The sequence below is a fragment of the Streptomyces sp. NRRL F-5650 genome (assembly GCF_000721365.1).
In the GTDB taxonomy this organism is placed as follows: Bacteria; Actinomycetota; Actinomycetes; order Streptomycetales; family Streptomycetaceae; genus Streptomyces; species Streptomyces ardesiacus.
Map to the genome: position 1 here is coordinate 1 of NZ_JOGV01000047.1, position 84801 is coordinate 84801.

General features: G+C 71.6%; 85 protein-coding genes and 5 tRNA genes. 45 read left to right on the forward strand and 45 right to left on the reverse strand.

Features of this window, described 5'->3' with window-relative positions; genetic code table 11:
* Positions 1–151: 151 nt before the first annotated feature.
* The 9 genes from IG88_RS0130975 to IG88_RS0131015 form a co-directional block, all read right to left on the reverse strand.
* Positions 152–994 carry an HAD family hydrolase gene (locus IG88_RS0130975; protein ID WP_031048451.1) on the reverse strand — a complete coding sequence of 281 codons (843 nt, stop codon included), beginning with the start codon at positions 992–994 and terminating at the stop codon, positions 152–154.
* The gene (gene serS, locus IG88_RS0130980) at positions 991–2268 is read right to left on the reverse strand and encodes a serine--tRNA ligase (protein WP_037799070.1); all 1278 of its coding nucleotides are present in this window, start codon (positions 2266–2268) and stop codon (positions 991–993) included. The genes IG88_RS0130975 and serS overlap by 4 nt, the downstream gene beginning before the upstream one ends.
* A gap of 519 nt (positions 2269–2787) precedes the next feature.
* Positions 2788–3720, reverse strand: a complete 933-nt coding sequence (gene pheA, locus IG88_RS0130985) for a prephenate dehydratase (protein WP_031048454.1) — start codon at positions 3718–3720, stop codon at positions 2788–2790.
* An 80-nt stretch (positions 3721–3800) separates the two neighbouring features.
* The gene (gene efeB / locus IG88_RS0130990; protein ID WP_031048457.1) at positions 3801–5087 is read right to left on the reverse strand and encodes an iron uptake transporter deferrochelatase/peroxidase subunit; all 1287 of its coding nucleotides are present in this window, start codon (positions 5085–5087) and stop codon (positions 3801–3803) included.
* A gap of 8 nt (positions 5088–5095) precedes the next feature.
* A complete protein-coding gene (locus tag IG88_RS0130995; protein ID WP_031048460.1) occupies positions 5096–7138 on the reverse strand; it encodes a copper resistance CopC/CopD family protein in 2043 nt (680 codons plus the stop codon).
* Positions 7139–7151: 13 nt separating this feature from the next.
* A complete protein-coding gene (locus IG88_RS0131000; RefSeq protein ID WP_037837083.1) occupies positions 7152–7640 on the reverse strand; it encodes a copper chaperone PCu(A)C in 489 nt (162 codons plus the stop codon).
* Complete coding sequence (locus IG88_RS0131005) at positions 7637–8287, reverse strand: SCO family protein (RefSeq protein ID WP_031048463.1); 651 nt, start codon at positions 8285–8287, stop codon at positions 7637–7639. Before IG88_RS0131005 ends, IG88_RS0131000 begins: the two co-directional genes overlap by 4 nt.
* Before the next feature lie 136 nt (positions 8288–8423).
* A complete protein-coding gene (locus IG88_RS0131010; RefSeq protein ID WP_031048465.1) occupies positions 8424–9170 on the reverse strand; it encodes a YcnI family protein in 747 nt (248 codons plus the stop codon).
* Between the two features lie 130 nt (positions 9171–9300).
* The gene (locus tag IG88_RS0131015; protein WP_031048467.1) at positions 9301–10140 is read right to left on the reverse strand and encodes a hypothetical protein; all 840 of its coding nucleotides are present in this window, start codon (positions 10138–10140) and stop codon (positions 9301–9303) included.
* A gap of 242 nt (positions 10141–10382) precedes the next feature.
* Between IG88_RS0131015 and IG88_RS0131020 the strand changes: the two genes are divergently transcribed.
* Positions 10383–10838 carry an ATP-binding protein gene (locus IG88_RS0131020; protein WP_031048469.1) on the forward strand — a complete coding sequence of 152 codons (456 nt, stop codon included), beginning with the start codon at positions 10383–10385 and terminating at the stop codon, positions 10836–10838.
* Positions 10839–10906: 68 nt separating this feature from the next.
* Here IG88_RS0131020 and IG88_RS0131025 read toward each other — a convergent pair whose 3' ends face one another.
* Together IG88_RS0131025 and IG88_RS0131030 are read right to left on the reverse strand one after the other, a co-directional pair.
* Positions 10907–12400, reverse strand: coding sequence for an aminopeptidase P family protein (locus tag IG88_RS0131025; protein WP_037837105.1), 1494 nt, complete (start codon positions 12398–12400; stop codon positions 10907–10909).
* A gap of 143 nt (positions 12401–12543) precedes the next feature.
* A complete protein-coding gene (locus IG88_RS0131030; RefSeq protein ID WP_031048474.1) occupies positions 12544–13968 on the reverse strand; it encodes a PP2C family protein-serine/threonine phosphatase in 1425 nt (474 codons plus the stop codon).
* Positions 13969–14626: 658 nt separating this feature from the next.
* Between IG88_RS0131030 and IG88_RS0131035 the strand changes: the two genes are divergently transcribed.
* Positions 14627–15292 (forward strand): bifunctional DNA primase/polymerase, encoded by a 666-nt coding sequence (locus IG88_RS0131035; RefSeq protein WP_031048477.1) that lies wholly within the window; start codon positions 14627–14629, stop codon positions 15290–15292.
* Between the two features lie 526 nt (positions 15293–15818).
* On the opposite strand, the gene IG88_RS0131040 is transcribed toward IG88_RS0131035, so the two are convergent.
* From IG88_RS0131040 to IG88_RS0131050, 3 genes are all read right to left on the reverse strand, one after another.
* On the reverse strand, positions 15819–16784 hold the full coding sequence (locus IG88_RS0131040; protein ID WP_031048480.1) for a DUF5926 family protein: 966 nt from the start codon (positions 16782–16784) through the stop codon (positions 15819–15821).
* 145 nt (positions 16785–16929) lie between these two features.
* Positions 16930–17568, reverse strand: a complete 639-nt coding sequence (locus tag IG88_RS39260; protein WP_037837085.1) for an ATP-binding protein — start codon at positions 17566–17568, stop codon at positions 16930–16932.
* Between the two features lie 290 nt (positions 17569–17858).
* Positions 17859–18686: a glycerophosphodiester phosphodiesterase gene (locus tag IG88_RS0131050; protein WP_031048487.1), complete on the reverse strand. Its 828-nt coding sequence runs from the start codon at positions 18684–18686 to the stop codon at positions 17859–17861.
* 262 nt (positions 18687–18948) lie between these two features.
* Here IG88_RS0131050 and IG88_RS0131055 point away from each other — a divergent pair, with 262 nt between their 5' ends.
* Complete coding sequence (locus tag IG88_RS0131055; protein ID WP_031048490.1) at positions 18949–20454, forward strand: S1C family serine protease; 1506 nt, start codon at positions 18949–18951, stop codon at positions 20452–20454.
* Positions 20455–20573: 119 nt separating this feature from the next.
* On the opposite strand, the gene IG88_RS0131060 is transcribed toward IG88_RS0131055, so the two are convergent.
* On the reverse strand, positions 20574–21467 hold the full coding sequence (locus IG88_RS0131060) for an NADP-dependent oxidoreductase (protein ID WP_031048492.1): 894 nt from the start codon (positions 21465–21467) through the stop codon (positions 20574–20576).
* Positions 21468–21537: 70 nt separating this feature from the next.
* Here IG88_RS0131060 and IG88_RS0131065 point away from each other — a divergent pair, with 70 nt between their 5' ends.
* Both IG88_RS0131065 and IG88_RS0131070 read left to right on the forward strand, forming a co-directional pair.
* A complete protein-coding gene (locus tag IG88_RS0131065) occupies positions 21538–22128 on the forward strand; it encodes a TetR/AcrR family transcriptional regulator (RefSeq protein ID WP_031048495.1) in 591 nt (196 codons plus the stop codon).
* 63 nt (positions 22129–22191) lie between these two features.
* Positions 22192–22276: transfer RNA gene (locus tag IG88_RS0131070), tRNA-Ser, on the forward strand.
* 155 nt (positions 22277–22431) lie between these two features.
* On the opposite strand, the gene IG88_RS0131075 is transcribed toward IG88_RS0131070, so the two are convergent.
* On the reverse strand, positions 22432–23190 hold the full coding sequence (locus IG88_RS0131075) for a GntR family transcriptional regulator (RefSeq protein WP_031048498.1): 759 nt from the start codon (positions 23188–23190) through the stop codon (positions 22432–22434).
* Positions 23191–23269: 79 nt separating this feature from the next.
* Here IG88_RS0131075 and IG88_RS44600 point away from each other — a divergent pair, with 79 nt between their 5' ends.
* From IG88_RS44600 to IG88_RS43545, 6 genes are all read left to right on the forward strand, one after another.
* Positions 23270–23548: a hypothetical protein gene (locus tag IG88_RS44600; protein ID WP_031048500.1), complete on the forward strand. Its 279-nt coding sequence runs from the start codon at positions 23270–23272 to the stop codon at positions 23546–23548.
* A gap of 523 nt (positions 23549–24071) precedes the next feature.
* Entirely contained in the window at positions 24072–24296 is a 225-nt protein-coding gene (locus IG88_RS0131090) for a hypothetical protein (RefSeq protein WP_031048504.1), read from the forward strand.
* A gap of 8 nt (positions 24297–24304) precedes the next feature.
* The gene (locus IG88_RS0131095) at positions 24305–25036 is read left to right on the forward strand and encodes a GntR family transcriptional regulator (RefSeq protein ID WP_031048505.1); all 732 of its coding nucleotides are present in this window, start codon (positions 24305–24307) and stop codon (positions 25034–25036) included.
* On the forward strand, positions 25033–25347 hold the full coding sequence (locus IG88_RS0131100; protein WP_031048508.1) for a hypothetical protein: 315 nt from the start codon (positions 25033–25035) through the stop codon (positions 25345–25347). The genes IG88_RS0131095 and IG88_RS0131100 overlap by 4 nt, the downstream gene beginning before the upstream one ends.
* A 291-nt stretch (positions 25348–25638) precedes the next feature.
* Positions 25639–26247 carry a RipA family octameric membrane protein gene (locus IG88_RS43540; protein WP_158854128.1) on the forward strand — a complete coding sequence of 203 codons (609 nt, stop codon included), beginning with the start codon at positions 25639–25641 and terminating at the stop codon, positions 26245–26247.
* The gene (locus IG88_RS43545; protein ID WP_158854129.1) at positions 26247–26651 is read left to right on the forward strand and encodes a hypothetical protein; all 405 of its coding nucleotides are present in this window, start codon (positions 26247–26249) and stop codon (positions 26649–26651) included. The genes IG88_RS43540 and IG88_RS43545 overlap by 1 nt, the downstream gene beginning before the upstream one ends.
* 334 nt (positions 26652–26985) lie before the next feature.
* Here the strand turns inward: IG88_RS43545 and IG88_RS43550 are convergent, their stop codons facing one another.
* Positions 26986–28311, reverse strand: a complete 1326-nt coding sequence (locus IG88_RS43550; protein WP_158854130.1) for a hypothetical protein — start codon at positions 28309–28311, stop codon at positions 26986–26988.
* A gap of 233 nt (positions 28312–28544) precedes the next feature.
* On the reverse strand, positions 28545–28979 hold the full coding sequence (locus tag IG88_RS0131115) for an NUDIX hydrolase (RefSeq protein ID WP_031048512.1): 435 nt from the start codon (positions 28977–28979) through the stop codon (positions 28545–28547).
* Between the two features lie 18 nt (positions 28980–28997).
* On the opposite strand from IG88_RS0131115, the gene IG88_RS0131120 reads away from it, so the two are divergent.
* The 12 genes from IG88_RS0131120 (at position 28998) to IG88_RS43555 (ending at position 37661) form a co-directional block, all read left to right on the forward strand.
* Entirely contained in the window at positions 28998–29777 is a 780-nt protein-coding gene (locus tag IG88_RS0131120; protein ID WP_031048514.1) for a GntR family transcriptional regulator, read from the forward strand.
* Positions 29778–29916: 139 nt separating this feature from the next.
* Positions 29917–30273, forward strand: a complete 357-nt coding sequence (locus tag IG88_RS0131125; RefSeq protein WP_031048517.1) for a hypothetical protein — start codon at positions 29917–29919, stop codon at positions 30271–30273.
* Between the two features lie 3 nt (positions 30274–30276).
* Positions 30277–31632 carry an FtsK/SpoIIIE domain-containing protein gene (locus tag IG88_RS0131130; RefSeq protein ID WP_031048519.1) on the forward strand — a complete coding sequence of 452 codons (1356 nt, stop codon included), beginning with the start codon at positions 30277–30279 and terminating at the stop codon, positions 31630–31632.
* 84 nt (positions 31633–31716) lie between these two features.
* Positions 31717–32370, forward strand: a complete 654-nt coding sequence (locus IG88_RS0131135) for a DUF2637 domain-containing protein (protein ID WP_031048520.1) — start codon at positions 31717–31719, stop codon at positions 32368–32370.
* A gap of 32 nt (positions 32371–32402) precedes the next feature.
* On the forward strand, positions 32403–32594 hold the full coding sequence (locus IG88_RS0131140) for a mobile element transfer protein (RefSeq protein ID WP_007388789.1): 192 nt from the start codon (positions 32403–32405) through the stop codon (positions 32592–32594).
* 11 nt (positions 32595–32605) lie between these two features.
* Positions 32606–32761: a hypothetical protein gene (locus tag IG88_RS42920; RefSeq protein ID WP_003950175.1), complete on the forward strand. Its 156-nt coding sequence runs from the start codon at positions 32606–32608 to the stop codon at positions 32759–32761.
* 23 nt (positions 32762–32784) lie between these two features.
* The gene (locus IG88_RS0131150; RefSeq protein ID WP_031048524.1) at positions 32785–33102 is read left to right on the forward strand and encodes a hypothetical protein; all 318 of its coding nucleotides are present in this window, start codon (positions 32785–32787) and stop codon (positions 33100–33102) included.
* Positions 33103–33191: 89 nt separating this feature from the next.
* Positions 33192–34589, forward strand: coding sequence for a replication initiator protein RepSA (gene repSA / locus IG88_RS0131155; protein ID WP_031048527.1), 1398 nt, complete (start codon positions 33192–33194; stop codon positions 34587–34589).
* The gene (locus tag IG88_RS0131160; RefSeq protein ID WP_031048530.1) at positions 34583–34801 is read left to right on the forward strand and encodes a helix-turn-helix domain-containing protein; all 219 of its coding nucleotides are present in this window, start codon (positions 34583–34585) and stop codon (positions 34799–34801) included. The genes repSA and IG88_RS0131160 overlap by 7 nt, the downstream gene beginning before the upstream one ends.
* Positions 34801–35970 carry a tyrosine-type recombinase/integrase gene (locus IG88_RS0131165; RefSeq protein ID WP_031048533.1) on the forward strand — a complete coding sequence of 390 codons (1170 nt, stop codon included), beginning with the start codon at positions 34801–34803 and terminating at the stop codon, positions 35968–35970. The genes IG88_RS0131160 and IG88_RS0131165 overlap by 1 nt, the downstream gene beginning before the upstream one ends.
* 1060 nt (positions 35971–37030) lie before the next feature.
* Entirely contained in the window at positions 37031–37396 is a 366-nt protein-coding gene (locus tag IG88_RS0131170) for a hypothetical protein (protein WP_031048536.1), read from the forward strand.
* A gap of 139 nt (positions 37397–37535) precedes the next feature.
* Positions 37536–37661 (forward strand) — tRNA-Ser (locus tag IG88_RS43555).
* A gap of 118 nt (positions 37662–37779) precedes the next feature.
* On the opposite strand, the gene IG88_RS43560 is transcribed toward IG88_RS43555, so the two are convergent.
* Positions 37780–37977, reverse strand: a complete 198-nt coding sequence (locus tag IG88_RS43560; protein ID WP_158854131.1) for a hypothetical protein — start codon at positions 37975–37977, stop codon at positions 37780–37782.
* A gap of 1020 nt (positions 37978–38997) precedes the next feature.
* Between IG88_RS43560 and IG88_RS0131175 the strand changes: the two genes are divergently transcribed.
* Positions 38998–39747 (forward strand): transposase family protein, encoded by a 750-nt coding sequence (locus tag IG88_RS0131175; protein WP_031048540.1) that lies wholly within the window; start codon positions 38998–39000, stop codon positions 39745–39747.
* 82 nt (positions 39748–39829) lie between these two features.
* Here the strand turns inward: IG88_RS0131175 and IG88_RS0131180 are convergent, their stop codons facing one another.
* The gene (locus tag IG88_RS0131180) at positions 39830–40666 is read right to left on the reverse strand and encodes an SDR family NAD(P)-dependent oxidoreductase (protein ID WP_031048542.1); all 837 of its coding nucleotides are present in this window, start codon (positions 40664–40666) and stop codon (positions 39830–39832) included.
* 152 nt (positions 40667–40818) lie between these two features.
* Between IG88_RS0131180 and IG88_RS0131185 the strand changes: the two genes are divergently transcribed.
* Complete coding sequence (locus tag IG88_RS0131185; protein ID WP_051852134.1) at positions 40819–41451, forward strand: TetR/AcrR family transcriptional regulator; 633 nt, start codon at positions 40819–40821, stop codon at positions 41449–41451.
* A gap of 760 nt (positions 41452–42211) precedes the next feature.
* On the opposite strand, the gene IG88_RS0131190 is transcribed toward IG88_RS0131185, so the two are convergent.
* Positions 42212–43090: a bifunctional DNA primase/polymerase gene (locus IG88_RS0131190; RefSeq protein ID WP_031048546.1), complete on the reverse strand. Its 879-nt coding sequence runs from the start codon at positions 43088–43090 to the stop codon at positions 42212–42214.
* A gap of 361 nt (positions 43091–43451) precedes the next feature.
* Between IG88_RS0131190 and IG88_RS0131195 the strand changes: the two genes are divergently transcribed.
* The 3 genes from IG88_RS0131195 (at position 43452) to IG88_RS0131205 (ending at position 46645) form a co-directional block, all read left to right on the forward strand.
* Entirely contained in the window at positions 43452–43778 is a 327-nt protein-coding gene (locus IG88_RS0131195; protein WP_031048548.1) for a hypothetical protein, read from the forward strand.
* Between the two features lie 426 nt (positions 43779–44204).
* A complete protein-coding gene (locus tag IG88_RS0131200) occupies positions 44205–44843 on the forward strand; it encodes a SigE family RNA polymerase sigma factor (RefSeq protein ID WP_031048549.1) in 639 nt (212 codons plus the stop codon).
* A 125-nt stretch (positions 44844–44968) separates the two neighbouring features.
* The gene (locus tag IG88_RS0131205; protein ID WP_031048553.1) at positions 44969–46645 is read left to right on the forward strand and encodes a long-chain fatty acid--CoA ligase; all 1677 of its coding nucleotides are present in this window, start codon (positions 44969–44971) and stop codon (positions 46643–46645) included.
* A gap of 142 nt (positions 46646–46787) precedes the next feature.
* On the opposite strand, the gene IG88_RS0131210 is transcribed toward IG88_RS0131205, so the two are convergent.
* Complete coding sequence (locus tag IG88_RS0131210; RefSeq protein ID WP_037837109.1) at positions 46788–47990, reverse strand: MFS transporter; 1203 nt, start codon at positions 47988–47990, stop codon at positions 46788–46790.
* Positions 47991–48232: 242 nt separating this feature from the next.
* On the opposite strand from IG88_RS0131210, the gene IG88_RS0131215 reads away from it, so the two are divergent.
* Positions 48233–48811, forward strand: coding sequence for a TetR family transcriptional regulator (locus IG88_RS0131215; protein WP_031048558.1), 579 nt, complete (start codon positions 48233–48235; stop codon positions 48809–48811).
* Positions 48812–48851: 40 nt separating this feature from the next.
* On the opposite strand, the gene IG88_RS0131220 is transcribed toward IG88_RS0131215, so the two are convergent.
* Positions 48852–53273, reverse strand: a complete 4422-nt coding sequence (locus tag IG88_RS0131220) for a PAS domain-containing protein (protein ID WP_031048560.1) — start codon at positions 53271–53273, stop codon at positions 48852–48854.
* A gap of 278 nt (positions 53274–53551) precedes the next feature.
* Positions 53552–54010, reverse strand: a complete 459-nt coding sequence (locus tag IG88_RS0131225) for an SSI family serine proteinase inhibitor (RefSeq protein ID WP_031048563.1) — start codon at positions 54008–54010, stop codon at positions 53552–53554.
* 203 nt (positions 54011–54213) lie between these two features.
* Between IG88_RS0131225 and IG88_RS0131230 the strand changes: the two genes are divergently transcribed.
* From IG88_RS0131230 to IG88_RS0131240, 3 genes are all read left to right on the forward strand, one after another.
* A tRNA-Ser gene (locus IG88_RS0131230) sits at positions 54214–54304 on the forward strand.
* 191 nt (positions 54305–54495) lie between these two features.
* Positions 54496–54568: transfer RNA gene (locus IG88_RS0131235), tRNA-Arg, on the forward strand.
* A gap of 172 nt (positions 54569–54740) precedes the next feature.
* Positions 54741–56228, forward strand: coding sequence for a peptidoglycan D,D-transpeptidase FtsI family protein (locus IG88_RS0131240; RefSeq protein WP_031048565.1), 1488 nt, complete (start codon positions 54741–54743; stop codon positions 56226–56228).
* 22 nt (positions 56229–56250) lie between these two features.
* On the opposite strand, the gene IG88_RS0131245 is transcribed toward IG88_RS0131240, so the two are convergent.
* Positions 56251–56604 (reverse strand): winged helix-turn-helix transcriptional regulator, encoded by a 354-nt coding sequence (locus tag IG88_RS0131245; protein WP_031048567.1) that lies wholly within the window; start codon positions 56602–56604, stop codon positions 56251–56253.
* Positions 56605–56759: 155 nt separating this feature from the next.
* Between IG88_RS0131245 and IG88_RS0131250 the strand changes: the two genes are divergently transcribed.
* Positions 56760–57593 carry a DUF2797 domain-containing protein gene (locus tag IG88_RS0131250; RefSeq protein ID WP_420712110.1) on the forward strand — a complete coding sequence of 278 codons (834 nt, stop codon included), beginning with the start codon at positions 56760–56762 and terminating at the stop codon, positions 57591–57593.
* A gap of 119 nt (positions 57594–57712) precedes the next feature.
* Positions 57713–58609 (forward strand): amidohydrolase family protein, encoded by an 897-nt coding sequence (locus IG88_RS0131255; RefSeq protein WP_031048572.1) that lies wholly within the window; start codon positions 57713–57715, stop codon positions 58607–58609.
* A 49-nt stretch (positions 58610–58658) separates the two neighbouring features.
* On the opposite strand, the gene IG88_RS0131260 is transcribed toward IG88_RS0131255, so the two are convergent.
* Both IG88_RS0131260 and IG88_RS0131265 read right to left on the reverse strand, forming a co-directional pair.
* The gene (locus tag IG88_RS0131260; protein ID WP_031048574.1) at positions 58659–59351 is read right to left on the reverse strand and encodes a metal-dependent transcriptional regulator; all 693 of its coding nucleotides are present in this window, start codon (positions 59349–59351) and stop codon (positions 58659–58661) included.
* Between the two features lie 8 nt (positions 59352–59359).
* The gene (locus tag IG88_RS0131265; RefSeq protein WP_031048576.1) at positions 59360–59893 is read right to left on the reverse strand and encodes a YbhB/YbcL family Raf kinase inhibitor-like protein; all 534 of its coding nucleotides are present in this window, start codon (positions 59891–59893) and stop codon (positions 59360–59362) included.
* Between the two features lie 122 nt (positions 59894–60015).
* On the opposite strand from IG88_RS0131265, the gene IG88_RS0131270 reads away from it, so the two are divergent.
* From IG88_RS0131270 to IG88_RS0131300, 7 genes are all read left to right on the forward strand, one after another.
* Positions 60016–60699 (forward strand): GntR family transcriptional regulator, encoded by a 684-nt coding sequence (locus IG88_RS0131270; RefSeq protein WP_031048578.1) that lies wholly within the window; start codon positions 60016–60018, stop codon positions 60697–60699.
* A 117-nt stretch (positions 60700–60816) separates the two neighbouring features.
* A complete protein-coding gene (locus IG88_RS0131275) occupies positions 60817–61554 on the forward strand; it encodes a response regulator transcription factor (protein WP_030403173.1) in 738 nt (245 codons plus the stop codon).
* Positions 61551–63182 carry a sensor histidine kinase gene (locus tag IG88_RS0131280; protein ID WP_031048580.1) on the forward strand — a complete coding sequence of 544 codons (1632 nt, stop codon included), beginning with the start codon at positions 61551–61553 and terminating at the stop codon, positions 63180–63182. Before IG88_RS0131275 ends, IG88_RS0131280 begins: the two co-directional genes overlap by 4 nt.
* Positions 63183–63196: 14 nt before the next feature.
* Positions 63197–64582: a bifunctional glycosyltransferase family 2/GtrA family protein gene (locus IG88_RS0131285; RefSeq protein WP_031048583.1), complete on the forward strand. Its 1386-nt coding sequence runs from the start codon at positions 63197–63199 to the stop codon at positions 64580–64582.
* Positions 64579–66816: a glycosyltransferase family 39 protein gene (locus IG88_RS0131290; RefSeq protein ID WP_051852135.1), complete on the forward strand. Its 2238-nt coding sequence runs from the start codon at positions 64579–64581 to the stop codon at positions 66814–66816. The genes IG88_RS0131285 and IG88_RS0131290 overlap by 4 nt, the downstream gene beginning before the upstream one ends.
* A 62-nt stretch (positions 66817–66878) precedes the next feature.
* Positions 66879–68396, forward strand: coding sequence for an MFS transporter (locus IG88_RS0131295; protein ID WP_031048588.1), 1518 nt, complete (start codon positions 66879–66881; stop codon positions 68394–68396).
* A gap of 98 nt (positions 68397–68494) precedes the next feature.
* Positions 68495–69253, forward strand: coding sequence for a TetR/AcrR family transcriptional regulator (locus IG88_RS0131300; protein WP_031048591.1), 759 nt, complete (start codon positions 68495–68497; stop codon positions 69251–69253).
* Positions 69254–69445: 192 nt separating this feature from the next.
* Here the strand turns inward: IG88_RS0131300 and IG88_RS0131305 are convergent, their stop codons facing one another.
* Both IG88_RS0131305 and IG88_RS0131310 read right to left on the reverse strand, forming a co-directional pair.
* On the reverse strand, positions 69446–69916 hold the full coding sequence (locus tag IG88_RS0131305) for a PPOX class F420-dependent oxidoreductase (protein WP_031048593.1): 471 nt from the start codon (positions 69914–69916) through the stop codon (positions 69446–69448).
* Between the two features lie 9 nt (positions 69917–69925).
* A complete protein-coding gene (locus IG88_RS0131310) occupies positions 69926–70342 on the reverse strand; it encodes an STAS domain-containing protein (protein WP_031048595.1) in 417 nt (138 codons plus the stop codon).
* Positions 70343–70601: 259 nt separating this feature from the next.
* Here IG88_RS0131310 and IG88_RS0131315 point away from each other — a divergent pair, with 259 nt between their 5' ends.
* Entirely contained in the window at positions 70602–71360 is a 759-nt protein-coding gene (locus tag IG88_RS0131315) for an ANTAR domain-containing protein (protein ID WP_037837096.1), read from the forward strand.
* Between the two features lie 18 nt (positions 71361–71378).
* Positions 71379–72098, forward strand: coding sequence for a GAF and ANTAR domain-containing protein (locus tag IG88_RS0131320; RefSeq protein ID WP_031048598.1), 720 nt, complete (start codon positions 71379–71381; stop codon positions 72096–72098).
* Here IG88_RS0131320 and IG88_RS0131325 read toward each other — a convergent pair.
* The 3 genes from IG88_RS0131325 to IG88_RS0131335 form a co-directional block, all read right to left on the reverse strand.
* Positions 72081–72902 (reverse strand): YceI family protein, encoded by an 822-nt coding sequence (locus IG88_RS0131325; protein ID WP_030403183.1) that lies wholly within the window; start codon positions 72900–72902, stop codon positions 72081–72083. The genes IG88_RS0131320 and IG88_RS0131325 overlap by 18 nt on opposite strands.
* 106 nt (positions 72903–73008) lie before the next feature.
* Positions 73009–75588 carry an MFS transporter gene (locus IG88_RS0131330; RefSeq protein ID WP_078861668.1) on the reverse strand — a complete coding sequence of 860 codons (2580 nt, stop codon included), beginning with the start codon at positions 75586–75588 and terminating at the stop codon, positions 73009–73011.
* A 9-nt stretch (positions 75589–75597) separates the two neighbouring features.
* Complete coding sequence (locus IG88_RS0131335) at positions 75598–76101, reverse strand: MarR family winged helix-turn-helix transcriptional regulator (RefSeq protein ID WP_031048604.1); 504 nt, start codon at positions 76099–76101, stop codon at positions 75598–75600.
* 205 nt (positions 76102–76306) lie between these two features.
* Here IG88_RS0131335 and IG88_RS0131340 point away from each other — a divergent pair, with 205 nt between their 5' ends.
* Entirely contained in the window at positions 76307–76504 is a 198-nt protein-coding gene (locus tag IG88_RS0131340) for a hypothetical protein (protein ID WP_031048607.1), read from the forward strand.
* A 115-nt stretch (positions 76505–76619) separates the two neighbouring features.
* Here the strand turns inward: IG88_RS0131340 and IG88_RS0131345 are convergent, their stop codons facing one another.
* From IG88_RS0131345 to IG88_RS43900, 8 genes are all read right to left on the reverse strand, one after another.
* On the reverse strand, positions 76620–77585 hold the full coding sequence (locus IG88_RS0131345; protein ID WP_031048609.1) for an RNA polymerase sigma factor SigF: 966 nt from the start codon (positions 77583–77585) through the stop codon (positions 76620–76622).
* 292 nt (positions 77586–77877) lie between these two features.
* On the reverse strand, positions 77878–78717 hold the full coding sequence (locus IG88_RS0131350; protein WP_031048612.1) for an RNA polymerase sigma factor SigF: 840 nt from the start codon (positions 78715–78717) through the stop codon (positions 77878–77880).
* A 191-nt stretch (positions 78718–78908) separates the two neighbouring features.
* Positions 78909–79202, reverse strand: coding sequence for a Dabb family protein (locus IG88_RS0131355; RefSeq protein ID WP_031048614.1), 294 nt, complete (start codon positions 79200–79202; stop codon positions 78909–78911).
* Positions 79202–79378: a hypothetical protein gene (locus IG88_RS42930; RefSeq protein ID WP_030403190.1), complete on the reverse strand. Its 177-nt coding sequence runs from the start codon at positions 79376–79378 to the stop codon at positions 79202–79204. Before IG88_RS42930 ends, IG88_RS0131355 begins: the two co-directional genes overlap by 1 nt.
* An 86-nt stretch (positions 79379–79464) precedes the next feature.
* Positions 79465–79549, reverse strand: a tRNA-Ser gene (locus IG88_RS0131365).
* A 76-nt stretch (positions 79550–79625) separates the two neighbouring features.
* Positions 79626–80057, reverse strand: a complete 432-nt coding sequence (gene tadA / locus IG88_RS0131370) for a tRNA adenosine(34) deaminase TadA (RefSeq protein WP_031048617.1) — start codon at positions 80055–80057, stop codon at positions 79626–79628.
* Between the two features lie 68 nt (positions 80058–80125).
* Positions 80126–80671 carry a hypothetical protein gene (locus tag IG88_RS0131375; protein ID WP_031048619.1) on the reverse strand — a complete coding sequence of 182 codons (546 nt, stop codon included), beginning with the start codon at positions 80669–80671 and terminating at the stop codon, positions 80126–80128.
* A gap of 331 nt (positions 80672–81002) precedes the next feature.
* The gene (locus IG88_RS43900; protein WP_031048620.1) at positions 81003–81266 is read right to left on the reverse strand and encodes a hypothetical protein; all 264 of its coding nucleotides are present in this window, start codon (positions 81264–81266) and stop codon (positions 81003–81005) included.
* 140 nt (positions 81267–81406) lie between these two features.
* On the opposite strand from IG88_RS43900, the gene upp reads away from it, so the two are divergent.
* On the forward strand, positions 81407–82042 hold the full coding sequence (gene upp / locus IG88_RS0131385; protein WP_030405186.1) for a uracil phosphoribosyltransferase: 636 nt from the start codon (positions 81407–81409) through the stop codon (positions 82040–82042).
* Between the two features lie 4 nt (positions 82043–82046).
* On the opposite strand, the gene IG88_RS0131390 is transcribed toward upp, so the two are convergent.
* The 5 genes from IG88_RS0131390 to IG88_RS0131410 all read right to left on the reverse strand — a co-directional run bounded on the left by IG88_RS0131390 (position 82047) and on the right by IG88_RS0131410 (position 84496).
* Positions 82047–82661 (reverse strand): LytR C-terminal domain-containing protein, encoded by a 615-nt coding sequence (locus IG88_RS0131390; protein ID WP_031048623.1) that lies wholly within the window; start codon positions 82659–82661, stop codon positions 82047–82049.
* Between the two features lie 123 nt (positions 82662–82784).
* Positions 82785–83081, reverse strand: a complete 297-nt coding sequence (locus IG88_RS0131395) for a type II toxin-antitoxin system VapB family antitoxin (protein WP_003999914.1) — start codon at positions 83079–83081, stop codon at positions 82785–82787.
* A 170-nt stretch (positions 83082–83251) separates the two neighbouring features.
* On the reverse strand, positions 83252–83386 hold the full coding sequence (locus IG88_RS45015) for a hypothetical protein (protein ID WP_267884676.1): 135 nt from the start codon (positions 83384–83386) through the stop codon (positions 83252–83254).
* Between the two features lie 71 nt (positions 83387–83457).
* Entirely contained in the window at positions 83458–83805 is a 348-nt protein-coding gene (locus IG88_RS39280) for a hypothetical protein (RefSeq protein ID WP_051852136.1), read from the reverse strand.
* A 79-nt stretch (positions 83806–83884) separates the two neighbouring features.
* The gene (locus IG88_RS0131410) at positions 83885–84496 is read right to left on the reverse strand and encodes an HdeD family acid-resistance protein (RefSeq protein ID WP_031048628.1); all 612 of its coding nucleotides are present in this window, start codon (positions 84494–84496) and stop codon (positions 83885–83887) included.
* Positions 84497–84801: the final 305 nt, after the last annotated feature.

Sequence of the window (84801 nt, forward strand, 5' to 3'; positions counted from 1 at the left end):
TGGCTATCACTCATGCACACCCCTACGGCTCGGCCTGCCCCCAACCACACGAACCTACTGGCCTTCGACCTTGACCAAACACATAGGGGCACCCCCCCGAGCCGCATTCAGGATCCCGGCCGGGACTCCCGGGCCGGGACCGGTGCCCGGGTCAGGCCGACAGGCGCTCCAGGACCACCGCGATGCCGTCCTCGTCGTTGGAGGACGTCACCTCGTCGGCGACCGCCTTCAGCTCCTCGTGGGCGTTGGCCATGGCCACGCCCCGGGCCGCCCAGCCGAACATCGGGACGTCGTTGGGCATGTCGCCGAACGCGATGGTGTCCGCGGCCTTCAGGCCGAGCCGGCGCGCGGCCAGTGACAGTCCGGTGGCCTTGGACAGGCCGAGAGGCAGCAGTTCGACGACGCCTGCGCCGGCCATGGTCACCGTGACGAAGCCGCCGGCGGCCTGCCGGGCCGCCTCAGCCAGCTCGTCGTCCGACAGGGTCGGATGCTGGATGTAGATCTTGTTCAGCGGCGCCGACCACAGGTCCGAGGCGTCGGTGAGGGGCAGCGCGGGAAGATCGCCCCCGACCTCGTACCCCGGGCCGACCAGGACGTCGCCGTCCAGGCCGTCCCGGCTTGCCGCCAGGTACAGCGGACCGGTCTCCGCCTCGATCTTGGCCAGTGCCACCCCGGCCAGTTGCCGGTCCAGGGTGACGGAGGTCAGCAGCCGGTGCTCCCCGGCGTGGTAGACCTGCGCGCCCTGGCCGCAGACGGCGAGCCCGTCGTAGCCGAGGTCGTCCAGGATGTGCCGGGTCCACGGCACCGCCCGCCCGGTGACCACGATGTGGGCCGCGCCCGCCGCCGTGGCCGTGGCGAGCGCGGCGCGGGTGCGCTGCGAGACCGTGTCGTCGCCGCGCAGCAGCGTGCCGTCGAGGTCGGTCGCGATCAGCCGGTAGGGGAAGCCCCCGGCGGGAGCGGTGCCGGGGACCGCGGCGGTGCCGGTGTCGGTCACTTGGCCACCGGCTCCAGGACCTCCCGGCCGCCCAGGTAGGGCCGCAGCACCTCGGGCACGCGGACCGAACCGTCGGCCTGCTGGTGGTTCTCCAGGATCGCCACGATGGTGCGCGGAACGGCGCACAGCGTGCCGTTGAGAGTGGCCAGCGGACGCACCTTCTTGCCCTCGCGGACGCGGATCGACAGCCGGCGGGACTGGAACTCGGTGCAGTCCGAGGTCGAGGTCAGCTCGCGGTACTTGCCCTGGGTCGGGATCCACGCCTCGCAGTCGTACTTGCGCGCGGCCGAGGAGCCGAGGTCGGCCGAGGCCACGTCGATCACCCGGAACGGCAGTTCCAGCGACGTCAGCCACTGCTTCTCCCACTCCAGCAGGCGCTGGTGCTCGGCCTGCGAGTCCTCGGGGAGGACGTAGGAGAACATCTCGACCTTGTCGAACTGGTGCACGCGGAAGATGCCCCGGGTGTCCTTGCCGTGCGAGCCCGCCTCGCGGCGGAAGCAGGGCGAGAAGCCGGCGTAGCGCAGCGGCAGGCGCTCGGCGTCCAGGATCTCGTCCATGTGGTAGGCGGCGAGCGGTACCTCGGACGTGCCGACCAGGTACAGGTCGTCCTTGTCGAGGTGGTAGACGTCCTGGGCGGCCTGGCCGAGGAAGCCGGTGCCGGCCATCGACTGCGGGCGCACCAGCGCCGGGGTCAGCATCGGCGTGAAGCCGGCCGCGGTGGCCTGCGCGATCGCCGCGTTGACCAGGGCGAGCTCCAGGAGGGCGCCCACGCCGGTCAGGAAGTAGAAGCGCGAGCCGGAGACCTTGGCGCCGCGCTCCACGTCGATGGCGCCGAGCAACTGGCCCAGCTCCAGGTGGTCCCTGGGCTCGAAGCCCTCGGCGGCGAAGTCGCGGTGCGTGCCGTGCGTCTCCAGCGTGACGAAGTCCTCCTCGCCGCCGACGGGGACGTCGGGGTGGACGAGGTTGCCGAGCCGCTGGAGCAGCTCCTGGGTCTCGGCGTCGGCCGCGTCGCGCTCGGTGTCGGCGGCCTTGACGTCGGTCTTGAGCTGTTCGGCCCGCTTGAGCAGCTCGGCCTTCTCGTCCCCGGTGGCCCGGCCGATCAGCTTGCCGAGGCCCTTCTGCTCGGCGCGCAGCTCGTCGAAGCGGACGCCGGACGACCTGCGCCGTTCGTCGGCGGACAGGAGGGAGTCGACGAGTGCGACGTCCTCTCCACGGGCGCGCTGCGACGCGCGCACACGGTCGGGGTCCTCACGGAGCAGGCGAAGGTCAATCACGCGGTCAAGGCTACCGGTGCGCGGTGCCGGCTCTCGACCCACTATTGCCGGACGCGGATCCCGCCCGCCGCGCGACCGGTCAATGAGACGTCGCGGCTTCCCCGGAACGAGGCGCCCCGGGGCATTCCGTTGACCGGATCCCCTTGTGGAGAACGGGACTTGGGGACGGGTCCGTCCACAGGAATCCACAGCCCGGAAAAGTTATCCACAGGGTGTGCGAAAGATCTGTGGACTCACGGAAGCGATCATTCCCCGTTCTTGCGAGCGGTCGGCCCAAACCCTCCAGGGCTCCCCTTTCGAGTGGAAAGGGGGCGCCCGGTGTCACTCCGGAGGATGGCGGGCAAGAAACAGGTGGACGAAGGGTGACCTGCGCCTCTGTGGGCGAAGTGGGGGGTCGTAGGGGGATATGTCGACTGAATGCCGCTTCGTTGTCGACTTGTCCCCAGGTCGAGAAGCGGACCTGTGGATAACTTCTGTGGACAACGCAGGCCGGCGAAAATCAGCCGATAGGTCCGACAGTCAGAACCGGCCGTCCTGGCAGCGCGCCACCCAGTCCGCCGCCGCCACGAACGCCTCGTCCGAGGTGCCCGGCCGCAGCGCGTCCACATCCGTCGGCCCGGCCTCCGCGCGTGGATACGACCCGAGGTAGCGCACCTGCAGACAGGCCCGCTTCAGGCCCATCAGCGCGTCGGCCACCCGCCGGTCGGAGATGTGCCCCTCGGCGTCGATGCAGAAGCAGTAGTTGCCGATACCGGCACCGGTGGGCCGCGACTGCAGCAGCATGAGGTTGATGCCCCGGGTGGCGAACTCGCCCAGCAGATCACGCAGGCCGCCGGGGTGGTCGTCGCGCTGCCACAGCACCACGGAGGTCTTGTCCGCGCCGGTCGGCGCCGCGGGCCGGGCCGGCCGGCCCACCAGCACGAAGCGCGTCTGGGCGTTCTCCGCGTCGTGGATGTCGGCCTCCAGCACCTCCAGGCCGTAGCGCTCCGCGGCGAACTCACCGGCGAAGGCCGCGTCGTACCGGCCCTCCTGTACCAGGCGGGCGCCGTCCGCGTTGGAGGCGGCCGACTCCCAGGCGACGTCCGGCAGGTGCGCCCTGAGCCAGTTGCGCACCTGGGGCTGGGCCGCCGGATGGGCGGTGACCGTCTTGATGTCCGACAGCTTGGTGCCGGGCCGGACCAGCAGCGCGAAGGTGATGGAGAGCAGCACTTCGCGGTAGATCATCAGCGGCTGGCCGGCGACCAGCTCGTCCAGGGTGGTGGTGATGCCGCCCTCGACGGAGTTCTCGATCGGCACGAAGGCCGCCTCCGCCTCGCCGGTGCGCACCGCGTCGAGCGCGGACTGCACCGAGACGTACGGGACCAGTTCCCGGGTCGCCGTCTCCGGGAGGGTGCGCAGGGCGACTTCGGTGAAGGTGCCTTCAGGACCGAGATACGCGTAACTGGCTGGCATGTCCTCACCCTAATGGGCCCGGCGGCACCCGGGCCCACGCGTCTCGCACCACCCCTCGCCGGGGTGACGCGTCGCCGGTTTCACCCCTCCAGGAGCCGCTGCCCCACGTACTCTCCCTCCGCCGCCCCGCCCGGCACCGCGAACAGGCCGCTCGCCTCGTGCCGGATGAACTGCGACAGCGCGTCGCCCCGGTCCAGCTTGCGCTGCACGGGCACGAACCCCCGCAGCGGATCGGCCTGCCAGCAGATGAAGAGCAGGCCGGCGTCCGGGACACCGTCGGCGTCGAAGCCGTCGTGGTACGAGAAGGGCCGCCGGACCATCGCCGCGCCGCCGTTCTGGTCGGGGCGGGTGATCCGGGCGTGGGCGTTGATCGGGACGACGAGCTTCCCGGACCCGTCGGTCTTCTCCAGGTCCATCTCGGTCGTCTCCGTCGCGTCGCTCCCTGCGGACAGCGGCGCCCCGTCGGACTTGCGACGCCCGATGACCTCTTCCTGCGCCTTGAGCGACAGCTTCTCCCAGTCGTCGAGGAGCATGCGGATGCGGCGTACGACGGCGTAGGAGCCGTTCGCCATCCAGGCAGGCCCGCCCTTCCCGGAACCGGACTCCTCGGGCACGAAGATCCGCTCGTCGAAGTCGGCGTCGTCGGGCTTCGGGTTACGCGTGCCGTCGACCTGCCCCATGAGGTTGCGGGCGGTCATGGGGTGGGCGGTGGCGCCGGGTGAACGGTTGAAGCCGTTCATCTGCCAGCGGACCCGGGCGGCCGTCCCCGCGTCCCGCTGGATCGCGCGCAGCGCGTGGAAGGCCACCAGGGCGTCGTCGGCGCCGATCTGTACCCACAGGTCGCCGTTGCTGCGGTTCTTGTCGAGGTGGTCGGAGGAGAAGTCGGGGAGCGGGTCGAGCGCGGCCGGGCGCTGCTTCTCCAGTCCGGTGCGGCCGAAGAAGCTGTGGCCGAAGCCGAAGGTGACGGTCAGCGAGGAGGGACCGGCGTCCCGGGCCACGTCGGTGTCCCGGCTCCCGGCCGGCTCGCCCGCCATCAGCCGTCGGGCCGTGTCCGACCAGCGGCGCAGCAGGGCGGCTGCCTCCTTGCGGCCGGCGCCCGCCGCGAGGTCGAAGGCGACGAGGTGCCCGCGGGCCTGCAGAGGACTGGTGATGCCGGGCTGATGTTTCCCGTGAAACATCGCCCGCTTGCTGCCGAGCGAGGTGAGAGGCGTGGCGGCGGCGGAGGGCGCGGCGGCGTAGCCCGCGGCGGCGCCCGCCGCGCCGAGGACGAGCCCGGTGGCACCGGCGGTGCCGAGCAGGCGGCGCCGCGAGAGGCCCTCGCGGGTCGTCTCGCGGTTCCGGGCCTCCGGGGTGGACTGGTCAGCCATGGTGCGGTTCAGCCGATCTGCGCGTTCTTGGAGAGGGTCACCTGGTCGATGTCGGAGGTCCGTACGGTGACGGCGACTTCCCAGTCTCCGGCCATCGGGATCTGTACTCCGCTCGCCGACCAGTGGCCGGTGGTGATGTGGTCGGGGGCGACGGGCAGGGGCCCGACGTCCTTGGCCTTCTGGGTGAGCGCCACCTTCACCTCGGGGATGTCCAGGGCGGTCCCGTCCGGGCGCTCGACGTAGAGGTGCAGGTCGTTGGCGCCGACCCGGGCGGGGTCGAGTTCCACCCGGACGACGCCCTTGCCGTTCTGGCCGCCGGTGTCGAAGGGCATGTCCAGGGTCACCGCGCCGGTGGAGGGGGCCGCGGTGGCGGCGGAGGCCGCTCCGGCCGCCTTGGCCTCCTCCTCGGTGCGGCCCGGCTCGGTCTGGGTCAGGACGGTGGTGACCACGAGCAGGACGACGGCGACGCCCGCCTCGGCGAGTACGGAGCGGCGCAGTCCGAAGCGGTGCGGGTCGGCGTCCCGCTGCCGTTTCTGCCGGGCGGCGTCCACGGCCGCGCGCTGCCGGGCGAGCTGCGCGGCGCGCTGCGAGTCCCCGGGGCCCTTCCCCGCGCCGGACGCCTTTCCGCCGGTCCTGACCTGCTTCACGGCTCCCCCGGGCGCAGCCGCTCCCGTCCCGCCCTTCTCCGTGGCTCCGTCCTTCCCCGTGGCTCCGGCCTTGCCCCCGGCCCCGGCCTGCTGCGCGGCCTTCGCCGTGTCGTTCTTGCCGCCGCCCGGCGTGACCGCGGCCTCCTTCTTCCGCTGCCCGGCGACGACCGGCACCCCGTCCGCCAACTGCGCCGTCCACCGCCGGGAGAAGTACGCGACGCCGACGAGCACCACCACGAGCCCGATCTTGACGAGGAGCAGTTGCCCGTACCGGGTGTCGGTGAAGGCCGTCCAGGAGCCGAGCTGGCGCCAGGACTGGTACGCGCCGGTCGCCACCAGCGCGACCACACTGCCGAAGGCGAGGCGCGAGAACCGGCGTACGGCGACCGCGGGCACCGGTGTGTCCGCCGGGCCGCGGTACAGGGCGACGAGCAGCGCGGTGAGACCGCCGAGCCAGGTGGCGACGGCGATCAGGTGGACGACGTCGACCGGCATGGCGAGGCCGGCCTGGAGGCCGACGGAGGCGTGCTCGGACATGGCCCAGGTCGCCGCGAGGCCCACCGCCACGACACTGCCGCCGACCGCCAGCCCGAAGGTGAGGTCCCGCCGTTCCTCGTCCTCCCTCTTGTCGTACGCGCCGAAGAGGACGGCGATGAACAGCGCGGCCGCCGCGAGCAGCAGCAGCCGGGAGACCAGCGCGGCGCCGGACTTGGTCTGCAGCACCTCGCCGAGCAGGCCCAGGTCGAAGACGTCGGCGACCTTCCCGGAGCCGGTGTAGGAGCCGCGCAGCAGCAGGAGCAGGAGGGTGGCGGCGGTCAGCGCGAGCCAGCCGGAGACGACGAGCCGCTGCACGACGCGCACCCCGGAGCCGCGCGGCCAGCAGGCGAGCACGAAGGCGGCGCCGCCCACCAGGACGGCGAACGCGGCGTACGACACGTACCGTCCGACGCCGTACAGCCCGCCGACGAACCCGCCGCCCGCCGCCTGCGCGGAGACGGAGACCGAGGTCTCGGAGGGGGCGCCGACGGAGAAGGTGTAGGCGCCGGCGACCGGGTGGCTGTCGGCGGAGACGACCTGGTAGGTCACCGTGTAGGTGCCGTCGGGCAGCCCGGCGTGGAGTTTCACGGCGTACGTCGTGCCGCCGGTGCCCGACGGGCTGCCGTCGTCGACGCGCTTGCCCTTGGGGTCGAGGACGCGCAGCGAGTCGCCGTCCATGGAGACCGATTCGGAGAAGGTGAGCGACACCTGGGCCGGAGCCTTGTCGACCACCGCCCCCTGCCGGGGGTCGCTGCCGGTCAGAGCGGCGTGCGCGGAGGCCGGTCCGGCGGCGGCCAGCAGTGCGCAGGCCGCGGCCAGGAGCAGCAGCACCAGGGTCCGGACGCGCGGGGCGATGGTCTGCGTCAAGGTGGTCCCTCCCTCAGTGTCCGGAGTCTTCGGTGTGTCCGGAGTGTCCGGTGGTCGGCTGGTAGGTGGCCGCCTTCACGGGCATCTTGACCGTGACGGGGTCGGAGTGGGCGAAGTGCAGTTCGACGGCGACGGACTGCCCCTGCTTCGGCTGGTGCTTCAGCTTCTCGAACATCAGGTGGTTCCCGCCGCTCTTGAACACGAGTTGACCGTGGGCGGGCACCTCGAGACGGTCGACCTCCTTCATGGTCCCCCCGACGGTCTCGTGCACGGTGACCTCGCCGGCCTCGCTGGTGACGGAGGTCAGTTGGTCCGCGGTGCCGCCCTCGTTGGTGATCGTGAGGAACCCGGCCGCCATGGAGTCGGAGACGGGCTGCGGTATGTAGGCGGCGTCGACGGAGAGTTCGGCGCCGGAGGCCGGGGAGCCGGAGTCCGAGCCGCCGCAGCCCGCGAGGACCAGGGCACCGGCCACCGCGACGGCCGCGAGCACGGGACGCCTCACGGGTTCTCCCCCTTGATCAGCTTGGGCAGGTCCTTGGTGTAGTCGTCGACCGTGGCGTCCTCGCCGTACAGGACGTAGCCCGCGTCGGACTTCGGGGAGAAGGCGACGACCTGGGTGCCGTGGGTCGAGACGACCTTGCCGTCCTTGTCCTTGGTCGGCGGGTCGATCGAGATGCCGAGGGTGCGGGCGCCCGCCTGGATGGTGTCGAAGTCGCCGGTCAGGCCCACGATCTGCGGGTCGATGCCCTTGAGCCACTTGCCGAGCGCGGCCGGGGTGTCGCGCTCGGGGTCGGTGGTGACGAACACGACCCGCAGCTCGTCCTGCTCCTTCTGGGAGAGCTGCTTCTTGGCCACGGCGATGTTGTTCATCGTGAGCGGGCAGACGTCGGGGCAGTGGGTGTAGCCGAAGTAGATGAGGGTGGGCCTGCCGGCGGTCTGCTCGCGCAGGTCGTACTTCTTGCCCTGAACGTCGGTGAGGACCAGGTCGGGTTTGGCGAAGGGCTTGTCGAGGACGGTGGCGGCCTGCCGGCTGCTGTCCTCGGAGACCACGGTCACGGGCTTGTCGCTGTCGGCGCCGCTGCCGCAGGCGGACAGGGTCAGACAGCCGGCGGCGGCCACGGCGGCCAGGGCGAACGTCTTCTTGCGCATAGAGAAATGTCCCAGATGTGAGGTGCTCCGGTGCGCGCCGGGACCCGTCGGACGGACCGACGGAGGTGATGCCCGGCGCGCACCGGACGAGATGATGCGCCGGCGAGGTCACGCCGACGCACCGGCACAGGCGTTGTTACGCCGCGCCGGAGCTGCGCCGACGGCCGGCCAGCACGCCGTAGCCGACGCCCGCCGCACCGACGACGATGCCGACGACGCCGAGGACCCGGGCGGTGGTGTCACTGCCGGAGTCCGACGAGGAGGTGTCGGCGGCGGTGTTCTCCGCGGCGGCCTCGGTGTCGCCGGCCTTCGAGTCCGAGGAGCCCGAGGCGCCGTGGGCGTCGTCCTCGGCCGCGGAGAGCTTGAGCACGGGCGCCGGGGTGTCGGGCTCCTCCTGGCCCTCCTGCGGCACCTCGATCCAGCGCACGACCTCCTTGTTGGAGTACGTCTGGATCGCCTTGAACACCAGCTCGTCGGCGTCCTCGGGCAGCGCGCCGATGGAGACCGGGAACTTCTGGAAGTAGCCGGGCTCGACACCCTTGCCGTCCGCGGTCCAGGTCACCTTGGTGACGACCTCGGTGATCTGCTTGCCGTGCGACTCCAGCGGCTTGGCCGGCTTGGCCTTGGTGACCTCGGACGTCCAGCCCGGCACCGGCTGCGGCATCACGGACGCCAGCGGGTGGTCGGTGGGGAAGGTGACCTCCAGCTTGGTGGTGGAGGCGTTGTCGCGCTCGTTGGGGACCTTGAAGTCGACGACCGCGTAACCGCCCTTGGCGGCCGTGCCCTCCGGCTGCACGCCGACGTGGGCGAAGGCGGGGGCGGACAGGGCGAGGACGGCGAGGCCGGACACGACGCCGGCGGCGGCGATACGGGAAGCCTTCATGGACGGAGTACTCCGCTTCGTGTGGACACCGGTGCTCGGCCGGTGCCGGATGACAGGAGGGATGCGCGCACGCGCGCGTGCCGCACGACGGCGGCCCCTCCCGCGGGAGCGGAACGGTGGTCGCGTCGTGTCAGGCGGCGAGGGCGAACGCGTCGCTCGGCGGACCGCGCCTGATGACCGTGTGCTGGAGCGCGGTGGTCCGGGGCCGCGCCGGCACCCACGGAGCGGGGCGCGGCGGACGCGGGCCGGTGCCCGGGGCTCCGGCCAGCCCGGCGTGCAGGGCGCGCACCAGGAAGAGCGCGGCGCGCAGGGCGCGGACGAACGCCGCTTCGGCCACGCAGTGGGCCGAGTGCGCCGACAGTTCGACGAGCCGGGCCAGGGCCAGGTCCCCGCGTCGCAGCAGCCAGCCCGCGGCCAGGGCCGCCAGGACGTGGCCCAGCAGCATCGGCAGGGACGGCAGCAGTGCGGCGGAGGCTCCGGCGCCGGACACGGCGTCGGCCGTGTGGTGCGCCGCGCCGGTGGTGGCGTCGGGGGCGATCCGCGCGTCGGTGAGGATGCGCTGGGCCTGGGTCGGGCTGATCGCCGCCGCGGTGGTCCCGCAGACCAGGCGTGCGGCCTGCTGGACCAGCGAGGCGTCGGACAGCGCCTCCGTCCCGGTGCCGGTCGCGGTGGCCGGGGCGGCGACGGCGCTGCCGTGCTGGCCCAGCCCGAACAGGATGTGCAGCGCGGTCTGCCCGAGGGACAGCAGCGTCACGATGCCGGCCAGCGAACGCCGGCGTCCGGCGAGCGGCACGGCGACCAGGACCGCCCCGAGGAATCCCGTGCCCAGCGCCCACGGCGGAACGGTGGCGCAGGAGGCGAGGGTGTGCCCCGCCGCGGCCAGCACGACGCAGACCGCGGCGAACACCGCGGCCCGCAGCATCCGGAGGTCGTTCCCGGAGCGCGCCGATGGCGGGTGGGGGGCAGTCATGGCGGGCTCATCATCGCACCCGCGGCCCCCGCGCCGTACGGCAGGTCCACAAGATGCCGTACGACCGGAAGGTGGGGAACGGCACCGAAGGTCACCTTCTGTCGTGGGCCGCCCGCGCATACACCGATCGGCGGCACCGGCGCATCCGCCGGACGAGCGGTGTCACCGCCGCGGTGTGCTTACACCCGGGGGTGAGGGGCAATACGTATCGGTATGTCGAGCCGCGGCCGGGAGGCTGGAGCATGAGCATCTGGTGGTCACTCCATTTGCGGCGCGAGGCTGCGAGCGTGCCCCTGGCCCGCCGCCTGCTGATCGGCACCATGGAGACCGCGGGCGTCGATCCCGACATCTCCTTCGACCTCTCCGTCGCGCTGAGCGAGGCCTGCGCCAACGCCGTCGAGCACGGCGGGAACGACGGACCCGGCGAGGCCTACCGCGTCACGGCCTACCTCGACGGCGAGCGGTGCCGCATCGAGGTCGCCGACACGGGCCCCGGTTTCCCCGCCGCCGCTCCGGGCGGCCCGCAGGGAGTGGCCCGTCCGGCGCCCCCGGAGGCGGAGAGCGGCCGGGGCCTGTGCCTCATCCGGGAGCTCGCCGACCACGTCCACATCGGGAGCGCGCCGGGGCACGCCGGTGCCGTGGTGAGCTTCGACAAGATCCTCAAGTGGCGCGAGAACGCCCCGCTGGTGGCCGTCTGACGGGCACAGCCGCGCGGAACGCCGACGGCCGGGCACCCCGCGGTGCCCGGCCGTCGTACGACAAGAGGTCAGCCCTTCAGCGCGGCCATCCACTCCTCGACCTCGTCCGAGCGGCGCGGCAGGCCGGCGGAGAGGTTCCGGTTGCCGTCGGCGGTGACGAGGATGTCGTCCTCGATGCGCACGCCGATGCCCCGGTACTCCTCGGGCACGGTCAGGTCGTCGGCCTGGAAGTACAGCCCCGGCTCGACGGTCAGCACCATGCCGGGCTCCAGCGTGCCGTCGACGTACGACTCCACGCGCGCCGCGGCGCAGTCGTGGACGTCCATGCCGAGCATGTGGCCGGTGCCGTGCAGCGTCCAGCGGCGCTGCAGGCCCAGCTCGAGGACGCGCTCGACGGGGCCCTCGACCAGACCCCACTCGACGAGCCGCTCGGCCAGCACGCGCTGGGAGGCGTCGTGGAAGTCCCGGTACTTGGCGCCCGGCTTCACCGCCGCGATGCCGGCCTCCTGGGCGTCGTACACGGCGTCGTAGATCTTCTTCTGCAGCTCGCTGTAGCGGCCGTTGATCGGCAGCGTGCGGGTGACGTCGGCGGTGTAGTACGTGTGCGTCTCCACGCCGGCGTCGAGCAGCAGCAGGTCGCCGGAGCGGACCGGGCCGTCGTTGCGGACCCAGTGCAGGGTGCAGGCGTGCGGTCCCGCGGCGCAGATGGAGCCGTAACCGACGTCGTTGCCCTCCACGCGCGCGCGGAGGAAGAAGGTGCCCTCGATGTAGCGCTCGCTGGTCGCCTCGGCCTTGTCGAGGACCTTCACGACGTCCTCGAAGCCGCGCACGGTGGAGTCGACGGCCTTCTGCAGCTCGCCGATCTCGAACTCGTCCTTGACCAGGCGGGCCTCGGACAGGAAGACGCGCAGTTCCTCGTCGCGCTCGGCGGTGACCTTGTCGGTCAGGGCCGCCTCGATGCCGGCGTCGTAGCCGCGCACAACCCGCACCGGGCCGGTGGCCTCGCGCAGGGCGTCGGCCAGTTCGCGCACGTCGGAGGCGGGGATGCCGTACAGCTTCTCGGCCTCGGTGAGGGAGTGGCGGCGGCCGACCCACAGCTCGCCCTGCCCGTTCAGCCAGAACTCGCCGTTCTCCCGGTTCGAGCGCGGCAGCAGGTAGATCGTCGCGGTGTGTCCGCCGTCCTTCGGCTCCATGACCAGGACGCCGTCCTCGGTCTGGTTGCCGGTCAGGTAGGCGTACTCGACCGAGGCGCGGAAGGAGTACTCCGTGTCGTTGGAGCGGGTCTTCAGGTTGCCCGCGGGGATCACCAGGCGCTCGCCGGGGAAGCGGGCCGACAGCGCGGCACGGCGGGCGGCGGTCTCGGCGGCCTGGGCGATCGGCTCCAGGTCGCGCAGCTCCGTGTCGGCCCAGCCGGACTTCATGTTCTCGGCCAGCTCGTCGGACACGCCCGGGTACAGGCCGTTCTTGCGCTGCTTGATGGGCTCCTCGGTCTCGGTCTCGGCCTCCGGGCCCGCTGCGTCAACAGCAAGATCAGATACTGCCGGGGTGAGCTCCTCCGCCACGGTCATCCTCCTAGATACGGCACTGGACCACGTCCATCGTACGGTCGTACGGAAGGGGGCCCAGGGGCGAAGGGCCTGTTACGCGAAGGCGCTACCGTCCGTTATGCGCGACATGCGGGGCGTCAGGGCGGACGGAGTGTCCGTTAATCGAACCGGACTGCCAGCAGGACGACGTCCTCCTCCGAGTCCGCCTCCGCCTTCCCGCCGGGCAGCACGGTGCGCAGGACGTGCTCGACGACCGCGTCCGGGTCCTGGCGCGCGGCCCGGGGAACTGCGGCCGCCGCCGCGTGCAGCCTGGCGAAGGCTCGGTCGGCCGGGTCGCCGGTGCGGTGCAGCAGGCCGTCGGTGTAGAGCAGAACCGTCTCTCCCGGTTCGGCCTGGAGTTCCACGCTGGGCGCCTCCCAGCAGGCGAGCATGCCGAGCGGCGCGGAGAGGGAGGTCTCGACGAACTCCGTGCGCCGCTCCCCGATCAGCAGGGGCGGGCAGTGTCCGGCCCCGGCGAGGGTGATCCGGCGCAGCGCGGGCTCGCAGTAGCCGAAGAGCGAGGTGGCCGAGCGGGCGGGCTCGGTGAGCCGCAGCAGCAGCTCCAGGTCGGACAGGACGGCGACCGGATCCTCGCCCTCCATCACGGCGTACGCCCGCAGCGAGGCGCGCAGCCGGCCCATCGCGGCGACCGCGCCGGGCCCCGACCCGGTGACGGAGCCGACGGCGAGACCGAGGGCGGCGTCCGGCAGCGGCAGCGCGTCGTACCAGTCGCCCCCGCCGAGCGGACCGGTGCGGTGCCGGGAGGCGAGCCGCACACCGGGCACCCGGGGGAGGCGGGAGGGGAGCAGGTCCTCGGTCATCGTCGCCATGGCGGCGCGGGTGCGCTCGACCTCCAGGAGGCGGGCCAGGTGCTGCGCGGCGTGGCGGGCGTACAGCCCGGCGAGGTGGCGCTGCCGCTCGCCCGGTTCGGCGGGCTCGTCGTAGAGCCACACGGCGGCGCCGAGACGCCCGGTGCCCTCGGTGCGGAGGGGGAGGGTGTAACTGGCGGCGTAGCCGAGGCGGGCGGCGACCTCGCGGTGACGGGGGTCGAGGGCCTTCTCGGCGAGCAGGTCGGGTTCGGCGATGCCGTCCTCGTCGACCGGCAGTCCGTCCAGGATCCGCCCGTAGGACAGGCAGCCGCGGGGCACGGTCTCGATGTGGCCGAGGTCGGCGCGGGCGAGGCCGAGTCCGACGGTGGTGTCGGGGCCGAGTCCGTCGGACGGTTCCAGCACGACGAGACCGCGCCGGGCGCCGGCCAGGGCGGCTCCGGCGCGCAGCAGTTCCTGGAGCCCGTCGGCGAGGGTGTCCGTGCGCACCAGGCGCTCGGTCAGTTCGTGCAGGGTCGTCAGGTCCGAGACCCAGCCGGCGAGCCGGTCCTGGAGCAGGGCGCCGGGGGCACAGGAGGTGTCCGTGACGGCCGGGGTGTCCGTCGTGGGGGGTCCGGTCGCCGGGGAGGTGTCCGTGGCGGCGGACGCGACAGTGTGTGCGGGGGACGGAACCGTGGAATCGATTCCGGCCACTTTCGCGGGGTGCGGGGCGTTCATGGCGTCCGGCCGTTCGACCGGCGCTTACTGCTCAAAAGCATCGCAAACCCCCATGTCCTTCTGCGCCGCTAGCAGTGTCTCCACATGTACACGCACTCGTAAGGGGATGTCCAGCATTGTCCTGCTGGGATTCCTGGTGTCCGTGGGGTGTGAGCGGACTCCTTCTCGACCCCTTGCGGAAATACGGAATTGGCTTGAAACTGCCCCAGAGGACGGCTTGTTGCGGTCGACTGGGGGTGCTTCACGGAGCGTCACAGCGGTCGTGATGGGTACGTACTCGGAGAAGGCCGGGGGTGGTTGGGGGCCACCTGGGAACCTGGCGACGGACCCGGGCGTCCTATCCACCGACGACCGTGCCCCATCCTCCCGTGGCGGAGGCGGAGAGAAATACGCGCGACAACAAACGCCATACTTCGCCACCCCGCGCCACGCCCACGCTTTTGACAGACGCGGTGGCCGGACCGTCACGGACGCAGTCAGTGCTCGACCCACAGGGGTTTCCCTTGCCCTTGGCGGAGGTGTTCCCCGGGATGGCCCCGCGGGGGCGTTTCCCGGCAGGGGTGTGATGCGCCACCAGCAACGCACAGCGAAGTGATCGACACATGGTGTGAAGTGACCACGGTGTTGCCAGGCGTGCAACGGAAAGGAACGAGCGCTCATGCGCGAGATCCTCGGAAGGCGACGCAGGCTGCTGTCCCCGCACGACGACGGGCGGCCTGAGCTGATCGGCGCGGCCCTGACCTACGCGACGCAATGGCAGTGGCCCGTACTCCCGGGCGCGGCGGCCGACCCGCGGGCACGGTCGCGCTGTGCCTGCCCCGACCCCGAGTGCACGGTGCCGGGCGCCCATCCCTTCGACCCCGGTCTCCTCGCGGCCACCACCGACGCCCGCATGGTGCGCTGGTGGTGGGGCAACCGGCCGACCGCCCCGATCGTCCTGGCCACCGGGGGCGCCGCCCCGTGCGCCGTCTCCCTGCCCGCCCTCCCGGCGGCCCGCGCGCTCGCCGCGCTCGACCGCGCCGGGATGCGGCTCGGCCCGGTCGTCGCCTCGGCCCACCGCTGGGCGCTGCTGGTCAGGCCGTACTCCATGGAGCAGTTGGGCGAGCTGCTCTACGCCAAGGACTTCGTCCCCGGCTCCCTGCGCTTCCACGGCGAGGGCGGCTATCTTGCGCTGCCCCCGTCCGAGACCGGTGCGGGCGCCGTCCGCTGGGAGCGGGCGCCGCTGCCCGGATCCGCCGCGCCCTGGGTGCCGGACGTGGAGGCCGTGGTGGACGCGGTGGTCGACGCCCTCACCCGTACGGGTGTGAGCGCGCCCGAGCTGTAGGGGCGACCGGCGCGCCGGGTCCGGGCCCGCTCGGGGTCGGTGCGTCCGTGTCGTCCGCGCCCGCTAGCGAGCGTCGTCGTCCTCCACACCATGCCGCTTCGTGCGCCGCTGCACGCGGGGGAGCACCGCGCCGCCGGACCGGTCGTGCCGGACCGGATCGCGCGGGGGTGCGCTGCGCCGGGCCGGACCGTGCGCGGTGCCATCGATGGACGGCGCTCCACGGGGCGGTGCCGGGAGTGGTGGTGGGGGCGAGGACAACTCACCTGTGCAAACGGCGAGTTGGCGGACGACTGCGGTGAGTGCACGACCCGGCGCACAGAAAGGCCCGGTTGCTGGCGACGGGGGATGCACCAGCAACCGGGCTACTGGAACGGTAACAAGAGATCGGCGGTTAGCAAATTCGATCTCTTGTTTCCGGTCACCGACTGGCTTGTCTTCGCGGGGAGTTGTGACCGGTATCACGCGTCCGGGACCGCCTCCCCGGCTGACCGGTCGGTCAGCCGGGGACGGCCCGGGCGGTCGGGCGTCAGCTCAGCGTGACCTGGCGGTTGGTCAGACCACCGCGCGCCCGGCGCTCGTCGTGCGTGAGCGGAGCGTCCGCGGCCAGTGCCTCGGCGAGCCGCTCGGCGAACTCCGCGGCCGGCTTCTCGATGTCCTGCGCGGTGACCCCGCTCGGCAGGTCCCACACCGGCACGGTGAGCCCGTGGGCGCGGAACGAGCCGATGAGACGGGTGCCCTCGCCGAGGGACGACCGGCCCGCTGCGTGCAGCCGGGCAAGGGCGTCCAGAAGCCGCTCCTCCTCGTGCGGCATGACCCAGCGCAGGTGGTTCTTCTCCGGCGTCTCGCACCAGTAGGCGGCGTCGACGCCCTGCAGCCGGACGGTCGGGATGGCCGCGGCGTTGGCCCGCTCCAGGGAGGCGGTGACGTCCGGCGTGGCGTTCTCCGGGTCCGGCACCCAGAACTCGAAGCCCGAGTGCACCTCCGGCTCGAAGGCGCCCTCGGGCGCGAGCAGGTCCTGCAGCCGGGGCCCGTCGGCGGGCGCGCGGCGCCCCTGCACCGGGGTGCCCGGCTCGGCGGTCAGGGCCCGCGCGAGGGTGTCGGCGAGGTCGCGGCTGATGTCGCCCGACGCCGTGTCGTTCTGCAGGCCGAGCAGGACCGAGCCGTCGTCGCGGCGCAGGGCGGGCCAGGCCATCGGCAGCACCGTGGCCAGCGTGACGGAGGGGACGCCCTCGGGCAGGCCGTCCCGCAGGGTCAGCCCGACCGTCGCCGCCGGCACCAGCTCCCGCAGCGCCACCCAGTCGCACTCGCCGGCCAGCCCCTCGAACGGGCGCTGCACCAGCGCGGTCGTGGCCTGCGCGGCACTCCGGCCGTGGCAGGCCTTGTACCGTCGGCCGCTGCCGCAGGGGCAGGGCTCGCGGGCGCCGACGACCGGGACCTCGGCATCGTCGAGCTGGGGCCGCTTGGCCTTGGTCTGGGGTCGCTTCTTGGCCATCGTGGGTGTCTCCCGGTTACGGCTCTACTCGTACGGGCGCGAGCCTAGCCGTTCCGGACCCGGCCGACGGGACCCTGTGGACGACGGGCCGCCTGTGGACAACTCGCCGCAGCCTGCCCAGGGATCGGCCCGAGTCCCAGGGTTTTCAGCCCAAGTCGTCGAAGGCGTCCGCGAAGTCCAGGCCGGGGATCTCCGAGACCGCCGGTGCCGCGATGCGGGAGGCGAAGTCGTCCCGCCGCTGCCCGGCGTCCGGGTCGTGCACGTCGTCGTGGACGACGACCCAGACCGTGACCTCTCCGCGGACGTCGTCCCGTACGCCCCAGTCGTCGGCGAGCGCCGTGATGATGTTCAGCCCGCGGCCGCCGTGCGCGGTGACCGAGGGGGTCGCCGGAGCCGGGCGGGTCGGGCCGCCGCCGTCCGTGACCTCCACCAGCAGGCGTCCGCCGGAGTCCACCTGCCACGCGGCGCGGACGTCTCCGTCCCCGGCCAGGGCGTCGCCCAGCGGCCGGCCGTGCCTGCAGGCATTGCTCAGCAGTTCCGAAAGGACCAGTACAGCGTCGTCGATGACCGATTCCGCCACGCCGTTTCTGCGCAACTCGTCACGCATACGGTGTCTTGCTCGCCCCACGCCCGCAGGGCCATGGGGCACGGCCATGCTCGACGACGTGGGCACCTCCTGTGCCACCACCAGCGCCACCCCCGAGACCTCCTTTGCCCCACGCCACGGTGTGGATGCCCTCTGGCTCGGAGCCGGAAACCGGCCGATCCCCCTCCGGTGACGCATTCGACACGATCGAACACGCACCGAACGCGCCGGAGCACTCCCTGTAATCACATGGCTGGATCCGGACGGTACGGGCGGGCTGCCGCAGAGACGGAAACGGGCGGCCGGGCCCCCGGCCCGTCGGCCTCCGATTTGTTGCCCTCCCGGTCCGCCGGTCCGCCGGTTCGCCGGTTCGCCGGTTCGCCGGATCGCCGGTTCGCCGGATCGCCGGATCCGGGGTCGCCGGGCCGAGAGGTCGGCAGACCGGGAGGGCGGTAGGCCGGGAGGGCGGTAGGCCGGGAGGCGGCGGATCAGCGGCCCAGGTGGTCCAGGACGGCGCGCGGCCGGTTGGTGATGACGGCGTCCACGCCCAGGCCGACGCAGAGATCCACGTCGGCCGTCTCGTTCACCGTCCACACGTGCACCTGGTGGCCGGCCTGCTTCAGGCGCTCGACGTACGCCGGGTGATTGCGCACGATCCGGATCGACGGGCCCGCGATCCGGACACCCGTGGGCAGCCGCCCGTCGCGCAGCCGGGGCGAGATGAACTGCATCAGATAGACCGTCGGCAGCGTCGGCGAGGCGGCCCGTACCCGGTGCAGCGACCGGGCCGAGAAGCTCATCACCCGCACCGGGGACTCCTCGGCCGAGGCCGGGGCGTCGAGTCCGAACCGCTTCAGGAGCAGCAGCAGCCGCTCCTCCACCTGCCCCGCCCAGCGCGTGGGGTGCTTGGTCTCGATGGCCAGCTCCACGCGCCGGCCCGCGTCGGCGACCAGTTGGAGCAGCCGTTCCAGGGTCAGGACCGAGGTCTCCTCCCGGTCCTCGGGCCGGTGCTCCCAGTCGGGCTGCTCGTCGCGCGTGCGCCAGAACTCCCGGGTCCGGCGGGCGCCGAAGTCCAGGGCGGCGAGGTCGGCGAGCTCGAGGGCGGACACCGCGCCGCGGCCGTTCGACGTACGGTTGACGCGCCAGTCGTGGACGCAGACGAGGTGGCCGTCGGCGGTCAGGCGGACATCGCACTCCAGTGCGTCCGCCCCGTCCTCGATCGCCTTCCGGTACGCGGCCAGGGTGTGCTCCGGGGCCTCCTCGGAGGCTCCGCGGTGGGCGACGACCTGAGTCCGGTGCTGTCGTACGTGGGTCACCGCGTCATGGTGCCACCGCGGGCGGGTAGACGTGCCATCGGCGGAATCGGCATTGAGTCCGTTTAGTCTTGGATGACCTGTGTAAAGGACGGTCGGGGACCCACAGCAACCGCTTATGGTGCCCTGACGGCCCGTGGGAAAAGCTGATGCCATACAAAATCACCGGCACATCCGTATCGCGCCGGACCGTGGAGCAGCGCGTGAGCGTGGCTGAGCGCGACCAGGGTGAGCGACAACCAGCCGTGGAGCGAGGAGAAAAGCTGTGAGCACCGAGAACGAGGGCACCGCGGTACCCCCGGCCCCGTCCGCACCCCCCGTGCCGGTCGATGCTCCCGCTGCCTCCCCCCAGCCCCCCGCCCCCCAGACTCCGGCTCCGGTGTCCCAGGACCACCAGGCACCCCACGACCACCAGGCACCCCACGACCACCAGGCACCCCAGGACCACCAGGCACCCCAGGGCGGCGAGGCCCCCCGGGGCTCGTCGGCTCCCGACGCCTCGTGGCCCCCGCCCCCGCCGCCGGGCACCCCGGCCCAGCCTCCGGCGTACGGCGGAGGTGCCGGCGGCTTCGGCAGCGGAGGCTTCGGCGACGGTTCCGGCGGCGGCGCGGGCGGCTGGGGAGCCTCGTACCAGCAGCCGGCCCCGAAGCCGGGCCGCGGGCGGGGCGGTCTGGTCGCCGGTGTCCTGATCGCCGCGCTGGTCGCGGGCGGCCTGGGCGGCGGGCTCGGCTACACGCTGGCCAGGAACAACGACGAGGGCGGCTCCACCACGGTCTCCGCCTCCGACACCGGCGGCTCCCTCAAGCGGGAGGCGGGCACCGTCGCCGGTGTGGCGGCCAAGGCACTGCCCAGCACGGTCACCATCCAGGCCGAGGGAAGCAACGGCGAGGGCGGCACCGGCACCGGGTTCGTCTTCGACAAGGAAGGCCACATCGTCACCAACAACCACGTGGTGGCGGAGGCGGTCGACGGCGGCAAGCTCAGCGCGACCTTCCCCGACGGCAAGAAGTACGACGCCCAGGTGGTCGGCCACGCCCAGGGCTACGACGTGGCGGTCATCAAACTGGAAAACGCCCCCTCGGACCTGAATCCCCTCCCGCTGGGCGACTCCGACAAGGTCGCCGTGGGTGACTCGACGATCGCCATCGGCGCCCCGTTCGGCCTGTCCAACACGGTGACCACGGGCATCATCAGCGCCAAGAACCGCCCCGTGGCCTCCAGCGACGGCAGCGCCGACAGCAAGGCGTCGTACATGAGCGCCCTGCAGACCGACGCGTCGATCAACCCGGGCAACTCCGGCGGTCCGCTGCTGGACGCGCAGGGCAACGTCATTGGCATCAACTCGGCGATCCAGTCGACCAGCAACGGCGGCTTCGGCACCGGTCAGGCCGGTTCCATCGGCCTGGGCTTCGCGATCCCCATCAACCAGGCCGAGTTCGTCGCCCAGCAGCTCATCAAGAACGGCAAGCCGGTGTACGCGAAGATCGGTGCCTCCGTCTCCCTGGAGGAGACGACGAGCGGCGCCAAGCTCACCGAGCAGGGCGTGGGCGGCTCCGACCCCGTGGAGAAGGGCGGCCCCGCCGACGACGCGGGCCTCAAGCCCGGGGACGTCATCACCAAGCTCGACGACCGGGTCATCGACAGCGGCCCGACCCTGATCGGCGAGATCTGGACCCACAAGCCCGGCGACAAGGTCACGGTCACCTACGAGCGCGGCGGCAAGCAGCACACCACCGAGGTCACCCTGGGCTCGAAGACCGGCGACGACTGACGCCGCTTCCGCAGCACCACGGCCGTTCACTTCGCCACCGGGATCTGCCCCCGGTGGCGAAGTGCGTCAGGGGGACAGGTGGGCGAGCCGCAGCAACGGCCACCGCCCTCCGCGCGGGGTCAGACGACGAGGACCCGGCGCCCGCGCGTGTGACCGGCCTGGCTGTCGACGTGCGCGGCGGCGGCATCGGCCAGCGGGTAGACCTTCTCGACCGGGATGTGGAGCTTCCCGCGCGAGATCAGGCCGACGGCCTCGGCGAGCGCCGCCGGCACGCTCCCGGCCACTCCGGAGAACCGGACGCCGAACTCGGGCGCCTTGAGGTCGGCGATGCTGACGACCCTCTCCGGGTTCCCGGTCAGCTCGACCAGCTCGCGGACAACGCCCGAACCGGCCAGGTCGAGAGCTGCGTCGACGGCGCCGAGCCGCCGCACCCGCTCGACCCAGCCCTCGCCGTACGTCGTGGCGAGGGCGCCGAGGCCGCGCAGGTAGTCCTGGTTGGCCGCGCTTGCCGTACCGATCACCCCGATGCCGCGGTCGCGGGCGATCTGCAGCACCGCCGACCCGACTCCCCCCGACGCGCCGCTGACCAGCAACGTCTGCCCCGGCCGCACACCGACCTCGCGCACGACGCGCAGCGCGGTCTCCACCACGGAGGGGTAGCCGGCGGCCTCTTCGAAGGTCAGCCCCTCCGGCATCCGCGCCCAGGCCCCGAGCACGGCGAACTCGGCGTAGGTGTCGACGCCCTCCCCGAACACCCGGTCCCCGATCTCGACCCCGGTGACCCCCTCCCCGACCTCGTCCACGACCCCCGCGGCGTCCAGACCGACGCCGGAGGGCAGCACGACCGGGTGGGCTCCCAGCACCTGCCCCTCCCTGATCCGCCAGTCGACGGGATTCACGCCCGCCGCCCGTACGGCGACGCGTATGCGGCCAGGCCCCGCGTGGGGCTCCTCGGCCTCGATCAGTCGAAGGACGTCCGGACCGCCGAACTCGGCGAAGCTCACTTTTCTCATGCCGCCGAACGTAGCACTAACGGTTAGCTTTCCATAACAGTTACTGTTTCGTACCTGCTAGCCTGCGGGCATGACCGTGCAGCAGTCGGGCCGCCGTGAGCGCAAGAAGGCCGCGACCCGCCAGAAGATCGCCGACACCGCGCTGCGGCTCTTCCTGGAGCGCGGGTACGACGCGGTGGGCATCCGTGACGTGGCCGCCGAGGCCGACGTGGCCGTCACGACGCTCTTCTCCCACTTCGCCTCGAAGGAGGCCCTGGTCTTCGAGCAGGACGAGGACTTCGAGCGCCGCCTGACGCGGGCGGTCACCGACCGTGCCCCGCACGAGCCGCTCGTACCGGCCCTGCGCCGCGAGGTCCTGGCCCTGGTCCGGCACTGCACCGCGGACAGCGCCGCCCCGATCCGGCGCATGATCGACGCCTCCCCCGCGCTGCGGAAGTACGACGACTCGGTCCGCCTGCGCCACGCGGAGGCCCTGGCCACCGCCATCGCCGCCGACCCCACCCTGACCCGGAGCGAGACGGCCGCCCGCACCCTGGCGAGGTTCGTGATCGACGCCTACTCGCTGTCCCGCGAGGCCCCCGACCCCGAGGCCGCCCTCGACGAGATCTTCCCGATGATCGAGGCGGCCTGGAACGCGGCCCGCCCCCCTCACCCCGCGTGACCCCCACCCGGCGGACGGGCCCGGTAGGCTGTACCCGCTCCGCCCCGGCCGGGACGGCGCAGGGGTGGGTTGCCCGAGCGGCCTAAGGGAACGGTCTTGAAAACCGTCGTGGCGCAAGTCACCGTGGGTTCAAATCCCACACCCACCGCACTGATTGACGGCCCCTGACCAGGCATGACGGTCGGGGGCCGTCGCCGTACGCGCTACCCGCCGATCACCGCCGTTCCCCGCGATTTCCCGGCCGATCGGGCACGGAAGGGGCACGGCTGGGGCATGCCCTGAGGGTTCCTGCCGCCTGGTCGCTTACGCCCGGCTGATCGGAATCTCGTACACGATCTCGCAGTGCGCGGCGGGCACCACGATGTCCGCCGTCTCGACCGGCCGTCCCTGGTCGCTGTAGTACGTCCGCCGGATGTGCGTGACGAGCGCGGCCTTCTGAATCCCGAGGAGTGACGCCTCCTCGGCGGTCGCCTGCCTGGGCTCGGGCTGCTCCACGGCATGGCTGACGGTGATCCCGATGGCGGCCATCCGGTTCACGACGCCTGCCCCGGCGTGCGGCCCTCCCTCGGGGAGGACGACGAGACTGCCAGCGGTGAGGTCGTACGGCTCCCAACTGGTCGACAGCTGCACGGGCCTGCCGTCGGCCAGGAACTCGTACGCGGTCCGGACGCACAGCTCGCCCTCGGCGATCCCGAGCCTGACGGCGATCTCCGCCGGGGCCGGCACCTTGGCATCAGTCCTGCTCTCCCAGTCACCCTGCCTGCCGACGGCCTTCATGTCTGCCCGGAACGGCGACCCTTCGGGCTGCTCGCGGGCGGACGACCGCACCACGCGCACGCGCTGCCGGGGCTCGGCGACGTAGGTGCCCGAACCGGCTCGGCCCTCCAGCACGCCTTGCGAGATCAGCAGTTCCTGAGCCCTGCGGACGACGTTCTCGCCTACGCCGCACTCCTGGCCAATCTGCGCGCGGGAGGGCAGCCGGTCCCCCGGTTCCCACACATGCTCCGCGATCCGCTGCCGTAGCTCGTCGGCGATGCGGAGATAGGGCGGCTGCTCAGGCATATGGAAAATCTAGTCCACTAGCTCTAACCTAGTTAACTAGCTTCACTCAAAGTGATCGTCGAGTGACGGAGGCTTCCCTGTGCCCGCTTCGCGAGTGAGCGCGGAGGCCGTCGCCGCCCGGTTATCGGCGGTCGGGCTCACCACACGCGTGGAAGAGCGCGACCGGTGCACGTCGGTCGAGGCGGAGGTGCCGGAATCGCTCTCCGCCGAGTCATGGCGGGAGGTCCTGGAAGTGCTGGCGGAGGCCGATCGATTCGGGCTTAACGCCACCAGCCAAAACGGCCGCACCCTTTGGGCGGTCGTACGCAAAGCGGCCCCCACGACGGGCGATGTCGGGGGACCGAGCCATCAGCGATAGGAGCTGAGCAGCGTGCTCAACCGTATCCGCCGTGCCGTCTCGCTCGCCAGAGCGCGGTACTTCCCCAACGGCAGGCACCACCGAGCCTTAACGTCATCCCGAGCGGCTGTGGCGACGCCTCCCGCGCTCGCCGTGGAACCGCCGGCCGTCCCGGGCTGGATGCCGGACACCGCTGACGGCCTTCACCTGCTCCTGGGCGAGGACAACGCGCTCGTCCGTCCGTACGTGCTGGCCTGGGAGCGGCAGCGTGCATGCCAACGTTCGATGGTCGTGGCGCCGCGCCTGTCGGCTGAGGCATTCTCGGCTCTGGCAGGTGTTCGCTAATGCCTCCACGTCAACGCCTCCACATTTCAGAAACCGCGGCTGCTGCCTACCTGTCGACCGCATGCCGGGTCGGCACCCACACAGCCTGTGCGGAAGCGTCGCCATCCGTGGCACCTGTCGACCTGCCGGTGATCTACGAGACGTGCGCCTGCCCCTGCCACTCTGCACCGGACCGCTGCACGCGACCGGCGGTGAAGCGGTGAGCAGCTGGGCGCCCGGGGGCGCGCTGGCGTCCAACGTCGAGATCACGGCGGCCACCGTTCTGCGGGGCGACATCATCCAAGTCGGCGGTCGGGCATGCCGGGTGAGCGACCTCTTCCAGTTGCCTCAGGGCGCGAAGCAACTCCTGTTCGAGTCGGGGGAGCTGCTGACCATAAACGGGCGGACCCGGCTCGTCGCCGTGCGGATGACGAGAAGGCGGTGACGCAGTCCATGACGTCTCGCCGCCTCGTCGTCGCCGACGACCTGAGACGCCAGATCACGGCCGGCCGCCTCGGGCCTGGTGATCGGCTCCCGTCTGAGTCCGCCCTAGCGGACCAGTACAAGGTCAGCACTGCGACACTGCGAAGTGCCCTCGCGGTTCTCCAGGGAGAAGGCCTTGTCGAGAAGATCCATGGCAAGGGCAACTTCGTCCGGCGCCCGTTGCGCAAGATCACGTACGTCGGTGGGTGGGGCACGCTGGATCCTTGGACTGCCGCAGACGTGGACCTGCGCGTGACAGTCCGCACCACGGCACTGCCCGCCCGGGGGCACCTGACAGCGCTGCTGAAGGTGGACGACGGAAGCCCACTGACTGAGTTCCTCCGACTCAGCTATGAGGGAGAGTCTCCACACAGCCTGGCCCGTGTCTACGTACCGCGAGACCTGACACCGACCACGGCGCTCGGCGACCGGCCGTCAAAGGAGTGGGCAGGAGCCAGCTCTTCTGTGCCGGATCCGCCGCCGGCCGAGGTGCACGAGACGGTGTCCGCCCGACTCCCCACGCCGGATGAGGCATCGACCCTGCGGATCAACACAGCCTTGGCCGTCCTTGCGATCACTCGCGTTGCGGCAGACACCACCGGGCGAGTCGTTGAGGCGGCACTACTCGTGTTCCCTGGGGATCGCGTCGACGCCGTCTTCAGTACCCACCACGTGATTGAAGAAAGGCAGGCGCACAGATGACGCCGCAGAACGAACTGCGACTCCTCCCGTGGTCGGGGCCGGACGGCAAGCCCTGCTACCTGAGCACCGATGACAGCGGCGGCTACATGTCCCGCCTGGCGGACAACATTGAGGCGGTACAGCTCGGGACGGCGGCTGACCTCGTAGAACAGGTTTCGGTAGTACTCGGCGACCGGGATGCTGGCCCGGAGGATCTGCACCGCATGCTGACCGAACTGACCGGAGCCCTGCGGGACGTGCTCCGCGTAGCCACCAGCCGCGGTCACCTCCTGGCCGTGAGCGAACTCCAGTCAACGGCCTCCTTCAGGTGACCCTTTCGTCAGCACTCGGAAGCCCGTCTACTGATCATCGGGTTCGCTGATCAGCGAGGCTGAGGAAGCTCACGGCTCTGACCTTGTTGGATGCCGTGGGCTTCTGCCGTTGTCGGTGGGCGTCGGCTGACCTCGGACGGCCCGGAGACGGCACGCCTCCGTGGGCAGAAGGCGGGGAGGTACGGCGCCGAGATCACGGAAGAGCGATCTTGGCATCACTGCCACAGGCGGTGTGGAGCACCGCTAGCCTTTCAGCCGTATCAACTCACCGCCCTTCCCGATGAGGTGCGCATGACTCCTCCGCCAGGTCAGCCCGCCGTCTCGTTCGAAGAGTATCGCCTCTACTACGAGACGACAGAGAAAGTTACCGAGAGACGACTGGCAATGAATCGCTGGAACTACTCAGTATTAACGGCGACTCTGTTGGCAATTGGTGTCATTCTCGGTTGGGCGTCATCGCATGCCACCTTCCTGTTGGCAGGAATTGTCGGAATTCTAATCCTTAGCGTCGTCGCCTGTGTGATGTGTTTTTTCTGGCTCAGACAGATTGACGACTTCAAGGCGCTGAACACTGCGAAGTTTGAAGTGCTGAACAATATGGCACCTTTGGTGATCTTCGAGGGACCCAACGGCACTTCGTCGGCACAGTCCTTCAACTGCTTCGACAAGGAGTGGCAAGAGCTTGCAAGGGTGCAGGCCCTGCAGTCACCGTCGACGAATAGCTTCGTGCGAGGCTTGCGCTCCTCAAGCGCTGAGCGATTCATCCCCCGCGCCTTCGGTGCAATTTTCGCCCTGATTTTTCTCTCTGTGCTAGTCTTCTCGGCGCTGAGCTGGAGTGATGTTACCGACCACCCTTCGCCATTCAGCAAGTCGGAGCAAGTTGAAAAGAAGAAAAAGTAATGGATCCCTATATCTACTCAGTCATGCCCGTATCGTCCGATGAGGACTACCAGAAAAAGCGGGCTCACCTGAGTAGCGTAGCGCGTGAATTCGAACTCTCGGTTCACTTTCCGCTAGATCGCGGTCTACCTGAATTCGGCAAGGAGTTCGACCTGGTAAGAGTGGTTGATGAGATCAAACGGGCGGCATTGGTGATCGCAGACCTCTCACTCGAACGGCCAAGTTGTTACTACGAACTCGGGCTGGCGCAAGCGCTCGGCGCTCAAGTCATCCTGATCGCCAGGGTAGACACGAACATTCATCAAGCTTTTGGGAGAAATTCGGTTACCCAATTCCGTGATCTGCAGGAGTACCCGTCCGTAGTACGCCAGTCACTACGGAAGGCTAGGGGGCTTGAGGCGTAAAGCGGTCTTGCTGCGCTCGGCGATGTCGAGGCTGGCAGAAGCCAAGCCGCCAGCGAAGCCGTCTGGCGCTCGTTGGGAAGTGCGGGATGTATGGCGGAGCGGCCGCGAAGGTTTTCGGCTGGCCGGCGCCGCTGCTGTACAGCCACAACTGATCACGGACGGCCGTGACCTGCGGCCCCCGTATCGATCAACGCCCTGACCTGCTGCTGACCTGTCGGTGGTTGTCGACGTTGGTCACCATTGAGCGCCCTTCCACGGCCCGAGGACGGCCCGGGAGGGCGTTCGCACTGAGCAAGCAACTCCGAAGTAGGGCCGACAGGATGTGCTGACTCTTCTATTCCGTGACCTCATTCCCCACTTCAGAGGCCTGATCGGGGTCGTCTGGGTCCGGGGCGAAGTGACTCAGTAGTCCTTCATAGATGGGGTCCGTAGCAAGCTCGAACCTGCTCAAGCGCCCTTGCGAGATCAATTCCTGTACGTCAGGAACGGCTGATACGAAGTCCTCCAGAAGGATTTTTTTGTAACTGGAGATGTTGACTTCTAGACCACTGGTGTCCCAATGCTCCACCTCTTGACGAATATTCTCTAATCCGGCGATGCGTTTTCGTGAATGCCAGTTGCGCACCCTAACGAGCATCTCATCTCGACGGTCCAGGCTGCAGCTCATGGCATACTCGCTGAGGACGCGAGAAGCGTGCCAAGATCGTTGCATTGAGCAGTCGTGAACGGAGTTAATCACCGCCTTGGTGAACCGATTCGATTCGTGTTTGTACAGCTTGGCTCCAAGTGCGCATACCAAAACGCGCCCCAATGCCAGAAGTTCTTGAGCTACTCGGTCGAGGTACTCCTCGTGCACGCTTATCTGGGATCCTGGAGAGACTTTTACATGCTCCGCCAGATCTAGCTTTTCCAGAATGGAGAGGTATAGATGATTCACGACGCCGCCCGTGTGAACGACGAGATTGCGCCGCGCAAAGGCCTCCCTCACGAGGGGCCAGTGCACCGGCAGTGACTCCATCGACAGTCCTCCCGAGGACTTCTTAAGCCACTTCTCCCAGCCGTCCACACTTTCCCTCAGCAGGGCAGAAACTTTCCTCTCTGCGAGATACTCGCGAGCATCGTCCAAGGATGCAAAGCCAGCAAGTTCTTGTAGAGAGAATGAATACTCGCTGTCATTAAGCGCGGAAGTGTTGACCGTGTAGATGGTGCGAGCTAGTCGACCAAAAAGCACCTCGAAGGTGGATATTGCGGAAACGAGCAGCGATTTCCTTAGTAGATTTTCTCGCGGTCCAGCCTTGGTCCTGGAGAAGAGTTGGAAGAATAGATGGGAAACGGCGACGCCGACGCCTCTTTCGGGCACTTCAATCTTGAAGTCCCGCTCCTCGCCGCTCTCTACTGCATCCGCCATGCTGCGGAGGCTTGTTGCTATTTCTGTGAGGTAGCCGGCGGACGCTTTTTGCTCTTCTCGTGAGAGTCTACCTAAGACGCCATCCCGCAAGCGGGCGAGTTCATCCACTTCCCGTGCGGCCATTTCTGGAATTACTGAGCGGTTAATTTCGATGATAGAGTACATCTGTGCAATGTACTCATCTGAGATGCTTTTTAACCGGGATGCTGGTGTATCGTCCGACCCTATCGGGCCGCCAGCGATAATCGTCACCGGATATCTCCTCCCCGTACTTCCGTCGAGAAACGCATGGCGGTAGGCGCGCGTGCGCCCGTTGAGAACTTTAGCGCGAGTATTAGGTCGGCGGAGCGGCTTTGGGCTGGAGCTGCTTTGGGGCGAGTGATCTTGGCCCCGTAAGCTGATGGCGAGTCGGGCAGTCTGTGGACCTGCCCGTTAAAGCACGACGTTGGGGCCAAGATCTTAGAGGCTCGCCCCAAAGTGGCTGCCTAAAGCCGTGGAGCCGGGCCAGCCCCGTCTAGGGCGTCCAGGAGCCTGATGGCGTAGACCTCGGCCATGCGGTCGCTGACCTCGTCGGGTGTGAGCCAGGAGACGGCTGTGGACTCGTTTGAGGTGCGTTCGGTGCCGCCGGAGGGTTTGCAGCGGAAGACCAGGGCGACGATGCCTCGGGTGGTGTTCTTGTAGACGCCGGTGAGTTCGTCGACCTCGACGTGGATGCCTGTCTCTTCCCAAACTTCGCGGGCTACGCCGGCCTCTGGGGTCTCGTTGAGTTCGAGTACGCCGCCGGGGAGTTCCCAGGTGCCGTTGTCGGCTCGGCGGATCGCCAGGAGGCGGCCGTCTTCGCGCACGACGACTCCGGCTACGGATACGGAGTGCAGGGGCGGCGACGTTGCTTCCTGTGGTTGACTCATGTACAGGAGCATAGGAGGCAGAGAAGGACTATGGGAACTGCGGTAGAGGGGGGCAGGTCCGGGCCTCGGTACGTGCAGATCGCGGACGAGATCGTGCAGCAGATCCGGGCGGGTGTGCTCAAGCCCGGTGACATGGTGCCGAGTGAATCGGAGCTGGTGGACCGCTACGGCGTGTCCGGGGGCACGATCCGGAAGGCCATGGTGGAGGTGCGAGCGAGCGGACTCGTCGAGACCCGGCACGGCAAGGGTTCGATCGTGAAGGACCGGCCGCCTGTGCGGCACCGTTCCTCCGACCGTTTCCGGCGCTCGCTCCGCAAGGGCGGCAAGGCCGCGTACCTCGCCGAGTCCGCGCAGTCCGGTGCCACGGCCAAGGTGAGCGTCCTCTACATCGGGCCCATGGAGGCTCCTGCGGATGCCGCCCAACGGCTCGGCGTCCCCGCCGGCACTCAGGTGCTGGCCCGGCGGCGTCTCTACTTCCGCAACGGCACCCCGGTCGAGACCGCCTCCTCGTACCTCCCGTGGGACGTCGTCAAGGACATCCCCGAGCTGTTCGCCGAGAACCCCGGCGGCGGTGGCATCTACGCCCGACTCGAAGACCACGGGCATGAGTTCGCCGAGTTCGTCGAGACGCTGCAAGCGCGGCCGGCCTCCAAGGCTGAAGCCTCCGAGCTGGCTCTGAGTCCGGGTGCGCCGGTGGTTCATCTGATCCGGGAGGCCCGTACGACGGCCGGGGTCGTGGTGGAGGTCTGCGACACGCTCATGGCTGCTGACCAGTTCGTTTTCGAGTATCGGATCCCCGCCGCCGACTGACGCTCGCTCAACTTCCAGCAACCCGTCGTGACTTTGGTGTCGCGGCGGGTTGACTCATGTACAGGAGTGGTGCACTCTTCTTCATGTCACTCATGTACATGAGTGGCGGAGTTCAGCATCTATAGAGGAGTGTTCTGCTGTGCGTCAGATCCCCGTCGACACCTCCGCCGCGACCGTGATGGTCGCCAAGACCCCGCAGCCCAAGGTGCGTGACCGTCGTACCGGCGAGATCGTTACCGACGCCGAGACCGGCGCGAAGCTGATGACCGTGGACGTGATGTTCGCGGCCAACGACGAAGTCGAGATCCTGTCCGTCACCGTCCCGGAGACCGGCATCTCCGGTGACCTGACCATGGGCACCCCGGCCGCGCTCACGGGGCTGGTCGCCCGGCCGTGGGAGAACGAGTTCAACGGCCAGAAGCGGCACGGCATCGCCTTCCGCGCGGTCGCCGTCACCTCGCTGGCCACCACGGGCACGGGCTCGAAGGCGGCCTGAGCCATGACGTGGCCGACGGTCTTACTGCTGGTGGTCGTCGCCGCTGCGGGTCTCCTGCGGTGGCGGCGTCCCGCCTGGTACTGGATGACCTTCGGGGTCACCTTCGCTGTCGTGCGCGTCCTAATCCGCTACGCCTCCGTCATGGAGGCCTGCGGGCTGACGGTCCCGCCCTCGCGCTGGCGCCTCATGCTGGCCCGGATGACCAACCGCCCGGCGCCGGAGTCCCGCGCGCCGCGCATTTTGCGGCTGCGGCCCACCCACACCGGCCTGGTCCTCCGGCTCAAACTCCGCCCGGGACAGGACGCCTTCGACGTCGCCGCCGCCTCGGACCGGTTGCGCCACTCCTTCGGGATGTACGGCGTCACCTCCCGTGAGCTGCGCTCCGGTGTGGTCGAGATCCGGATGACCGGCTACGACGTGCTCAGGCGGGTGCAGATGCCGGCCAGGACCGACACCCGGCCGATGCGCCTCCCGGTCGCGCTGCGGGAGGACGGCTCGGTGCACTACCGCGACTACCGCGCCGTCCCGCACGGTCTGACCCTGGGGGCCACTGAGTCCGGCAAGTCGGTCTATCAGCGCAACCTCGTCGCCGGGCTCGCCCCACACCACGTCGCGCTGGTCGGCATCGACTGCAAGCAAGGGGTCGAGCTGTTCCCGCTGGCCCGCCGGTTCTCCGCGCTCGCCGACAACCCGGATACCGCGCTGGAGCTGCTGGAGGCGCTGGTGTCCCACATGCAGGACGTGTATCAGCTCATCCGCGCCGAGCAGCGGATCAGCGTCGCCGTGCCGGATGCGGAGATCGCCGCCGACATCTGGGACCTGCCCGAGGACCTGCGGCCGGTGCCGGTCGTCGTCCTGGTCGACGAGGTCGCCGAACTCGCGCTCTTCGCCAGCAAGGAGGAAGAGAAGCGCCGGGACCGGATCATCACCGCCCTGGTCCGCCTCGCCCAGCTCGGCCGCGCGGCCGGCGTCTACCTGGAGATCTGCGGGCAGCGCTTCGGCTCCGAACTCGGCAAGGGCATCACCATGCTCCGCGCCCAGCTCACCGGCCGCACCGCCCACCGCGTCAACGACGAAACCTCGGCGAACATGGCCTTCGGCGACATCGCCCCGGACGCCGTCCTCGCCGCCATCCAGATTCCCGCCGAGGCACGCGGAATCGCCATCGCGGGGGACTCCACCGGCGGCTGGCACCGCATCCGCGCCCCGCACACCACGCTGCGCCAGGCCGTGAACGTCTGCAACAAGCACGCCGACCGCACCCCCGCGCTGCCCGCCCTCGCGCCCTTCCGACCCGCGGTCGCTCCGCTGCCCTCGGCCCGCGTGCCGCTGTCCGCAACAGCCACCGCCACCGCCTGACCGCTCCCCCTCCCACGGTCGGCGCGACCGTCCTTCGCGCCGGGTCCCTACCCCCGCCATGCCTGATCACAGGAAGGAGCCGTGATGGCCCGCCCCGCTCTCCGCATCGACGCCGTACTCGTTCAAGCCGTCATCGCCGGGGCGCTGTCCTTCGCCCACCTGCACGACCTCGCCGCCGCTGCCGGACAGACCGGCTGGAAAGCCTGGGCCTACCCCGTCTCGGTCGACCTGCTCCTGGTCGCCGCCTGGCGACGGCTGCGCGCCGATGGACCGTCCCGGCTGGCCTGGTGCTGGTTCCTCATCGCCCTGGTCGCCTCGCTCGGCGCCAACGTCGCCACTGCCGGGCTCCTCGACCTGGGCGACGTCCCGCCTTGGCTACGCATCCTCGTCGCGGCCTGGCCCGCCCTGGCCTTCATGGGCGGCACACTCCTCGCCCACTCACCCGCGGACCCCTCCCCGGCTCCGCCGACACCATCCGTCCCGGCTCCGGACCCCGTGCCCGAAACGGCTGCCGCTGAGCCGGGCCCGGCGCCTGAACCCCCCGTCGCCCCGCAGATCGAGGAAACTCCCGCCCTGCCCACGGCTGTGCCGGTCCCGGCCGCGCTCGTGGAGCACGCCCGCAAAGTCGCCGACGACCACCACGCCCGCACCGGCGCCCCGATCGACACCGACACCCTCCGCGTCCGACTCGGCGTCCCGCCTCACCTCGCCGACGCCATCGCTGCCCACCTCGGATGACATGACCGCGACACGAAAGGAGGCCGGCTGACATGCCCGCCCGCGACTTCTTCCACTCCGTCATGCGGATCGGCCCCGTGCAGATCGGCACCCACCGCGACCGGCGAGGCCAGACCAAGCACGCCGCCGTGTGCACCAACGACCGCTGCGGCTGGTCCGCCGACTACTCCAGCCAGTCCGCCGCACAGCTCGCCGCCCGCACCCACCGCTGCCGCGTCAGCTAGGAGGCCATCCGATGGACGTCCCGCTCTGGCTCGCGCTCCTCGCCGTCGGCTACCTCGGCGTCAAGCTCATCCGCCCGCCCTGGTGGCTCATCGCCGTACTCCTCCTCGGCGGCTTCCTCATCGCCGACAGCGTGCTGGCCCCCGTCGTCAACGGCTTCGTCAAGTAGCACGACCCGAAGGGAGAACACCGATGCTTCGCCCGAAGATCCCGACCAACCCCACGCCCACCGGCCACCTCACGCCGCCCGTGGTCGTGGAGCCGACCGCCGTCGTGCCGAGCGTGCCGGGGCCGCCTCCGGCTCCGGTCGCTCCCGCACCGACCCGGCCCACGGTGCAGCTCACCCCCGGCACCGCCCTCGCTCTCGTCGGCGGCGGAACGGCCGTCGTCCTGGTCGTCGGCGCCGTTCTCGTCTCGATGCTCCTGGCCGTCGCCATCACCGGCGCCTCGGTCGCCGTCTGCGCCCTGGTGATCCGCTCCCTCGTCCACGCCGACGCCAAACGACGCTGACCGGCCCCCGGGCGGCCTCGATACCGCCAAGCATCCGCCGCCCGGGCGCCGTCCCCAACCGATCTCACAACCGGAAGGAAGCACCCAGCATGGCGCACCGCGCCCCGACCGCGCATGCCCCGCTGCTCGACCCGACCACCCTCGGCGACCTCCTCCGTGTCGCCTCGGCCCCCGACTACACCCGCTGGGAAGACCAGATCCGCCGCACCGGCGGCTGCTCCGACCCCATCCACCTCACCGGCTGGACCCTCCACAAGGACAAGACCACCGGCGAGACCCTGCACCACTACACGACCGCCGTGGAGCCCGGCGGACGCCTCCGACTCGCCTGCGGCAACCGCCGCGCCTCCCGCTGCCCCTCCTGCGCCTGGACCTACGCGGGCGACACCTACCACCTCATCCGCGCGGGCCTGGCCGGAGACGACCGCCGAGACATCCCCAGCACGGTCCGGGATCACCCGCGCGTGTTCGCCACGCTCACCGCCCCCTCCTTCGGCCCGGCCCACAACCGGCCCGACCACGGCACCTGCCGCTGCGGCACCCAGCACGCCCCGGACGCCCCGGAACTGGGCACCGCCCTCGACCCCGCTACGTACGACTACGCGGGCGCCGTCCTGTTCAACAACCACGCCGGACAGCTCTGGCAGCGCTTCACCACCCGCCTGCGCCGCGAACTCGCCGCCCGCGCCGGCCTCACCCGCCGAGAACTCGCCGACCGCGTTCGTGTCTCATACGGCAAGGTCGCCGAGTTTCAGAAGCGAGGTGCCCTGCACTTCCATGCGGTGATCCGGCTCGACGGACCGGACGGACCAGGAACGCCCCCGCCTGCCTGGGCAACGGTCGGCCTCCTCGCTGATGCCATCCATGCTGCTGCGGCGCACTCCTACACGTCCGTCTCCGTCCCGGCCGTGGGGAACCAACCGGCCCGGTCCTTCCGCTGGGGTACACAGCTCGACGTGCGGCCGGTGAAGGCGTTCGGCGACGGCTCCGACATCACCGAACAGGCCGTCGCCTCCTACGTCGCCAAGTACTCCACCAAAGCCGCCGAGAACACCGGCACGCTTGACCGTCGTATCGGCGAACTCGCGGAACTCGACCGCCACCAGGTCCCGGACCATACCCGCCGACTCATCACCGCATGCCGCGACCTGGACCGCCTCTACCCGGACCGGCGGCTGTGGGCCTGGGCTCACATGCTTGGCTTCCGCGGCCACTTCTCCTCCAAGTCCCGCCGCTACTCCACCACCCTCGGCGCCCTCCGCCAGACGCGCGCCGACTACCGCGCCGCCCAGGAACACGCCGCCCTCGCCCTGGACGACCGCGAGCCGGACACCGTGCTCGTCCTCACCGATTGGCAGTACGCGGGACACGGCCACAGCCCGGGTGAATCCGTCCTCGCCGGCACCATCGCGCGCGGGCTCCAGACCAATCGTGAAACTGCCCGCGACGCGTTGGCCGGACTGACCACAGACGAGGGGGAGTGGTGACTGTGGACCGGCTTCTCACCGTGGACCAGGTCGCCGAACGCCTTGGTACGGGGGTCCGCTTTCCTCGACGCCTCATCGAGGAGCGCCGCATCACCTTCGTCAAGGTCGGCCGGCACGTCCGTATCCCTGAAACCGCCGTCGAGGCGTACGTGAGCGCCAACACCGTGGAACCGATCCTCCTGCGGTCCACGGGACTCAGGAGGGCTGCCTGATGGCTGGCAAGCGCAAGTCCCGCCGGGGCTTTGGCCGTGTCCGGAAGCTGCCGTCCGGCCGGTTCCAAGTTCGCTATCCGGGGCCTGATGGTGTGCTGCGCCCTGCGGACCGGACGTTCGCCACGACTACGGACGCGGACCGCTGGCTCATGCGGAAGCGCATCGAGATCGAGGAAGGGCGGTGGCTCGACCCGGCTGAGGGGCAGACGACCGTTCGCGACTGGGCGGCTCGCTGGCTTGCGGCCGTGTCGCCTCAGCTCAAGCACAAGACCCAGGCGTCGTACCGGTCACTGATCAACTCGCTGATCAATCCGACTCTTGGTGACCGTGAACTCTCCAGCCTTCGGCCCATCACGGTCACTGAGTGGGTGGGGGCGATGCGTACCAAGGGGCTCAGCGCCTCGCGTATCCGGCAGGCGTATCGGGTGCTGTCGCAGATCATGCGCTCTGCCGTCGACAACGACATGATCCCGCAGACACCGTGCAGGGGCGTGAGGCTGCCTCGCATGCCGCAGACGGAGCCGCACATCCTCACGCCGCTGGAAGCGTCGCGGATCGTCAAGGGCGCGACCAAGCCGCATGACCTGCTGATCGCGCTCCTCGCGTACGCGGGTCTGCGGGTTGGCGAGGCGTTCGCCCTGCGGCGCGTGGACATCGACGTGTCCGGGGGCTTCGTCCTGGTCGACGAGAACCTGGCCGAGGCGAACGGCACGCTGGTCTTCGACACTCCCAAGTCGCATCAGAAGCGACTGCTCCGCGTGGGTCCGTCCCTCGCCAGGCGGCTCGGCCGGCACCTGGAGACTCTGCCCGGCGGAGACGACGCGCTCCTCTTCACGACGCCCGGCGGCAAGCCCCTGCGCTACAACCAGTGGCGCAAGGCGTATTTCGATCCCGCTGTCTCGGCTGCTGGCCTGACCGATGTCACCCCGCATGATCTGCGTGCCTCACACGGCACCTGGGTCGCCGACCGGTACGGCGTGATGACCGCCGCCCATCGGCTCGGCCACTCGAACGCGAGCGTCACTACCCGGCACTACGCCCGGCCCGTCGCCGGTCGCGACGACCAGGTGGCCGTAGCGGCAGATTCCTGGCTCGACGGGCATCAGGACGTTCCTGGGGTACATAGCGACGATGACGACGCCTGCATCGAGGCCGCCACCTCCGTCTGAGTTGCGTAGGAACGTCACACCATCGGAACGGTGAGAGGTTCTGCGGACTGTCGTAGCCGCGCTGTTGCCCGAGAGTGGCTCTTGCTTTGGCTCCGAGCAGCGACAACGGCCCTGACCAGGCAGATCGGTCAGGGCCGTTCTTGCTGCCTGCTGACCCACAAATGCGCACCGCATCCCTACCGCTCTGCGGTGCCGCGTTGTGTGATGTTGGTCGCTACACGTCGGTGCTCATTGCCTTGTTGACGGTTAGTCCGCCGACAACTACCCCTAGTGGGTACTATTTTTGTCGACCTTCACGACCTCAGGGGGGCCCATGATCGAGATCGTTACTGCCTTAATCGGGGGCGCCTGCCTACTCGGTGGCGCGGTGATCACCGCTCGGTGGACACGCTCACGATCCAGCGGAACCCGGGAGCCCGCTCCTCTGCCGCCCCGTGATGACGCGCAGCCGGACGAGGACACCAGCGCCCCTCAGCCCCCTCGGGGCGGACGACAGGGTGGCAGTGGCATCACCGTCAACGGGCAATTCATCGAAACCAACAACGGAACTGTTTCGCAGAATAATTACCGAGACGGTAAGCAGTGAAGCTTCCTACTGCTAGCGGCGCGGGTTGGCTCGGGATAGCTCATTACGTCTTCGGTGCCGTCTTGGCTATCCTTTTAGCGGCAGCTGGCGTTGAAGTTATCAGCAACTCTTTCCCGTCCGTGTGGCCTACTCTCGAATGGCTCGCCAGGCGTGCAGTTCTTTTATCTTCTGATGAGTACGTCGGTAGCTTCGTTCGGGACCGAGTGCTTGTATTCGCTGTAATCGGCGTTGCATTCGTCCTGTGGGTTACACATAAATGGCCCACCTTGATCAAGACGCTTGGGCAGGCCATGAATCCGTTTGCGCGGGTCGGAGTGGCTACCGTCTCGGCTGTCGCTGCAGTCTTGATCGCACTGATATTGGCTGGCCCGCTCGGCCAGTCCAAGAGCGAGGGCGAGTGCGCCTCATCATTCCACCTTGACCTGAACCGTGCGCCCTCGCTGGTGAGTAACACGACGTGCGAGGGGGGCGGCTATGGCCGGGACGGCGATTGATCAGTACATCCAGACAAATAATGGCAGTGTATTTCAGACGATCATCAATAATGAGACGATCGATGAGGCGACCAAGCAAAACGTACGAAAGCTGGCGGTCTCCTCTCCTCAAATGTTGGCTAAGATCGATGAAATGCTGAAGGACTCGGGCGATGTTAAGGCGGCTGCTGCGCTGGTGCGGGATGCGAGTGACATCCTCAGTGGCAGGTCGGACTTGGCGACCCAGTTCACAGACGCGGGCGATGACCCAATGTTTCCCGGGAAAGGTGAACGAGAACTCCGTAAGGCAGTTGCCAGCCCATTTATTCTTCTCGTCCTGATTGTCGCTCTGATTCTGTGGCTGTGAGTTCATGAGATGGGCATGGATTCGCCATCTCGGTCCCTCGATGTCGGCTGGGATGTCAATTGTGGCGGCACCTGGCCGATCGCCGACCGTGGGCACGGTCATCCTCCTTGGGGCACGTAGCGGGCATGACGACGATGATGGTGGGTCCGATGGACTCGTCGCACGCGTCTGACCTGCGACGCGGCGGACAACGACCGTGATCCCCGAAAGGTCTTGAAAACCGTCGTGGCGCAAGCCACCGTGGGTTCAAATCCCACACCCACCGCAGTAGTTGAACGGCTCCCGACCAGCAGCTTGGTCGGGAGCCGCTCTCATGTGCTTTGCCCGTCAGTGACCGCGGTTCCCCGCCGGTTCCCGATCGAACGGGTACGGGAAGGGCACGGTCAGATGGTGCGGTTGCTGTTCCTGGGTGTTGTACCGACGACTGTGATCAGCAAGGATGCCAAAGCGACGGCGTCGGTGTAAGCAGCCGCGACCGCACCCGTCGACGGCCATGCGATCACGACGAGAACGATCACGATGATCAGCCATGACCTTGTCTCGCGGTTTGACAGATCCCACGAGGTAAGGGACACACTCATCCTTGGGCCTCCAAGAGGTTCGGAACCCGCCCCTGCCGTGCACGCCTAGGAACCTGTTCGGCGAGGGCGGGTTTATCTGGGTGATGTGGGTCATGGTGACCTACATCCGGGGATTCGCAAATTCGATCTGGGTTATTCGGGCACGGACTGGCCTGCCACGTCGGGGAGTTGTGGCAGACGTCTCCTTGAGCCGGCGGACTTGCGGCGCTGAGTCACGTGGATCGCACGCGGGGGCCAATCAGCCTGGCTAGGCTAAATGGGTCTCTCGAAATGCCGCAATACGGACATTCGTTGAGGGTGTGAGCGGGTGGCTGTTCCTGTGCTGCGAGGTCGACGGCGTCTCACTGACTGAGTCGAGTCAGGGACGCCGTCCATGGGTTGGGAACGGTGCCTGCGGTGGATGACGCTTGGGGATCAGGCCTCACCTTTTGTCGGCACTCGGCAGGAATCGAACCTGCAACGCTCCAATCCGTAACGGCCTACTGGTGGAGCGGTTTCGAGGGGCACGCTGATTCGTGCGACGCGGATGAAGGTCAATCGGTCGGCGGGGCTCCCATGTCGGGCCGTTGGCGGTCGACTTAATGCGCCTTGCGAAGGGACCCGATGATCACGTCGTCACGCTCGCGCCGCCACGCGGTCCAGCCATCCGCCTGCGACCCGGCAGCGGCCACCGCTGCGCCTGATGGGGTTCGGTACGGCTTGCCCTGGAACGACAGCCAGCCGTTCGGCAAGATTGTGGCTTCGTGGCGGACGCCGAGGCGGGGGCGATTACCAGACGGTGGCGGACGTCACCGCTGTGAACTCTCCGACCAACTGCGGCAGTTCCACGCCGGTGGCCGACGCCGGCTCGGCTTGCCGCCGCACTGGGCTGTGGAATCGGCTGTGGAATCAGTGAGCATTTTCAGTGCGGCCACCGGTCGGGTGACCGGGGCGGTATGGGATCGGAGTGCGCAACGGGAAGGGCCCCCGTGCCGTTGAGAGAGGTGTTCGACGTCTCAACTCAGCAGCACAGGAGCCCTGTTGGTTCCGTATCCTGCCGCACTCGACCTGCCCCACGCCTTGGCCGAGTGGGTCACGATGCTCATCGTCACTCGTGAAGGTGACCGGCGGTGCAAGCTCCCGCCGCACCGTCGCGCGCTGGTCGCACTCGTGTACCTGCGCCGCCACGACGCGCTCGCCCAGATCGCCGGGGCCTTCGGGACAGCCGTGGGCACCGCCCACGGCTACGTCAGCGCAGTCGCCGGCCCGCTCGCCGAGCAGGCGCCCGGCCTGCTGAAGACACGGCGCACGCAGGACCCGGACTTCGTCCTCCTGGACGGCACGCTCGCCGAGTGTGACCGCGTCGGCGACGGCGGGGCCGACTGCTCCTCGAAGCACAAGCGGCACGGCGTGAACGTGCAGGTCGTCACGGACCAGACCGGCGAGATGCTGTGGCTGTCACCGGCACTGCCGGGCCGGACCCACGACCTGACCGCGGCCCGCACCCATCGCATCATCCGGATCTGCGCACGCCGGGGCGTCCCGATCCTCGCCGGCATGGCCTACATCGGAGCGGGCGACTGGGTCACCACCGCCAAGCGTCACCCACCAGGCGGTGAACTCACCCTCACCGAGCAGACCGAGAACCGGGCCCTGTCCGTGGCCCGGGCACCCGTCGAACGAGCCGTGGCACGACTGAAGTCCTCGCGGATCCAGCGGAGTTGCCGCATCAGCCGCAACCGCATGAGCGTCATCACCAAAGCCGTCCTCACCCTGGAGAAGCAACGCTGAAGACGCTCATTGCCTGAACCGAGGGGATCTTTCCCCCGCGTTCTCGTGCCGGTTTTCCCGCGCTTCCGGGCCGTCTGCGGCTTCACACTGCGCCGACCAGGTCCTGCGTGAGGCGGTGCAGGCGCAGTGCGTCGTCCTGGTCGAATGCGGGGCCCTTCAGGGACAGCCGGCGGGTGGCGCGGTAGGCGGTGAAGGGTTCGGCCGGAGGTTCGTCGAGTAGACAGGTCATCGGGTTGACGGCCTTCGGCACGGACGCGGCGAGCACGGTGAAAGACGCCTTGGTGAGGGCGCGCAGGGGCTGTGGAAGGTGGTTGGGCATGCCGGTGGACACCACGCCGGGGTTGTAGCCGATGTAGTGGATCGGGGTGTCGGCATACAGGGCTGCGAAGGCCGCGCCGAGCAAGTCGTTGGCACGGAAGGACTGCAAGGTGGCCTTGAAACCGCTGTAGTGGCGCGTCAGTTGCAGGTCGTCCCAGTGAATGCGCCCCAGCGGGACGCCGGGGGTGCCGACGTTCATGATGACTGGTCGAGGGGCGGATTCCAGCGCCTTGCGCAGGCCGTGGCTGAGGACGTACCGACTCAGGTAGGCGAGAGCGAAGCTGTGCTCGAACCCCTCGCGGGTGACAGTGCGGGCGCCGAAGAGCCGGTAGCGCTGGGCGCACAGGATGAGTTTGTCCACTGTGGGACCGGTGCTCTCGATCTTGGCGACGAGTTCCTTGGTCGCCGTGACCGAAGTCAGGTCGGTCTGGAGAAAGGCGACCCGGTCAGAGGCGGAGACGGTTGCCGCCTCTGCCAGGAGGGCCTCGCCCTTGGTGGGCGTGCTGCCGACGGCGAGTACACGCGCCCCTTGGCGCAGGTAGTGCAGTGCGAGCCCTTTGCCGAGCCCGTCGGTTCCTCCGGTGATGACCACGGTCTGCATCCCTGGTTCTCCTTCCCCTCCGAGCTGTGAGGCCCACGTGAGGGACGGCGCCCCCAGCATGCGGATACGCCATATCCGCTTACGCGAGGAACCGTACCATGAACCGGATATCATCTATCCGGTTGTGATCCGGTCGACGGAAGAGGCGGTCCATGGGCAGGCAGAAGGAAGGCCAGGAATCTGTCGCGGCAGCGGCACGTCCGTTGAGGCGGGACGCCGAGCTCAACCGCCGACGCATCCTGCAAGCCGGACGCGAGGTCTTCGCCGCACGTGGGCTTCAGGCCACGCTCAATGACGTCGCGCACCACGCCGGGCTCGGAGTCGGCACCGTCTATCGGAAATTCCCCGACAAGCAGGCGCTCACGGAGTGCGTCTTCTCCGAAGAACTCGGCGAGATCGCGGCGATGGCGCGGCAGGCCCTGGCCGAGGACGACGCCTTCGCCGCCCTGTCCAGCTTCCTTGAGAGAGCCCTGGAGCGGGCCGCCTACAACCGCGGGCTGCGCGAGTTGATGCGCCACGGCGCTGTTGAGGGCACCGGCCTCGCCCAGGCGCGGCGGGAGATCACCTTGCACTGCGAGAGCCTCACGGCTCGAGCCCGCGCCCAAGGCGCGCTGCGCGACGGTGTCACCGAGGCTGACGTCGCACCAATCGTCGCGATGATCGACGCTGTCATGGCCCTTCCCGGCTCCTCTGAGCTGTGGCGACGCTATCTGGCGATCGTCCTCGACGGGCTCCGCGCCCACCCCGAACAGACACCGCTGCCCACTCCCGGCGGCACCGGCTGACCTCGCCGTTCAAGGGACCGCCGACGTCGATGTCCTCATACCCGGACATGGGTGCGTAGACATAGGTCCGTAGATATAGGTCCGCAGCCAGGGATGAGGAGGTGCGCGCAAGGGTCGAACCGGATCGAGCGTACGTGGAGGACCTGCGCGGCGCCCGGGTGTCCAGTGACCCACGGGTCGTATCGCCCAAACCCGGCTGGGAGTGGGCGGGCGACATCCACGAAGGGCAGGCCCGAAACCTCGCCCGACGAAGCAAGCGCGACGGGACGCCTGGCCGGCAAGCTGCTTCCGCCGCGCCGGACGGGTTGCCTGCCTCCGGCTGGACTCGTGCGTGGTGTGGACGCACGGCTTGCTCTCGGTGACGACGGTGGCTTTGCGGGATCGCTCGGTAAGGTCGTGGCCATGGGGGATGGGAAGACGCGTAAGTGTGTCTGGTGCGAGAAGCAGTTCACCCGGCGTTCGGTGTGGCGGGCGAAGCGCTACTGCAAGCGGTGGCACCAATGTGTGCACTACGGCGTGTTGTTGGTGGGCAGCTTGTTCTCCTGAGGGGGTCTGCGGGCTGGCCGGGAGGCGGTCAGGGGCGGGAGGTCCTTGATGTCGGCCGTGCTGCCGTTGCAGTCCTTGTGCTGGGAGGCCCCGGTCTTGTAGACGGGGCTCGTCCTCGTCGCCTTCGTGCTGCTGCCGGCCCAGCTTCCCCTGGCGGCGGCGGGGGCGGGGCGGCGGCGAGCATCGTGGTGCCCAGGGCGGCGGCTCGGCTCCGTCAGGGGCGTCGGGCCGTCATGCGGGCCGCCGAGGCGATCGTCGCACGGGCCTCGCGTTCGGGCAGGCCGGTGGCGAGCGCGGCCTCCAGCAGGGGGGTCAGCAGGGCCGGGCCGATGCCGTTCTCGTAGGCGCGGCAGGCCGCCCAGAAGAGGCGGGTGTTGCGCTGGCCCTCGTGCGCGGCGAGAACGAACTGGACCAGGCCCCGGCCGCCCGCCCCCGGCTCACCGCCCCCGGCCCGCCGCACGGGAGGCGGGACCAGCAGGCGCAGCAGTGCCGGCGGGCAGGGCGCGGGAGCCAGGTGGGCCGTGCCGGGGAGGGTCGTGTAGGTGCCGTGGCGGGTGCGGGAGCCGGGGCCGACCAGGTAGCCGCCGGCGCCCCGGACGTCGATGCCGGGGGCGAGGCGGCCGGCCGAGTTGGGGACGACGGTGCCGGGAGGGCCGGTGAGCCAGAGGTGGCGGCCTCCGCCGGGGGTGAGGACGACGACCGTGGGCGGGATCGTGAACAGTCGGCGCAGGGCCAGTTCGCGCAGGGCGGTCGAGGAGGCGGGCTCCGGCTCGCCGGGCCTCGCGTCCAGGTCGACGCCGATCAGGTGGTGCGGCGGCAGGCCGCAGGCGATGCCGTACCCGGTGGCCCAGGGAGCGGCGGCGAACAGGGCGCGGATGCGGGCCGGGTCGGTCGAGGCGTCGTGGGCACCGTGACCGAAGCGGCCGCACTCGCCGCGGCAGGGAAAGGCCCCGGGGGCCGGGGTGCCGCGGTGCGGGGAGCGCAGCGCGGGGAGCTTGGTGCGGGCCAGCGGGATGACGGCCAGTCCGCGTTCCGCGGCTGACAGGGCGTGGGCGAGGGGAGGCGTCGTGGCCTGCCGGTCGGTGGTGGCCATGGGTCTATGGTCGTACGCATGTTCGATAAAGGGAAGGGGTGGAGGTGTGACACGCCGGGGAGGGGCGGGCGGGGAGAAAGAGTGGCGGAACGCTTCACCTCTTGTGGGGCTTGGGGTGGGACTGTCCCCTGTGTGCCCGGGTGGTACGGAAGGGAAGCAAAGGGGTTTATCGACTTGTCCTCACGCTTGAGAGCGAATCGGTGCTTCCGGGGTGGTTCACCGGGATCCGTTGGGCAATTCTGATCACGCGACGTCGTGCACAGCGTCGAGGCGGTCGGCCAACTGCCTTGGCACCAGTCCTGGTTCACGTACTCACGCGTTGTCGGCTGAAGCCGGTGCGCACTTGTTCTGGAGGAACAACATGGCAAGCATCCGTACCGCCCGTGTCGTCGCCGCCGTCGCCGCCCTCCCGCTCGCCGTCGCTCTCTTCGGCGGGGTCGCGACGGCGGACAACGGCGCCTTCGCGGACGACGGATCGAGCGCGACCGCCGCCAGCGCCAACGCCGGCATCCTCGGCAGCGGTGTCGGCGACGACAACTACGGCAACTCGTCCACCACGCAGCAGCAGGCGGTCGGCTCGGGCGCATCGAACCAGAGCAACACCGCGCAGGTCGACGGCTCCGCGTTCACGGCGATCAATCAGGGCAACGAGAACGTGGCCGTCAGCTTCTCCCCGCTGTGGTGGTGAGCTGAGGGGCCGGCGCGGGTGCGCTGCCGCGCCGGCCCCTCGGTCTTGTGCGGGTGTGCTTCATGGGGTCGCAGTGCGTCCGGGCGGCGGTACTTCGGTACCGCCGCCCGGGCGTTTTCCCCGTCGGGGGACGTGTGCGGCGGCCCCCGGTCATGGCGGACGTGTGCGGCGGCCCCCCGACGTGTCCCCGGGCGACGTCCCTGCCGTGTCACCGGCCGACGTCCCTGCCCTGTCCCCGGCCGGCGTCCCCGCCGTTCTCCGGGCGGGCCCGGCCCCGGGGGGCCTCAGGGTCAACCCGCAGTACGCGGCCTCCCCCACTCCACCTACAGGAGGTGGGGCCACCACCACCCCTACAACCTGAGGGGGACTCCGCTTCGGGACCTGCGGCCGATCCGCCGGAGGCCCTCTCGCTCATAGCGTTGAGCCATGACCGCACCTGTCTGCACCAGCGCTTCGAACGCCGCCACCGCCACGGCGCCGGCCATGGCGATGGCCACGGCGTCGGCCCCGGTCCCGGCCTCCGCCGCCGCCCTGGCCATGGCCGCCACGGGGGCGCAGACCTTCTCGTACCCGTCGTTCTCGTCGTACGTCGAGACCCGCCAGCCCGTGCTGCTGCGCACCGCCCGCTCGCTCACCGCCAACCCGAGCGACGCGGAGGACCTGCTGCAGACCGCGCTCACCAAGACGTACGTCGCCTGGGAGCGCATCGAGGACCATCGCGCCCTGGACGGCTACGTGCGCCGGGCGCTGGTCAACACCCGGACCTCGCAGTGGCGCAAGCGGAAGGTCGACGAGTTCGCCTGCGACGAGCTGCCCGAGCCGGAGCCCGCGTCCGGCGGCGACGACCCGGCGGAGCGGCAGGCCCTGCGCGACGCGATGTGGCGGGCGGTCATGAAGCTGCCCGCACGGCAGCGGGCCATGGTCGTCCTCAGGTACTACGAGGACCTCAGCGAGGCCCGGACGGCCGAAGTGCTGGGGGTTTCCGTGGGCACCGTGAAGTCGGCGGTCTCCCGTGCCCTCGGCAAGCTCCGTGAGGACCCTGAGCTGGGCTTTGTCCGGTCCTGAGTCGGTCCGTGACCCCTGGGCGGGACCGTGTGTCCGCCCCCGCCCGGTGATCGATCACCCGGGAGTAGTGACATACCGCGCGGTATGTGCGCAGAATCAGCGCAACCCTTACCGCCGCGTAGGCAATGTCGCCCCGGGAGGACACCGTGCTGAGCACGATGCAGGACGTACCGCTGCTGATATCGAGGATCCTGGCCCACGGGTCGACCATCCACGGCAGCTCGCAGGTGACCACCTGGACCGGTGAGGACGAGCCGCACCGCCGCTCCTTCGCCGAGATCGGCGCCCGTGCCGCCCAACTGGCGCACGCGCTGCGCGAGGACCTGGGCGTCGGCGACGACGAGCGCGTGGCGACCCTCATGTGGAACAACGCCGAGCACGTCGAGGCCTACTTCGCGATCCCCTCCATGGGCGCGGTCCTGCACACCCTCAATCTCCGCCTCCCGGCCGAGCAGCTCGCCTGGATCGTCCACCACGCCGCCGACCGGATCGTGATCGCCAACGGTTCGCTGCTCCCGCTGCTCGCCCCCCTGCTGCCGCATCTCAAGACCGTCGAGCACGTCGTCGTCACCGGGCCGGGCGACCGCTCGGCGCTGGACGGGGCCGCGGTCCAGGTGCACGAGTACGAGGAGCTGATCGCGGGGAAGCCCACCGCGTACGACTGGCCCGAGCTGGACGAGCGGTCCGCGGCCGCCATGTGCTACACCTCCGGCACCACCGGCGACCCCAAGGGCGTGGTCTACAGCCACCGCTCCATCTACCTGCACTCCATGCAGGTCAACATGGCCCAGTCGATGGGGCTGACGGACGAGGACACCTCACTGGTCGTGGTCCCGCAGTTCCACGTCAACGCGTGGGGGCTGCCGCACGCCACCTTCATGACCGGCGTCAACATGCTGATGCCGGACCGCTTCCTGCAGCCCGCGCCCCTCGCGGCGATGATCGAGGGCGAGCGGCCCACCCACGCCGCCGCCGTCCCCACCATCTGGCAGGGCCTGCTGGCCGAGCTGACGGCCAGGCCGCGCGACGTCTCCTCCCTCACCCAGGTCACCATCGGCGGCTCCGCCTGTCCGCCCTCCCTCATGGAGGCGTTCGACGCGCTCGGGATGCGGGTCTGCCACGCCTGGGGCATGACGGAGACCTCGCCGCTCGGCACGGTCGCCCGGCCGCCGGCCCACGCGATCGGCACCGAGCAGGAGTTCGGCTACCGCGTCACGCAGGGCCGCTTCCCGGCCGGTGTCGAGGCCCGCCTCACCGGGCCCGGCGGCGAGCGTCTGCCCTGGGACGGCGAGTCCGCCGGTGAGCTGGAGGTGCGCGGCAACTGGATCGCCGGCGCCTACTACAACGGCCCCGGCGCCGAGCCGCTGCGTCCCGAGGACAAGTTCAGCGAGGACGGCTGGCTCAAGACGGGCGACGTCGGCACGATCTCCCCGGACGGCTTCCTCACCCTGACCGACCGGGCCAAGGACGTGATCAAGTCCGGCGGCGAGTGGATCTCCTCCGTCGAGCTGGAGAACGCGCTGATGGCCCACCCGGACGTGGCCGAGGCCGCGGTGGTCGCCGTCCCGGACGACAAGTGGGGGGAGCGCCCGCTGGCCACCGTCGTCCTCAAGGAGGGCGCCGACGTCGACTTCGCCGCCCTGCGGACCTTCCTCGCCGAGGACGGCAAGATCGCCAAGTGGCAGCTCCCGGAACGCTGGACGGTCATCGATGCGGTGCCGAAGACGAGTGTCGGCAAGTTCGACAAGAAGGTGCTGCGCCGGCAGTACGCCGACGGCGGTCTCGACGTCACCCGCCTCTGACCGGCGCGCCCACCCGGTGGTGCCGGGCGGCGGAACCCACGGCTCCCCGCCCGGCAACGCCGCCGCCCGCCCACGGCGGCTCTCCGGCGTCCGCACCGCGCCGGGCTTACGGCGTCCTCACCGCGTCAGGCATACGGCGTCCTCACCGCGCCGGGCGTACGACCGTGGCCGTCCACCCCAGCGCCAGCCACGCCCCCGCCACCGCGCACACGCCGCCCCAGCCCCAGTGGCCGAACGCGGGGCCCGCGAGGGCCGAGGCGAGCGCGCCGCCCGCGAAGCCCGCGACGACGTAGGCCGTGTTGGCGGTGGCCGGGGCCGAGGTGGTCGTCAGGGCGAGGGTCTGGTTGGCGACGTGCGAGGCGACCAGGGCGGCGTGCACCAGGACGGCGGCCGCGCACAGGGCCGCCATCGCCTGCCCGCCCAGCCAGAACAGCGGCACCGACAACGCGGCCAGCGCGTACGCGGACCGTACGACCCTGGCGGCGCCGAACCGGTCGACCAGGCCCCCCGCGAGCGGTGCGACCACGCTCGCCGCCAGCCCGAACAGCCCGAACAGGCCGGCCGCGGCGGTGGTCATGCCGTAGCCCTCGTCCTCCGTGAGGAGCAGCGCGAGCGAGGTCCACAGGGCGCTCCAGGCGCCGTACATCCCGGCCTGGCGCACGCACGCGCGCCACAGGTCGGGCGAGCGGCGCACCAGGCCCGGTATCGCGACGAGCCCCGCGAACAGCGGGCCCCTCCGCCGCCGCCGCTCCACGGGCAGGACGTACGCCGTCGCGAGTCCCAGTACGGCGGTCAGCACGGCGGCCCCCACGAACACCGCGCGCCAGCCGAAGGCCTGCCCGGCGAGCCCGCCGAGCACCCGGGCGGCGACGATGCCGGTGAACAGTCCTCCGATGACTGCGGCGACGTGCCGGGCCCGGCGGTCGGCCGGGGCGCGCTCGGCGACCAGCGGGACGAGTAGCTGCGGGACGACGGTCGCGGCCGAGGCGACCAGGACGGCGCCCGCGAGCGCGCCGGTGCCGGCCGACGCGGCGGCGGCGAGCAGCGCACCCGTGGCGACCAGCGAGAGGACGGCGACCAGGCGGCGGCGGTTCACGCTGTCCCCGAGCGGGGCGAAGAAGAGCAGGCCGGCCGCGTATCCGAGCTGTGCGACGGAGGCCAGCCAGGCGACCGCCGACGGCGTGGAGCCCATGTCGCGGGCGATGAGGGGGAGCAGCGGCGCCGCGAGGTAGATGTTGGCGGCCGTGACGGCGGTGCACAGGGCGATCAAGGGGAGGAACAGCCGGGTGGCGGCCCCGGCAGGGCCCGCGTCCCCGGACGGACCGCTTCTACCGGACTGGTCCATGGGGGCGGTCCGCCGGAGACCGGTCTGCGGCGGCGTGGCGGAAGCGGTGGCGGAGGTGGAGGTGGTGGCGGCGGAGGTGGAGGCGGGGGCAGGGGGTGTTGACGGCATGGGCGGAGCGACTCCTTCGAGCGCACACTGACAACTAACTGGTTGGTTGGAAGTAACTCCCGGAGTCTCGCCCGCATTCCCGAACCCTGTCAACCAAATAGTTGGTTACCGTCCGCTCCCGCTACCCTGGCCCCATGGCAGCAAGGGACCCCGAGGCCACCAAGGCCCGGATCTTCGAGGCGGCGGTGGCGGAGTTCGCCCGCCACGGCATCGCGGGCGCGCGCATCGACCGCATCGCGGCCGAGGCCAAGGCCAACAAGCAGCTCATCTACGCCTACTACGGCAACAAGGGCGAGCTGTTCGCGTCCGTGCTCGAGAAGAAGATGCTCGACCTCGCGATCTCCGTCCCCGTCGACCCGGACGACATCGAGGGCTGGATCGACCGCCTGCTGGACTACCACGCCGCCCACCCCGAGCTGCTGCGCCTGCTCTTCTGGGAGGGCATGGAGTACGGCACGGCCGAGCTGCCCCACGAGGCCGAACGCCAGGCGCACTACGCCCGCAAGGTCGCCGCCCTGCGCGACGGCCAGGAGCGCGGCGTGATCACCGGCGCCATCCCGGCGCCCGACCTGCTGTTCCTGCTGGTCGCGATGGCCAACTGGGCGGTGGTCGTGCCCCAGATGAAGCGCATCCTCGTCGGCGGCGAGGACGGCGACGGCGACCGCCTGCGCGACTCCATCAAGGAGGCGGCCCGCCGGATCGTCGAACGCTAGGACCGGCTCGCCGGGGCGGTAGGACCGGGCCGCCGGGGCCTCAGTTGGTCCCGATCCGCGCGAGCAGCTCGACGATCCGGGACTGCACCTCACCGCTGGTGGAACGCTCCGCCAGGAACAGCACCGTCTCGCCCGAGGCCAGCCGCGGCAGGTCGTCGTGCTCGACGGCCGCGGTGTAGACGACCAGCGGGGTGCGGTTGAGCTGCCCGTTGGCGCGCAGCCAGTCGACGATCCCGGCGGCGCCCTCCTGGCGCCGCTGCACCCGCATCAGGTCCATCACGACCAGGTTCGGCCGGAACTGGCCCGCCAGCGTCACCGCGTCGGCGTCGCTCGCCGCCCGCGCCACCTGCATCCCGCGCCGTTCCAGCGCCGCGGTCAGCGCCAGCGCGATCTCCGCGTGCTCCTCGATCAGCAGCACGCGCGGCGGGTGCTGCTCGCTGTCCCGGGGCGCGAGCGCCTTCAGCAGGACGGCGGGATCGGCACCGTAGGCCGCGTCCCGCGAGGCCTGTCCGAGCCCGGCCGTGACCAGCACCGGCACCTCGGCCGCCACCGCCGCCTGGCGCAGCGACTGGAGCGCCGTACGCGTGATCGGTCCGGTCAGCGGGTCCACGAACAGCGCGGCCGGGAACGCCGCGATCTGCGCGTCGACCTCCTCGCGCGAGTGCACGATCACCGGCCGGTAGCCGCGGTCGCTGAGCGCCTGCTGCGTCGAGACGTCCGGCGCGGGCCAGACCAGCAGCCGACGCGGGTTGTCCAGCGGCTCCGGCGGCAGCTCGTCGTCCATCGGCTGCGGGCGCGGCGGGTCGGCGACCTCGACGGCACCGCCGGGCCCGTCCAGCGGCTCGGGCCCCTCGGCGGCGTCGCGGTCCGGTGCCCCTATGGCGTAGGACCGCCCGGCGCCCTCGGTGACCGGTGCGAGCCGTCCCTGACCGCCGGCCAGGGGAGGCTGCTCCGGGGGCTGCGGCTGGGTCTGCTTCTTCGGCTGGGCGGCGGGCAGCGGCGTGCCGGGGGGCTGCGCGCCGGGCGGCTGCTCCGTGGCCGGGTGCGGGCGGGCGGCCGGTGCCGAGGCGCCGGCGGCCGGGTCGGGCGGCGTGCCCAGCTTGCGGCGCCGTCCACCGCCGCCAGGCTGGTGCGGGGCGGGCGTCGCCGACGGCTGCTGCACCTGGACCGCCTGGCGGTTGAAGGGCACGCCCTGGCCCAGGGTGCGCACGCTGATCGCCCGTCCCTGCGTCGAGTTCGGGTCGGCCGGCGCGGACGCCTCGGCGGGCAGCGGCTGGGCCGCGCGCGGGGCGGGCGCGTTCTCGGGCGGCAGCGGGGTGCCCCGGCTCGGCGTGGTGGCGGGCACGCCCCGGGGGGCTGCTGGTGCCGCTGGGGCGGAGGGCGCGGGAGGAGCCGCGGGGGCCGTCGGGCCTCCGGCGGCCGCGGTCCCGGCGGCAACCGCGGGCGGTACGGGGGCGCCGGTGCCCTGGACGTCCCCGGCCGCGGGCCACGGCTGCGGCGCGGGGCCGGGCCGGGCCGGGGCGGCGGGGGCCGCGGTGCCGGGGTGCGGTGCGTCGGGGAGCGCGGCGCCGATTCCGGCCGTCCGGGGCACCTGCGGCGCGGCCGGGGGCGGCACCGGGGCGCCGTGCACCGGCGTCGGCGTCCCCTGCGTGGGGCCGCCCTGCACGGGGACGCCCTGCGCGGGAGCGGGCTGCGCGGGAGCGGGCTGCGCCGGTCCCTCGGCCGGCCGGGGGACCCCGGCCCGGCGGCGGCGACCGGTGGGCGCCTCGGCGGGGTGCGGCTGCGGCGGCGTGTGGTCGTCGGCCTGGTCGTGCGGCACGGCGTCGTGGCGGCCGTCGTCGGGCAGGACGTCACCGGGCGCGGCGGGGCCGGGTACGGGAACCCGCCCCGGTTGCGCCTGTGTCTGTGCCTGCGCCTGGCCCTGCGCCTGCGTTCGGGCGGGCCCCTGCGCCTCGGCGCCCGTCTCGGCAGGCCCGTCGGAGGGACGGTCAGCGTCGGCGGGCGGCAGGGCGAACACCTGGCGCGGCGCGGCCTCCTGCGCCGCCGCACGCTCGTTCGCGGAGGCGAGGGCACGGCGTCGGCGTCCCGTCGGCCGGTCCGTGTGCGCCGGGTCCACGGGGTCCGGCGCACCGGCCTGCGCGGGCAGGGCCGGGGGCAGCGCGTGCTGCTCACCGCCGTCCTGCCCGGCCCGGCGCCCGGCGGGCGGTGCGGGCACGCCCTGCGGCGGTACGGTCCCGCCCAGCCCGGTGTTGGACGCGGCGGAGCCCGCGCCGTGCTCACCGGCCATGACGACGGCACCCTCGGACACCCCGGCGGGCGCCCCCTGCGCGACCTCGGCGCCCGGGCCCTCCGCGGGCCGCCCGCGCCGCCGTCCGGTGCCACCGGCTCCGGCTCCGGCCCCTTCACCCGGCCCCGCCTGCGCGGGCACGGGAAGCGCAGCCGGAGCGGCGCCCTGCACCTGCCCTTGGACCTGCCCCTGGGCCTGCATCCCGGCCTCGGCCTGCGCCGCGCGCCGCCTGCGCCGCCCGGTCGGCGCGGTGTTCTCCGCCTCCGGTCCGGCACCGCCCTCGGCCGGCGCGCCCGCGACCTCGCTCTCCAGGAACGCGTCGACGGACGCCCGGCGCGCCCGCCGCCGCCCGCCTCCGGCGGCCGGCTCCCGCACGGCCACGGCGTTGTCCCCCGGGCCCGCGCCCGCGCCCGCGCCCGCGGCACCGACGCCGTCGGCCGGGACGGCGGGCTGGGCGGGCTCGGCGGGGACCGCTCCGACGGGCGCGGTGCCCGGGGCCGCGACCGCTCCGGCCCCGCCCCCGATCGGCACCTCCAGCACGAACGCGCTGCCGCTCATGCCCGGCACCTCGTGCGTCTGCAGCACGCCACCGTGCGCCCGCACGATCCCGCGCACGATCGGCTCGTGCACCGGGTCCCCGCCGGCGTACGGCCCGCGCACCTCGATGCGCACCACCTCGCCGCGCTGCGCCGCCGCCACCACGACGGTGTTGTCCAGGTACCCGCCCGTCGCCGACACGGGCGAGTTGCCGGTGGCGTCGACGCCCGCGACGTCCGCGACGAGATGGGCGAGCGCGGTGGCCAGCATGCGCGGGTCGACCTCGGCCTCGATCGGCGGCGCGTGCACGGCGAACTGCACCCGGCCCGGACCGATCAGCTCCACCGCCCCGTCTACACCCGCGGCGACGACGGCGTCGAGCATCACCTTCGTACGGGCGACCTGTTCGGTGCCGGCGTCGAGGCGCTGGTAGCCGAGGACGTTGTCGATGAGGGTGGTGATGCGCGAGTAGCCGGCCGACAGGTGGTGCAGGACCTGGTTGGCCTCGGGCCACAACTGCCCCGCGTCGTCCGACGCCAGCGCGGCCAGCTCCCGGCGCAGCTCGTCCAGCGGCCCGCGCAGCGAGTCCCCGAGGAGGGTGAGCAACTGCTCGTGCCGGCCGGCGAGCGCCTCGTACCGGTCCTTCTCCCGCTCACCGAGGGCGGCGTAGCGGTCGGCGTCCGCGGCGACCTCCTCCGCGTGCTGCTCCCGCAGCTCCTCCAGCTCGGCGACGTGCCGCTGACGCAGCGCGGTCAGCTCGGAGGCGTGCTCCTCGGCGAGCCGCTCCAACTCCTCGGCGTGCCGCCGCTCCGCCTCCTCGTGCTCCTTGACGAGGGCGTCGTAGGGACGCCGGTCGGTGAAGGTCATCACGGCGCCGACGAGCTGGTCGCCGTCGCGCACGGGCGCGGTGGTCAGGTCGACCGGCAACTGGTCGCCGTTCTTGGCGAACAGCACCTGCCCGCGCACCCGGTGCTTGCGTCCGGAGCGCAGGGTGTCGGCGAGCGGGGACTCGTCGTACGGGAACGGCGAGCCGTCGGCGCGCGAGTGCAGGACGAGGGTGTGCAGCTCGCGCCCGCCCAGTTCACCGGCGCGGTAGCCCAGGATCTGGGCGGCGGCCGGGTTGACGAGGACGATCCGCCCGTCGGTGTCGGTGCCGACGACGCCCTCGGAGGCGGCCCGCAGGATCATCTCGGTCTGCCGCTGGGAACGGGCCAGCTCGGCCTCGGTGTCGACGGTGCCGGAGAGGTCGCGGACGACGAGCATCAGCAGCTCGTCGCCGGTGTAGCCGTAGGTGTCGTAGGCCTGTTGGCCGGTCTCCAGGTTGGCGCTGGTGACCTCGACGGGGAACTCGCTGCCGTCGGTGCGCCGCGCGACCATCCGGGTCGGCTTGGTGCGGGCCCGCGGGTCGATGTGGTCGGGGCGGCGCATGGACCCGGGGATGAGCCGCGAGTCGAACTGCGGCAGCAGGTCCAGCAGTCCCCGTCCGACCAGCGCGGTGCCCGGCGCCTCGAACGCCTCCAGCGCGATGGTGTTCGCGTTGACCACGGTGCCGTTGGCGTTGACCAGGACCAACGCGTCAGGCAGCGCGTCCAGTATGGCTGCGAGGCGAGCAGCGCCTCGGGATGGCCTGCTGCTCACGAGACGCTTCCCTCCTGTTACCGCACTTCCCGACCGCCTGGGCCATCTTGCCCATCGGCCCCCAGGGTGTCACGCGAGGGAGTCTAAGGGTTGGGGCCCGGCGGGCGGGGTGGGATGGGACGGAGGTCGCACGAGGAAGTGACGCAGAACATGTGACCGATGACCGCCGGGCCCGGCGCATGTCGCCGTCCGCTCCGTGCCGCCGTCCGCTCCGCGCTGCCGTCCACCCCGTGTCGCCGTCCGCCCCCCTGCCGCCGTCCGCCCGTGCGACCGGGACTCTAGGACCGGGCCGGGCCCCCGAGGTCGGGCAGCAGCGGCACCATGCGGTCCCAGCGGGAGATCTCGCAGCCGTCGCGGCGGTCGTACGTGGTGTCGACGGGGCGTCCGGCCCAGACGCCGGTGACGTGCGCGGTGGCCGGGCCGCCGTACTGCATGGTGCAGACGCTGCCCTCGGGCACCGGCGCGAAGGTGTCGCGGCCCCACCGGGTGTCGCCCTCGACGGCGGCGCAGGCGCCCTCCGGGTCGGGGTGGTCGCCGGCGGCGGGGTGGCAGGACAGCTCGTACGTGCCGTCCAGCTCCGGGCCCGCGTTGCGGACGGTGACCGTGAGGTGGTCGCCCTCCGGAGCGCCGGGGCCGGCGGCGGCCGGGTGCGCGGCGCAGACGGCGGCGAGGGTGGCGGCGGACAGGGCGGCGGCGCCGAGGAGGCGGGCGGCGGGGGTGCGGGAGACCTGGAACATGACCTGACCAACGCGCGGGGCGCCCGGACGTTGCGCGACCGGGCCGGCGGTCCGTCCGTGCGGACGCCGCGACCACGCCGTAAGGGCTTTGCCCTGCGGGCTTCCCGCCTAGTACCGTGGGGGCCGATTGGTGACAGCGCGCTCTACTGTGTCATCATCGGCACGCGCCACTCGCGCTCGCACGCGAGGTGGTGATGTTGTCTGGAGGCGTCGCCTAGTCCGGTCTATGGCGCCGCACTGCTAATGCGGTTTGGGGCTTACCCCCCATCGAGGGTTCAAATCCCTCCGCCTCCGCACCTTCACCGAAGCCCCGGCCCCACGGCCGGGGCTTCGGTGTTTGCCGACCGGACCCGAGTGGCGTTTGGGCAGGTCACAAGGGGTGTGGCCAATGGATTTCACATGACGGCGGCAGTCATGTAATGTTCTTCCTGTCGCCGCGAGCGGGCCGGAAGGGCCGGGAGCGGCGGTAAAACTGAAAAAGACAAGCACTCGTAGCTTAACGGATAGAGCATCTGACTACGGATCAGAAGGTTGCAGGTTCGAATCCTGCCGAGTGCACATGATTCAAAGACCCCGCCGGATTCCCCGGCGGGGTCTTTGGCATCGGTGGGCCGCGTGAGCGGGCGGCATCGGTGCTGATCCACCTTTCCAACTGTGTCTAGGGTGAGCCCATGTTGAGAGGACCCGTCTTGATATCCGACCGGCAGCCGAGCCCCGACGGAGGACGACGGTGAACAAGCCGCTGAGGGCCGTGGCGATCTTCTGCGGGCTGCTGGTGCTCGGCCTGCTGATCCGCGCGAACTGGCTGCAGTACGTCCGGGCCCCGGAGCTGGCGTCCGACACCGCCAACCGGCGGGTGCAGATCGAGCAGTTCGGCACGCCGCGCGGTGACATCGTCGTCGGCGGACGAGCCGTCACCGGTTCCACGGAGACCGAGGGCACCGACCTCAAGTACAAGCGCACCTACGCCAACGGGCCGATGTACGCGCCGGTGACCGGGTACGCCTCGCAGGCCCAGGGCATGACGCTGCTGGAGAAGACCTACGACTCCATCCTCACCGGCAAGGACGACCGGCTGGCCTTCCAGCGGTTCGCCGACGTGGTCAGCGGCGAGGGGCGGCGGCCCGGGTCGGTGGTCACCACCATCGACCCGAAGGCGCAGAAGGCCGCCTGGGACGGGCTGACCGACCTGAAGGGCGCGCGGGGGGCCGTGGTCGCCCTCGACCCGCGCACGGGGAAGGTGCTGGCGCTGGTCTCGGCGCCCTCCTACGACCCGGCGACGTTCGCGGGCAGCACCTTCAAGGACTCCGACCGCTTCGTCGCGCTCGACAAGAAGAAGAACAAGCCGCTGGCCAACCGCGCGCTGCGGGAGACCTACCCGCCGGGCTCCACCTTCAAGATCCTCACCGCGGCCGCCGCGCTCGAGCACGGCATCGTCACCGACGTCGACGCCCGCACCGACGCCGTCTCCCCGTACCCGCTGCCGCAGTCCACCAACAAGATCGGCAGCGAGGCCGGCGACGCGGTCTGCAACAAGGCCTCGATGAAGACCGCCATGCAGCACTCCTGCAACAACGTCTTCCTCGACGCCGCCTCCAAGCTGGGCCAGGACAAGCTGCGCGAGACGGCCGAGAAGTTCGGCTTCAACGAGGACGTCTACTCCGACGACTTCGGCGACCTGCTCGCCACCAAGAGCCTCTACCCCGAGAACCTCGACGCGCCGGGCACCGCCCTCACCGGCATGGGCCAGGGCAGCCTGACCAGTACGCCGATGCAGATGGCCATGGTCACCGCGGGGATCGCCAACGACGGCAAGGTGATGCAGCCGTACATCGTCGACGAGGTCAAGGGCCCGGACCTGGACACCCTGGAGAAGACCGAGCCCGCGACGATGAGCGAGGCCGTCTCCGCCGAGACCGCGCAGAAGGTCCAGGAGATGATGGAGTTCACCGCCAAGGAGGGCAGCGCGCGCCGCGCCCAGATCGACGGCATCACGGTCGGCGGCAAGACCGGTACCGCGCAGCGCGGCGTCAACGTGAACGACGAGGTGCCGTACGGCTGGTTCGTCTCCTACGGCAAGAAGGACGACGGGTCCTCGGTCGCCGTGGCCGTGTTCATCGACCCGACCGACATGGAGATCTCCCGCCAGGACATCTCCGGCGGCGGGCTCGGCGCGCCCATCGCCAAGCGGGTGATGGAGGCCGTGCTGAAGCCGTGACGCCGGTTGGGGCGACGGTGGGTCAGGGCCTCGCCGCGTCGTAGGCCTCGCGGGCCCGCTCGACCGCCGCCAGCCTCCGCTCCGTCCAGCGCGCCAGGTCCCGGACCTGCTCGGCGGCCTCGCGGCCGAGGCCGGTGAGGGAGTAGTCCACGCGGGGCGGGATCACGGGCGTGGCCTCCCGGTGCACGAGGCCGTCGCGCTCCAGCGTCCGCAGGGTCTGGGCCAGCATCTTCTCGCTGACCCGGCCGATCTCGCGGCGCAGTTCGCCGAAGCGGTGGGGGCGGTCCAGCAGGGCGATGAGGACCAGGGTGCCCCAGCGGCTGGTGATGTGCTCCATGACCAGCCGCTCCGGGCACATCGCTGCGCTTTCTGCCATGACCGTACGGTACTGCCGGGCGGGCACTCACCATGGGTGAGCGCCCGCCCGTTCCGTTGTCACCGGCGTTGTCAGTGGCGCCCCCTAGTGTTGGTGCGGTGGGGACGGAACGGGCATGGCGGTGCGCGGGGCTGCGGTGGGAGCTCGGGGGGCCCGTGCTGTCGTGGGCCGGGGGCCGGAGCAGTGCGCTGGTCCGGGGGAAGCGGGTGGCCTTCGCGGTCGCCGAGGAGGGGGTGCGGACCTGTGTGGGCGCACGGGGACACGCGTGCCCGCTGCGGGCGGGCGTGCCGGGGCGGAGCACGGGGGCGCGGTGCGAGGAGTGCGCGCGCCTCGACCGGGCGCACTCGGTGGCCGCCGACACCGTCGCGGACGACCCGCGGCCGTACCGCGTCTATCTGGCCTGGTTCGGACCGGGCCTGGTCAAGGTGGGGATCACCGCGGAGGAACGGGGCCCGGCCCGGCTGCTGGAGCAGGGTGCCGTCTGCTTCAGCTGGCTGGGCCGCGGGCCGCTGATGGCCGCCCGCCGCGCCGAGGAGCTGCTGCGGGCCGCGCTGGGCGTCCCCGACCGCGTCCCGTACGCCCGCAAGCGCGCCGTGCGGGCCGCGCTGCCCGCGTCGGAGGCGGAACGGGCGGCCGAGATCGCCGGGCTGCACGCGCGGGCAGTCGCGCTCGGCGGGTGGCCGGAGACGCTGACGCCGGAGCCGTTCCGGCCGGTCGACCACGCGGGCGTCTTCGGCATCGAGGGGGAGCGGCGCGGACCGGCCGCCGTGGCGGAGGTGGCCGGGCTGGTGGCGGGCGGTGCGATCGGGGGCGAGCTGGTGGCGGCGGCCGGGCCGGACCTCCACCTGGCGACGGAGCGCGGGGTCGTCGTGCTCGACACCCGGCTGATGACGGGGTGGGAGCTGCTCTCCGCCGGGGGCGAGCCGTGCACCGTGCCCCTGCGGGAGCTGGGACGGGCGGCGCCCGGAGTGCAGGACGGGCTGTTCTGACCGCACCCTCGGGACGGGGCCACGATGCCCGGCGGACGGACCCCCTCGGCGTCCCCTCACCCCCCTTCCCCCGCCTCACCCCCCTTGTTCACCGGAACCCGGCGCGCGATCGTGGGCCCATGAGTGATCACGAAGCCGGGCCCGTCCGCCGGTTCTGGGAGGAGCTGGGGCTGCCCGGGCTGGTCGACGTGCACACGCACTTCATGCCCGAGCGCGTGCTGCGCAAGGTCTGGGCCTACTTCGACGCCCTCGGGCCGCTGACCGGCGGGGTCGAGTGGCCGATCACCTACCGGCACGAGGAGGACGAACGCGCCGACCTGCTGCGGGCGTTCGGCGTGCGGGCCTTCACCGCCATGCTCTACCCGCACAAGCCGGGCATGGCGCAGTGGCTCAACGACTGGGCGGTGGACTTCGCCCGCCGCACCCCCGACTGCCTGCACACCTCCACCCTCTTCCCCGAGCCGGGCGTCGAGGCGTACGTCCGGCGGGCCGTCGAGGCGGGGGCGCGGGTCTTCAAGGCACACGTGCAGGTGGGCGCCTACGACCCGGCCGACGCGCTGCTCGACCCGGCGTGGGGCGTGCTCGCCGAGGCGGGGGTCCCGGTCGTCGTGCACTGCGGTTCGGGCCCGGCGCCCGGCAAGCACACCGGGCCCGGGCCGGTCGGCCGCGTCCTGGCCCGGCACCCCCGGCTGCGGCTGGTCGTCGCGCACCTGGGGATGCCCGAGTACGAGGACTTCCTGGACCTCGCCGAGCGGTACGGGGAGGTGCGGCTGGACACGACCATGGTGTTCACCGACTTCGCCGAGCGGCTCGCGCCCTTCCCGCGCCGCGCGCTGCCCCGGCTGGCGGATCTCGGCGACCGCGTCCTGCTCGGCACCGACTTCCCCAACATCCCCTACCCGTACCTGCACCAGTTGCGGGCCCTGGAGCGGCTGGAGCTGGGGGACGCGTGGCTGCGCGGGGTGTGCCACGACAACGCGGCCCGGCTGTTCGGGCTGCCCGCCGCGGTGAACTGAGCGCGGGCCCGGCGGGCGCCGGCCGCGAGGGGGCCGGCGCCCACCGGGTTCAGAGCGGGGCGACGAAGACGTGCGCGGCGGTTCGCGCGCCGATCCGGGCCGTCCCCCCGTCGCTGCCGACGGCCACCCCGTCCGCCCACGGCGTGACGCTGACCACCGCACCGGGCCGTACCCCGGCCCTGCGCAGGTCGGACAGCAGCTCGCGGTCGGTCTGCGCCGGCTCCCCGATGCGCCGTACGACCACGCGCGCGCCGTCCGGCCCGGGGGCCAGGTCACCGAGGCTGACCGCGCTCCCGGCGGGGGACGGGCCCGGGGACGCGGGCCCGCCCAGCTCCTCCAGGCCCGGGATCGGGTTGCCGTAGGGCGACTCGGCCGGGTGCCGCAGCAGGCGCAGCAGGCGGCGTTCCACGGCCTCGCTCATCACGTGCTCCCAGCGGCAGGCCTCGGCGTGGACCTGCTCCCACTCCAGGCCGATCACCTCGACGAGCAGGCATTCGGCGAGCCGGTGCTTGCGCATCACGCGCGTCGCCAGGCGGCGGCCCGCCCCGGTCAGCTCCAGCCGCCGGCCGGCGGCGACCCGCAGCAGGCCGTCGCGCTCCAGGCGGGCCACGGTCTGGCTCACGGTGGGACCGCTCTGGTCCAGGTGCTCGACGAGGCGGGCGCGCAGCGGGACCACGCCCTCCTCCTCCAGCTCCAGGACGGTGCGCAGGTACATCTCCGTGGTGTCGATGAGCCTGGACACGGGGTGGGTCAGGCAGGGGTCTCGGCGGTGGCGGTCAGCACCGCGCGCGCCAGGACGTGCCCGGACATGGTGAAGCCGAGGACGGCCGGGGTGGCGTCGGCCGGGACGCCGACGGACTCGACGTCGAGGGCGTGCACCACGACGAAGTAGCGGTGCGGGCCGTGCCCGGCCGGCGGGGCGGCGCCGATGTACCGGGCCGTGCGGAGGTCGTTGGGGAGCTGGAAGGCGCCCTCGGGCAGTCCCGAGCCGGTGTCGTCGCCGGCGCCCTCGGGCAGCTCGGTGACGGTGGCCGGGATGCCGGCGACCGCCCAGTGCCAGAACCCGGAGCCGGTGGGGGCGTCGGGGTCGTACACGGTGACGGCGTAGCCGCGGGTGCCCTCGGGGGCGCCGCTCCAGGAGAGCTGCGGGGAGACGTCCCCGCCGCCGGGCAGGCCGGAGGCGTGCTGCGCGGGCGGCCAGGGGGCGCCGTCGGCGACGGTGGTGCTGGTGACGGTGAAGGAGGGCACCTCGGGGAGGCGGGCGAAGGGGTTGTTGACGCTCATCGTGTGTTCCTTTCGGGCGGGACGGGCCCCGCGGACGGAGGGCCGAGTACGGTCCCGGCGATCACTGAGATCGACCATAACACTAATAATCGATTATCCGGAGGATCGTCTATGCTGACCCCATGACTCAGACCGTCCCCACCTCGCCCGCACCGCAGGGGAAGCGGATGCTCTCCGAGCAGGTCTACGCCCATCTGCGGGGCGCGATCATGCGCGGCGACCACCCCCCGGGCGCCGCCCTCAAGCCGCAGGACCTCGCCAAGGAGCATGGCGTGAGCCTGGCCGTGGTGCGCGAGGCCCTCGTCCGGGTGGTCGGCGAGGGGCTCGCCGACCGGCTGCCCAACCGCGGGTTCGCTGTCCCGGCGTACTCCGACCGCCGCTGGCAGGAGGTCGCGGAGGCCCGCCGCACCCTCGAACCGGTGCTGCTGCGCCTGTCCGTCGAGCGCGGGGACGTCGACTGGGAGGCCCGGGTGCGCGCCGCCCACCACCGCCTGTCCCGTACGCCCGAGTACGCGCCGGAGGAGGGTGAGTACTACAGCGAGGCGTGGTCCGAGGCGCACCGGCTCTTCCACCGGGCCCTGATGGAGGGGTGCGGCAACCCCGTGCTGCTGGAGACCTTCGACCGGCTGTGGACGGCGAGCGAGCTGGCCCGCCGCTGGTCCACGCACCGCAACCCTCACCGGGACGGCGCCGAGGAGCACCGTCGGCTGGAGGAGGCGGCGCTGGCCCGCGACGCCGACGGAGCCGCCGAGGCGCTGGTGCGGCACCTGACCCTCACGGCGGAGGGGCTGACCCCGGCGGACTGAGGGAGCGTCACCGGGTGAGGTCGGCGGCCGCGGCCCCGCAGGCGCCCGGCGGGTTTCTCAGAGAAATCACAGCTTGGGGAAAGGACCCTCTCAGAGCGCCCCGACAAGGTGGCCGCCATGACCACCACTTCGCCCCAGGGGCGCACCGAACTGCTGAGGCCGGACGGGAGCCCCGTCCGGGTGCTGGTAGTGGACGACGAGCTGTCCATCACCGAACTGCTGTCCATGGCCCTGCGCTACGAGGGCTGGCAGATCCGCAGCGCCGGCGACGGCCACGGCGCCGTCCAGGCCGCCCGCGAGTTCCGGCCCGACGCCGTCGTACTGGACATGATGCTGCCGGACATGGACGGCCTGAGCGTGCTGGGGCGGCTGCGCCGCGACCTGCCGGACGTGCCGGTGCTGTTCCTGACCGCCAAGGACGCCGTCGAGGACCGGATCGCGGGGCTCACGGCGGGCGGGGACGACTACGTCACCAAGCCGTTCAGCCTGGAGGAGGTCGTCGCCCGGCTGCGCGGACTCATCCGCCGCTCCGGCGCCGCCGACCGGCGCTCCGACTCCGTGCTCGTCGTCGGCGACCTCACCCTCGACGAGGACAGCCACGAGGTCACCCGGGGCGGCGACGGGATCCACCTCACCGCCACCGAGTTCGAGCTGCTGCGCTTCCTGATGCGCAACCCGCGGCGGGTGCTGAGCAAGGCGCAGATCCTGGACCGCGTGTGGTCCTACGACTTCGGCGGGCAGGCCAACGTCGTGGAGCTGTACATCTCCTACCTGCGCCGGAAGATCGACGCGGGGCGCGAGCCGATGATCCACACCCGGCGCGGCGCCGGATACCTGATCAAGCCCGCGGCGTGACCGGGCGGCGACGACCGCGGCCGCGGACCCTGCGGACGCGGCTCGTCGTCGCGTCGGTGACGCTGATCGCGGTGGTGTGCGCGGTGATCGGCACGGTGACGACGCTCGCGCTGCGCTCGCACCTGTACGAGCAGTTGGACGGCCAGGTTGCCGAGGTCGCGCGGCGGGTGTCCGGATTCGGGCCGCCGGGCGACCCGGCACCCGGCCAAGTGGGCCCCCAGCGGATGGACCTCGACGAGTTCGTCACGCACGGCGGCCCCCAGCCGCGCGACACGATCGTCGCCGAGACCCGCGACGGTGCCGTGGTCGACGCCAGGTACGGCGAGAAGAACGACGAGAGCACGGACCCCAGCAGGACGACGGCGGTCTCCCTCGACACGGCCCAGCGCACCGCGCTCGCCTCCGTCCCCCGGGACGGCGACGCGCACACCGTCGGGATCCCCGGCCTCGGCGACTACCGCGTCGAGTACCACGACGGCTACTACGCGGGCCTGCCCACCTCCGACGTGGACGGCACCATCAGCACGCTGGTCCTGGTGGAGGCCAGCGTCACCGCCGCCGGTCTCGTCGCCGCCTCCCTCGCCGGGGCCGTCATCGTCGGCGTCGCCACCCGCCCCCTGCGCCGGGTCGCCGCCACCGCCGGACGGGTCTCCGAACTCCCGCTGCACGCGGGCGAGGTGAACCTCGACGAACGGGTCCCGGAGTCCGAGTGCGACCCGCACACCGAGGTCGGCCGGGTCGGCTCCGCGCTCAACCGGATGCTGGACCACGTCCACGGAGCCCTGCACGCCCGGCAGCAGAGCGAGACGCGGGTACGGCAGTTCGTCGCCGACGCCAGCCACGAACTGCGCACCCCCCTCGCCTCCATCCGGGGCTACGCCGAACTCACCCGCCGGGGACGCGAACGGGTCGGCCCCGACACCCGGCACGCGCTGGGCCGCATCGAGTCCGAGGCCGGCCGCATGTCCCTGCTGGTCGAGGACCTGCTGCTGCTCGCCCGCCTGGACGCCGGGCGCCCGCTGGAGTTCGGCCGGACCGACCTCGTACCGCTCGTCGTGGACACCGTCAGCGACGCCCGCGCGGCCGGCCTCGCCCACACCTGGCGGCTCGACCTGCCCGACACCCCGGCCACGGTGACGGCGGACCCCGCCCGGCTCCAGCAGGTGCTGGTCAACCTGCTGGGCAACGCCCGCAGCCACACCCCGCCGGGTACGACCGTCACCGCGCGGGTGCGGCGCAGCGGGGAGTGGCTGTGCGTGGACGTGGAGGACAACGGGCCGGGCATCCCCGCCGCGTTGCTGCCGCACGTCTTCGAGCGGTTCGCCCGCGGCGACCTGGCCCGCTCCCGCGCGACCGGTTCGACGGGCCTCGGGCTCGCCATCGTGCGGGCAGTGACGGCCGCGCACGGCGGCGGTGTGACGGTCGACAGCGCGCCGGGGCGGACGGTCTTCACCGTCTTCCTGCCCGCCGTTCAGGAACCGCCGGAACGGCCGGAACCCCTGAAACCGCCGGAACCCCTGAAACCGCCGGAACCACTGGAACGGCCGGAACCACTGGACCCGCCGGGCCCGTCGGCGCACTCACAGGCACAGCACAGTCTCACCACACGGGCACGACAGGGGAGTTGAGAAGTGTCGGTCCCATGCGAACCGACTCTTCTCCCGGCTCCCTGCCGGCGCGGGAGCACCTCCCGGCCGCAGGAGCCGGTACGCCTGTCCTGGACGTAGTGGTCCCCGTCTACAACGAGGAGAAGGACCTCGGACCGTGCGTGCGCCGACTGCACGAGCACCTCACCCGGACGTTCCCCTACGCCTTCCGCATCACGGTCGCCGACAACGCCTCCACGGACGCCACCCCGCGCGTCGCGGCCGGCCTGGCGGCGGACCTCGCGGCGGTCAGGTCCGTCCGGCTGGAGCAGAAGGGGCGCGGCCGGGCGCTGCGGACCGTCTGGTCGGCCTCGGAGGCCCCCGTCCTCGCCTACATGGACGTCGACCTCTCCACCGACCTGAACGCGCTGCTGCCTCTGGTGGCGCCGCTGATCTCCGGCCACTCGGACCTCGCGATCGGCTCCCGGCTCGCCCGCAGCTCGCGGGTGGTGCGCGGCGCCAAGCGGGAGTTCATCTCCCGCACCTACAACCTCATCCTGCGCGGCTCCCTCCAGGCCCGCTTCTCCGACGCCCAGTGCGGCTTCAAGGCGATCCGCCGGGACGTGGCCCAGGTGCTGCTGCCGCTGGTGGAGGACACCGGCTGGTTCTTCGACACGGAGATGCTGGTGCTCGCCGAACGCGCCGGGTGCCGCATCCACGAGGTGCCGGTCGACTGGGTCGACGATCCGGACTCCACCGTGCACATCGTCCGGACGGCGGCCGACGACCTCAAGGGCGTGTGGCGGGTCGGCAGGGCCCTGGCCACCGGTTCGCTGCCGCTGGACCGGCTGACCCGCCCCTTCGGCGACGACCCGCGCGACCGCGACCTGTCCGGCGTGCCGCAGGGACTGGCCCGGCAGCTCGTCGGCTTCTGCGTCGTCGGCGCCCTGTCCACCCTCTTCTACCTCCTGCTCTACAGCGGCTTCCGCCACTTCGCCGGCTCCCAGCTCGCCAACGCGCTCGCCCTGCTGGTCTCCGCGGTCGCCAACACCGCCGCCAACCGGCGGCTGACGTTCGGGGTGCGGGGCCGGGGCGGGGCGGTGCGGCACCAGGCGCAGGGACTGGTCGTCTTCGGCATCGGCCTCGCGCTGACCAGCGGGTCACTGGCCGCCCTGGGCGCGGCGACGGCCGACCCGGACCACTCCACCGAGCTGGCGGTGCTGATCGCCGCCAACCTCGCGGCCACCGTGCTGCGCTTCCTGCTCTTCCGCGCCTGGGTCTTCCCGGACGCCGAGCCCCCGGCCCCCCTGCCGGGCCGCCGCCTTCCGGAACCGCAACTGCCGGTATCCGGTCCCGTGGACCCGTACCGGACCCGGAGCGACGCCACCGTGCGGCTCCAGCCGGTGCGCCCCGCCGACACCGACCCGAGGGACGTCCGATGACGACGCACTACGACCCGGCCGTGCACACCCCCGCCGAGGAGGAGGGGGGCCCGCCGGCCGGGGCGCCGCCCGCCCGTCACCGGCCCCGGCCGTCCCGCCCCGCCCGGCTGTGGCGCGGGCGCCCCGAGGACCCGCGCTGGGTGCGCCCCGCCCTCCTCGCCCTCCTGCTGGCCACCGCCCTGCTCTACCTGTACAACCTCAGCGCCTCCGGCTGGGCCAACTCCTTCTACTCGGCGGCCGTGCAGGCGGGCAGCCAGTCCTGGAAGGCGTTCTTCTTCGGCTCCCTCGACGCCGGCAACGCCATCACCGTCGACAAGCCCCCGGCCGCGCTGTGGCCGATGGCCCTGGCGGTGCGGGTCTTCGGCCTCTCGTCCTGGTCGATTCTCGTCCCCGAGGTGCTGATGGGGGTGGGCACGGTCGCCGTCGTGTACGCGGCCGTGCGCCGCCGGTTCAGCCCCGCGGCCGGGCTGATCGCGGGCGGGGTGCTCGCGCTCACGCCCGTCGCCGCGCTGATGTTCCGCTTCAACAACCCGGACGCGCTCCTGGCCCTGCTGATGTCCCTCGCCTGCTACCTCGTCGTACGGGCGCTGGAGGACGGGCGGACCAAGTGGCTGGTGTGGGCGGGCGTCGCGATCGGCTTCGCGTTCCTGGCGAAGACCCTCCAGGCCTTCCTGATCCTGCCCGCGCTCGCCCTCGTGTACGGCGTCTGCGCGCCGGTGCGGCTTAGGAAGCGCCTCGGGCAGCTCGCGCTGGCGACCGCCGCGATCGTCGTCTCCGGCGGCTGGTGGGTCGCGGTCGTGGAGCTGTGGCCGGCGTCGTCGCGGCCGTACGTCGGCGGCTCGCAGAACAACAGCTTCCTGGAGCTGACCTTCGGCTACAACGGCCTCGGCCGGCTGAGCGGCGACGAGACCGGCAGCGTCGGCGGCGGCGGTGGTCCCGGCGGCGGGGGCGGGGGACAGTGGGGCGAGACCGGCTGGGACCGGATGTTCAACTCGGAGATCGGCGGCCAGATCTCCTGGCTGCTCCCGGCCGCCCTGATCCTGCTCGTCGCGGGCCTCGTCGCCACGCGCCGCGCCGGCCGCACCGACACCGCGCGCGCGTCCCTCCTGGTCTGGGGCGGCTCCCTGCTGATGACCACGGTCGTCTTCAGCTACATGGCCGGCATCTTCCACCAGTACTACACGGTCGCCCTCGCCCCGTACCTGGCGGCGGTCGTCGGCATGGGCGCGGCGACGCTGTGGGAGCGGCGCGAGCGGGTCTGGGCGTCCCTCGCGCTGGCCGCCGCCGTCACGGCGAGCGCAGCCTGGGGGTACGTCCTGCTCGACCGCACGCCCGACTACCTGCCCTGGCTGAGGGTGACGGTCCTGGTCGGCGGCCTGGTCGCCGCGCTCGGGCTCGTCTTCGCCGGCCGGCTGGGACGGCGGACCGCCCTCGCGGCGGCGGGCCTCGGCCTGGCGGCGTCGCTGGCGGCGCCCGCCGCGTACACGCTGAGCACCGTGCGGGAGGGGCACAGCGGCTCCATCGTCACGGCCGGTTCGTCCGGCGCGAGCATGCGGGGCGGCGGTCCCGGCGGCCGGGGCGGCGGTCCCGGTGGCGGCGGTTTCCCGGGCGGCGGGGCCGCGCCGGGGCAGGGGCCGGGGCAGAACCAGGGCGGCCCCGGTGGCGGCGGCTTCCCCGGCGGCGGCACCGCTCCGGGGGGCGGCGCGAACCAGAACGGCCAGGGGTCCAACGGCCAGATGCCCAACGGCCAGAACGGCCAGAACGGCCAGAACGGGCCGACCGGCGGTCCGAACGGTGAAGGCGGCCGGATGGGCGCGGGCGGCGGGATGGGCGGCCTGCTCAACGGCGCCGAGGTCGGCTCCGAGGCGAAGAAACTGCTGGAGGCCGACGCCGACTCCTACACCTGGGTCGCCGCGGCGGTGGGTTCCCAGAACGCCGCGAGCTACCAGCTCGGCACCGGCGACCCGGTGATGGCCGTCGGCGGCTTCAACGGCACCGACCCGTCCCCGACCCTGGCGCAGTTCAAGAAGTACGTGGCGGACGGCAGGATCCACTACTTCATCGCCGGTGGCACGGGCGGCGGCATGGGCGGCGGCTCCGGCACCTCCTCGCAGATCACCTTGTGGGTCGAGGCCAACTTCAAGGAGGTCACGGTCGGCTCGGCCACTTTCTACGACCTCACCTCCCCGACGAACCAGATGAACCAGATGAACCAGATGAACCCGACGGAGTGACTGACGACTACTGCCGACTTCGTGTTGTACAGCGTACAGGGCAGCCCTATACGCTGTACAACATGACGACATCACCCCAGGAATCCGCCGGGGAACGGGAGACCGTCCCCCCGGCCCAGGGCCACCCGCAGCGCTGGCTGATCCTCGGCGTCATCAGCCTCGCCCAGCTCACGGTGGTCCTGGACAACACCGTGCTGAACGTGGCCATCCCCTCCCTCACCGACGAACTGGGCGCGGCCACCTCCGACATTCAGTGGATGATCAACGCCTACTCGCTCGTCCAGTCCGGCCTGCTGCTCACCGCGGGCAGCGCGGCCGACCGGTACGGCCGCAAGAAGATGCTGGCCGCCGGACTCGCGCTGTTCGGACTCGGCTCGCTGGCGGCCGGACTCGCCGACAGCACCGGCCAGTTGATCGCGGCACGGGCCGGTATGGGCGTCGGCGGCGCCCTGCTGCTGACCACCACGCTCGCCGTGGTCGTGCAGATCTTCGCGCCGGCCGAGCACGCCAGGGCGATCGGCATCTGGAGCGCGGTCAGCGCGCTCGGCTTCGCCTGCGGTCCCCTGATCGGCGGCTTCGTCCTCGACCACTTCTGGTGGGGGGCGATCTTCCTGATCAACCTGCCGGTGGTCGCCCTCGGTCTGGTCGCGGTCGTGACCCTGGTCCCGGAGTCGAAGAACCGGCAGGGCGACCGGCCCGACCTGCTCGGTGCCGTGCTCTCCACGATCGGCATGGCGGCACTGGTCTACGCGATCATCTCCGGCCCCGGGCACGGCTGGACCTCGGGCCGGGTCCTGGCCACGGCCGCCGTCGCGGTGACGGTGCTCACGCTCTTCGCCCTCTGGGAGAGCCGCGTGCCGTACCCGATGCTCGACCTCGGCTTCTTCCGGAACCGGCGCTTCACCGGGGCGGTGGCCGGACTGGTGCTGATCAGCTTCGGCATGGGCGGCGCGCTGTTCCTGCTCACCCAGCACCTGCAGTTCGTGCTCGGGTACGGCCCGCTGGAGGCCGGGCTGCGGACCGCGCCGCTGGCCCTGACGGTGGTGCTGCTGAACTTCTCCGGCGTGGCGGCGAAGTGGCTGGCCCGGCTGGGCACGCCGGTGGCGGTGCTGCTGAGCATGGTGCTGATGTCGGCGGGCCTGGTGTCCGTCGCCACGCTGACCGGGACGGGCTACGCCGGCACGCTGGTGGGGCTGCTGCTGATCGGCGTGGGGTGCGCACTGGGCAACCCGGCCCTGGCCCACGCCCTGATGAGCGCCATCCCGCCGGCCAGGGCCGGAGTCGGCGCGGGCGTCAACGGCACGCTGGCCGAGTTCGGCAACGGGCTGGGGGTGGCCGTCCTCGGGGCGGTGCTGAACTCCCGGTTCGCTGCGCTGGCGCCGGTCGCGGCGACGTCGTTGCCGGCGGCGCTGGCCGCGGCGCACGGGGAGGGGGAGCGGGGGCGGGTCCTCGACGCGTTCTCCTCCGGCGCGGAGAGCAGCCAGTTGGTGGGGGCCGTCGCGGTCCTGCTGGGCGGCGTGGTGGCCGCGGTGTTGCTGCGGAGGGCAGAGCGGGCAGACTCGGGGGTTGTGAGCGCCTGAGGGCTCGGGTCGCCCGGCGGAGCCGCACAATGATGCGGTCCCGCGTCCCCGCGGGGCGCTGCGCCGGCCGGCGCGCAACGGATCGAGGAGAGGTGCCCATGGCGAAGGCAGGGCGGCAGGGGCCCCGGGCCAGTGTGTGGCTGAACGGGGAGGGACGCCGCAGCGGACGGCGCGGGGGGCAGCCGTCCGGGCTCGACCGGGACCGGATCACCGGGGCCACCGTCCGGCTGCTGGACGCCGAGGGCCTGTCCGGGTTCTCCATGCGCCGCCTGGCCGCCGAGCTGAACGTCACCGCGATGTCCGTCTACTGGTACGTCGACACCAAGGACGAGCTGCTCGAACTCGCCCTGGACGCCGTCTTCGGCGAGCTGCGCCACCCCGACCCGGACGCCGGTCTCGACTGGCGCGAGGAGCTGCGCGCCCTGGCCCGGGAGAACCGGGCGCTGCTGGTGCGCCACCCCTGGTCGTCGCGGCTGGTCGGCACCTACCTCAACATCGGGCCGCACGCGCTGGCCTTCTCCCGGTCGGTGCAGAACGTCGTGCGCCGCAGCGGGCTGCCCGCCCACCGCCTGACCGGCGCCATCGCCGCCGTCTTCCAGTTCGTCTACGGCTACGGCACCATCGAGGGCCGTTTCCTCGCGCGCGTGGAGGACACGGGACTGAGTCCGGACGAGTACTTCCGGGACTCGATGACCGCCGCGACCGAGATGCCGGACAACGCGGGCGTCATCGAGGACGCCCAGGGCATCATGGCGGCCCGGGGCGGCGACACCGTCGCGGAGATGCTGGACCGGGACTTCGAGTTCGCCCTCGACCTCCTCGTCGCGGGCATCGAGGCGATGGTCCGGCAGGGCTGACCCGCCACCGTCCCCGCGCCTGCCACCGTCCCCGCGCCTGCCACCGTCCCCGCGCCTGCCACCGTCCCCGCGCCTGCCGCAGGCCCCGGGCCTGTCCTGGCCTCGCGTCCGTCCTGGCCTCGCGCCCGCCGCAGGCCCCGCGCCCGCCGCAGGCCCCGCGCCCGCCGCAGGCCCCGTGCCCGGCGGGCGACCTCAGCCGTTCGCCGCCAGCCGCGCCGGGAAGCCGCCGGTCGCCACCGGACCCCACCGTTCGGGCCTCACTCGGATGAGGGACTTGCCCTGCTCCACCATGGCCCGCCGGTACTCGTCCCAGTCGGGGTGCTCGCCGGAGATGTTGCGGAAGTACTCCACCAGCGGCTCCACGGACTCCGGGGCGTCGATGACCTCCGCGGTGCCGTCGATCTGGACCCAGGGGCCGTTCCACTCGTCGCTGAGCACGACGAGCGCGACCCGCGGGTCGCGGCGCGCGTTGCGGGTCTTGGCCCGCTCGGGGTAGGTCGAGACGACGATCCGCCCCGAGTCGTCGACCCCGCAGGTCAGCGGCGACGCCTGCGGGCTGCCGTCGGCCCGCCGGGTCAGCAGGACCGCCCGGTGCCGGGGGCGCACGAAGTCCAGCAACTCGTCCAGGGAGACACGGGTGTTCGTCGCGATGTTCGGTGCCATGCCGTCAGCCTAGGCCGCGGTGCCGTCACCCGCCGCCCCGCCGTACGGCCCCGCGGTCCCGCTCCCCGCGCCCAGCGCCTCCGCGAGGCTGTCGTGGACCGGTACGTCGCGGCGCAGGCCGGAGAGTTCGAGGACGCGGCTCGCCACGCCCTTCGGGGCGGCCACCACGCGCAGCAGGACGCGGTCGGGCAGCCCGCGGCGTACGGCGGCGAGGAGGCGGACGCCCTGGGAGTCCATGAAACGGGTCGCGGACAGGTCCAGCACGAGCAGGCGCAGCCCGTCGGAGCGCTGCTCCACGGCGGTCATGATCAGGGGCAGCAGCCCCGCGGCGTTGCAGAAGTCGATCTCGCTGGGGAGGGCGAGCACGGCGCAGCCGGGTGGATCACACGGCTCGCACGGTTCGCAGGACTGGGGGTGGAAGGTCACAGCACTCACCTGACAGACGTCCGTCGGGCTTCCGGCCGGGCCGCTTCCTGACCCGTCCCCATTCCATCACGCGGCGCGGCGGCGCGAAAGGCGCGCAGGCGCGGAAGGCCGCCCGCACGCGCGGGAGGCAGCCCGCACGCGCGGACCGTCGACCGAGCGTCACCGGCACGCAACCAAGCAGCTAAAGTTGCTGTTCGTCCTGTGCTCGCAGTCGGGAATGTGCTGCGGAGCTCTCCTGCGCACGGCCGTGAGGCCGCGCATGCCGAAGAGGTTCGTGGTGGCTGCGTCCGAATTTTCTGATTTGCCGCGTTTTCCGGTGGGCTTCGAGCTGGCCGACGCCCTGACAGCCGCGGCCCGGGACCTGCACGGGACGGCCACGCCCGGCGACACCCTGCACACCGCCGTCGAACTGGCCGTACGCCTGCTGCCCGACGCCGAGTACGCGGGCATCTCGGAGATCCAGCGCGGCGGCCGGCTGCGCACCCTGGCCTGGACCGACGAGACCATACGGTTCGCCGCCGAGCCCCGCCAGGGCGGCCACGGCGGCCACGTCCCGCACCCCGACTGGGAGCGCCTGTGGACGACGCCCGTGGTGCGCACGGACGACAGCGAGGCCGACGGCGGCGGCAACGCCCTGTCCGGGCTCGGCCTGCGCTCGGCGCTCTCCCTGCGGCTGCGCGCCGACCGGCGCCGGCTGACCGTGCTGACGGCGTACGCCCGCAAGCCGCAGGCGTTCGACGAGACGGCCACCCGCATCGGCCGGCTGTTCACCGCGCACGTCTCCCTCGCCCTGGACTCGGCGACCGTGCGCGAGCAGCTCACCGAGGCGATGCGCACCCGGGACCTGATCGGCCAGGCCACCGGCATCCTGATGGAGCGTCTGGACATCGACGCGGCCGGTGCCTTCGAGTCGCTGGTGAAGGCCTCCCAGCGCGAGAACGTGAAACTCCGCGACCTGGCCCGTCGCATCGTCGACGCCAACTCCGCGGCCGGTGGACGAGGTGTGACCGAGCGGTGACGGGACATCCGTACGGTCATGACCCAGCAGACCACGGACACGGACCCGGGTACGGAGACGCTCGACCACGCCCTCGCGCGCAGCCGGGGGCTGGACACCCTGCTGCGCGACCTGACGGACCGGGCGGTCGAGCAGGTGCCCGGCGCCGACGCCTGCTCGGTCACGGTGCGCCGCGCCGACCGGCTGATGACGCTGGCGGGCAGCACCGGCCTGCCCGGCGGCCTGGACCTGCGCCAGTACGAGAACGGTTCGGGACCCTGCGTGGACGCCGCCGAGTCGGGCAGCGCCCAGTACTCGGCCGACCTGGCCGCCGAGACCCGCTGGCCCGCGTACACGCGGTACGCGCTGGCCACCGGGGTGCGCTGTGTGCTGGCGCTGCCGCTGGCCGTCGAGGGCGAGGCGGGCGCCGCGCTCAATCTCTACGGCGTCGAGCCCGACTCCCTGGCCCAGGGGCTGGAGCCGGCCGGTGCCTTCGCGGAGCGGACCGCGGACGCCGTGAACGAGGCCCTGCGCATCGAGCGGGAGCGGGCCTCGGCGGCCGACGTGCGCACCGCCCTGCTCTCCCGCAGCGTCATAGACCAGGCGGTCGGCATGCTCATGGCCCGGGAGCGCATCGACGCCCACCGGGCCCTGGAGCGGCTGCGCCGGGTCTCACAGGACCGGAACGTCAAGCTCCGCGACCTGTGCGCCCAGGTGGTGGCCCGGGCGTCCGGCGGTGCCTCACACGGCCGGAAGTGACTCCCCCTGGACCGCCTGGACGTCCAGCTCGACCCTGAGCGTGGTGCCGATGGCGGCGATGCCGGCCTGGACGACCTGGTTGTAGTTCATGGCGAAGTCCTCGCGGTGCAGTTCCGTCGTCGCCCGGAAGGCCGCCCGGGTGCCGCCCCAGGGGTCGGCGCCGGTGCCGAGGTAGGCCAGGTCCAGGTCGACCTCGCGCACGACCCCGTGCAGGCCCAGCTCGCCGTGGACGGTCCAGCGGTCGGGCCCGGCCTCGCTCACGCCCGTGGAGCGGTAGGTGATCTCCGGGAAGCGCTCCACGTCCAGGAAGTCCGCCGAGCGCAGGTGGGTGTCGCGCATGCCGTTGCCCGTGTCGATGGAGGCCGCCTTGATCACCGCCTCCACCCGGGACTTGGTCACGTCGTCCGGCGCGATCTCGACGGTGGCGGCGAAGTCGGTGAAGCGCCCGCGCACGCTGGAGATGCCCAGGTGCTGGGCGACGGCGGCGACGCTGGAGTGCGCCGGGTCGACCGTCCACGGTCCCGGCGGCGGCAGTTCCGTGCCGCCCTGGCGGGACAGCGTCACCGTGCCGACCTCGGCCCGGCCGCTCGCGGTGACGATCGCGCTGGAGGCGGCGGGCGCGTAGCCGACCGCGGTGACGATCACGGTGTACGCCCCCGGCGTCAGCGCGGTGGTGTCCCGCACGGCGCCCTCGGTGTCCGCCTCGGCGCGCAGCACCTGCACACCGGTCATGTCGGTCACCGTGACGACCGCGTGCGACACGGCCCATCCGTCCCGCGTTCGGATCCTCGCGGTCAGTCCCATCCCGTTTTCTCCCTGCAAAGGCTCAGAAAGTGGTCGTAAAAAACCGGCCCGTGGGGGCGGGCGCACCTCCGCTCAGAGCGCGCACGCCACCACGGGCCGGGGCCTGCTACTCGCCGGGGTGGGCGAGCTCGATGTCGTGGCCGTCGGCACCGGGGCCGGTGACCGTCAGGGCGGTGGCCACCGGCGGGTAGCCGGTCGCGATGACCGTGTACTCACCGGAGTCCAGGTCGGTGAAGGCGTACGCCCCGTCCGCCCCGGTGGTGGCCGTGCCGATCACGTTGCCCGCCGCGTCGACCAGGGTGACCCGGGCGTCCGCCAGCGGACCGTGCGGTGCCCGCACGACGCCCTGGAGCTGGGCGCCGGCCTGGAGGTCGACCTCGACGCGGGTGACGCCGGTGCCGCCCACCTCGAGCGGCAGTGCACGGGGCCGGTAGCCGGCCGCGTTGACCGCGACTGTCACCGTGCCCGGCACCAGCTCGGTGAAGGCGAACTCGCCCGCCTCGCCGGTGGTGGCGCTGGCCAGCAGGTCACCGCGCACGTCGGTCACGATCACCATGGCGTCCTTGACCGGCTGTCCGCTCTCCTCGGCCTTCACCAGGCCGGTGAGCCCGCTGGTGCCGCTGAGCAGGATGTCGTAGGCGACCGGCTCGTCGTTGACGACGATGGTGGAGGCCTGCGGCTGGAACCCGTCGGCGGAGGCGATCAGCACGTACGACCCGGCGCTCGGCGCGTCGACGGCGTAGGAGCCGTCGGCCTGGGCGACGGACCGGCCGAGCTGGCGGCCGGCCAGGGAGATCAGCGTGACGGCGGCCTGCGGGACCGGCGCGGACTCGGCGCCGCGGACGAATCCGCGGACGGCGATGCCGCCGGAGACGGGCGCCTGCGGTTCACCGGAGCCGGTCGCCGTGGCGACGGCGGCCGTCCGCTGCGTGACCGCCGGGGCGGCCGCGGTGTCCGAGACGGCCGAGCTGTCCGGGGCCGCGGAGGGCGTGGCGGCCACGGCGGCCGTCGCACCGGCCGGGGCCGGCTCGCCGGCGACGCGGACGGCCTCGGCGGGGGTGCCCGCCACCGGCGGGGCGGCCTCGGCCGACGACTCCGCGGCCTGGGCCAGGGCGCCCTTGGTGCGCAGCGGGACCTCCTTGATGAAGAGCGTCACCAGGAAGCCGAGCAGGGCGATCGGCGCGACGTACAGGAAGATGTCGGCGATGCCGTGCCCGTAGGCGCTCTCCAGCCAGGTGCGGATGGGGGCGGGGAGCAGGTCCATGTCGGGGATCTGCCCGGAGCCCAGGGCCTTGCCGGCCGCGAGCTGGTCCTCGGGCTTGAGCTGCCCGATGGTGTCGGTGGCGTAGTGGCTGATCCGGGACGACATGATCGAGCCGAGCACCGAGACGCCCACCGCGCCGCCGAGGGAACGGAAGAAGGTCACGGTGGAGGACGCGGAGCCCAGGTCGCTCGGCTCCACCTGGTTCTGCGTGCAGAGCACCAGGTTCTGCATCATCATGCCGACGCCGAGACCCATCAGGGCCATGAAGACGCCGATGTGCCAGTACGGGGTGTCGTAGCGCATGGTGCTGAGCAGGCCCAGGCCCGCGGTCAGCAGCACACCGCCGGTGAGCAGCCAGCTCTTCCACTTGCCGGTCTTGGTGATGATGATGCCGGAGACCGTGGACGAGATGAACAGACCACCGATCATCGGGATCGTCATGACGCCCGACATGGTCGGGGACTTGTCCCGGGCCAGTTGGAAGTACTGGCTGAAGTAGACGGTGCCCGCGAACATCGCGATACCGACGAACAGCGAGGCCAGCGAGGCCAGGGTGATGGTGCGGTTCTTGAACAGGCGCAGCGGGATGATCGGCTCGCTGGCCTTCGACTCGACGAGGAGGAAGATCAGCGTCAGCACGATCGCGCCGCCGACCATGACGCCGGTCTGCCACGACATCCAGGAGTACTTGTCGTCGGCGAAGGTCACCCAGATGAGCAGCAGGCAGACGGCCGCGGTGATGAAGAAGGCGCCGGCCCAGTCGACCTTGACCTTCCGCTTGACCACGGGCAGGTGCAGCGTCTTCTGCAGCACGATCAGCGCGAGGATCGCGAAGGGCACGCCGACGTAGAGGCACCAGCGCCAGCCGAGCCAGCTCGTGTCGGTGATGACGCCGCCGAGCAGCGGACCGCCGACGGTGGCGACGGCGAAGGTGGCGCCGATGTAGCCGGAGTAGCGCCCGCGCTCACGCGGGGCGATCATCGCGGCCATGATGATCTGCGCCAGGGCGGACAGACCGCCGGCGCCCATGCCCTGGATGGCCCGCGCGGTGATCAGCATCGCGGGGTTCTGCGCCAGACCGGCCACGACGGAGCCGACGACGAAGACGAGCAGGGCTATTTGGACCAGGGCCTTCTTGCTGAACAGGTCCGCGAGCTTGCCCCACAGGGGGGTGGACGCGGTCATCGTCAGCAGCGAGGCGGTGACGACCCAGGTGTAGGCGCTCTGGCCGCCACCGAGGTCCCCGATGATCTCGGGCAGTGCGTTGGTGACGATGGTCGAGGACAGGATCGCGCAGAACATGCCGAGCAGCAGCCCGGACAATGCCTCCATGATCTGCCGGTGCGTCATCGGAGCGTCTCCGTTGGAGCCTCCCCCGTGCTTGGCATGAGCCCGCACACCGGCTGGTGTGGTCGTTGCCATGGACTTCCTTTACTTAATGGTGATCGCGGGTGTACGGGTGGACGTGTCGTCCCCGGACAGTGCGGGAGGCCGGGCGGCGGGGACCCGGCAGTCGTCGAAGCTGGCCCTGAGGCGGGCCATGAGCCGGGAGAGCTGACCGACCTCGTCGTCGGACCAGTCGCTCAGGCGGTGGGAGAGCAGTTGGGTGCTCCGCTCGGCGATCTCGTCGAGCTGCTCCTGCCCCGCGGGCGTCAGGCGCAGGATGCGCGAGCGCTTGTCGGCGGGGTCGGGGAAGCGCTCGATCCAGCCGCGCTCGGCGGCGTGGGCGACGTGCCGGCTGGTGACCGACATGTCCACGGCGAGCAGTTCCGCGAGCTTGCTCATGCGCATGTCCCCGTGCCGGCCGAGCAGCGTCAGTACGGCGAAGGACCCGCCGGGGCAGTCTGACGGCAGCAGCCGCCCCATCTCCCGCTTCACGGCACCGAAGGCGCTGAACTGGCGGATCAGCTCCTCGTACTGCGCCTTTCCGGCCATGCGCACCTCCCGATTCGTTGCTTAGGGCAACCATAGGGTTCGTTAGTTGCTACAGGCAAACAAAAACGGGGGGTCTGGCACAAAAAATTGGCAAAGGCAAGTATTGCGAAAGTAAATGCGCAGGTGGTAAGGGGTGGGCCGGCCCAAGAGGGCTCGCGGGCCCCGCACTTGGGCGGCACCGGCGGATTCGCTAGTGTCTCGGCCCATGGCTAACACCCAGGGCCCCCAGGGCAATAACGACCCCGCAGGCAGCACCCAGATGTTCCGCGCGTTCGTCGACGACGCCCCGCAGAGCCGGCAGGCTGCCCCCGCCTCCTCCTCCGGGCCCCGCGTCGGCCTGATCGTCGGCGTCCTGGCCGCCGTGATCGTCGTCGCGGCGGTGGCCTGGCTGGCGCTCGGCTAGCACCGCCCCGGTCCTGCGCGGCCGGCGGCAGACCTGCGGACGGCGGCCGCCGCGGCACCCCCGAGGTGCCACGGCGGCCGCCGTGCCGTCGTACGGGCGCTCCCGCGCCGCCGTCTCAGTCGGAGATCAGGCCCTCGCGCAACTGCGACAGGGTCCGGGTGAGCAGCCGGGAGACGTGCATCTGCGAGATGCCGACCTCCTCGCCGATCTGCGACTGGGTCATGTTGGCGAAGAAGCGCAGCATGATGATCCGCCGCTCCCGGGGCGGCAGCTTGGCCAGCAGTGGCTTGAGGGACTCGCGGTACTCCACGCCCTCCAGCGCCGTGTCCTCGTAGCCCAGGCGGTCCGCCAGGGAGCCCTCGCCGCCGTCGTCCTCCGGGGCCGGGGAGTCCAGCGAGGAGGCGGTGTAGGCGTTGCCCACGGCCAGACCGTCGACCACGTCCTCCTCGGACACGCCCAGCACGGCGGCCAGCTCGGCGACCGTCGGGGAGCGGTCCAGCTTCTGGGACAGCTCGTCGCTGGCCTTGGTCAGCGCCAGGCGCAGTTCCTGGAGGCGGCGCGGGACGCGCACCGACCACGAGGTGTCGCGGAAGAACCGCTTGATCTCGCCGACGACGGTCGGCATGGCGAAGGTCGGGAACTCGACCCCCCGCTCGCAGTCGAAGCGGTCGATCGCCTTGATCAGCCCGATGGTGCCGACCTGGACGATGTCCTCCATCGGCTCGTTGCGGGAGCGGAAGCGCGCCGCGGCGTAGCGCACCAGGGGGAGGTTGAGCTCGATCAGGGTGTCCCGGACGTAGGCACGCTCGGGGCTGTCCTCGTCGAGGGCGGCGAGCCGCAGGAACAGGGAACGGGACAGGGTGCGGGTGTCGATGGCCTCCGTGACCGGAAGCGTCTGGGCCGGCACGGCGTCGAGGTCCGGCACGGCCTCGCCGGCCCGGTCGCCGTCGGCGGGACCGGCGGAGCCGACGGTGTCGATGGGGCCGACGGTCTCGACGGCGCCGAGCGCCTCGATCGAGTCGGGCGCGGTCTCGCTCTCCGCGAGCGCGAGCACCTTCGAGCTGCCCTGTTCTGCGGACATGCCACCCCCTTTGGGTCGCGGGACGGTCGGGGCACGCGCTCCCACGCCGGGAACGCAGCCTTCACCTGAATACCGGAGCCGAAGCTCCGGCAAACGCGTCTCCGGCAGAATGTCACATGTCGGCAACGCGCTGTAGTGACATGTCGACATCCGAGACGCGAAGACCCCCTGGAAACAGGGGGTCTGATGGGCTTTCAGCCCGATTCCGTCCACAACGGCCCCGGCGGGCGATTCGCTCTCGCCGGTGACGACTCGCTCGTGCATTCGACCCCGTGCGAGGCCCCTGCCGAGCCTACGCGTCGATCCGGTTCGCCGACCTCAGTCGCTGGAAACTGCGGGCCAGCAGCCGGGAGACGTGCATCTGGGAGACGCCGAGTTCCGCACTGATCTGGGACTGGGTGAGGTTGCTGTAGTAGCGCAGCAGCAGGATCCGCTGTTCCCGCTCGGGGAGTTGGACGAGCAGGTGGCGCACCAGGTCGCGGTGCTCGACCCCGTCGAGCGCCGGGTCCTCGTAGCCGAGCCGGTCCAGCAGGCCGGGCAGCCCGTCGCCCTCCTGGGCGGCCTCCAGCGAGGTGGCGTGGTACGACCGCCCCGCCTCGATGCAGGACAGCACCTCGTCCTCGGTGATGCGCAGCCGCTCGGCGATCTCGGCGGTGGTCGGGGAGCGCCCGAAGGCGGTCGTCAGGTCCTCGGTGGCGCTGTTGACCTGCACCCACAGCTCGTGCAGCCGGCGCGGCACGTGCACCGTGCGCACGTTGTCGCGGAAGTACCGCTTGATCTCGCCGACGACGGTCGGCATCGCGAACGTCGGGAACTGCACGCCGCGCTCCGGGTCGAAGCGGTCGATGGCGTTGATGAGCCCGATCGTGCCGACCTGGACGACGTCCTCCATCGGCTCGTTGCGGGAGCGGAAGCGGGCGGCGGCGTAGCGCACCAGTGGGAGGTTGGCCTCGATGAGCGCCGCGCGCACCCGGTCGTGCTCCGGCGTGCCCGGGGTGAGGTCCTTCAGCTCGCCGAACAGCACCTGCGTCAGGGCCCGGGTGTCGGCGCCCCGGCTGCGCTGCGGCGCGGGTGTCTCCTGGGTCTGGGAGGGGGGTGCGGGCGGTGCTTGAGGCGCAGTACTGGCCGGCACGGTCAACTCCACCTCGTGATCTGTCAATTCTTCCGTAACTCATCCGTCAAAAGCGGTCATAGCATCACAAGACATGTCCACTGTGTGCAAGCACCGCACAACCTCGTGTTGAGTGAACGCAGAACGGCCCCGCACCGGGCCGGTGCGGGGCCGAACACGGGTCCGCGGCGCCCTGCGGGCCCGCGGTCGTACTAGAACTCGTAGTCGGCGATCACCCAGGTGGCGAACTCCCGCCACAGTGCGACGCCCGCCTGGTGCGCCGGGTGTTCGAGGTAGCGCTTGAGCGCGTCGGCGTCGTCCACGGCCGAGTTGACGGCGAAGTCGTAGGCGATGGGCCGGTCGCTGATGTTCCAGGCGCACTCCCAGAAGCGGAGTTCGCCGATCTGGCCGCCGAGCGCCCGGAAGGCCTCGACGCCCTCGACGACGCGCGGGTCGTCGCGCTCGACGCCGTCGTTCAGCTTGAACAGCACAAGGTGGCGGATCATCACTTTCCTCCGTTGGCGGCCCAGGTCATGAAGTCGCCCACGGCGCCCGCCGCGTCGGAGATGCCCTGGAAACCTATCTGCACGTAGTCGGCTGCCTTGGCCGGATCCGTGATGATCACGTACAGCACGAAGACCACGACCACATAGACGGCGATCTTCTTCGAGTTCACCGCCACCGCGGCCTCCCCTGTCCTTTCGACCCACGTCTCGGTCGCTCATGATCGCACGAAGGGCCCCGTCTTTCGACGGGGCCCTTCCCAAGCGGTAGCGGAGGGATTTGAACCCTCGGTGACTTGCGCCACACTCGCTTTCGAGGCGAGCTCCTTCGGCCGCTCGGACACGCTACCGAGAGAGACCTTACAGCACGGGGCGGCATGCTCTGAAATCGGTATCGCGGCCGACGAACACCCGTCCGGCCCGGGGTCAGCGGTCGCGGAAGAAGTCCGTGAGCAGCCGGGCGCAGTCGTCCTCGAGCACCCCCCCGATCACCTCGGGACGGTGGTTGAGGCGCCGGTCGCGCACGAGGTCCCACAGGGACCCGGCGGCGCCCGCCTTGTCGTCGCGGGCGCCGTAGACCACGCGGTCCACGCGGGACTGCACCAGCGCGCCCGCGCACATCGTGCACGGTTCCAGGGTGACGACGAGCGTGCAGCCGACCAGCCGCCACTCGCCGGTCTTCGCGGCGGCCCGCCGGATCGCCAGGACCTCGGCGTGGGCCGTCGGGTCCCCGCCGGCCTCGCGTTCGTTGTGCCCCGCGGACAGCACCGTGTGCCCGTCCGGCGCCAGGACGACGGCGCCGACGGGCACGTCCCCGCCCCGCGGGGCCAGCCCGGCCTCGGCCAGGGCGAGCCGCATCGCGGCCCGCCACGGGTCGCGCACCGGGTCGGGCGGTGCCTGGCCGGGGTCCGGCCCGTCCGGCGCGGTCAGCGGACGGTCTCCAGCACGTCGAGGGCGCCGAGGGCCTCGGCGATCTCCCCGACCGCGTCCCCGGTCATCGAGCGCAGTTCCTTCTCGCTCATGCCGAGGTCGTCGAGGATCTCCGCGTCGCCGACCGGTCCGTGCGGCACGGCCTCGCCGGTGCCGGCGGCCGCGTCGGAGCCTGCACCGCCGTCCTCGTCGTCGTCGGACTCGCCGTCCTCCGTGCCGTCGAGGTCGAGGGCGTCGAGGACGTCGCCGTCGTCACCGGGTTCCCGGCCGAGCAGTTCGTCGGTGAGGAGGATCTCGCCGTAGCTGCTGCGGGCCGCCGCGGCGGCGTCCGAGACGTAGATACGCGGGTCCTCCTCGCCGTCCACCCGGACGACCCCGAACCACGCGTCCTCCTGCTCGATCAGCACGAGCACCGTGTCCTCGTCGGGAGAGGCCTCCCGGGCCAGGTCGGCAAGATCCGACAGGGTTTCCACATCGTCGAGCTCTGTGTCGCTCGCTTCCCACCCGTCTTCGGTGCGCGCGAGCAGTGCGGCGAAGTACACCGTGACTCTCCCACTGGTCCTAGGCGTGCCGGTTGGGGGTCCCCCCGGCGGAGGCTGCGGGCGGGGGAGCCGTGCTTCGAGCCCCACCCACTCGGAATCGTGGCAGAAACAAGGCAGTCAGGGGACGTCTTCCGCGCCCTGTGTCCGGCTGTTTCGACCGGCGTTCCGGAAGATGCGTGCCCGGGCCGCCGTCCAGCAGCGTTCTCGTCGCCGCCACGTGCGGATCGTACGCGGATTCTCGCGGTCCCCGCGTACGTCCGTCACCACCAACGTCGGCGCGGCGCGCGATCTTCCCCGGGCGGCTCAGGAAGTCGCCCGCCGGGACGCGCGGCTACCAGCGGAAGGTGCGCATGCGCATCGCGTGCCGCAGCCGGGCGGTCTTGGCGCGGCGCGGCTGCACGCGGTCCCGCAACTGGCGGGCCTCCGCCAGGTCGCGCAGGAACTGGGCCCGGCGCCGACGCCGTTCGGCCTCGCGTTCCCGCGGCGGGCCCCCGGCGCCGTCCGGCTGCGGCTCCGGCGCGCTCGGCCCCGCCCCGTGTCCCGTCCCCCGGTCCGCTCCGGGGGACGGCGTGTTGTGGAAGTCCCGGTCAGGCACAGTCTCACCACCCAGCGTCCGTCCCTCCCACCTTCCCCCGGCCGGGCGGTTTGACGCCCGCGAACGGGTGGAGCCGCCTCGCGGGGCCTTGCCCCGCCGCGGGGACGCCGCTCCCACGGGGCCCGGTTACTGTGGTGGGCATGCGTCTCCACGTCGTCGACCACCCCCTGGTCGCCCACAAGCTCACCACGCTGCGCGACCAGCGCACCGACTCCGCGACCTTCCGCCGTCTCGCCGACGAGCTGGTCACCCTGCTCGCCTACGAGGCCACGCGCGACGTGCGCACCGAACAGGTCGACATCCACACGCCGGTCTCGAAGACCACCGGCGTGAAGCTCTCCCACCCGCGCCCGCTGGTGGTGCCGATCCTGCGGGCCGGTCTCGGCATGCTCGACGGCATGGTCCGGCTGCTGCCGACCGCCGAGGTGGGCTTCCTCGGCATGGTGCGCAACGAGGAGACGCTCCAGGCGTCCACCTACGCCACGCGGATGCCCGACGACCTGTCCGGCCGCCAGGTGTACGTCCTGGACCCCATGCTGGCCACCGGCGGCACCCTGGTCGCCTCCATCCGGGAGCTGATCAAGCGCGGCGCCGACGACGTGACGGCGGTGGTGCTGCTGGCCGCGCCCGAGGGCGTCGAGCTCATGGAGCGCGAGCTGGCGGGCACCCCCGTGACGGTCGTGACGGCCTCGGTCGACGAGCGGCTCAACGAGCAGGGCTACATCGTCCCGGGCCTCGGCGACGCGGGCGACCGCATGTACGGAGCGGCCGAGTAGCCGCTCAGCAGCTCTTCTTCCGAGCCGTCGGCGTCGGCTCGGGCGCGGTCAGTCCGGCCAGCGCCGCGTCGGCGTCCGCCGGCTTGGCCAGCCCCTTGAACCCGTCGCCGATGATCAGGTCGACGTCGGCGCCCTTGCGGGCCGCGTCGGTGCGGTGCTCGGCGCCGGGGAGCTGGGTGCCGAGCAGCGTGAGCGACGTCTTCACGGACGGGGCCGGGCCGAGCAGCAGGCCCGTGCCGGTGACCTTCTTGTCGTACTCCGCGGGCGCGTTGCTCACCTCGCCCACGCGGAAGCCGCGCTTCTTCAGCTCGTCGGCGGTCTTCTGCGCCAGCCCGCTGCGGGTGGTCGCGTTGAGCACGTTGACGGTGACCTGACCGGGCTTCGGCAGCGCCGGGGCAGTCGGCGAGGGGCTCGCCTTCGCGGGGGTGGCACAGCCCGCGGCGCCGGCCGCCGAGGCCTTGTCGCCGCCGGTGAAGACGTCGATGAGCTGCAGCGTGCCCCAGCCGAGCACCCCGAGGACGGTGACGCAGGCGACGGCGGCGAACACGACGCGGCCGCGCCGCCGGACCGGGCGCATCCGCGGGTACTTGTCCCCCGTGATCTTGTACTGGCCACCCATGCCGGGAGGAGTCAGCATGCTCATGGGCGCAGCGTAATGCTCGGGAGCGGCGATGCCTATTAGATGATCAGTCGACGTTCCGCAGTCGGGTGGCAAGGCAACCCGAAAGGGTCAAGCGCGGGGTCAGTCGAGTTCGAGTACGCGGGCGTGCAGCACCTGGCGCTGCTGCAGCGCGGCCCGCACCGCCCGGTGCAGTCCGTCCTCCAGGTACAGATCGCCCTGCCACTTCACGACGTGTGCGAAGAGGTCGCCGTAGAAGGTGGAGTCCTCGGCCAGGAGCGTCTCCAGGTCGAGCTGACCCTTGGTCGTCACGAGCTGATCGAGGCGGACCGGGCGCGGAGCGACGTCCGCCCACTGCCGGGTGCTTTCCCGGCCGTGGTCGGGGTACGGCCGGCCGTTTCCGATGCGCTTGAAGATCACACGGAAAGCCTACCGGCCCGGGCGTTGCGGGCGCAGCCATGGCGCCGGAGTGCGGCGCCGGAAAAGACGCGTAAAGGGGACCAATCGCCGGAGCCCCCGCCGGATCGACGCCCGCCGGGGCGGCGGAGAGGCGCCCGGCCACCTCCGCCACCCCCTCGTGCGACGGGGCGTCAGCCGCGTCCGCGCTCCCGCGGGGACGGCCGCTGTTCGCGGGGCGCCTGCGGGGCGGTACCGGATGCGGGGGTGCGACGGGCGGCCTCGGCGCGCAGGAGGGCGCGCAGGACGGCGTACGGGTCGTTGGGCATGGTGGTTCCTCGTTCCTGGTGCTTCACGTGCATGTCCGTGTGCGCGGGGGCCGGTGGCCGGCCCGGCACGGTCAGCAGCGCAGGACCACGGATCGGGGACCGCGGGGCAGGGCGGCGGCCCGCTCGCCACGAGCACCGCTGCGCAGGGGCGTCCGGCGCCGGGCCGTCAGGGAGGACGGCCGGGCAGGCCGCGGTACGGCCACGTGCCGGCCGCTGCGGCCAGGAATCCGCAAGGCGGTGTCGAGGTGGTCGTACTCCCCGGTGGTGCCGCCCGCGCCGGCGACCGGTGCGACCGGAGCGGCCTGGGCCGTCACGTGGGTGCCGGGCACGACGAGGACGAGCACGAGGACCAGGACCCGCAGACAGGCGCCGGCACGTCCGGAGCGGACGGCGGCGACGGCGTGCGGTGCGGGTCTCACCGCACTGGTCTCCCCGCCCGGCGTACGCCGTCCACCGCGCCCGGGGCGAGAACCGCCCGCTCGGCGTACGGGACGCCGTTCACAGGCTGTGCGGGACCCGCTCCGCCCGCCCGCGCAGCCGTACGGAGGTGACGATCTCGACGACGCCGACGACGACCAGCCACCAGCCGCCGACCAGCATGAGGACGGTGGCCGACCCGACCGGCGAGTCGATCAGGACGATGCCGGCCACGACGGTGACGACGCCGAGGAAGACGTGCCAGCCGCGTGCGGGCATCGCCGGGTCGTGCGCGGCGGCCACGATCTGGGTGACGCCGCGGAACAGCCAGCCGATCCCGATCCACAGCGCGAGCAGCAGCACCGACTGCAGAGGGCCGCGGAAGCAGAACAGGCCCAGCAGGATCGACACGGCCCCGCTGATGAAGGCGAGCACCCGCAGCGAGGTCCTGCGGTGGGTGCCGAAGGCGGCGGCGAGTTGGAGGATGCCGCTGATGACGAGGTAGAGCCCGAAGAGCACGCCGGCCGCGAGCAGCGAGGCGCCGGGCCAGACCAGGACCAGCACGCCCAGGACGAGCGAGGCGATCCCGGTGAACAGCACGGTCTGCCAGGCGGCGCGGGACAGCAGGTGCAGGGGGCCCTCGAAGGGCGGCTCGGTCTCCTGCCGGGGGGCGCCGGTGGGTGGTTCGCTCATGCCCCATGCTGGGAGCGGCGCGGGTGGCTGCGCCACCGGGGTGGGCCACGGGGGTGGTCCGGCGTGGGTGGGGGGTGGGCCGCGCGGCCCGGCGTTGCGGGGTTGCCCGGCGCTGGTGCGGGCGCGGGGAGAGCGCGGCCCGGCGCTGGCGGGGTGCCGCTGCGCCCACCCGTGCCGCCCCAGCGGCACGACTGCCCGCAGCTACGCGGCCGGCAGCCGCGTACGGCGCGAAGGGGTCGTGTCGGGGGGTGTCCGCCCGCAGCGGTTGGCGCGTCAACGGAGTTCACATCTGTGGCCGACCGATT

What these genes read in the sequence shown, in the direction of transcription:
- IG88_RS0131140 (WP_007388789.1), top strand. Translation starts at nt 32,403, where the DNA reads ATGCCCGCCCGCGACTTCTTCCACTCCGTCATGCGGATCGGCCCCGTG.
- IG88_RS0131005 (WP_031048463.1), bottom strand. Translation starts at nt 8,287, where the DNA reads ATGCGCAAGAAGACGTTCGCCCTGGCCGCCGTGGCCGCCGCCGGCTGT.
- upp (WP_030405186.1), top strand. Translation starts at nt 81,407, where the DNA reads ATGCGTCTCCACGTCGTCGACCACCCCCTGGTCGCCCACAAGCTCACC.
- IG88_RS0131320 (WP_031048598.1), top strand. Translation starts at nt 71,379, where the DNA reads ATGACCCAGCAGACCACGGACACGGACCCGGGTACGGAGACGCTCGAC.
- IG88_RS39260 (WP_037837085.1), bottom strand. Translation starts at nt 17,568, where the DNA reads ATGCGTCACCGGAGGGGGATCGGCCGGTTTCCGGCTCCGAGCCAGAGG.
- IG88_RS0131185 (WP_051852134.1), top strand. Translation starts at nt 40,819, where the DNA reads ATGGGCAGGCAGAAGGAAGGCCAGGAATCTGTCGCGGCAGCGGCACGT.
- IG88_RS0131035 (WP_031048477.1), top strand. Translation starts at nt 14,627, where the DNA reads ATGCGCGAGATCCTCGGAAGGCGACGCAGGCTGCTGTCCCCGCACGAC.
- IG88_RS0131300 (WP_031048591.1), top strand. Translation starts at nt 68,495, where the DNA reads ATGGCGAAGGCAGGGCGGCAGGGGCCCCGGGCCAGTGTGTGGCTGAAC.
- IG88_RS43560 (WP_158854131.1), bottom strand. Translation starts at nt 37,977, where the DNA reads ATGAGTGTGTCCCTTACCTCGTGGGATCTGTCAAACCGCGAGACAAGG.
- IG88_RS0131015 (WP_031048467.1), bottom strand. Translation starts at nt 10,140, where the DNA reads ATGACTGCCCCCCACCCGCCATCGGCGCGCTCCGGGAACGACCTCCGG.
- IG88_RS0131325 (WP_030403183.1), bottom strand. Translation starts at nt 72,902, where the DNA reads ATGGGACTGACCGCGAGGATCCGAACGCGGGACGGATGGGCCGTGTCG.
- IG88_RS0131225 (WP_031048563.1), bottom strand. Translation starts at nt 54,010, where the DNA reads ATGTTCCAGGTCTCCCGCACCCCCGCCGCCCGCCTCCTCGGCGCCGCC.
- IG88_RS0131210 (WP_037837109.1), bottom strand. Translation starts at nt 47,990, where the DNA reads ATGGACCAGTCCGGTAGAAGCGGTCCGTCCGGGGACGCGGGCCCTGCC.
- IG88_RS0131195 (WP_031048548.1), top strand. Translation starts at nt 43,452, where the DNA reads ATGGCAAGCATCCGTACCGCCCGTGTCGTCGCCGCCGTCGCCGCCCTC.
- IG88_RS0131270 (WP_031048578.1), top strand. Translation starts at nt 60,016, where the DNA reads ATGACTCAGACCGTCCCCACCTCGCCCGCACCGCAGGGGAAGCGGATG.
- IG88_RS0131335 (WP_031048604.1), bottom strand. Translation starts at nt 76,101, where the DNA reads ATGGCCGGAAAGGCGCAGTACGAGGAGCTGATCCGCCAGTTCAGCGCC.
- IG88_RS43540 (WP_158854128.1), top strand. Translation starts at nt 25,639, where the DNA reads ATGACTCCTCCGCCAGGTCAGCCCGCCGTCTCGTTCGAAGAGTATCGC.
- IG88_RS0131065 (WP_031048495.1), top strand. Translation starts at nt 21,538, where the DNA reads ATGACCGTGCAGCAGTCGGGCCGCCGTGAGCGCAAGAAGGCCGCGACC.
- IG88_RS0131170 (WP_031048536.1), top strand. Translation starts at nt 37,031, where the DNA reads ATGGCCGGGACGGCGATTGATCAGTACATCCAGACAAATAATGGCAGT.
- IG88_RS0131200 (WP_031048549.1), top strand. Translation starts at nt 44,205, where the DNA reads ATGACCGCACCTGTCTGCACCAGCGCTTCGAACGCCGCCACCGCCACG.
- IG88_RS0131295 (WP_031048588.1), top strand. Translation starts at nt 66,879, where the DNA reads ATGACGACATCACCCCAGGAATCCGCCGGGGAACGGGAGACCGTCCCC.
- IG88_RS0131305 (WP_031048593.1), bottom strand. Translation starts at nt 69,916, where the DNA reads ATGGCACCGAACATCGCGACGAACACCCGTGTCTCCCTGGACGAGTTG.
- IG88_RS0131290 (WP_051852135.1), top strand. Translation starts at nt 64,579, where the DNA reads ATGACGACGCACTACGACCCGGCCGTGCACACCCCCGCCGAGGAGGAG.
- IG88_RS0131095 (WP_031048505.1), top strand. Translation starts at nt 24,305, where the DNA reads ATGACGTCTCGCCGCCTCGTCGTCGCCGACGACCTGAGACGCCAGATC.
- IG88_RS0131410 (WP_031048628.1), bottom strand. Translation starts at nt 84,496, where the DNA reads ATGAGCGAACCACCCACCGGCGCCCCCCGGCAGGAGACCGAGCCGCCC.
- IG88_RS0131060 (WP_031048492.1), bottom strand. Translation starts at nt 21,467, where the DNA reads ATGAGAAAAGTGAGCTTCGCCGAGTTCGGCGGTCCGGACGTCCTTCGA.
- IG88_RS43545 (WP_158854129.1), top strand. Translation starts at nt 26,247, where the DNA reads ATGGATCCCTATATCTACTCAGTCATGCCCGTATCGTCCGATGAGGAC.
- IG88_RS0131010 (WP_031048465.1), bottom strand. Translation starts at nt 9,170, where the DNA reads ATGAAGGCTTCCCGTATCGCCGCCGCCGGCGTCGTGTCCGGCCTCGCC.
- IG88_RS0131190 (WP_031048546.1), bottom strand. Translation starts at nt 43,090, where the DNA reads ATGGCCACCACCGACCGGCAGGCCACGACGCCTCCCCTCGCCCACGCC.
- IG88_RS45015 (WP_267884676.1), bottom strand. Translation starts at nt 83,386, where the DNA reads ATGCCCAACGACCCGTACGCCGTCCTGCGCGCCCTCCTGCGCGCCGAG.
- IG88_RS0131340 (WP_031048607.1), top strand. Translation starts at nt 76,307, where the DNA reads ATGGCTAACACCCAGGGCCCCCAGGGCAATAACGACCCCGCAGGCAGC.
- pheA (WP_031048454.1), bottom strand. Translation starts at nt 3,720, where the DNA reads ATGCCAGCCAGTTACGCGTATCTCGGTCCTGAAGGCACCTTCACCGAA.
- IG88_RS0131355 (WP_031048614.1), bottom strand. Translation starts at nt 79,202, where the DNA reads ATGATCCGCCACCTTGTGCTGTTCAAGCTGAACGACGGCGTCGAGCGC.
- IG88_RS0131135 (WP_031048520.1), top strand. Translation starts at nt 31,717, where the DNA reads ATGGCCCGCCCCGCTCTCCGCATCGACGCCGTACTCGTTCAAGCCGTC.
- IG88_RS0131255 (WP_031048572.1), top strand. Translation starts at nt 57,713, where the DNA reads ATGAGTGATCACGAAGCCGGGCCCGTCCGCCGGTTCTGGGAGGAGCTG.
- IG88_RS0131115 (WP_031048512.1), bottom strand. Translation starts at nt 28,979, where the DNA reads ATGCTCCTGTACATGAGTCAACCACAGGAAGCAACGTCGCCGCCCCTG.
- IG88_RS0131020 (WP_031048469.1), top strand. Translation starts at nt 10,383, where the DNA reads ATGAGCATCTGGTGGTCACTCCATTTGCGGCGCGAGGCTGCGAGCGTG.
- IG88_RS0131245 (WP_031048567.1), bottom strand. Translation starts at nt 56,604, where the DNA reads ATGGCAGAAAGCGCAGCGATGTGCCCGGAGCGGCTGGTCATGGAGCAC.
- IG88_RS0131345 (WP_031048609.1), bottom strand. Translation starts at nt 77,585, where the DNA reads ATGTCCGCAGAACAGGGCAGCTCGAAGGTGCTCGCGCTCGCGGAGAGC.
- IG88_RS0131275 (WP_030403173.1), top strand. Translation starts at nt 60,817, where the DNA reads ATGACCACCACTTCGCCCCAGGGGCGCACCGAACTGCTGAGGCCGGAC.
- repSA (WP_031048527.1), top strand. Translation starts at nt 33,192, where the DNA reads ATGGCGCACCGCGCCCCGACCGCGCATGCCCCGCTGCTCGACCCGACC.
- tadA (WP_031048617.1), bottom strand. Translation starts at nt 80,057, where the DNA reads ATGCGGCTCGCCCTGGCCGAGGCCGGGCTGGCCCCGCGGGGCGGGGAC.
- IG88_RS0131165 (WP_031048533.1), top strand. Translation starts at nt 34,801, where the DNA reads ATGGCTGGCAAGCGCAAGTCCCGCCGGGGCTTTGGCCGTGTCCGGAAG.
- IG88_RS0131180 (WP_031048542.1), bottom strand. Translation starts at nt 40,666, where the DNA reads ATGCAGACCGTGGTCATCACCGGAGGAACCGACGGGCTCGGCAAAGGG.
- IG88_RS42920 (WP_003950175.1), top strand. Translation starts at nt 32,606, where the DNA reads ATGGACGTCCCGCTCTGGCTCGCGCTCCTCGCCGTCGGCTACCTCGGC.
- IG88_RS0131330 (WP_078861668.1), bottom strand. Translation starts at nt 75,588, where the DNA reads ATGGCAACGACCACACCAGCCGGTGTGCGGGCTCATGCCAAGCACGGG.
- IG88_RS0131285 (WP_031048583.1), top strand. Translation starts at nt 63,197, where the DNA reads ATGCGAACCGACTCTTCTCCCGGCTCCCTGCCGGCGCGGGAGCACCTC.
- IG88_RS0131130 (WP_031048519.1), top strand. Translation starts at nt 30,277, where the DNA reads ATGACGTGGCCGACGGTCTTACTGCTGGTGGTCGTCGCCGCTGCGGGT.
- IG88_RS0131100 (WP_031048508.1), top strand. Translation starts at nt 25,033, where the DNA reads ATGACGCCGCAGAACGAACTGCGACTCCTCCCGTGGTCGGGGCCGGAC.
- IG88_RS0131150 (WP_031048524.1), top strand. Translation starts at nt 32,785, where the DNA reads ATGCTTCGCCCGAAGATCCCGACCAACCCCACGCCCACCGGCCACCTC.
- IG88_RS0131075 (WP_031048498.1), bottom strand. Translation starts at nt 23,190, where the DNA reads ATGCCTGAGCAGCCGCCCTATCTCCGCATCGCCGACGAGCTACGGCAG.
- IG88_RS0131315 (WP_037837096.1), top strand. Translation starts at nt 70,602, where the DNA reads ATGCCGAAGAGGTTCGTGGTGGCTGCGTCCGAATTTTCTGATTTGCCG.
- IG88_RS0131030 (WP_031048474.1), bottom strand. Translation starts at nt 13,968, where the DNA reads ATGAACGCCCCGCACCCCGCGAAAGTGGCCGGAATCGATTCCACGGTT.
- IG88_RS0131390 (WP_031048623.1), bottom strand. Translation starts at nt 82,661, where the DNA reads ATGGGTGGCCAGTACAAGATCACGGGGGACAAGTACCCGCGGATGCGC.
- IG88_RS0131215 (WP_031048558.1), top strand. Translation starts at nt 48,233, where the DNA reads ATGGCAGCAAGGGACCCCGAGGCCACCAAGGCCCGGATCTTCGAGGCG.
- IG88_RS0131120 (WP_031048514.1), top strand. Translation starts at nt 28,998, where the DNA reads ATGGGAACTGCGGTAGAGGGGGGCAGGTCCGGGCCTCGGTACGTGCAG.
- efeB (WP_031048457.1), bottom strand. Translation starts at nt 5,087, where the DNA reads ATGGCTGACCAGTCCACCCCGGAGGCCCGGAACCGCGAGACGACCCGC.
- IG88_RS0131205 (WP_031048553.1), top strand. Translation starts at nt 44,969, where the DNA reads ATGTCGCCCCGGGAGGACACCGTGCTGAGCACGATGCAGGACGTACCG.
- IG88_RS0131265 (WP_031048576.1), bottom strand. Translation starts at nt 59,893, where the DNA reads ATGAGCGTCAACAACCCCTTCGCCCGCCTCCCCGAGGTGCCCTCCTTC.
- IG88_RS0131040 (WP_031048480.1), bottom strand. Translation starts at nt 16,784, where the DNA reads ATGGCCAAGAAGCGACCCCAGACCAAGGCCAAGCGGCCCCAGCTCGAC.